We start from the raw sequence: 115343 nt of genomic DNA, 5'->3' as shown, positions 1-115343 counted from the left end.
CCTGCCACCACGGTGGCACCGCGTTCAGCGTCGGAGTGGACGGACAGTGAGAGCCCGGCCTGAGTGAACACTTCTCGGGCCGAATCGACCTGCGCTGCACTCACTTCCATCACCAGTCGGCCGCGGGGCGCCAACCACCCCGGCGCCTGCGCGACGACCTCGCGCATCAGGTCGAGGCCGTCGGGGCCGCCGTCGAGAGTCGCGGCAGGCTCGAAATCCCGGGCTTCGGGCGGCATGGTCGAAATGGCGGCCGTGGGAACGTACGGCACGTTGCACATCAGCACATTCACGTGTCCCCGGATGTGCGTGGGGAGCGGTTCGAAGAGGTCACCGCAGAAAACCTCGCCGCGACCCGCCAGATTGATCCGGGCGCATTCGGCCGCCACCGGGTCGATGTCGGCGGCCACAATCTGCGCGTCCGGATGTCGCGCCGCGTACAGCGCGGCCAGTGCGCCCGAGCCACAGCACAGATCCACGACCACGCTGGCGGACGGCGCTCCGTCCGCCGCGACGTCGACCAGTAACAGGGACCGTTGGCGCGGAACGAACACACCCGGCAGCACTGCCACCATCAGTCCACCGAACTCCGCCGCACCGACGACGTACTCCAGCGGCTCGCCGCCCACCCGACGTCGCACCAGCTTTTCGAGCGTGCCGGGGTCGAGGGCCTCGCCGACCAGGATCCGGGCTTCATCTTCTGCGAACACACAACCCGCCGCCCGCAACCGCGCTGCCACCTGGGCCAGCAGTGCGTCGGATTCCTCCATCCGTGTGACGGTAGTGGAGTGGGCACGGGGGTGCGCCCACAAAACCCGGCCACGCTCGGTCCGCGAAGCGAGCAACCTCCGGCATCGCGAGCCGACCCGACCCCCTTATTCGGCACGAAGTGAAAGATCAGACCCGTATCGCAAAACTGGAACGTGTTCTAACATTGGGCTGAAGTGATAACCAACTGGAGGACCAATGACGGACACCGTTGACGCGGCACCCACCACCTCGCGTGACTACGCAGAGCTCTACATCGGCGGCAAGTGGACCAGCGCCCACTCCACCGATGTCCTCGAGGTCTACTCGCCGGCCACCGGCCAACGTGTCGGTAGCACTCCCCTCGCCGATGAGACCGATGTCGACACCGCAGTTCGGACGGCCCGAGCGGCTTTCGACTCCGGCGTCTGGCGCAACAAGACTCCCGAAGAGCGGGCCGCTGTGGTTGCCAAAGTCGCCGACCTCATCGACGAACGCGGCGGCGAGATCGCCGAACTGGTGTCGTCGGAGATGGGGGCGCCCCCGTCAGCTGTCGCCACCTTGCAGCAGCTGCCGGCCACCGGAGTGCTCCGCGAATACGCCAAAGCCGCAATCAATTACACCTGGCACGAGTACCGCGACGGTCTGTTCGGGAAGACGCAGATCACCCGTGAGCCCGTCGGCGTCGTCGGCGCGATCACCGCGTGGAATGTGCCGCTGTTCCTGATCTGCAACAAACTCGGACCCGCATTGTCGGCCGGTTGTTCGGTGGTTCTCAAGCCCGCCCCGGAAACACCGTTGTCGGCCAACGTGATCGCCGAACTGTTCACCGAGGCCGGCCTTCCCGAAGGCGTGCTCTCCGTGGTTCCCGGCGGACCCGACACGGGCAAAGCGCTTGTCGCACACCCCGACGTCGACAAGATCACCTTCACTGGCTCCACCGCCGCAGGCAAGGCAATCGGCGCGGCATGCGGTGAGCAGCTCAAGCGCTGTTCGCTCGAATTGGGCGGCAAATCGGCGGCCATCGTGCTCGCCGATGCCGACCCTGCCGAGATCGCCGGCATGCTCACCTTCACCGGTCTGATGAACACGGGGCAGGCGTGTGTTGCGCAGACCCGCGTCCTTGTTCCGAGCAGCAAGCGCGACGAGATCGTCGACGCCATGGTCGAAGCGGCGAAGCTGCTCAAGCCGGGCCTCCCCGACGATCCAGAGGCCCAGCTCGGACCACTGATCACCGAGAAGCAGCGCAGTAAGGTCGAGGACTACATCCGTCAGGGCAAAGAGGCTGGTGCCACAGCAGTTCTCGACAGCACCCGCCCCGAGGGCCTCGAGTCCGGCTACTACCTGAGCCCGACCATCTTCACCGGTGTCACCAACGACATGACGATCGCCCGCGAGGAGATCTTCGGTCCGGTGATCTCTGTGATCGATTACGACACCGAAGAAGAAGCCGTCGCAATCGCCAACGACTCCGACTACGGCCTCGCCGGCACGGTGTGGACCGCCGACGTCGAGCACGGCTTGGAGATCGCCGCACAAATCCGCACCGGCACGTACGGCGTCAACTGGTACGCCATCGACCCGGGATCGCCGTTCGGTGGTTACAAGAACTCAGGCATCGGGCGCGAAAACGGTCCGGAGGGGCTCGAGTCGTACCTCGAACACAAGTCGGTCATCCTCCCGATGGGTTACGACCCGACCGCTTAGTTCGCACTTCCTCCGACTGCAGCCAGAACCTCCGGTTGCAGTCGGAGGAAGTAGCCCAAACCGGAGGAACTGCCAGAACCTCCGACATCAGTCAGGCCCCCCGATTCACGATCGGGGGGCCTGACTGATGATTAGGGCTAGTACCGCTCAGGGGGTGGGCACCGGCGTCTCGGCAGGTGCCGGGCTCTGGGGAGGCGCTGGTTCCGATGGCACCGGAACCGGCACCGACGACGCACCGGGCTTGTCGCCTTCTTCCGCCAGTCGGGCCTTCACCGAATCGTCGGTGAGGATGTCGATGTTGGTCACCAGCCACTTGTCGCCCGACCGTTCCATCGAGTACTGCAGCCGACTGGCGTTGACCGACACCAAATCCTTACCGCCTTTGGTGACCGACTGGTTCATGAAGATCAGCAGCAACGCCTTGTCGCGGCTCGACGTGACAACACCGGCGTCCTGAATGGACACCTCAGATTTGACCTGTTGCTTCTGCACTTCCGCAACGAGGTTCGCCTCTTTGATGATCTCGTCGTACTGCTGCTCAGCCGGGCCCGACAACGACTTTCGCGTATCGGCCACGTGCTGCTCGACATTGTCGGGTTGGTAGCCGAACATCAATGTCGCTGTCTGCTTGCCTGCCTCCAGCGCCTCACCGCGGGCGTCCTCGGCGAGTTTGGTGTCTCGGTAGTGCAGACCCACGATCGTCGTGATGATGGCACCGGCCACCAGAAGACAGACGGTCAGCACCGACACGGTCCACAACAAGAATCGACGCGACATCTAGGTCACCCACTCGACGTTGGTGAGTTTGAGTTCACCGTTGATACGCGTGATCTCCAACTTCCATCTGAACACCTGCAACACCGTCTGCTGATCAGTCACGTTGGGCTGGTTCATCTCCCAGCTGAAGACCATGATCACCGACGCGGTACTGCTGTCACTCGCAGTGACGGCCTCGGAGATCACCGCGCCCTTGGTCGACACATTCTCGGACTTGATCATGTTGACGGTCTGCTGGACGGATTGGCCGACCTGCTCCATCGCCTTGCCACTCGTGTCGTCCTGGAACGACTTGATCGCGCCGTCGATGTTCTGCGGATTCAAGGTTGTCAGGTTGGTGACCATCTGCCGCGCGAAAGCCGAGTACTCAGCCCGCAGTTCATTGCGGTCATCGATCTTCTTGGTACCCAACACGAACAGGGTGGACGCCACAGCCATCGCCGCGATCAGACCGACGGCGGTGATCGCAGCCAGGACCACACCCATCCCGCGCAGACCCACACGCTTCTTCGCAGCCGTTGAGGGCCGATCCGCTTTGCGTACCCGTCCCTTGGTCTTCCGTGGCCGGCCGGAGTCGCCGCGAGCCGCCGATCGACGTTCGCGGTAGGAGACCCCCGTCGAGACGACAACGTCGTCGTCCGTGGACGGTTCCGTAGACCCGCCGACATCGTCGGACGCGGCCGCGGCTTTGGACGCAGGCGGAGTGGGAGCTGACTTACGCTTGCGTCCCACCGGTGCGGACTTGACCGGCTTTCCGGTCGGCTTCACCTTGCCCGGTTTGTCTCCGGAAGAAGGCACATCGCCCGGGTCCTGCCCGTCCGCTACACCTGGATTCGTCGCCGGCTCAGTCTTCCCGACCTCCTGCGGAGGCCCGGCAGGCCGGCTCGCTCGCCGACGCTTCCGCTTGGCCTCGTCGCCAGAAACACTGGTCGAGCTCCGCTCCGCTTCGTCTCCGGGAGCATCGGTCGAGCTCCGCTCCGCTTCGTCTCCGGACCCGTTGGTCGAGCTCCGCTCCGCTTCGTCTCCGGACCCGTTGGTCGAGCTCCGCTCCGCTTCGTCTCCGGGTCCCGTCACCTCACGGTTCCCGTGATCAGGCTCTGCCATTGGCTGTTGTCTTCCTGCGGTTGCGCCCCGGTACCCGTTGTACCGGTTCCACCACTCGTACCAGAATCCCCCTGGGCCGTCGCAGACCCGGTTCCGGCATTGTAGGTTTTTCCGTCGGGACCGATGTAGTCACCGCTGACCGGATCGTAGGTCGTCGCGTACACGGCCGGGCTACCGTCGTCGGCGCCCGGCCCGGCACTGGTCAGGAACCCTTGCGGCACATCGATTCCCGGCAAACCGCGCGGCAGGGGCACGTTCTCACCGATGGGAACGTAGCCGGTCCGGCACTCCGCCGGCGTCGACGCCCGACGGCCGGGGATCTCCACACACGGGAAGTTACGGGTACCGCGCACACCGAGATTGGAATCCTGCGGCACCCGGCACAACATTCCGGGTGGCAGTTCACGGGGGGTCTGAGCCGAAGCATTGCGGTCCGGGGTCATCGGCAGGTAGCCCACCGTGCAGGTACCCGGATCCTGGAAACCCAGCGCGAAGTCGACGTTGGCGCCGTTACGGGCGTCTTCGGTGTTCAGTGCGGTGATGAGCGAGGCGATCAACCGAGGGTAGATCACCACGATCTGCCGTAGGTTCGGGTGGTAGATCGCAAGGGTGCGAGCAGTGGTGTTCAGGTTCGAGAACATCAGAGGCAGCGTCTGATTCATCGACGCGAACAGTTCCTGGGTCTGCTTCGCGACCCCAGGGCCCTTCTGCAGGATGTCCCTCAGTTGAGGATCGTTGGCCCGCAGCTGATCTGTCACGTTGGCAAGATTCGCAGTCCAGGCGCGGATGTCGTCCACCGTTGCCGTCTGCGTCTCCAACAACGGCGCCGCCTGCTCGATGAGCTTGACGATGGCATCCGAGTTCTTGTTCGCGTCACCCACGAGCAGGGCCATCGAGTCCAGCAGTCGCTGCAGGTCCTCACCCGTGCCGTTGAATGCGTTGAAGGCCTCGTCCATCACCCGGCGCAGCTGTGTGTCCTGCACACGTTCGAGCAGCCCGTTGGCCTGGTCGAGCAGCGTGCCGACCTCGACAGGGACCGTACCGCCCTCGATCACGGCACCGTCCTGCAGATTGCCGGTCGACTCGACGCCTGGTTTTGGCATGAACTCGAGGTACTGCTCGCCAACCGCCGAGACACTGTGCACCGATGCGGTGGAGTTGTCGGGGATCTTGGTGTCCGAGTTGATCGAGAGTTTTGCTGTCACACCCTCTTCGGTCAAGGTCACCGACTGCACCTTGCCCACGTCGACCCCGCGGTAGCTGACGTTGCCGTTCTGGTAGAGACCGCCGGTACTGGGCAACTCCACCTCGACGTTGTATTCGCCGACGCCGACCATGCTGGGCACCCGGATGTAGAACACGGCAACGGCGATGATGGCCAAAGTCGTCACGATCGAGAAGATGACCAGCTGCATGCGGACAAACGGTGTGATCCTCATGGGCCCTCCTCCCCGGTTGGTGACTGATCGGCGGCAGGTGTTTCCGGTTGGGGCGCAATCGGAAGTGTCGGACTCGTCTCAGGCGGGGCATCGGCAAGAGGCCCGGTGAAGGGGTCGTCACCTCTGCCCGCGGCGCCGGCCGGCTTACCGAACATCCCTTCGGGACCGTAGAACTGGCTCGCGATGCCAACACTCGCGAGGGCACCACGCTGCAACCTGCCGAATGTGAGGTCGAGGTTGATCACGGCGTTGAGATAGTCGCCGCGGACCACCTGCGGAATCGCCGACTCGGCAAACGGGAAGGTGAGCAGGATCCCCAGCGATTGAGTCAACGAGGGACCGGTGGACTGCAGTTGATCGAGCACCGGGACGAGGTTGCTGACAACCACCTGGATGTCCTCGGAGTTCGCCTTCAAGATGTCGTCCGTGGTGCGGCTCATCCGGCTCAGGGCCCCCAGCGCATCGGTGAAGTTCACCCGTTGATCGACGAGCAGCTTCAGGATCCGTGGACCGTCGGCCAGAGCCCGTTCGACAACCGGGGTCTGCTCGTTGATCTGGCCGGTGAGTCGATCCAGGCCTTCCATCGCCCGAATGATGTTCTCGCGCTGCACGTTCAGTTCGCCGACCAGCGTGTTCAGACGTGGCACCAGATCGCGCAGCACGTCCTGCCGTCCCGCCATGGCGGTGTTGAGCTCGTGGACGATGTCACCGACCTGCGCGAGTCCGCCGCCGTTGAGGACCACCGACAGCGAGCTGAGAACCTGCTCGGTGGTCGGATACGTACACGCGGACACCTGCTGCGCCGAGTTGATGTCGGGGATGGGCTCGGCGTTGGTCGGCTGGGCGATGTTGGACTGCTCAGGGCAGTCCGCCGCCGGGATCTGGCCGCCGGGAGCGATGGTCCCCTTGTCGGCGTCCTCGGGCTGCACGATCTGAAGGTTCAACGAGCCGAGCACGCTGGTGAGACCGACCATGACGTACGAACCGACCGGGACCTGCGTGCCCTTGTTCAGCCGCAGCGTCAACTCTGCCTGCCAGTTCTTCACCTCGATCTTGCCGACACTGCCGACCGTCGCGTCGTTGATGAGCACCGGTGCGTTCTGAACCAGGTTCGCCGCGTTCGGGATCAGCGCTTTCAGCTCATACGAGCCCGCGCCGGTCCCCTCGGCACCGGGCACCGGCAACGAGTTCAGCCCGTCGAACGAACACCCCGACGCCACCAGCGCTGTGCTGATCGCCACTGCCGCGAAAACGCTGCGCAGAGCCGACTTTCGTGATGAACCGGTACGCATCAGCCCTCACCCCCGAACGGGACGAGGAGTTGCGCGAGGCCGGGGTTGTTGTACTTCTTGCGGGTCTCGGCATCCTGATCGCGGATACTCTGCTGCGCCCTGGCTTTGACACTGGCGTTCTGGTACTGGATCTGGTCGGGTCGGGCGTCGATGCCGGTGACCGGATTGATCAGTGCGGGAGGGTAGTTGATGGAGATAGACGCGAGAACCGGGGCCAGTACGTCGACGCACTTCTCGACATCGCCTTCCTGGCCGGGGCGGTCGTTGGCCTGGATCGAACCGCACAGCAGGTTGATCAGGTTGCCGCCCATGCCGAGTCCGAAGATGCCGGAGAGGGACCCCTGCAACGGGTTGTAGATGTTGTAGAAGTTCGACAGCTGGGTCGGACCCGAGTGCAGCAGCCCTCTGATCTCTTCGTCCTTCTGCGCGAGCACGTTGGTGGCGTCACCGAGCCGGGCAACCGAATCACTGAGGGTGGCGCCGTTGGTGTCGATGAAACTCTTGACGTCACTGAGCGCCGTGTCGAGGTTGGTCAGCGCACCGTTCAGACTCTCGGTGTTGTCGGCCAGCACCTGACTGACCGATGCGATACGCCCGTTGAACTGCACCAGTTGTTCGTGACTCTGCGACAGCGCCTCGGTCAGCGCCTGCAGATTGCGAATCGTGTTGAACAGGTCGTCGCGACCGTCTGCCAGCGTGCTGGTCACATCCGAAAGCTGCTGCAGTGACTGGCGAATGGCGGTGCCGTTGCCGTCGAGGTTCGCATCCGCGACATCGACTGCCCTGGCCACGGAGCCCGGATCGGCTCCGTCTGGGCCCACGGCCTCGGTCAGTTTGGTCAATTCGGACTTGATGTCGTCCCACTCGACGGGCACGGCGGTGCGTTCCATCGGGATCGCTCCCCCGTCCTTCAACGCCGGACCACCCTCGTACACCGGGGTCAGCTGGACGAAACGGCCCGACACCAGTGACTGCGCGACCACCAGCGCCTCGGCGTCAGCCGGGATCGTCTGGTCGCGATCGACTTTCAGCTCCACCTTCACGTCGCCGTCGCGGGGGGTGATCTTGCTGACCGACCCGACGGTGACGCCGAGGATCTTCACGGCGTCGCCCTCGTACATCGAGTTCACGCTCGCGAAATAGGCGGTGTAGGTCTTGTACGCCACCTTCTGGAAGCCCACATAGACCACCACCAGCACGATCACCACGGCCACGACGATGGCAATCGCCTGCCAGAACCGCTTGCTCAACCGTCCCATGCCCATCACCCGTTCGGTCCTGGGTAGCGGGGCGGCGGAGCCGGCGCGATCGTCGAGTTCGGGTCATTGGCCGCATCCGGTCGGGTGGAGATGACCGGCGGGATCGGGAACGCGTACTGGAAGGCGCGGTAGGCCTCAGGGTACTTCTGCTGCATGATGTTCAAGAACACCTCGGTGTAGTCGCCGAAGGTCGGGATGCCGACGAGCGATGAGAAATACGGGCCGCTCGCCACCGCTTCGCCGAGTGTGTTGGCGTAGGGGCCGAGTTCGTCGAGGGTCTGTGCCAGCGTCTCCTGGTTGTCCTGCAGGATCGCCAGGACACCGTTCAGCTTCTCGAGTACCGGCTTGAGCTGGGCATTGTTGTCGTTGATGAATCCGCTGATCTGGGCGGTCACGTTCTCGGTGCCGGAGATCAGTTGTCCGAGCGCATACCGTCGGGCCTGCAGCTCGCCGAGCAACGCGTTGGCATCGGTCAGCAGCGTGTTGATCTGACCACTGCGTTTGGCGATGACGTCGGTGACAGACGATGCGCGACTGAGCAATTGGTCCAGCGACTCGTCGCGGTCGGCGATCGCCTTGGACAGGCGCGCCACACCATCGACAGCGGAACGGACCGATTCCGGGGTGTCGGAGAACGTGTCGGTCAACGTGTTCAGCGCGTCGTTGAGTTGATCGGTATCGGTCTCGGCGATCGTGTCGGTTGCACCCTCGAGCGCATCGGTCAGCGAGTAAGGCGCCACCGTGTTGCGACTGCTGATCTCGTCGCCCGGCTTGAGCTGCCCGGTGCCGTGCGGGATCAACGTGAGATTGCGCCTGCCCAAGACGGTTTCGGTCTTGATGGCAGCCTGGCTGTTGGCGCCAACCCGGACCGTGTCCCTCATGTTGAAGGTGACCTTGGCCTTCTTGCCGTCATCGGTGTCCGCCAGCGTGATGCCCTGGACAGCGCCCACGTCGACACCGGAGACCACCACGATGTCGCCGCTGGCAAGGCCGCCTGCGTCGTCGAAGTACGCCGTGTACACGCTGCCGTTTGCCAGGAACGGCAACTTGTCCATCTGCAGCGCGACGATCACGACGAGGGCGGCGATCAGTACGCCGATGAACCCGACACGAGCGCGGTCCGGTTCGCCACGCTTCTTGCGGCGGGCCTCATCCGCTTCGTCAGCGGTGGTCCGCTGACCTTTGAACAGTGCTGCCATCATCGGGGATCACACCTCCCACCCGGGTTCTGTTTCACACCGGTGGTGTCGATGTTGTTCCACACGATCTCCTGGCCGCCGGGAGCGGTGAAGATCAAGTTGACCTGGCACAGCCAGATCTGCAGCCACGCACCGTAACTGCCCAGATTCGACAGTGCCTTGAAGTCCCCCGGCAGTCGGCTGATCAGCCCACGGACGTAGGGCTCGCCCTTGAGTACCTCGTCCGAGACCTCGCCGGTGGCCGTGATCATGGATTTGAGGTCGGAGCGATTGGTGGCCAGCACGTCGTTGAGGTCGTTGGTGACCTCGGAGGCGTTTGTCACCGCCTCACCGATCACGTTGCGTTGTGAATCCAGTCCGGAGATCAGTAATTGGAGTTGGTCGAGCGAACTGTCGAAGCCGGCGTTGTCGGCGTCGATCGTGCCCAGCGTCGTGTTCAAGTTGTCGATCACCTCCCCGATCAATTGATCCCGATCGGCCAGCGAGTCGGTGAATGTTGCCGTGTTGCGCAGCAACTCGCTCAACGCCGGTCCCTGGCCCTGGAACACCTGGATGAGTGACGCGGAGAGTTCGTTCACCTCTTCGGGATTCAGGGTGCGGAAGAGAGGCTTGAACCCCCCGAGCAGTTTGTCGAGGTCGAGCGCCGGCTCGGTCTGACCGATCGGGATGGATCCGCCGTCGCCGATCAGAGCCGAGGGGTCCCCCGTACCTTCCTGGATCTCCAGGAAGCGGTCACCGGTGAGGTTCTCGTAACGGATCAGCGCCCTGGCTGACTCCGGCAGGCGGTACTTCTCGTTCACATCGAACTCGACGACAGCTTCGTTGTCCGGGTTCAGACCGACAGAACCCACCTTGCCCACCTCGACACCCGCAATGCGGACCTTGCTGCCTGATTTGAGCTGCGAGGCACTGGTGAAGGTGGCCTTGTAGCCGAAACTGGATCCACCCCGGTACTGGCTGAACACCACGACGAGCACAACGAAGATCAGCACCATCACAACGGCGAAGCTGCCCAGCTTGATGACGGTGGCGCGAAACGCGCGCTCTCTCGAGACCGCCACCTCACACCTTCCTGTTCTGCTGGGTCATCGACGAAACCTCATATGTCTCAACCACGGGGCACCGGTCCGAACATGACCTGAAAGAGCTTGGTGGGATCAGCTTTTGCGGTCGTACGTGGCTGATACGGGGATGCCGCGTTGTCGCCGACGTAGAAGTCGGTGTGCGCCGCCGAATCCGGGTCGCTCAGACCGTCCTGGCAAGTCGGCGGGCCGTCCACGTTCACGCGGGGCAGGTCTTCGGGGTACCGGTACGGTTCTTTGCCCGGCAACAGTCCGGCGTTCAAGGCCACGTAGCCGGTTTCGATACCGAACACCGGGAGGGCCTTTTGTCCTGCTGCCGCGGTGGAGGTGATGAAGCAGGCCAGGCCGGGTGCCTGGTAGCCGAGCAGAGCGGCAGTGGGATTCAGGTTGGACAGGGTGGAGATGATCGTCGCCTTCGACGGTGCGATCACCCCGTTGATCGTGTCTGCCATTCCGGTGACGTTCATCAGGAGCGCGTCGAGGTCGGACGACTTGTCCAGCAACGTGTTTCCGGTGAACGTGAAGTTCTCGACAACCTTGAGCAGATCAGGCATCACATCGGCATAGACGTTGGTGAACTCGGCGCCGGCCTCGATGTCGCGGCTGAGGGCATCGAGGTGCGGGTTGGTCTTGCGGAGCAGATCGGAGAGGTCGGCGAACCCTTGGCCGATTTCTTCACCCCGGCCGGACAGCGCAGTGTCGATGGCCCCGATGGTGGCGTTCAGTTTCTCCGGCTGCACCTCGGCGAGCACGTCGACCAGTCGCTGGTAGATGGTGTTCAGTTCCACCACGACGTGGTCGGTCTCGATCGTGGAGCCACCGGAAAGCCGCGCCTTGGACGGGTCCTCGGGGATCTCGAGGTTGACCGACTTCGCACCGAAGACCGTGTTGGACTTGATGTCCGCGTGAACGTTCGCCGGAATGTACTTCAGCTGGTCGGGGTTCATGTTCAGCTTCAGCGTCACGCCGTCGGCTGATTCACTGATGTCACCCACCCGGCCGACCACCACGCCGCGAAGCCGCACCTTGGCGTCGGGGTTCATGACCAGGCCGGCGCGATCAGAGGTCAACGTCACCGGAACCGTCGAGGAAAAGCTGCCCAGGAACTGGAGACCGGCCAGCGCGCAGACGGCGATCAGCGCCACCACCATGGAGGTGGCCGCGAGCTTCTTGGCCCATTGGGGTCGTTCGATTCTCTGTGACATGGCTACCCCGAAAGGTTGAACTTTCCGTCGATGCCGTAGATCGCCAGTGACGTCAGCAACGTGATGACCACGACGACCACGAGTGAGGCGCGAACCGCGTTACCGACCGCGATGCCGACCCCGACCGGTCCGCCGGAGGCGTTGAAGCCGTAGTAGGTGTGAATCATCATGACAGCCACGGCCATACAGATCGCCTGCACAAACGACCAGAGGATGTCGGTGGATATGAGGAATGTCGAGAAGTAATGGTCATAGACGCCCGAGGACTGCCCGTACAAGAAGACCGTTGCGAATCGGCTTGCCAGGAACGAGGCCACCGATGCCAGTGAGTACAGCGGGACGATCGCGATCAGTCCGGCGACGATGCGCGTGCTGACCAGGTACGGGATGGATGCGATGGACATCGCTTCGAGGGCGTCGATCTCTTCGCTGACCCGCATGGCGCCGAGCTGGGCCGTGGCACCGGCCCCGATCGTGGCGGCCAGACCGATGCCGGCGATGACCGGGACGGCGATACGGACGTTGATGAACGCCGAGAAGAATCCGGTGAGGGCTTCGACACCGATGTTCGACAGCGAGCTGTAGCCCTGCACCGCGATGGTTCCGCCGGTGAACAGGGTGAGGAACCCGACGACGACAACGGTGCCGCCGATCATCGCGAGAGCGCCTGAACCCATGCTGATCTCGGCGATCAGCCGGAGCGTCTCCTTCTTGTAGCCGCGGACGGCACGGGGGATGCTGATCAGGCTGTCCCAGTAGAAGAACGCCTGGTCGCCGATCCGGTCCCAACCACCGCTGGCTCGTTTGAACGCCACGCGTGTTGAGCGTAGTCGGACGGTTTCCGGAAGAATCATCGCTGCTACCCTGCCGTCGCTTTGAGGCCCACGGCGGTGACGACCACGTTCACCACGAACAACGCCATGAATGAATAGACCACGGTTTCGTTGACCGCGTCGCCGACGCCCTTGGCGCCACCGGCAACGTGCAGACCGCGGTAACAGCCGACGAGTCCGGCCGCGAGTCCGAAGAGCGCCGCCTTCACCATCGAGATCATCAGTTCCGGAAAACCGGTGAGCAGAGTGAGGTTCGCGATGAACGCACCCGGGTTCACGTCCTGGAGGTACACCGAGAAGACGAATCCACCGCCGATGCCGATGGTGCACACCAGGCTGTTGAGCAGGATGGCCACCATCGTGGAGGCGATCACGCGGGGAACGACGAGGCGGTGGATCGGGTCGATGCCCAGAACCTGGAGCGCGTCGATCTCTTCGCGGATCGTGCGGGCTCCGAGGTCGGCGCAGATGGCCGTGGCGCCGGCGCCTGCCACGATCAGCACGGTGACGATCGGGCCGATCTGGGTGATGGTGCCCAGTGCCGCGCCCGCGCCAGAGAGGTCCTGTGCGCCGAGCTCGCGAAGCAAGATGTTGAGGGTGAAACTCACCAGAACGGTGAACGGGATCGCCACGAGGACAGTGGGGACCATCGACACCCGGGCGATCGCCCACGACTGTTCGATTGTCTCGCGCCACTGGAACGGCGGGCGGAAGAGTTCACGTGCCGCGCTGACGCTCATCGCAACGAAATCGCCCACGCTCTCGAACGGGACAGCCAGTCTACGGTTCACCAACTCTCCTTTAACTGCGGCAAAGACCCGGATCGAACGAGGCTGCTCGATCATAACGTGTTCTAGTTCTGATGTGGAGGAATCGTCAGACTGTCAATTAGGAAGTTTTCCCCTTCGAAGCCATCCCCGACGCCTTCGTTTTATAACACGTTCCACCGGTTCGATCCGTGAGGGATTACTGCAGTTCCGGGTGGTTCGTCGCGAACTTATCACATGTCCAGTTGCTCGAATCGGCTTATTCGAAGCGTTCACAGGGAGTGTCGAAACCCCCGGTCAAGAAGGTTTGCGGCGCTAACCGAACAGCGCTTTGCCGGCCGAGAACGTGGCGTCCGGATCGCGTCCGACGAAGTACTCGGACATCGTCTTGGAGAGATCCGATCGGTCCCAGGCGTCGCCGCCCGCTTCGAACGTCTGCTCCACCGTGGGCGCCGCCATCAGGGTGACCTTCGGACCGTAGACGACGAACACCTGACCGTTGACCCCGTCGGAGTCCGGACCGGCAAGGTACTGCACGAGGGTGACCACATGGTCGGTGGACAGAGGATCGACGGTGCCGTCGGGCGCCTCACCGAAAGTGCCCTCGGTCATGGCCGTGCGAGCACGGGGGCAGATGGCGTTGGAACGCACGCCATAGGCGGACAGTCCACGCGCGGCCGTCAAGGTCAACGAGGTGATACCGGCTTTTGCCGCACCGTAATTGGCCTGTCCGACAGGACCGGTCAGTCCGGCTTCGCTCGAGGTGTTGATCAGCCGGCCGAACACCGGCTCGCCGGCCTTCTTGGACTCACCGCGCCAGTACGCGCCTGCGTTGCGGCTCATCAGGAAGTGACCACGCAGGTGCACGCGGATCACCAGGTCCCAGTCGTCGTCGGTCATGTTGAACAACATCTTGTCGCGAACGAGACCGGCGTTGTTCATCACGACGTGCAGGCCACCGTGTTCCTCGGTGGCGACCCGCATGATCTCGGTGGTCGTCGCAGAATCCGAGATGTCGCCGGCGACAGGCACTCCCACCCCGCCGGCGGCCTTGATCTCGTCGAGCACGTCGCTCTTGTCCAGGGCGCCGGCGAGGTCGTTCACGATCACCGTGGCGCCGAGTGCACCGAGGCCGATCGCCTCGGCGCGACCCAGGCCCGCACCAGCTCCGGTCACAACGGCTACGCGACCATCCAGATCACTCACGAACGTCCTCCATCTCGGCGTTGCTGCGCGGGACCGCACTCACAGGCCACGGTTCCCGGCTACGTCTGCTCGCAAATGTAGAACGTGTTCTCACTCTGTGCCAAATGTTTGAAGATATTCACAGGTTGCGAGCGATCCGACACCCGCCCGCAACCACCGGTCATTCCTCGATCGACAGAGCCGACTTGGGGCAACTGCCGACCACCTGGCGCATCTCCTCGCGCCGCTCTTCGGGAACGTCCTCCTGAAGAATCACCAGGTAATCGTCGTCGTCGAGATCGAAAACGTCCGGCGCCATCCCCACGCACACACCGTTGGACTCGCAGAGATCGAAATCGGCTTTGATCTTCATGAGATGAGTTTCCTTCCATCGCCTGGCCACGGTGGCCACTTGTTGACGGGCAGCCAACTTACAGGTTAGAACGTGTTATAGAAGAGTGCGACCGGATTGGTCCGGTCGGCTCCCACGCGCACCCGAAACCTTGGAGCACCGATGCGTATTGCCTACACCGACCAGCAACAGGAACTTCGGCGCGAACTCCGGGCGTACTTCTCCAAGTTGATCACGCCGGAGCGGCGAGCGGCACTCTCATCGACATCTGGCGAGTTCGGCGAGGGCAACGTCTATCGCGAGGTCGTCAGTGAGATGGGCCGCGACGGCTGGCTGGCGCTGGGCTGGCCCAAAGAGTACGGCGGCCAGGATCGTTCGATGATGGATCAGCTGATCTTCACCGACGAGGCGGCGATAGCCGGAGCACCGGTGCCGTTCCTGACCATCAACTCCGTGGCGCCGACGATCATGCACTTCGGCACCGAAGAGCAGAAGGCCAAGTACCTGCCGCCGATCGCGTCCGGCGACGTGCACTTCTCCATCGGCTACTCCGAACCTGGCGCAGGCACCGACCTCGCGTCGCTGCGCACCACCGCCGTCCGCGACGGCGATGACTTCGTCATCAACGGCCAGAAGATGTGGACCAGCCTCATCCAGTACGCCGACTACATCTGGCTGGCCTGCCGTACCGACCCGGAGGCGAAGAAGCACAAGGGCATCTCGATGCTCATCGTCCCGACCGACGTCGAGGGCTTCTCCTACACACCTGTGCACACCATGTCCGGTGTGGACACCAGCGCCACCTACTACGAGAACGTCCGGGTACCCGCCGACGCCCTGGTGGGTGAACTCAACGGCGGTTGGCCGCTGGTCACCAACCAACTCAACAACGAACGGGTGTCACTCTGTAGCGCCGCACCGATCCAGACCGCCTTGCGCGAGACGGTCGAATGGGCGCAGAACACCAAAGATGCTCGCGGCCAGCGGGTCATCGACAACGAGTGGGTCCAGATGAATCTCGCCAAGGTGCACGCCAAGGTGGAGTTCCTCAAGCTGATCAACTGGAACATCGCTTCCGAGGCCACCGGGGGCGGATCACCTTCGCCCGCGGACGCCTCGGCCACCAAGGTCTTCGGCACCGAGTTCGCCACCGAGGCCTACCGTTTGCTGATGGAGGTCCTGGGGCCTTCGGCGACACTGCGTCAGGGCAGCGCAGGCACACATCTGCGTGGTCGACTCGAACGTTTCCACCGCTCATCGCTGATCCTGACCTTCGGCGGCGGCACCAACGAGATCCAGCGCGACATCATCGCGATGCTCGCCCTCGGCCAGCCCCCCGCCCGCCGCTGACCGGTCCGGATCGCCACCGAACCGACCCTGGCAGGCACCACTTCCGGCGGCGCCACCGTCTCACCGAGGAATCAGGAAGCACACCATGGATTTTCATCGCAGTGAACAGACCACCGATCTCGCCGGGCTCACCCGCGACATCGCCAAGAAGCTGGTGACAACCGACCGCCTCGTCCAACTGCAGGGTGACACCTCGGCTGGGGCCACCACGGTCGCCTTCGACCGAGAGTTGTGGTCGCAGCTGGCGTCCTCCGGGCTCCTCGGGGTCGAACTCGCCGAAGAGGTCGGTGGCGCGGGGCTCACCATCGTCGACAACGTGGCTGTGGCCGAAGAACTCGGCAGAGTCCTGGCCCCGGTTCCGTTCGGTCCGGTTGCCATCGCCGCGATCCCCGCCGTCGCCGAATTCGGGACCGACGCCCTCAAGCAGCAGTGGCTGTCGGATCTGCTGTCGGGTCAGAAGCTGATCACGGTGGCGCTCGACGAGGATCTCGCCGACGACCCACTCGAGCCGGTCACCACGGCCACCGCCGAGGGCGACGACTGGATTCTTCGAGGCCTCAAGGTGAACGTGCCGTACGCCGAGGTCGCCGATGCCGTGGTGGTCAACGCGCAGGGCCCCGATGGGGTTTCGGTGTTCGTGGTGGATGCCACGACCCCGGGTGTCACCATCACACCCACCCCGTCCACCGGGTTGACGCCCAGCGCCGCAGTGGAACTCGACGGGGTCCGGGTCGACCGCTCCCGCGTGCTCGGATCCGCCGGTACCGCTGCGGTCGCCTTTCTCCGCGACCGGATGACGCTGGCCCTGTGTGCCGAACAAACCGGGGTGCTCGAACGGGCTCTGGAACTCACGGCAGACTACGGTCGCGAGCGGGAACAGTTCGGCCGGGCGATCGGGTCGTTCCAGGCTGTCGCGCAGCGGCTCGCCGACGCCTACATCGACGTCCGTGGACTCAAGCTCACCACCCTGCAAGCCGCCTGGATGGTGTCCGAACACCTCGAAGCGGGCAAAGAGCTTGCCACGGCCAAGTTCTGGGCCGCCGACGCCGGCCACCGGGTGGCACACACAGCTGTCCACGTGCACGGTGGCGTCGGAATCGATGTCGACCATCCGCTGCACCGCTACTTCCTGCACGCCAAGCAGAACGAGTTCGCGCTCGGATCGGCGCCTGTCCAACTGCGGCGCATCGGCGCGGCTCTGGCCGCCGAACCCGCCTGAGACGATGGCAGATGGTCCCGGCACGGTAGGGGAAATGCTGGCGCCGCTCGCGAACGTCGACGATGCGGGGCTGTACTTCGAGAACGAATTCGTCAGTTGGCGTGACCATCTGCGCCTGTCGGCGACAAGGGCGGCCGCGCTCGACGGATTGCTCGAACCGGGTAAGCCACGGCATGTCGCGCTTCTGCTCGAGAACATCCCCGAGTTCAGCTACCTGCTCGCGGCCGCTGTGATGGGCGAGATCGTGATCGTGGGCCTCAATCCCACTCGGCGCGGCGCCGCATTGGCCGGGGACATCGCCACCGCGGACTGTCAGGTTGTCATCGTCGAGGACGCGACCGCGGGTCTGCTGGCGGATGTCGATCTGGACGGAGTTCACGTTCTGGACGTCGACTCCCCGCAATGGTCCCGGCTGCTCGAGCCCCACGTGGATGCACCCGTGACGTTCAGGGACTGCGACCCCGACACAGTGCTCATGCTCATCTTCACCTCGGGGACCAGCGGGGACCCCAAAGCGGTGCGGTGCAGTCACCGCAAGTTCGCCGTCGGCGGTTCCATGTTGTCCGCCAGGTTCGGATTGGGACCGAAAGACGTTGCCTATCTGTCCATGCCGATGTTCCACTCGAACGCGATCATCGCAGGGTGGATGGTCGCGGTGGGGGGCAGATCGTCGGTTGCCCTGCGCCGACGGTTCTCAGCCAGTGCGTTCCTGGATGACATACGCCGCTTCGGCGCGACCTACGCGAACTATGTGGGCAAACCATTGTCGTACGTGCTGGCGACCGAACCGCGTCCGGACGACAAAGACAACCCTCTCCGAATCTTGTACGGCAACGAGGCGTCGCCTGCTGACATCATTGCAGTGACAGAGCGTTTCGAAGTCACGGTGATCGATGGGTTCGGTTCCACCGAGGGCGGGGTCTCGATCACCCGTACCCCTGACACTCCGTCCGAGGCGCTCGGGCCCCTGGTCCCGCCCACCGAGGTTCGGCACCCGGACACAGGCAAGGTATGCGAGACAGCACGATTCGGTGAGCACGGTGAGCTGTTGAACCCCGACGAAGCCGTCGGAGAGATCGTCAACAGCTCAGGTGGCGGACTGTTCACCGGCTACTACCGAAATCCCGACGCCGACGCCGAACGCATGCGCGACGGCATTTATCACACCGGCGACCTCGGTTACGTCGACGACCGGGGATACGTGTACTTCGCAGGGCGACTGGGTGATTGGGTTCGCGTGGACGGCGAGAACATGGGTACCGGCCCGATCGAACGGGTGCTGCTACGCCACGAATCGATCGCCATGGCCGCCGTGTACGGCGTGCGGGCCGACGTCGGTGACGAACTCGCGGCGGCGCTGGTGGCGCCGGGACTCACCGCCGACCAGTTGACCGGTTTTCTGGCCACACAGTCGGACCTCGGCCCCAAGCAGTGGCCCACCCGCGTTCGGTTGGTCGACGACCTTCCCCGCACCGACACCTTCAAGATCCTCAAGCGCACGTTGGCCTCCGACGATGCACCCCCCACCTGGGTGCGCGAAGGCCGTGATCTCAAGTACGTCGTCGCCAACCCCCGATAGTGGTGGGTTCGGGTGAGCATTCGCCCAGGTGGGCCTCACCGGAAGCCACCATCATCGGCTAGCTGCGGGTGACCCGCTCGAGGTACTTGGATCGCTTGTCCTGGTCGTAGGCCATGAACATGGAATCGAAACCGAAGCGTCGACCGTAGATGTTCTTGAGGAACCGCGGTGTCACCATCCACCCCAGGGTGGCCATGCTCTGCCTCGGGATCACCACGCGGTCGCGGTTGGTCTCGATGCTCTGGACGATCTGTCGCGCAACGTCATCGGGCTCGATGGGCGGCATCAGGGCGGTGGTCTGCAACCCGTCGATGAGGCCGGTCTTGGTGAAGTTCGGCATCACCGTGAGCACCCGGACGCCCTGCATGCTCAATTCCCCGTCGAGGGCCTCGGAAAACGCGATGACGCCGGCCTTGGCGGCGCTGTAGATGCTGAGTCCGGGCAGCGGCACCAGTCCGGCAACCGACGCCACGTTGACGATCTGCCCGTCTCCGCGCTCGACCATCCGGCGCGCCGCGAGTCGGCTGCCACGGACCACGGCGAGCAGATCGATCTCGAAGTTGCGCTTGATCAGTGAGTCGGAGAACTCCAGAAACGGACCGGTGGGCATGATGCCGGCGTTGTTGATCAGCACGTCGAACCGGCCGAACTCCTTGTCGACCCGGTCGAGGAATGCGGCAAACGACTCGTCGCTGGTGACGTCGAGCGGGTATCCCTCGCAGCCGAGGTTTGCCGCCGCCTTGCCGACGACCTCCTCGTCGATGTCACCCAGGACGACCTTGGCCCCGCGTTCCTGCAGCAGTTCTGCCGTGGCGAGACCGATTCCCCGGCCACCGCCCGTGATCACGACGACCTTGTCGCGCAACGTGATCGCGCGACCGGTACGACCGCGTTTCACCGACACCATTCGCTGGATGGGACTGCCCATGATCTCCTCAATTCATCTGCTGACGGCCGCGACTCATCACCTGGTCGCGTGCCGCGGCCACCTGGGCCGGGTCAAAACTTGCCATCCACGCCGCCGAGTTGCGTTCCTCGGTGGCCAGCTGGGCGTCGAGTTCGTGTTGCTGCGCTTCGCGATACGACGAGAGAAGCGCCGACACCGCACGCTGGTTGTTGTTGCCGATGTCGGCCGCGAGCGACAACGCAGACGACAACAGGTCTTCGTGTGCGACCACCTCGGTGACCAGACCGACCCGCAGGGCCGTCGGTGCGTCGACGAAGTTGCCGCTCAGGCTCATTCGGCGGGCGAAGCCCCAGCCCACCGCTGCGGGCAGCCGAGCAGTCAGTCCCCAGGCGGGCATCATCCCGACTCGGGCATGCGTGTCGGCGAACCTGGCACGCTCGGAGGCGACGAGGATGTCGCACGCAAGTGCGAGTTCGAGGCCGCCGGTGACGGTGGCGCCGTTGATCGCGCCGATGACAGGTTTGCGTAGCGGTATCCACGGAAATCCCAGTGGCACGCCAGGAACGTTGACCTCGTCCCAGCCGCCCTCGGTACCGAGCATCCGGAGATCGACACCGGCACAGAACGCCGGGTCGGCACCGGTGAGCACCACCGCGTGCACGGAATCGTCGGCGTCTGCGACGGCAAGTGCTTCACGGAGTGCGACGATCAACGTCCCGGTCAGCGCATTGCGCGCGTCAGGCCGGTTGAGTGTGATCATCGCCGTGGCGCCGGACTCGGTCTCGACGCGCTCGGAGAGCACCAGCGGTGAATCCTGTGCAGCCATGGTTGTGCCTCCTGCGCCGACGACTCCCGGAACTCGGTGAGCCGATGGCTGGAACCATATCTGATCACACCCGTCCCCAGAAAAGGGTCGGCGTCCTCACCCCGATCTCAGGTCGCACTTCGGCTCATATGCGCAGGTCAGTGATGGCCACGCGGAGAGACTCGCGAAGGTCAGACTCAGCCCAGCAGCTCGACGGTGCGGGTATCGGGTTCACCACCGAAGTACTTGTGCAGGACGGCCGTGAAGACGTCGTTGGTGCCGCTTGCCTGAGCGAACATGGTCATGGACGAACGCAGTTTCAGGTTGTCCGGGTGGCCGAAGATCTCCTCGGCAGACCGCCCGTCGATGTCGGCTACCAACTGGGTGCATTCGTACAGACGCGGTCCGAGCACCTCGTCCGCGAGATATGCCCGCGCCTCGCGCAGATCGGCGATGGCGTAGTGCTTTGCGGTGGCACTGTGCGCGAGCCCGTCGATCTGCGGGAAGACGAACCACATCCAGTGGGTGCGTTTACGGCCCGACCGCAATTCCTCGACCACCTGGTCGTAGACAGGCTCCTGGGCTTCGATGAAACGGCTCAGATCGGCGTCACGGGTCATGGACTCACCTCTCGTCGGATGTCGAAGGGGCGACTCTCGCTCCATGAGATGGATGCGCGAATCGCCCCTTCGGCAAACGTCTGCGGTTCGGTCAGTGGCGAGCCTTCTCCAGACGATCGACGGCGGCGTCGTACTCGTCGACGAGGCCCTTGATCAGTTCTTCGGTCGGGGTGATGGCATTCATCCGGCCGACGATCTGGCCCGCGGGCATGGCGACGACACCGGGGTCGTCGGCACCCGAGATCCGGGCGTGTGCCTCGGCCACCAAGATGTTCTGCAGCGGCATCGGCAGCGGCTCGGGCGCGTTCTCGGCATCCCAGGCGTCGGTCCACTTCGTCTTGAGCAGTCGAGCGGGCTTGCCCGAGTAGATGCGGCGGCGCACGGTGTCGCGTGACGTCGCGTTCAGGATCGCCTGCTGGATCACCGACGGCCCGGCGCCCCGCACGCCGAGCTGGTACTCCGCGGCGGTCAACCAGTAGGTGCCCATCCACACCCCGGTGGCGCCCATGGCCAGCGCGGCAGCGATCTGACGACCGCTGCCGACCCCTCCGGCTGCCAACACGTGCGCCGCATCCCCTACGGCGTCAACGATTTCTGGCCACAACACCATGGACGTCACCTCACCGGTGTGACCGCCCGCCTCGTGCCCTTGCGCGATCACCAGGTCGACCCCGGCCGAGACATGGCGCAGGGCATGCTCTTTGGCGCCGGCGAGCGCGGCGACCTTCACCCCGTGGGAGTGCACATTCGAGATGACATCCTCGGGCGGCGAGCCCAGCGCATTGGCGATGAGCTTGATCTGCCCGTACTTGTCGGCATGCGTCATCGCGACATCGACGTGCGAACGCGCCACCGAATGCAGCCAGCCCAGAACGCCTGCACTCACCCGGTCACCGTCCGGCAACGGGGGCACTCCCAGATCGTCCAGAGTGCGCTCGACGAATGCACGATGCTCCGGCGGGATCATGGAATCGAGGTCGACTTGCGACCCCTCGGTGGGGATCTTCGCCGGCATCACCACATCTACGCCGAACGGTTTGCCGTCGGTGTTCTCGCGCATCCAGTCCAGGGTGGCGTCGAGTTCTTCCGCCTCGTTGAACCGGACGCAACCGAGCACGCCCATTCCACCGGCCCGGCTGATCGCAGCGGCGACATGCTCCGACGGTGTGAAGCCGAAGATCGGGTATTCGATCCCGAACTCGTCTGACAGGGAGGTACGCACCGGTTAGGCCTTTCGTGAAGAAGTGGAGAGGTTTTCGTCGGCAGGCCGCGACTCGGTGATCTCGGTACCCCACCGGTAGTTCGGCTTTCCGGCGGGCGACCGCTTGATCTCGTCGACGAACCACACCGAGCGCGGGCATTTGTACCCGGCGATGTCCTGGCGAGCGATCTTGTTGATGTCTTCGAGCGACGGGCGAACGCCGTCGCGGGTGGCCACCACCGCGGCGACCCGCTGCCCGTACCGTTCGTCGGGCACACCCACCACAACGGTGTCGAAGACGTCGGGGTGGGCCTTGAGGGCCGATTCGACCTCTTCTGGGTGGATCTTCTCGCCACCGGAGTTGATGCACACCGACCCGCGGCCGAGCATCGTCACGGTGCCGTCGTCCTCCACACGGGCCTGGTCACCCGGAATGGAGTACCGGACACCGTTGTAGACCTTGAACGTCTTGTCCGACTTCACCGGATCGTTGTAGTACCGCAGCGGGATGTGCCCGGTTCGGGCCAGGATGCCGATCTCGCCACTGCCGGGTTCGATGATCGAACCATCTTCGCGCAGAACAACTGTCGACAGGTCGGCCTTGACGCGCGGACCGCCGCCGCTGTGTGAGGTCTCCTTGGAGATGATCCCCATCCCCGAGAATCCGGTCTCCGAGGATCCGATCGCGTCGATGATGATCGCATTCGGGAACTTGTCGATGAACTGATCCTTGACCGACGCCGAGAACAACGCGGCAGACGACGCCACCGACACCACCGAGCTGAGGTCGTAGTCCTTCTCGCCGAGAGCGTCGATCATGGGGCGCCCCATGGCATCTCCGGTGATGAAGATGACGTTCACCTTGTGGCGTTCGACGATCTCCCAAGTCTGGTGCGCACCGAACTCCGGGTAGACGATTGCCTTGCCGCCACCGAACAGCGCCTGGAACACGGCCCATTGGGACCCACCGTGGATGAACGGCGGGATCGGGAATCGGACGAGCTGCCCACCTTCGGCCCCCGTCTTCGCGAAGTGCCACTCGTCGTTGATGGGTTCACCGGAGTACCAGTCGATCCCACCACCGAGCACCCGGAACACATCCTCCTGGCGCCAGACGACGCCTTTGGGATTGCCGGTGGTTCCGCCGGTGTAGAGCATGTAGATGTCGTCGTCCGACCGCGCCTCGAAGTCGCGCTCGGTTCCGCCGTCGGCAACCGCCTTCTCATAGGGCAGCCCCTCGACGGCGGAGATGTCGAGATCTGACCCGTCTTCGATGACGATGACGGCCCGCAGCTTCGGCGCCTTCGACAACACGTTCGCCACCTTGTCGACGTACTGGCGCTCGACGATGAGCACCTTGGTGTCGGAGTCGGTGAGGATGTGTTCGAGTTCGCTCTCGACGTACCGGAAGTTGACGTTGACCATCACGGCCCTCGCCTTGAAGATCGCGACCATCGACTCGACGGCCTCGATACCGTTTCTGCTGTACAGGCCCACCGATTCACCGGGCGCCACCCCGAGCGCCCGAAGGGTGTGCGCCAGCCCGTTGGCCCGCTGTTCCAGTTCCGTGTAGGTCTCGCTGCGGCCGTCGGTCTCGAGAGCCACGCGGTCGCCCATCAGGTCGACGGCATGCTCGATCAGGTCGGCGATGTTGTAAGCCATACCCCCAAAACTAGAACGTGTTACCTTTCGGTGGCAAGGCCGGGGCGAGATCCGCATCACACGGCCTTCGTCACGTCGTCATGCCATCGTTCAGGAGCCCAGATGTCTGATTCCGCCCCCCACTGTCTCGTCGAGAAGCGCGATCACACGTTGATCGTCACGATGAACAGGCCCGAAGTCCGCAACGCCCTGTCGGGCGACATGTTGGCCATCATGGGAGAGGCCTGGGACCAGGCCGATGAGGACAACGAGATCCGCACCGTGATCCTGACCGGCGCGGGTGGCTACTTCTGTGCCGGCGCCGACCTGAAGAACATGAACAAGTCCGCTCCCGGTGACTCATTCAAGAGCGGCGGCTTCAATCCGAACATGCTCGACTCCCTGCTCAAGGGCCGCAGGGTGACCAAGCCCGTCATCGCGGCCGTCGAGGGCCCCGCGATCGCCGGTGGCACCGAGATCCTGCAGGGCACCGACATCCGGGTTGCCGGCGAGAGCGCGAAATTCGGTGTGTCCGAGGCCAAATGGGGCCTGTACCCACTCGGCGGCAGTGCAGTTCGCCTGGTTCGGCAGATTCCGTACACCGTCGCCGCCGAGATACTGCTCACCGGCCGGCACATCACCGCCCAGGAAGCGCTGGACTACGGGCTGATAGGCCACGTGGTGCCCGATGGCACCGCGCTCGACAAAGCCCTCGACATCGCCGCGCAGATCGCCGCGAACGGGCCGCTCGCCGTGCAGGCGATCCTCAAGGCCATCCGCGACACCGAGGGCATGCACGAGAAGGACGCGTTCAAGATCGACGCCGAACTCGGCGTCAAGGTGTTCATGAGCAAGGACGCCAAGATCGGACCGAAAGCGTTCGCGGAGAAGCGAACCCCCGAGTTCACCGGCCAGTAGCGATACCTGCCGCGGTGGTCGCGTCCAGTCCGTTCAACCCGTAACAGACGAACTCGACCACCGTCTCGGCGGTGGCATCGATGTCGACCACCGCACTGTTGTCCAAGATGATCGGCAGAACCGCGCCCATCAGGCACGACAGCACCGCTTCGCCTGCGACGTCGATGTCGAGTCCGTCCCGGAGATAGCCGTCCTCGATGCCGTGGCGGATGTACTGCCCACACAGATGCCCCAGTTGGGCGTAGCTGCCTGCCAACGTCTCCATCGCGGCCGCGTCGATGCCCGGGGCCTCCATGGCGAGGAACGTCAAGACGTGCGGGCGCTCGAGCGCGTATTCGAGCAGGCGTCCGACCAGCTCACCGAGCCCGGTGATGAACTCTTCGCGCGTGCGCGGACGCGGACGGTGCAACTCGGCCACGGCGACCATCTCGGCGAGTTCGCGTGACAGCAATGCATCGAGAGCGTCGCGCTTGTTGTCGAAGTAGTTGTAGAAAGTGCCGTGGCTGCAACCGATCCGGGCAACTATCTCGGCGACCCCGACATCGCTGTATCCCCGCTCGACGAACGTCTCCAGTGCCGCGTCCAGCAGTTGGATCCGACGCTTCCGGGTGCGTCGGGTATCCGACCGCACCGTAGGCTGCACCACTGTTTCATCCAGCCTTTCTATCGTTTCAGAATTCCGTGCAGAGCAATTTCGGCGGCGCCGTCGACGTACCGGCCGCGTTGTGCCACATCGATGCCCCGCCGCAGCGACATCACGACGCCGGGAAGCGACATCATCATCAACATCCGGGCGACCACCGGCTTCTGAGCCGTGGACAACACCAGCCATCCGTGCTCGATCGCCTGCGTGAGCGATTGCAGTACAACGGCATTCAGCATTCCCTCGAGGCCGACGACCCTGGCCTTGAGTTCCTTGTCGATGGCGCTGGCCTGCACCCCGATCAGCCTCAGCATCGCGGGATCTTCGTCGATGAGGTCGTACAGCCGATCGGCGATGATCTGGAACCGTCGGAGCAGCTCGGTCGGAGAGGTCGGCTCGTCCAGGAGCATCGAGTACGGATCCACCGAGTGGAACAACCGCTCGACCGCCCAATCGAACACGTGGTCCAGCAGTTCACGTTTGCTGCTCACGTACCGATAGACGGTGCCCTGACCGATACCCGCCTCCTGCGCGATCTCGGCGATACTCGTGCCCTCGTAGCCGCGCTCCGTCAGCACCCGGAAAGCAGCTTCGATGATCTGGGTACGCCGCTGATCAGCCAGACCTGCGACCTTGGGGCGCCCTCTGGATCTACGTACTGGAGCGTCAGCGTTCATGGACGTGGTTCAGGCCCGCACGACTCGACTGCCGAGGAATCCGACGTATGCGGCCAACCCGACCAAACCGTAAACGCGGGACCGGCTGTCGGAGATGGCGAGGCCGATCAGCGTCTCGCTTGCACCATTCGCGTAAATCCATTCACGCGTGTTCTCGGGAAATGCAGGCTTCGTGATCGATTCGAAAGCCTGCGGAACAACAAAGTGCGCCAATCCGGTACCGGCGATTCCGAAACCGATCAACTTCGGCAACACCGACGTCGTCGTCTTTCCGGTCTTGTAGGCGGTTTTCGCCGTCACCACCGCCGGGCTCTTAGACGCAACGGCCGCAACCACATGCGCCGCCTTCGACTTCTTGCTCCGCTGATTTTCAACAATTTTCAATTGCCGCACCTTTCGTCGCGATCACAGTATCTAAGCCTCTCTATCGCTCACCGGAGACGTGGCGCTACACACATGTACTTTTGTCTCTCAAATACGCCGCCGTCGATCGGCAACCTGGCATCGGGCCGTAAAATGCCCGGTCAGAAAAATACGCGATGTCGCATTGTCACCCCGATTTCGGCGGGCCGGCAATAGGCCCTGTGAAAATCAGCGCGGGACCGCCTGGCTCACGCCCCGTTGATGTCGAGCAACTGTGCCATCGCGCCGGCGCGAGCATGGTCGGGCAGGCCGGTCAGAGCACCGAGGAGGGCGTGCTCGGCCATCTGCCGGACGTCGCTTGCGGAGATGTCCTCACTCGCCAGCCATGCGTGGCACGCGGTCCTCAGCATCACCAGCCAGCTGTGCACGGCGATGCGCAGGAGCTCGGGGTGGTCGCGTCCGGGATCGATCACGGCCAGTATTCGATCCTCCTGTCCCCTGGTCGCTTTCTCGATCAGCGCGATCACCGCGGGATCCGAACTCGCCGCCCCCGAATAGATGGCCTGGGAGCCATGCCGATTGGCTCGGCAACTCGCCAGATAGGCGTCGATTCCGTGGCGGAGTTGCTCAAGGAGTGGCAGCTGCGGATCGGGTGCAGTGTCGGCGAGCATCCGCTCGGTGGCGCGTCGAACCAGCTCGGCAAAGAAGGCCCGCTTGGTCGGGAAGTAGTGATAGAGCAACCCGCGGGAGACACCCGCCAGCTCCGCGACCCGTTCGATGTGGACGTCGTCGTAGTGCTGCTCGGCAAACAACTCGGCGCCGAGGTCGAGTAGTTGGGCACGCCGCTGTTGCGGCGTCATCCGCGTTCTCACACCCATGCAGCCGAATACTACTTGACACAGGTTCAATAGCGGACCACCATAGCTATTGGATTTCGATTCAATAGGGAGCGGACATGGTGACCAGCACCGATCTCGGCACGCTGAACGATTTGGTGGGGCCCAACACGTGGGCAGATCAATTCCCGCATCCCCCGGGCCGGCTGCCCGTGGTCGGCGATCTTCGTTCGGTCGACCGCGAGGGTCCCGTCGTCAGCATGCTCGGCTGGCCCGCCGAGGTGTGGCCGATCGTGCAGTTCCGGGTCTTCCGCCACCGCTTCGTCATGATCGGGTCCGCCGAACTCACTCGGGAACTGTGCGACGAATCCCGGTTCGAGAAGGTACTCACGCCGGCAATCGCTGCGCTTCGAGATTTCGCCGGCGACGGATTGTTCACGGCGGCAACCGATGAGCCCAGCTGGCGTCTGGCACACGACCTCCTGATGCCCGCATTCAGCAAGACCGCCATGCAGAATTACCACCCGCTGATGGTGTCGGCCATCGACGAACTCTTCGACTTCTGGGAAGGTCGGGGCGACATCATCGACGTCGCCCCGGACATGACCCGCCTGACGCTCGAAACGATCAGCCGCGCCGCGTTCGGCAAAGACCTCGGCTCATTCGAACGCGAAACCCCGCACGACTTCGTGTTGGCGATGGTCGCCGGCCTCAAGACCGGCCAGCGCACGGGCGGGTTGTCGGGGTTGCCGGGATCCAAACCGATTGTCTCGCTGCTCCATCGGGCGAACGCACGGCACAAACGATATGTCGACTCCATGCTCGACGACCTGATCGCCGAACGCCGCAACCGTGCCGACGACGGCGCGGTGGATCTTCTGGCCATCATGTTGCGTGCCAACCGCGATCGAGGCGAGACCGCACTCGACGACGAGAACATCCGCCACCAGATCGTCACATTCTTGGTGGCCGGCCACGAAACCACCTCAGGAACATTGTCTTTCGCGCTGCACTACCTGGCCCGAAACCGCGAGCTCCTCGAGCGCGCACAGGCCGAGGTCGACGAGATCCTCGGTGGCAGTGAAGCCGTGCCCGAGTTCCAGCAGGTCGCCAAGTTCCGTTTCGTCCGGCGGGTGGTCGACGAAGCCTTGCGATTGTGGCCGACGGCTCCGGGATTCACCCGCGGGCCGATCGAGCCAACGGTTGTCGGCGGCCGGTACGAGATGTCGCCCGGGGACTGGGCCGTGGTCCACCTGCCCAAGGTGCACCGCGACCCCGAGGTCTGGACCGACCCGTTAAGTTTCGACCCCGACAGGTTTGCGGCCTCCGAGGTCAAGAAGCGTCCTGCCCACTCCTACAAGCCGTTCGGCACCGGCGAACGTGCCTGCATCGGAAGGCAATTCGCCCTCCACGAGTCGGTTCTGATGCTCGCGCGGTTCATCGCACGATACGACTTCGAACCCGCCGACCCCGACTACGAGTTGTCGATCACCGAACGCCTCACCCTCATGCCCGACGGTCTGCGCCTGCGTATCCGTCGTCGCTGACGCCCCCCGCAATGCGCGACGCCCGTGTCGAAACATGGGCGTCACGCACCAGAGCGGGCGTGGACTTGTCCCCAGACCAGCGGCCATCCACAACAAGCCCCCTCGACGGGGGTCAGGACGGTCGCGGGTGGACCACCATCTACCCATGGACATCGAGAGCCGGCGGGATGCATTCCTGCGCGCAGACCTGATCGCACACGGATATACCCCTTCGGAGATCCGAACTGCCCTTCACACCAGCAGGATCAGAGCCCTCGCGCCAGGAATCTACGCAGGTCCCGCACTGTGGCTCGAGCCGATGGAGAAACGGCACAGCGAACTGGGCAAGGCGACCGTTCGCAAGCTCGCCGGAAACTACCTGCTCGGCGGGCCGTCCGCAGCCGCTCTGCACGGGCTGCCGCTGTTCGGGGTGGACCCGCGCGTCGTCCACCTCGTCCAACCGACCGCCGACTCGGGAACCGGATCACGCAACTCGAAACTGCTCCGGATCCATCGCGACGCCCGACCGATGTCGGTCATGATGCTCGATGGTGTGCCGGTGACTTCTGCGGCGCGGGCCGTCGTCGACCTCGCCCGCCGCTCATCCCTGCCATCGGCGTTGGTCACGGGCGACGCTGCACTCCACCGCGGGTTGTGCACGGTCGCTGACTTGCACAACGAGTTGAAACTCATCGAGGGATTCCCCGGATATCCGCAGGCCAAGCGAGCCGTTGCGATGATGGATGCCCGCAGCGAATCAGCGCTCGAAAGCCGGAGCCGCGCTTCGATGCACATCGCGGGTATTGCGGCTCCGACCTTGCAACACGAGATCGCCGACGAATCGGGACGATTCATCGCCCGGGTCGACTTCGCATGGATCGCCCAGCGGGTTGTCGGGGAGGCGGACGGCCTCGTCAAGTACAACGGCGAGAACCTTCACCAGGTACTCGGCCGCGAGAAACACCGGGGTGACCGGATCACCGAGCAAGGCTGGCGAGTGGTCCGTTGGTCATCGGCAGACCTCGACGTGCCGGGACGGGTCCCGAATCGAATCCGTCACGCGCTCTCGATTGCCGGGAACGCATAAACCACGCCCGCGAAAATGCGCGACGCCCATGTTCGAACACGGGCGTGACGCACATGCGCGGGCGCGGCGAATTTAGAACATGTTCACTCAGACGAGGGTGCCCAGCCGGGTGATCTGGTCGACGTCACGGGTGGTGACCATCAGCATGCTGACGCCGGCTTGTTCCCACCGTTTGATCTGCGACCGCACCTCGTCTTCATCGCCGACGATCAGCGTCTCGAGGACCATCTCGTCGGGAACCGCGGCGATGGCCTCTTCCTTGGCTCCGGACAGGAATTTCTCCCCGATGTCCCGGACCACGTCTTTGTAGCCCATCCGCTTGTAGACCTCGGCGTGGAAGTTCTGTTCCTTGGCGCCCATGCCGCCGACGTACAGCGCCGTCGACGGCCGGTAGGCGTCGATCACCGCGGCCGGGTTGTCGGTGATCTCGACCTGCACGGTGGCCGCGACCTCGAAGGTGTCGCGGGTGCGCCGCGCCCCCGCCCGTGCGAAGCCCTCGGCCAGCCACTGTTCGTACATGTCCGACAGCCGCGGGGTGTAGTAGATGGCCAGCCAGCCGTCGGCTATCTCCGCCGACAACGCGACGTTCTTGGGTCCCTCTGCCCCGAGCCAGATCGGCAGGTCACTGCGCAGAGGATGGGTGATCGGCTTGAGCGATTTCCCGAGTCCTGTCGAGCCCGGCGCATCGGACGGGTACGGCAGCGGATAGTGCGGCCCGGGGTTGGTCACGCGGTCTTCACGAGCGAGCACGTCACGGATCACCTGCACGTACTCGCGGGTGCGCGCGAGCGGTTTGGCGAACGGCTCGCCGTACCACCCCTCGACCACCTGTGGACCCGACACACCCAGTCCGAGGATGTGCCTGCCGCCCGAGAGATGGTCGAGCGTCAGCGCGTGCATGGCGGCCGATGTCGGTGGCCGCGCCGACAGCTGCGCGATGCCGGTACCGAGCTTGATGGTGGACGTCTGCGACCCCCACCACGCCAGCGGCGTGTACGCATCCGAACCCCACGACTCGGCGGTGAACACCGCCTCGTATCCGGCGGCCTCCGCCGCTGCGATGAGAGCCGGCGCGTCCGGGATCGGCGCGGCCCCCCAGTACCCCAATTGCAGACCGAGCTTCATGGCCGCGACCTCCTGTTCGGTCAACTCCTTGCGAGAATAACTAGAACCTGTTCTACTCGATTCCGTGAGCGTGAACCAGATATCTGCCGGATTCGCAGCCCTAGTCGCCCCGATCGAAGATCCAGACGATCCAGTTCTGTCCGCACCGTTGAGCAACTCCTTTGATTACACCCGGTCCCTCGGACCGGTACTCGGGCGGTTCGCCCAGGGGTTGCTCGACGGCAAGGTCATCGGTGGTCGAGCCGCCGACGGGACCGTCTACGTACCCCCGGTCGAGTTCGACCCCGGTACGCACAAACGGATCGAAGACTTCGTCGAGGTGTCGCCGACCGGAACCGTGAAGTCATGGACCTGGATGGCCGAACCGTTTGAGGGACAACCTCTTTCCAAGCCCTTCGGATGGGCTCTGATCCAGCTCGACGGAGCGGACACCAGCCTGCTCCATGCAGTCGCCGTCGACTCCCCCGACGAACTGAGCACCGGGATGCGGGTGCACGCCGTCTGGAACACCGAGCGCACCGGCCGCATCGACGACATCGCGCACTTCGCCCCCGGCAACGAGGTGGCATCGGTACCGGACAACACCGCCGAGGTGCCGCACCCCGGCGTGATGATCACCACGCCGATCGCCCTGACCATGAACCACACCGCCTCGATCGAAGAGACCTGGTATCTGCAGGGACTCAAAGAGGGCAAGCTGTACGGCGGCCGCACCGGTCCCGACGCGCCGGTCTACTTCCCGCCCCGCGGCGCCGACCCCACCGACGGCAACCCGACCGGCGAGGTCGTCGAGGTGTCGGACAAGGGCACCGTCACCACGTTCTGCATCGTCAACGTGCCGTTCCTAGGTCAGCAGATCAAACCGCCGTACGTTGCCGCCTACGTTCTCCTCGACGGTTCGGACATCCCGTTCCTGCACCTGATCCTCGACATCGAGGCCAGCGAGGTGCACATGGGTCTTCGTGTGGAAGCCGTGTGGCGACCACGCGAGGAATGGGACTACACGTTGCGAAACATCAGCCACTTCCGGCCGACGGGCGAACCCGACGCCGACTACGACTCGTACAAGGACCACCTGTGAGCAGCACATACCGCGACATGCCGCCGATCGCAGTGATCGGATTCGCGCACAGTCCACACGTCGACGAGACGTTCGGCACCACCAACGGCGTCGAGATGCTGGTGCCTTGTTTCCAGAAGCTCTACGCCGAGCTGGGCATCACCCGCACCGACATCGACTTCTGGTGCTCGGGGTCCTCGGATTACCTTGCCGGGCGCGCGTTCTCGTTCATCTCCGCGATCGACTCGATCGGGGCCGTTCCGCCGATCAACGAATCGCACGTCGAGATGGACGCCGCGTGGGCTTTGTACGAGGCATGGGTGAAGATCGCCACCGGCGAGGTGGATGTGGCACTGGCCTACGGATTCGGCAAGCCTTCGGCATCACACACCGACCAGGTGCTGGCATTGCAGACCGACCCGCACACCGTCGCCCCGCTGTGGCCGGATGCTCGTTCGCTCGCAGCCCTGCAGGCCCGCGCGGGCCTCGACTCGGGAGCATGGACCGAAGCGGACATGGCGGCTGTGGCCGCGCGTGGCACCGACCGCTCGGTGGAGGACCTGCTGGCGTCCGATTACGTCTCCGATCCCCTTCGGGCACATGATGTCTGCCGCTACACCGACGGTGCCGCGGCGATCATCCTCGCCAGCGAACACCGCGCGAAGCAGCTCGTGGCCCGTCCCGCATGGATTTCCGGCTGGGACCACCGGATCGACACTCCGAACTTCGGTGCACGGGACCTCACCAAGTCACCGTCGACCAAGCTCGCCGGCGATGCCGTCCTCGGCGACAACCGCAAGGTCGACGTCGCCGAGCTCCACGCGTCCTACACACATCAGGAACTGATTCTCAAAAACGAGCTGGGACTCGATGATTCGACGATCATCAACCCCTCGGGCGGCGCACTGGCAGCCAACCCGCTGTTCTCCGCGGGCCTCGAGCGCATCGGCTTCGCCGCGAGCACGATTCTCGCCGGCAACGCCGACACCGCACTGGCCCACGCAAGCAGCGGACCGCTGCTGCAGCAGAACATGGTCGTCAAAATGGAAGGCAAGAACTGATGGGCCGGTATCGGGCTGCGGTGCAGGGCACCGGGCAGACCAAGTACGTGGCCAAGCGCCACGACGTGTCGATGGCCGGGATGTGCCGCGAAGCGATCGACAAAGCGCTGGCCGATGCGCAGGTGACGATGGACGACATCGACGCCGTTGTCGTCGGTAAGGCCCCCGACCTCTTCGAGGGCACGATGATGCCCGAACTCGCCATGGCCCAGGCGCTCGGCGCCGAGGGCAAACGGCTGATCCGCGTGCACACCGCCGGATCGGTCGGCGGTTCGACGGCGAACGTCGCAGCCAGCCTGGTCACCTCGGGTGTCCACCGGCGGGTGCTCGCCATCGCGTGGGAGAAGCAGTCCGAGTCGAATGCCATGTGGGCGTTGTCGATTCCGGTTCCCTTCACCATGCCTGTCGGCGCAGGCGCAGGCGGGTTCTTCGCCCCGCACGTGCGCTCCTACATCCGCCGCTCCGGTGCACCCGAGCACATCGGTGCGATCGTCGCCGCCAAGGACCGCCAGAACGGTGCGCTCAATCCGCTGGCCCACCTGCATCAGCCCGACCTCACCGTGGAGAAGGTGATGAGCTCGCAGATGCTGTGGGATCCCATCCGCTACGACGAGACGTGCCCGTCGTCCGACGGCGCCTGTGCCGTGGTGATCGGCGACGAGGAGACCTCCGACGCCAAGGCGGCCGACGGTATCCCCGTTGCGTGGATTCACGCGTCGGCGATGCGCACCGAACCGCTGTCCTACTCGCATCGCGACACCGTCAGTCCACAGGCAGGCCGCGACGCCGCCGCCGCATTGTGGAAGGCCGGCGGCATCTCCAATCCCCTCGAGGAGATCGACGCCGCGGAGATCTACGTGCCGTTCTCCTGGTTCGAGCCGATGTGGCTCGAGAACCTCGGGTTCATGCCCGAGAACGAAGGCTGGAAGCTCACCGAGGCAGGCGAGACCGCGATCGGCGGCAAACTACCGGTCAACCCGTCCGGCGGAGTGCTCTCGTCCAACCCGATCGGGGCCTCGGGCATGATCCGCTTCGCCGAGGCGGCCATCCAGGTGCAGGGCAAGGGCGGCGACCATCAGGTGGTGGGCGCGCGTAAGGCACTCGGCCACGCGTACGGCGGTGGCTCGCAGTACTTCTCGATGTGGCTCGTGGGCGCGGACAAGCCCACCCACTGACCCGACCGCCTGCTGGACCAACCTACGGAGATCTCGTGACCAAAGCAGAACCGGCGTACCTCAACATCGATCGGGAGAACAACCCCGCGGTTGTCGCCGGACGCCGCTCGCGCGAATACGTCGCCTCGCGCGACAAGGACGCCTGGGTGAAGCTCTTTGCACCCGACGGCATCGTGCAAGACCCGGTGGGTCCCTCGATGTTCGACGAAGAGGGCATCGGCTTCACCGGCCACGACCGGATCAGTCACTTCTGGGATCTGTCGATCGGCACCACCGAGAGCATCGAGTTCGTCTTCGACGAAGAGATCATCTGTGGCAACGAGGTTGCCTACATCGGCAAGATCGTCACCCACATCCACGGCCACATCTCCGAGGCACGTGGCGTCTTCACCTACCGCGCCAACCCGGACGGCTCGCTGGCCGCTCTGCGCGCGTTCTGGGAAGTGGAGAAGACGATCAACTCGGTGCGCAAGGCCTGAGGTCCGCACCCCGGAAACGCCCGAAGGTCAAGTGGTGCCGGCCTGCGCGTGATGGCTGGCACCATGGGGCTCATGTTCGAACGTGTGCGGCGTGGTGCCAGACAAAAACTCCAGCGTGCTGTGTCCGAGGTGGTCGACGACTCGAGCCGGGAGACAAACGCACTCGTCGAACAGCTTCACAGGCAGACAATGGACGCGCTCTCGGAGACCCGAGAGGAAGTCGTTGCACTGCATCGCCGGGTGAATCACCTCGAACAGCAGGTCCGCCGCGACCTCACCCACGTGATGGACACAGATGCCGCTCGCCAGTCAGGTGACTTCGTCCTCGCGCACATGCCCAAAGCTCCGCAGTTCTGGCATCCTCACGACACACTGCGGTACGCGCTCTCCCAGGTTCACATCCCTGGTATGGCACTGGAATTCGGGGTCGCGACCGGTACCACCCTGAACATCATTGCCGCAGAACTGAAACCAGAGCACCGCGTCTTCGGATTCGACGTCTTCTCAGGACTGCCGGACACGTGGCGGAGTGGCTTTGATGCCGGCGAGTTCGCACAGGACACGTTGCCGGACGTTCCCGGGGCGGACTTGATACGGGGATTGTTCGAGGACACGCTGCCCGATTTCCTCACCGAACATCGCGAGCCGGTGTCATTCCTGCACCTGGACGCAGACCTCTATTCATCCACCGCAACGGTGCTCGGTCTCGTCGGCCAGCGGCTGGTGGCAGGCACGATCATCGTGTTCGACGAATTCTTCAACTACCCGGGCTGGCAGCAGCACGAGTATCGGGCATGGCACGAGTTCGTGAGTCGCACCGGAATCGAGTTCGAATACCTCGGCTACACAGCCAGTCACGAACAGGTCATCGCGCGGGTGACCGCGCCGGTCGTTCGCCCGTGAATGTCGCTCTGCCAGAACACAAGAAGCCCCGGACGTGTCGTCCGGGGCCTCTTGTAGATGTCGTGCGACTCAGGCAGTGCCGTATTTGACCGACAATTCCTTGACACCGTTGATCCAGCCGTGGCGCAGACGGCGCGGCTCGGCGAGCTTGGTGATGTCGGGCATGTGGTCGGCGATCGCGTTGAAGATCAAGTTGATCTCCATGCGGGCCAGGTTCGCGCCCACGCAGTAGTGCGCGCCGTGGCCACCGAATCCGACGTGCGGGTTCGGGTCACGCAGGATGTTGAACTCGAAGGGGTTCTCGAACACATCCTCGTCGTAGTTGGCTGAGCCGTAGAACATGCCGACGCGCTGACCCTTCTTGACGGTCACACCACCGAGTTCGACGTCGTGGCGGGCGGTGCGCTGGAACGCGTTGACCGGCGTGGCCCAACGGACGATCTCGTCTGCGGCGGTCGCGGGGCGATCACGCTTGAAGATCTCCCACTGCTCCGGGTTGTCGAGGAACGCGTTCATGCCATGGCTGATGGCATTACGGGTGGTCTCGTTACCGGCGACGGTCAGCAGGATGACGAAGTAGCCGAACTCGATCTCGTCGAGTGACTGGCCGTCGATGTCGGCGTTGACGAGGGCGGTGACGATGTCATCGGCCGGACACTTCTTGCGATCTTCGGCCATCGTGTACGCGTAGCCGAGGATCTCGGCCGAAGAGAGCTGAGCCGGGGTGAGCCCTGACTCAGGGTCCACCTCGTTGAACTCCGGGTCGTCGGCGTTCATCATGTTGTTCGACCAGTGGAAGAGCTTCTCGCGGTCGTCCTCGGGGACACCGAGCAGATCTGCGATCGCCATCAGCGGCAGGTTGACCGCGACGTCGTCGACGAAATCGCCGGTTCCCTTGGCAGCGGCGTCCTTGACGATCTTCTGTGACGCATCCTCGAGCTTCTCCTCGAGCGCGTGCACCGCCTTCGGGGTGAACATCTTCGCCACCAGCTTGCGCAGGCGGGTGTGCTCGGGCGGATCGTGGTTGATCAGCAGCGCCTTGGTGACGTCGAGCTGCTCCTGCGTCATCGAGTCCTCGAAACGCATGATCACGCCGTTCTCGGCGGTAGACCAGTTCTCGTTGTTCTTCGAGATCGCGCGCACATCTTCGTGCTTGCTGACGACCCAGTACCCACCGTCGTGGAAGCCGCCGCCCTTTCCTTCTTCCTGGGCGTTCCACCACACCGGCGCTGTCTTACGCAGCTCCGCGAATTCCTTGACCGGGATGCCTTGTTCCAACAGGTCTGGGCTGGTGAAGTCGAACCCTTCCGCGAAAGGGCAAACCTTCTCGGCCTGCGTCATTGCAACCACCTAAATGCTAGACATGAACGTGTTCTAGTCGATGGTAGAGCAAGATGCGTCACAGTGGCTACTACCTGGTGAAATAGGACTTGTGTCCAGTTGGCAACTTGTTCTAGTTTTGGAATCAGACATCTGCATTCGAAGGGATTTGACATGGGAAAACCGGTGATTGTCGAGGCTACTCGCAGCCCGATCGGGAAGAGGGCCGGTTGGCTGTCCGGATTGCATCCGGCCGAACTCCTGGGGCTCACCCAACGGGCCGTCATCGAACGGGCCGGGATCGACCCGTCGGAGATCGAGCAGGTCATCGGCGGATGTGTGATGCAGGTGGGCGCGCAGTCCAACAACGTCACGCGCACGGCCTGGCTGCACGCCGGGCTGCCGTGGCAGGTGGGCGCGACCACCGTCGACTGCCAGTGCGGATCGGCTCAGCAGGCCAATCACCTGATCGCCGGCCTCATCGCCACCGACACCATCGACGTCGGCATCGCGTGCGGTGTCGAATCGATGACCACGGTGCCGCTGGGCGCGAACGTCATGCTCGAAGGCGCAGGCGAACGACGCCCGGAGTCCTGGGACATCGACATGCCCAACCAGTTCGAGGCGGCCGAACGCATCGCCACCCGGCGGGGCATCACCCGCGCCGACGTCGACGCACTCGGTGAGCGCAGCCAGCGGCTCGCCAAGCAGGCCTGGGACGAGGGCCGGTTCGACCGCGAGGTGTTCGGCGTCAAAGCTCCCGAACGGACCAAGGAGGGCGAGTTCACCGGCAACATCCTGGACGTGAACCGCGATCAGGGCATGCGCGACACCACGCTCGAGTCGCTCGGCAAACTCCGTCCGGTCATCGAAGGCGGAATCCACACTGCCGGCACGTCATCGCAGGTCTCCGACGGCGCCGCCGCGGTCCTGATCATGGACGAGGACAAGGCGAAAGCACTCGGCCTCAAGCCGCGCGCACGTTTTGTCGCCCAGGCCCTGGTGGGCGCCGAGCCGTACTACCACCTCGACGGGCCCGTGCAGTCCACCGAGAAGGTGCTGGCGAAGGCCGGGATGAGCATCAACGACATCGACCGCTTCGAGGTCAACGAGGCGTTCGCGTCCGTCCTGCTCTCGTGGGCTGCGGTTCACGGACCCGACATGGACAAGGTGAACGTCAACGGCGGCGCGATCGCGCTGGGCCACCCCGTCGGATCCACCGGGTCGCGACTGATCACCACTGCACTGCACGAGCTCGAGCGGTCCGACACATCGACGGCTCTGATTACGATGTGCGCGGGTGGAGCGCTCTCCACCGGAACCATCATCGAGCGGATCTGAGGTCGCGTGCCACAACAAGAAGCACCCAAAGCGCTCAACAGCAAGGCCGTCAGCACCATCGTCAAACTCGGGTCACGGGCGAACACCAAGATCTACAAGCTGACCGGTGGACGTATCGGGTCGAAGTGGCGGGTGGGCGCCGGGTTCAAGGAACCTGCGCCGGTCATCCTGCTGACCGCGATGGGCCGCAAATCAGGCAAACCGCGCACGGTGCCGCTTCTCTATCTGCGTGACGGTGCCAACGTGGTGGTGGTTGCCTCGCAGGGTGGGATGGCCTCGAACCCGGCCTGGTACCACAACGTCAAGGCCAATCCCGATGTGAGCGTCCAAGAGGGACGCAAGACGGTCGCCATGCGAGCGCGTGAGGCCGACGACCAGGAACGGGCGCGCCTCTGGCCCAAACTCGTCGAGGTGTACGCCGACTTCGACAACTACGCGGCCTGGACCGAACGCAAGATCCCGGTGATCATCTGCGAACCACGGTGATCATCTGCGAACGAAAATGAGCCCGGTGTCGCGCAGCGGCGCGGCACAACGGAGAAGAATTCATCCCCGGGGCGCCTGAAATTCTCGAAGAAGCGCGATGGTCGGTGGAACTGGTGTGTCAGGATTCGAGGCGACATGTCTGCAATTCCAGAGTCTTCACGCGCCAGTGCCCCCGTCTCATCGGCTGATCACCTGACCTCAGGTCCACCCGTCAGCGGCCCCTCCCGACGAACATTCCTGGGCGGTGCCGCGATCGGCGCGGTCGGCGTCCTGGGCACGGTGTACGCGGGCAGTGCAGCAGCCGACGGAACGAAGGCCCCGAGCGGCAACGTCTTTCGTCACGGTGTGGCATCCGGCGATCCACTGCCCGACCGGGTGATCCTCTGGACCCGCGTCACCCCCACACCCGATGCCGTCCCCGGATCGGGCAAGGGTGCATCCACCACCGTGCGCTGGGAGGTCGCGACCTCACCCGACTTCGGATCCGTGGTCTCGTCCGGCGTCACCACCACCGGCCCCGAGCAAGACCTCACCGTGAAGGTCGATGCCGGCGGTCTGTCACCGAACACGAACTACCACTTCCGGTTCCATGTCACGGGTGGGCCGGCCGCCGGTTCGACGTCGCCGGTGGGTCAGACGAAGACCGCTCCCGCCACCGCCGCGGACGTGGCAAAGGTCCGCTTCGGCGTGGTGTCGTGCTCCAACTGGGAAGCCGGATACTTCAGTGCCTACCGGCACCTGGCGGCTCAGCCCGGGCTCGACGCCATCGTGCACCTGGGCGACTACATCTACGAGTACGGCACCGCAGAATTCGGTGGTGGCACCGGCGTCGTGCGCCCCCACGACCCTCTGCACGAGATCGTGTCGCTGGCCGACTACCGGACCCGGCACGGCCAGTACAAGTCCGATCCTGACCTGCAGGCCGCCCATCTCAACCTGCCGTGGATCTGCACCTGGGACGACCATGAGTCGGCCAACGACGCCTACGCCGGAGGCGCCGAGAACCACGACGCCAGTGAAGGCGACTGGCCCGCGCGCAAGGCAGCCTCCGAGCAGGCCTACTTCGAGTGGATGCCGGTGCGTCCGGAGGTCGACGCCGGTGGTCGCCATCTGTACCGGCGCCTGCGGTACGGCAATCTGCTCGAGATCTCGATGCTGGATCTGCGCACCTACCGCACCGAACAGCAGTCCATGCTGTCCAACAAGGTCGACAGCACCTCGGCGAGCATCACCGGTTCGGCACAGATGTCGTGGCTCACCAACGGCGTGGTGTCGTCCCCCACGCGGTGGAAGATCGTCGGCAACCCGGTGATGATCAGTCCGATCCTGATCCCCCCGCTGGAGCCGGCCACCACGGCAGCGCTGACCGACCTGCTCGGGGTGCCCAAGGGTGGCATCCCACTGAACTCCGACGCGTGGGACGGCTACACCGCCGACCGCGATCGTCTGCACAAAGCGTTGCGCGACAACAACGTCGAGAACACTGTATTTATCACCGGCGACATCCACATGTCGTTTGCCTGCGACGTGCCCGCGGACGCCGCGAACTACCCCGGGGCGGGCACGGTCGGCACCGAACTCGTGGTGACCTCGGTGACGTCGAACAACATCGACGACATCGTCGGCGCGCCCGAGTACACGGTGGGGGCGGCCGCGGCCGTGGCGATGACCAACATCAACCGGCACATCCGCTGGGTCGACACCGACGCGCACGGTTACGCAGTCCTGACGGTGACTCCGGCTGCCACACAGATGGATTGGTTCTTCGTGAACAACCGCGCCGACCCGCGGTCCGGGCAGCGTTACGGTCAGTCGTGGCGGGTGCCGAGCGGCACGCAGCGCGTGCAGCCCTCTGGTTCACCAGCCCAGTAGTACCGGCCCGACCTAGGATTCCTTGATGACCAACACCCCGTCCTCGCCGAACAACGGCATCCGCCGGCGCACATTCCTCGCCGGATCGGCCGCCGCCGCAGGCGCAGGCCTGGTCCTGTCCGGACCTGCGCGAGCCGGTGGCCTCCCGTCGGGTCGGCCGGGTTTTCCCCAGACCGGTTCGTCGGTGCGGGTGCTGATCACCGGCGATGCCGGTACCGGCGAAGCCCCGCAGTACGCGGTCACCAAGGCCGCTCGCGCGCTGCACGCGCAGAATCCGTTCGGACTGGCAATCGGATTGGGCGACAACATCTACGAGTCGGGCCCGAACGGACCCGACGACAAACAGTTCGAGGAGAAGTTCGAGAAGCCGAACACCGGCCTCGACTTCCCATGGGTGATGGCGTTGGGCAACCACGACACCACCGCGGTCTTCCCGGGTGACGGTGGCTGGCTGCTGCGCGGCGATGCGGAGGTTGCGTACCACTCGCGGTCCAGCCGCTGGTACATGCCGCGACGCTACTACTCGGTGGCCGTTCCCGAGCAGGCACCGGTCGTCGAGTTCTTTGTCCTCGACCTCAATCCGATCGCCGCCTATATCCCACCGTTCTTGGCGCCCTACTGGGAACCGAACGGCACCTACATGACGGCGCAACGCAAGTGGCTGCGCGAGGCTGTCGCGGCATCGACCGCGACGTGGAAAATCGCGTGCACCCACCACCCGTACATCAACAACGGGCCGCACGGCAGTGCCGGTGGATATGACGGGATCCCCATACCTCCCATCAACGGCGTGCTGGTCAAGGAGTTCTTCGAGCAGGAGATCGCCGGACGGTTCCACTTCTTCATGTCCGGTCACGACCATTCGTTGCAGGTCTTCGACCCCACCATCGCCTCCAAGGGAACACGTCAGCTGGTGTCGGGTGCGGCGGCCAAGACGGTCGAAGACCGCTCGTCCAAAGAGCATCCGGCGCTGTACGAGAACTTCCGTGACCGCGGTTTCATGACGATGGACATCACGGCCTCGGGTGTGGATCTGCGGGTGTTCACGGTGGACCTGGCCACGGGAACTCCCACGCAGGTCTTCACGAAGTCGTACTCCGGCTGACCGCACCGGCCGATCCCTAATAGGATCGGGGCATGACTGATCCAGACCGTGCCGCCACCCGCCGTGACATCACCGCTGCCCTCGAGGCCGCCTTCGAACGCCGCCACGAAGTGCTCGATGCCATCGTGGAGGCCGAGGACCGGTCCGCGGCCGTCTCGGCCATCGCGAACCTCCTGTCCGTGCCCACCATCGGCGCCGAAGCAGTGCTGGGGATGTCGTTCGACCGCCTGACCGTGTCGGCACGGCGGGCCAACGCCGCCGAGCTCGAAGACCTGAACAGCAAACTCACGTTCACGCAGACCGAACGGCCCGCGGCCACCGCAGAAACGTTGACGCTGCGGCCGTTTGATGACAGCGATGCCGACCTCTTCGCCGCACGCACCTCCGACGTCGGGGCCGCGGGCGACGGAAGCGGCACTCCCGCATCGGGCATCGACGACGAGATCGCCGCCGCCCGCAGTCGCATGAAGGCAGAAGAGGCCGTGTGGCTCGTGGCCGTCGAAGGCGCCGACAAGGTGGGCATCGTGTTCGGTGAGCTGTCCGGCGGCGAGGTGGATGTCCGGATCTGGATCGCACCCGAGCACCGCAAGCGCGGATTCGGCACGGCAGCTCTTCGTCGTTCACGTTCTGAGCTGGCCGCGTACTTCCCCGGCGTCCCCATGGTCGTCCGGGCCCCCAGCTCGTAGTTCCCTCAGTTCCACCCGTCAGACCACAAAGACGCTCCCCCAAGTTTCTGGGTGGAGCGTCTTTGTCATGTCAGGCGCTGATCAGCGGTGCGGGACGCCGAACTTGGCAACTATCTTCTTGATCTGTCCGGACTCGTCGAACTCGAAGCTCTCGATGACCTTGGAGCGCAGGCCGAGCGGTTTGGGCTGGACATTCACGTAGAACGTGACGTGCACGGTCCGGCCTTCCACCCGAGCCTGGAACTCGGTGATCGCGTGGATGACCTTGTACTGAGGTCCTCGACTGAGGCTGCGGCGCAGATGATCACCGCTGCGCCCCGTTTTCACGCCCATCTCGATACGAACGCAGTCGGGGTGAAACGGTACGGCGGACGGGTCGTGGCTTGCCAGAGCGTCCACATAGGCTTTCGCGCCGGCGATCAGGTCGGCGTCGGAGCTCATCGCTTCTGCCCCAGGATCATCGGGCACCGTAGACCGGCATCGGTGTCGGTGCCTCGGCCAGGATGTCGGTGACAACCGGTCCGAGTTCCGCCGGATCCCATCGAGCGCCCTTGTCCCGCTTGACGCTGCGCTGCCAGCCGTCGGTGACGGAGACGGTCCCGCCCTCGACCTCGAACACCCGCCCGCTGACACTGCCGGCCTCCTCGGAGCCGAGCCACACCACCAGGGGGGACACGTTGGCCGGATCCATCGTGTCGAAGGAGCCGTCTTCGGGGGGCGCCATCTGCGCGGCCATCGCGTCACCTGCGCTGGTGGTCATGCGGGTGCGGGCCGACGGCGCGATGGCGTTCACCGTCACGCCGTATGCCTTCATCTCGGCGGCGGCCTGGATCGTCAGTTCGGCGATCGCAGCCTTTGCGGCCGCGTAATTCCCCTGTCCCACAGAGCCGTACAGACCGGCGCCCGAAGACGTGTTGATCACACGAGCGGCCCGCGGATTGCCGGCTTTCGACTCGGCGCGCCAGTACGCGGCGGCATGACGCAACATCGCGAAGTGACCTTTGAGGTGCACTCGGATGACGTTGTCCCAATCTTCTTCAGTCATGGAGACCAGCATCTTGTCGCGCAAGAAACCGGCGTTGTTGACCAGGATGTCCAGTGCCCCGAAGGTTTCGATGGCCGTGTTCACCAGGTTCTGCGCACCGGCCCAATCGGCCACGTCGTCACCGTTGACAACTGCCTCGCCGCCCGACGACTTGATCTCTGCGACAACCTGTTCGGCCGGGCTCTCACCGGTGGTCGACCCGTCGAGCCCCGCCCCGATGTCGTTCACCACGACCTTGGCCCCTTCGCGCGCATAGGCGAGCGCGTGTTCGCGACCGATCCCCCGTCCGGCACCGGTCACGATGACCACTCGACCGGCCACGATTCCACTCATCAATTCGCTCCTCAATCCGTTCGATATCGACTCAACAGATGCAACTCTGGTTCACCCAGGTACTTCGTTCGACCCCACGTCCCAGAAAGCCAGGCGCTCGCCCCCGCCGTGTACTTCCAATGTTGACCCGGTCAGGTACGAGGCCAGCGGCGACAACAGGAACGCTGCGGCATTGCCCACATCGGATGGCAATGCGAGACGTCCCATCGGGATCGTCCGGCCCACCGCGGCAATGCCGTCTTCATCGCCGTAGAAGAGATCGGCCTGTTCAGTCCGCACGGCACCCACCACGACCGAGTTGATCCTCACCCGCGGAGCCCATTCCACGGCCAATGTTGCGGTGAGAGAATCGAGTCCGGCCTTGGCAGCGCCGTACGCCGCGGTGCCCGGTGACGGGCGGTGTCCGCTCAGACTGGATACGTTGACGATCGATCCGCCCGATTGTTGGTCCTGCATCACCTTGTTCGCCGCCTGCGCGATGATCAACGGGGCCAGCAGGTTCAATTCGACGATCTTCGAGTGGAATCGGGGGGATGCGTCGGCCGCAAGGGCGAACGGTGACCCGCCGGCGTTGTTGACCACGGCATCGAGTGCGCCGTGCCGGGAGACGATGTCGTCGAGCATCGCGGCCACCGCCTCGGCGTCCCGGATGTCGCAGCTCACGAACTCGGCATACGGGGTGGAATAGGGGTCGTCGGCAGGTCGCCTCGCGCACGCGATCACCGTGGCACCCAGCTCGGTGAGGACCGAGCTGATGCCTGCACCCACTCCCCGGACACCACCGGTGACCAGCACAACCCGCCCGGACAGCTCCAGGTCCATTCAGTCTCCCGCTTCGCTCGGTTCGTTCGGTGTTAAAGTACCAAGCAATTGCTTGGTTGGTCTACAGCCCGACGGTACGCGAGGAGCATCGATGCCCATCACCACCACCACGGTCGAACCGGGGATAGTCACGGTCACGGTCGACTTTCCCCCGGTCAACGCCTTGCCATCGGCGGCCTGGTTCGAACTCGGCGAGGCCATCACGGCCGCGGGCCGAGACCGCGCCACCCATGTGGTGATCCTGCGGGCCGAGGGTCGCGGCTTCAACGCCGGAGTCGACATCAAGGAGATGCAGGCCACCGAGGGATACGACGCCCTCATCGCCGCCAACCGGGGATGTGCGGTCGCCTTCGCCGCGGTCTACGACTGCGAGGTGCCGGTCATCGTCGCGGTCAACGGCTTCTGCGTCGGCGGCGGCATCGGCCTGGTCGGCAATGCCGACGTGATCGTCGCCTCGGACGACGCGGTGTTCGGACTTCCCGAGGTCGACCGCGGTGCACTCGGAGCAGCGACCCATCTCGCGCGCCTCGTCCCGCAGCACACCATGCGGACCCTGTACTTCACGGCGCAGAACGTCACCGCTCAACAGCTCGAGCACTTCGGGTCGGTGCAGAGGGTGGTGCCGCGTGCCGAGCTCGACGAAGCCGCACTGGAGATCGCCCGCAAGATCGCCGCGAAGGACACCCGCGTGATCCGCGCGGCGAAGGAAGCGATCAACGGCATCGACCCGGTCGATGTGAAGACGAGTTACCGCCTGGAACAGGGATTCACGTTCGAGCTGAACCTCGCCGGTGTCGCCGACGAACACCGCGACGCCTTCGTGGAGACCGGAAAGCCCAAAAGCGCAACGAGTAAAGGGGCCTGAACACAGTGGCAACCGACAAGACCAGCAGTCTCGACGACATCATCGGCGAGATCGAGAGCGGCATGACCATCGGGATCGGTGGCTGGGGTTCGCGACGCAAGCCGATGGCACTCGTGCGGGCCCTGGCCCGATCGAACGTCAAGGACCTCACCGTGGTCACCTACGGTGGCCCTGACCTCGGGTTGCTCTGTGCCGCAGGCAAAGTGACCAAGGCATACTACGGCTTCGTCTCGCTCGACTCGCCGCCGTTCTACGACCCGTGGTTCGCCCACGCCCGTACCACCGGCGCCATCACCGTGCGTGAGATGGATGAGGGAATGGTGAAGTGCGGACTCGAAGCCGCCGCATCGCGCCTTCCGTTCCTGCCCATCCGCGCCGGACTCGGATCAGACGTGTTGAAGTTCTGGGAAGGTGAACTCGAAACCGTCACCTCGCCGTACCCCGACGCCGACGGACGCAGCGAGACCCTTGTCGCGATGCCGGCCCTGAAACTGGATGCGGCGTTTGTGCATCTCGACATCGCCGACAAGCACGGCAATGCCGCCTACACCGGCGTCGACCCCTACTTCGACGACCTGTACTGCGGTGCGGCGAAGCGCCGCTACCTCGAGACCGACAAGCTGGTGAGCACCGAGGAGCTGGTCGCAACCGTTCCCGTGCAACGACTTCTGCTCAACCGGCTGAACGTCGACCGGGTGGTGCACACGCCGAACGGCGCTCACTTCACCTTCGCCGGCGACTACAAACGCGACGAGGCGTTCCAGCGTTTCTACGCCGAGTCCGCCAAAGACCCTGCCAGTTGGCAAGAGTTCTCCGACCGATTCCTCGCCGTCGACGAAGAGCAGTACCAAAAAGAGGTCGAGGCATGGAACGCCGAACGAAAGGCCGCACAGTGACATCACCCGCGAGTTCCACCGAATCGACCGTCACCCGGGCCGAGATCTGTGTGATCGCCTGTGCCGAGATCTTTTCCGGCGCCGGCGAGACCATGGCCTCCCCGATGGCCACCACCCCGCTCATCGGTGCCCGGCTGGCCCGTCTGACGAGCGAGCCCGACCTGCTCATCACCGACGGCGAGGCGTTGATCTTCGCCGACACCCCCGCTGTGGGTGCCAGTGGCCCGATCGAGGGCTGGATGCCGTTCCGCAAGGTCTTCGACGTGGTCGCGTCGGGTCGTCGCCATGTTGTGATGGGCGCCAATCAGATCGACCGCTACGGCAACCAGAACCTGTCGGCGTTCGGTCCACTGCAGCAGCCCACCCGCCAGATGTTCGGTGTACGCGGGGCGCCCGGGAACACCATCAACCACCCGACGAGCTACTGGGTCGCCAAGCATTCGGCCAGAGTGTTCGGCGGGGTTGTCGACGTGGTGTCGGGTGTCGGGTACGACAAGGTCGATCCAGCCAACCCGGCGTACCGGTTCCTCAACATCCATCGAGTGGTCACCAACCTCGGGGTCTTCGACTTCAACGGTCCCGACCACACGATGCGTGCGTTGAGCCTGCACCCCGGGGTGAGTGCCGATGAGGTGGCCGAGAACACCGGCTTCGAGGTCGCGGGTCTCGCCGAGGCCGGCGTCACCCGCACCCCGTCCGACGAGGAATTGCGTCTGATCCGCGAGGTCCTCGACCCGAAGGGGCTGCGGGAGAAGGAAGTCAAGCCTGTGGAGGCCGCAAAGTGAGCGGCCCGACGCCTGCGCCCGGGCTTGCCACGAGGTTCACCGAACTGGTCGGGATCAAGTACCCGATCGTGCAGACCGGGATGGGCTGGGTGTCGGGGCCGTCGTTGACGTCGGCGACATCAAACGCCGGCGGTTTGGGCATCCTGGCATCGGCGACGATGACGTACGAGGAACTCGAAACCGCTGTCGCGAAGACCAAATCGTTGACCGACAAGCCTTTTGGCGTCAACATCCGCGCCGACGCCACCGACGCGCCCGAGCGGATCGACCTGCTGATCCGCGAGAAGGTGAAGGTTGCGTCGTTCGCGTTGGCGCCCAAGCGTGATCTCATCGCCAAGCTCAAAGACAACGGTGTTGTGGTCATCCCGTCCATCGGTGCGGCCAAGCACGCAGTGAAGGTGGCGTCCTGGGGTGCCGACGCGGTCATCGTGCAAGGCGGTGAAGGTGGCGGACACACCGGACCCGTGGCCACGACCCTTCTGCTCCCCAGTGTGCTCGATGCTCTGGGCCCGAATGGTATTCCGGTGGTCGCAGCGGGTGGTTTCTTCGACGGTCGCGGACTTGTCGCCGCCCTGTCGTATGGCGCCGAGGGTGTCGCGATGGGCACCCGCTTCCTCCTGACCTCCGATTCCGCTGTGCCGGATGCGGTGAAGAAGGAGTATCTGGCCCGCGGGCTCAGCGACACGGTGGTGTCGAAGAAGGTCGACGGAATGCCGCACCGGGTTCTGCGGACAGAGTTGGTCGACAAACTCGAATCAGGCAGCGCTCCCACCGCCCTTGCGGCCGCAGCCAAGAACGCCAACAAGTTCAAGCAGATGACCGGCATGAAGTGGTCGGTGATGCTCAAAGACGGGCGCACCATGCGCAAGTCGGGCGAACGTACCTGGCAGCAGATCATCATGGCCGGCAACACCCCGATGTTGTTGCGCGCCGGACTCGTCGAGGGCAACACCGAAGCCGGCGTGCTGGCGTCGGGTCAGGTGGTCGGAATGATCGACGACCTTCCCAGCTGCGACGAGTTGGTTCAGTCGATCATGTTGTCGGCGTGGACCAATCTTGAACGTCTGGGGAAGTTCACTCCGGGAGTCTGAGCAAGGCACTATCACCCTGAAAACTGTCGGGTAGCGGGCCGCCGAGGGACATGTTCCCTCGGCGGCTTTGTATTTGGCGGTCTTCAGGGTCGCCAGAAACGCCTCAGGTGATGTCAGACCCCGTCGCTAGAATGGTCGTATGTTGTTGGTCGAGGGGGGAACTCGAGTCACACAGTTGGCCGAGGGATTGAGAGCTGTGCCGCGCGAGGTGAATCGACGGTTCGCTCGCACGATCGCTGACGTGGTCGAGCTGGCTGCGCTGCGAGTACAGGAAGAACTGGCCGTATCAGGCGACCTGGACAAAGCCGCACGCATACCAGTCGTCGAAGTGTCCATGCTGCTGGATGTTTCACGCACCATGGCCGGCGTCTACATCGACAACGGCCTACAACTGCGCGTCCGTTTCCATCAGACACGTGCGGCGTTCGAAGCCGGCGACATCGCATTCATTCATGTACGCGAGATTGTCACCGCACTCCAGGGTCTCGACGACGAGCTACTTGCCAGCGTCGAATCCGAAGCCATACTGATTGCACAGCAGGGACTCTCACGCTCAGTCCTGCGCAACGAACTCGACCGCTTGGTCATCGCTGTCGACCCCGACGGGGCAGCAGAACGACGCAAAGCGATGGAACCGCACCGCGACTACCGATCCTCCCGCGACCTCAACGGCCTCGCCCACATCTCCGCGACCATCACCGCAGCCGAAGCCGCCGAACTCGACGCACGAATCACCGCAGTCACCGGCACCGTATGCACCCGCGACCGCCGCCAACCCCACCAACAACGCGCCGACGCCTTCGTCGCCGTCATGCGCGGACACACACACCTCGACTGCACCTGCGAACGCGACCAATGCCCCGAAAAGCACCGCGAACCCCTACCCGCCCCACCCAAGCCGATAGTCAAAATCCACACCGACGCAGCCACCTTGGCCGTCCTGACCGGCCAGGTCCCCACCATCGACGGATACGGCGTCATCGACCCCGCCCTCGCACGCGAACTAGCCGCCGACGCCACCTGGCAAGGCCTCTACAAAGAAGCCGACCAGATCTCCCGGGGCCGACATCGAAAGCCAGGGATCACCGCCCCACCACCGGGACTGCTGCCACCCGACGGACACGGCGGACTCACCGAACCGCCCCCAGGCGCACTCACCTACCAACTATCACAAGCATTGCGTGAAGCGATCATCGCGCGCGACGGCACCTGCCGCACCCCAGGATGTTCCACACCGGCATCCGAATGCGAGATCGACCACCTCATCCCGTTCGACCATGCCGACCCCCGATCAGGCGGCTGGACCATCGAACAAAACCTCGGCGCCATCTGCCGCCCCGACCACAAACGCAAAACACTCGGCTACTGGATGGCGCGTATGCACGCCGACGGAACCATCACCTGGACAACCCAATACGGGCAAACATTCACCACACGGCCGCACGGATTCGACGCCGCGAGGACGGTCACATCTCCGGCGGTCGAGGCTGCCTGAGTGACCTGTTCTTCAACACCCTCGCGCGGTAGGCAGACAACCTCTGCCAACTCGCCTGCTGCAACGCCAAGGTGAGCCACCCCGCAACGGCCATCCCCGCCAAGTTGATCAGCAACTGCGCCAGACTGCCCACCACGGTGCCGCCGAGACCGAACGTGATACCCAACACCATGTTGCCGGCGGCCGGAATCGTGGTGACCGAGATGAACACCCCCGACAAGCCACCAAGCCTTGCCGACGTCAGCGACAGCACACCAGCGGCACCCGCGAGCATCGCCACTATGAACGACCACTTGTCAGGCGAGTAGATGAACTCGGTGTCCGGCCGCGCCTCCACCACGTCGATCACCGTGATCCACCCCAGTGCGCGGGCGATCAACGCAAAGACTGTGGTGGCCACGATCGCGATCACAAAGCCGCCGCTCAAGGTCGCCACCGCGCGCCGCAGCAACCCGAACCGCCGGCGCACCAGCGCAACTCCCAAAGCAGCAACCGCACCGAACTCGGGGCCGAGCACCATCGCGCCGATCAGGAGAATCGTCGAGTTCAGCACAATCGCAATCGCGCACAGCAGCGTCGCGAGAAACATGAACATCGAGAACGTCCAGTTGAACTCGGAATCCTCGTACGCCTGCTGGGTGACCTCAGTCCAGACCACCGCGTCCGAACTCGCGCCAGGAGTGACGCGTTCCGCGTCGAAAGCCTTCTGCGACATCCAGGTCGGCACTCGAGCGATCTGCACCGAACCGAACCGATGCACTCCCAGATCCCGCAGTTCGTCGATGATCTCGTTCACGCCCTCGCGGGCTACTTCGACCTCGAGCACATCGCCCGCCGGTTTGACCGACGAACCGGCGAACACGGCAACGTTGCTGACCGCCGAGTCATGGATCAGCATCTCCACGATCTGCTCGGTGAGCTCGGTCGGCGTGACCACCCGCATGTGCAGCATCGCAACAAGAGTGCCACGTCAGCGGGGAATGATCCCATCGAGCACCACACTGAGGTACTGCTCGGCCACCTGATGCGCGGTCAGCTCACCACCGGGCCGATACCAGCGCACCGCAACCCACACGGTGTCACGCATGAACCGGTAGACCAGCTCGACGTCGAGATCGCTCCGGAAACTACCGTCGGCGACACCACGATTGAGCACGTCTTTCCAGAGGGTGCGGAACTCGACATTGCGGTCACGGATGTAGGCGAAGCGGTCCTGTGTGGACAATCGCTTGGCTTCGTCCTGATAGATGGCGACGGCGTAGTGGTCGCGGTCGATGCTCTCGAACGAGCCAACAACCAACGCGCGCAGCGTCTCTCGCGCAGGCATACCCGCCGCGACAACCTCGTGGTAAGTGGCGAAGAGCGAGTCCAGGAAACTACGCAGGATCTCGTCGACCATCGATTCCTTGGAATCGAAGTGGTGGTACAGACTGCCGGAGAGGATGCCCGCGCTGTCGGCGATGTCGCGCACTGTGGTTGTGCGCAGCCCGCGCTCGGCGAACAATGAACTCGCCACCGTCAGCAACTCGTCGCGCCGCGACGTTCTGGTCCGGCTGTCCGCCAGGCCTGATTCTGATTCGATCCGCTTTCGGGTCGCAGCCACCCGCCTCACCTCCAAGAGCTCAAGCCTAGCAAGCGCTTGGTTGTTCAGGCGTCCCACCTGCGCGAAGCGGGTGGCATGCGATCCGTCGGTAGAGCTAGTGTCCCAGCTTCTTACGAGCCCGCGCGTTGAAGAACTTCCACAACTTCAACTGAGTGTTGGCGTTCTTGGTGTCCTTGGCCGTGAACGGCGCGGACATCATCTCGGACACCGCGATCTTCAACGTCGAGAACGCCACCGCCCGGGTATGGGAGAAGGTGTCAAAACCATACTTGCCGTGGTAGCTGCCCATGCCACTCTGGCCGGAGCCGCCGAACGGCAGGTCTGGCCCGAACATGTTGATGGCGAAGTCGTTTCCGTTGATCGAACCCGACCGGGTGGCGTCGGCAATCTTGGCGAATCGCTCATTGCGGTCACCGTGCCAGTACATGGTCAACGGGTTCGGATGACTTGTGACGTGGGCGATCACCTCGCCGAGGTCGCGGTAAGGGTAGACGGTGAGCACGGGGCCGAAGACCTCGTCCTCTTCGATCTTCATCCCGGCCTTGACTCCGGTGAGCAGAGTCGGCGGGATCTTCCGAGTTTCGGCGTCCGGAAGACTTTCGCCTGCCGGGATCACCTGATGCTTGGTGGCGCCGAGTGACACTGCATCGTCGATGAGGTCGACGATCCGGTTGAAGTTCTTCTCGTTGATGGTCGACGTGTACTGCGGGTTGTTCTTGATCGACGGAAGGTTACTGCGCCAGCGAGCCAACACCTTGTCGGTGAACTCCCCCAGCTTCGCTTCGGGCACCCACACGTAGTCGGGGCACAGGCACACCTGACCACCGTTGACCAGCCGAGCATCGGCGATGCGGTTGGCCGCCTGCTCGATGTCGGCGTCGATGTCGACGATCACCGGGTTCTTGCCACCGAGCTCGAGCGTGACGGGCACAAGGTTCTTGCCGGCTTCCGCGGCCACCGATCGACCCACATCCGGCGAGCCGGTGAAGAACATGTGGTCGACCTCGAGCTTGGCAAAATCTGAACCGCCACCGTGAGCGCTGGTCAACACGGCAAACTCCTCGAGGCTGAAGTACCTCGGTGCGTGTTTGGCGAGAACCGCGGTGGTCTTGGCGGTGACGGACGACGGACGCACCAGCACTCGGTTGCCCGCAGCGAATGCCGAACCCGCCGGCACGATGGTCAGGTTGAGGGGGAAGTTCCAGGGGCCCATGATGCCGACGACACCCTTGGGGTCGTGGCGGACCTCCTGGCGGAATCCCGCCCGGGCCATCAGCTTGCCCGGCGTGGACGTCTCCATCCACTTGGTGACATGCCTCTTCTGATGAGAGAGGTCGATCATGCATCCGGCGATGTCGGCGGCCATCGACAACTCGCGTGGTCGAGTCCCGAAGTCGGCATTCAACGCCTCGGCAAGCTCTTCGGCGTTGTCGAGCAACAGGGCCTGGAGGCGAACGATCCGGTCGATGCGAGTCTGCGCGTCGGGGATTCCGTCACGCAGGAACGCGGCCCGCTGCAGCTCGAGCAACTCCTGCAGCGACAGCGTGTCGGCTGATTTTTGCTCTGTGACCTGCTTTTTAGCTACGTCTGCCGGTTTGGTCATAACGCGGACCTCCAAATTGCCCTTGGTTACACACGAAACGTTGGAACGATTTTCCAAGTATGTCGCAAACCAGTATGCGCCAACTCACACCAGAGGCGCCAGTGACCCGGGGGCAAAGAGGAGGTACGCGAGCTCGACTACAGCCGCTCGATGATCGTGACGTTGGCGGTGCCGCCACCCTCACACATCGTTTGCAGGCCGTAGCGGCCTCCGGTGCGCTCGAGTTCGTGCAGCAACGTGGCGAACAGCTTGGCGCCGGTGGCGCCGAGGGGATGTCCGAGGGCGATGCCGCCGCCGTTCGGGTTGACCCGGGCCGGGTCGGCGCCGGTCTCCTTGAGCCACGCGAGCACCACCGGCGCGAAGGCTTCGTTGATCTCGATGACGTCGATGTCATCGATGCTCAGGCCGCTCTTCTCCAGTGCGTACTTGGTCGCGGGGATGGGCGCAGACAGCATCATCACGGGGTCGTCGCCGCGCACCGAGATGTGGTGGATGCGCGCGCGGGGCGTGAGGTTGTACTGCTTGAGTGCTTCCTCGGACACCACGAGGGCAGCGGATGCGCCGTCGCAGATCTGGGAGGCGACAGCAGCCGTCAGCGACGAGCCCTCGGCCAGTACCGGAAGTCCGGCCATCTTCTCCAGCGATGTCTCGCGGGGGCATTCGTCGACGACACAGTCTCCGAGCGCCACGGTCTCCGCAGCGAAGTGGCCCTCATCGATGGCACGGCGCGCACGCTGGTGCGACTGCAGAGCCCACTGCTCCATGTCTTCGCGGCTGATGTCCCACTTCTTGGCCATCATGTCGGCGCCGGCGAACTGGGAGATCTCGGCATCGCCGAACCGCTCGTCCCAGCCGACCGATCCCTTGAACGGGCCTTCGAATCCGTACTGGACGCCGGCCAGCATGGCGGCCGAGATGGGGATGGCGCTCATGTTCTGGACGCCGCCCGCGAGCACCACGTCCTGCGTGCCACTCATCACGGCCTGCGCGGCGAAATGGATGGCCTGCTGCGACGACCCGCACTGGCGGTCGATGGTGGTGCCGGGGATGTCGAGGGGCAAACCGGCTGTGAGCCAGGCGGTTCGGGCGATGTTGCCGGCCTGCGGCCCGATGGTGTCCACGCACCCGAAGATGACGTCGTCGACGACCATCGGGTCGATGCCGGTGCGCTCGAGCGTCGCCTTGATGACGTGCGCGCCGAGATCGGCAGGGTGCACCTTGGCCAGTGAGCCGTTGCGCTTGCCGACCGGCGTGCGTACGGCATCGACGATGTACGCCTGAGGTTTGGACATTGTGTGCTCCTTCGATCAAAAAACGTGGCGGTTCGATCTGGTGGGTCAGGCCCGCTGGCTGGAGATGGAGACCACTTCACCGGTGAGGTAGGTGGTGTAGTCGCTGGCGAGCATCGCGATGGTCGCCGCGATCTCCCAGACCTCGGCGGCGCGCCCGTAGGCCTCGCGGGAGGCGAGGTCGGCGAGCAGCTCTTCGCTGGTGACCTTCGCGAGGAAGGGATGGCGGGCGATGGAGGGAGCCACCGCGTTGATTCGCACGCCGTACTCGGCGGCTTCGATCGCCGCACATCGGGTCAGTGCCATCACCCCGGCTTTTGCTGCGGCGTAATGGGATTGGCTGTGCTGTGCACGCCAGCCGAGAACCGACGCATTGTTCACGATCACGCCGCCGTGGGGTGCGTCGCGGAAGTAACGCAACGCCGCGCGGGTCGCGCGGAAGGTGCCGTTCAGCGTGATGTCGATGACGCGATCCCACTCGTCGTCGTCCATGTCGACAACCGGGGTCTCACCACCGAGTCCGGCATTGTTGATCAGCACGTCGATACGGCCGAGTTCGGAGGCCGCGGACTCGATCAGGGCATTGACCTCTGAGGTCTTCTGCACGTTGCACACCACGGACGCCACGGTCTGGTCGGCGAACTCACCCTTGAGTTTGTCCACGGTCTCGCCGAGCCTGCGCTCGTGCCAATCGCTGACCAGCACATCGGCGCCTTCGGCCAGAGCCCTGCGCGCGGAGGCGAACCCGATCCCGGTGCCCGCGGCGGCCGTCACCACGACCTTGCGGCCGGCGAGCAGGCCGTGGCCTGGGATCTCTTCCGGCGGCGTCGCCAGCGGACTGGAACCTTGCTGAACTGTCACGGTCGTGCCTCTCGAGGTAATCCGAGCACCCGCTCGGCAATGATGTTGCGCTGCACTTCATTCGAGCCGCCGTAGATCGTGTCGGCGCGGGTGAACAGGAACAACCGCTGCCACTGATCGAGTTCCACCTGGTCCGGCTCGAAGATGTTGTTGGGTTCACCCTCGCTGGTGCGATCGGGTGCGATGAGCGACGGGGCCCCCTGGACCGCCATTGCGAGCTCGCCGAGGTCACGATGCCAGTTGGCCCACAACAACTTCGACACCGAGGCCGCTCCCCCGGCGCCGCCGGTGTCCACCACGGCCAGTGTGCGTTGTGCGTGGGCACGCATCACCCGGAGCTCGAGCCATGCCCGGGCGATCCGCTCCCGGATCACCGGGCTGTTCGACGACCCGTTGGCCTTTGCCATCTCCACGATGTGTTCGAGTTCGCGCGAGAAGCCCACCTGCTGGCCGAGCGTGGACACACCCCGCTCGAACTCGAGCAGACCCATCGCCACTTTCCAGCCCTCACCGGGTTCGCCGACAACAAGGCCGGCCTCGGTGGTGGCGTCGTCGAAGAACACCTCGTTGAACTCGGAGGTACCGGTGAGCTGCTGGATCGGCCGGACGGTGACGCCGGGTTGATCGAGCGGCACGAGGAGAAAACTCAGACCCTTGTGACGCGAGGACCCCGGCTCGGTGCGGCACAGCACAAATGCCCACTGGGCGACGTGTGCCAGCGAGGTCCAGATCTTCTGCCCGTTGATGACCCACTTGTCGCCGTCGAGTGTGGCGGTGGTGGAGATGTTCGCCAGGTCCGACCCCGCGCCCGGTTCGGAGTAACCCTGAGCCCACAACTCGTCGACCGTGGTGATGCCCGGCAGGAAACGTTTCTTCTGTTCCTCGGTCCCGAAGGCGATCAGCGTCGGGCCGAGCAGTTCCTCGCCCACGTGGCTGACCCGGGCCGGCGCGCCCGCCCGGGCGTACTCCTGATGAAAGATGATGCGCTGCTCGATGGACGCGTTGCGGCCGCCGTGTTCCACGGGCCAACCGAGGCACGTCCACCCCGAGGCGGCCAGCAGCCGGTCCCACGCGAGCCGCGGCCCGTAGAACTCGTGTTCGCTGCCTGGGCCGCCGCGTGACTTAAGATTCGCGAACTCGCCGGTCAGGTTGTCGTTTAGCCACTGTCGTACGGCAGCCGCGAAATCGGCCGCCGAACCATCCCATTCACCCAGGTCCACGCCTCGGTCAGCGAGGTTGATCGCCGTCATGTGAACCAGCGTAACCGACCAAGCACTTGCTCGGTTAGCGCACCCAAGCAAGTGCTAGGTTTTGGCTTCGGAACCTGCGCTGTACCAGGTGGTACTAGCCTTTCACGCAGGTGTGAGCTCCGGGAGGAATCGTGTCCATTTCAGCAGATCAGCCCACCCCAGACCGGCTCGACGTCGACGCCGTCACCACCACACCGCAAGCCTTGCGCCGAGCCGCGCAATTGTGGCCGGACGGTCTGGCGATCATCGACGACCAGTGGGGCGAGACGGTCGAACTGACCTGGTCCGACCTCCTCGGCGCCGTGCGCACTTTCGCGGCCGGCCTGATCGCGGAGGGCATCGAGGCCGGCGACCGGGTCGCCATCTGGGCACCGAACAGCTTCCACTGGCCCATCGCTGCGCTCGGTGCCCATTTCGCCGGCGCCACCCTCGTCCCACTCAACACCCGTTACACCGCGGCGGAGGCGCTGGAGATCGTCCAGCGCACCAAGGCCAGGGCCATCGTCGTGGTCGGCCAATTCCTCGGCACCGACCGGGTCGAGCAATTGTGCGCCGAGGCGGGCGGTGACCTCGCCGCTGCGTCGAACCTGGCCGTGGCCATCCGCGTACGACTCGAGGCCGATGACCATCGGGGTGCGGTCGCTGTCGACTGGAACGACTTCCTCTGTGCAGCAACCGACGAGGGCAGGGCCGAAGCCGACGCACGTGCATCTGCGGTCGCTCCCACCGACATCTCCGACGTGCTGTTCACCTCCGGGACCACCGGCAGGTCCAAGGGAGCCCTCGCCGAGCATCAGCAGACGGTCGCCGGCGCTCGCGCATGGGCCACCAACGGGAACCTGGGGACCGACGACCGCTACCTGATGGTGAATCCCTACTTCCACACCTTCGGCTACAAGGCCGGAATCCTCGTGTGCACCCTGATGGGCACCACGATGATCCCTCTGGCGGTGTACTCCACCGATGCCGCGATGCGGCTGATCGAGCAACGCAAGGCCACCGTGTTCCCCGGCGCCCCGACCATCTTCCAGACGATCCTCGACGCCCCCCGACGCCCCGAGTTCGACCTGTCGTCACTGCGGCTGGCAGTCACCGGCGCCGCGATCGTGCCCGTGGTGCTCGTCGAGCGGATGCAACGCGACCTCGGCATCGAGACCGTCATCACCGCCTACGGCCTGACCGAGGCGAGCGGCTTCGTCACCACCTGCACACCCGACGACGACGATCAGACCGTGGCCAACACGTGCGGCCGCCCGTTCACGGGCATGGAGATCAAGCTCTCGGAGAACGGCGAGGTGCTGGCCCGCGGCAAGATGGTCATGCGCGGCTATCTCGACGACCCCAAGGCCACCGCAGAGGCGATCGATGCCGACGGCTGGCTACACACCGGCGACATCGGAACAATCGACGAGCGCGGAAATCTCTCCATCACGGACCGCCTGAAAGACATGTACATCAGTGGCGGATTCAATGTGTACCCCGCAGAAGTCGAGCAAGTTCTCGCCAGAATCGACGGGGTGGCCGAGGCTGCCGTCGTCGGTGTACCTGATGAGCGATTGGGAGAAGTGGGGCGCGCTTACCTCACGTTGTCACCGGGCGCGTCCGTTGACGAAAAGTCGGTCATCGAGTACTGCCGTCAGAAACTCGCGAACTTCAAGACTCCGCGTTCGGTCATCATCATCGATGAGTTCCCGCGCAATGCCGGCGGCAAGATCCTCAAGCGCGAACTGCACTGAACCCGGCCATGCCTGTCTTCGCGAGCTTTGTTCCGCTGATGAACAGTTTGTCTCACTTCGACTATCCGCAACTCAAAAGGGACAACGGTTTGTCACACAAGTTCACAAATGATCGCGACGGTCATGAATGTTTTCGATTCTTTTCTGAATGCGCACTAAAACAATTCGAAGACAACCACAGGAGAAACAAATGACGGGCGGCCCGATTCCTCGGGCCGCCCGTCATTTTGACTACAGTTGTGGTCAGTTCAATGCGTCAGTGCGCCTCGTTGTAAGCCTCGACGACATCCGCGGCAATACGCCCGCGCGATGACACCTGGTGGCCGTTACGACGGGCCCAGTCGCGGATTGCCGCTGTTTGCTCGCGATCCACAGATGCCTTGGTGGCGATCCCTTTCGCGCGCTTACGGCCACTCACACGTCGAGCGTGCTCAGCCCATTTCGCCACGTCGTCACGCAGCTTGTCAGCGTTCTTGCTGGACAGGTCGATCTCGTAGGTGACGCCATCGACGCCGAACTCCACGGTCTCGTCCGCTGTCTTGCTGTCATCAACATCATCTACGAGTGTGACGGTTACCTTCTTAGCCATAATGCTCCATTCTGATGGCTCCCGGATCCAACTTTGACAGTTCCGGCACACAACGCAAACGAACAATATTCATGGTGGCCGCCTATCGGCCGCCAGCATAGCGCGAATGAACCGTCAACGCTAATAAGAGGAAGTGTTTTCCAGTAACGTCATTGCTGCGGCTTGACGAGTGGAAAGAGGATGGTTTCGCGAATGCCGAGACCCGTCAGAGCCATCAGAAGTCGGTCAATGCCCATTCCGGTACCGGTCGTCGGCGGCATGCCCTGCTCCATGGCCGCAAGAAACTCTTCATCGAGCACCATTGCCTCATCATCACCGGCACGAGCCAAACGGGCCTGGTCGACGAACCGCTCCCGCTGAATCACCGGATCGACCAATTCGGAATAACCGGTAGCCAATTCGAACCCGCGGACATAGAGATCCCACTTTTCACTCACACCCGGCTTGTCGCGGTGCTCACGCACCAGGGGTGATGTCTCGACCGGGAAATCGCGGACGAATACCGGCCCCGACAACCCGTCGCCCACCTGGTGTTCCCAGAGTTCCTCGACGAGCTTGCCGTGGCCGTAGCCCTTGCCTGCCGGGATCTCGAGCCCCACATCGGCGCTGATGGAGAGCAGTTTCTCGACCGTCGTGGCCGGGGTGATCTCGATCCCGAGCGACTCGGAGAGCGAGGGATACATCTCCACCGACTTCCATTCCCCGCTCAGATCGTTGATCGATCCGTCGGCCATCTCCGGGGTCAGTGTGCCGAGGGCGGCCATCGCCACTTCCTGGATCACCTCACGTGTCATCGTCGCCGAGTCGTCATAGGTGCCGTACGCCTGGTACGTCTCCAGCATCGCGAACTCGGGCGAATGGGTACTGTCGGCGCCCTCGTTGCGGAAGTTGCGGTTGATCTCGAAGACCCGCTCGATACCGCCGACCACAGCCCGCTTGAGGAACAGCTCTGGGGCGATGCGCAGGTAGAGGTCGATGTCGAGGGCGTTGGAATGTGTGACAAACGGCCTGGCGGCCGCACCACCGTGCAGCGTCTGCAGCATCGGTGTCTCGATCTCCAGGAATCCCCGCCGCTCCAGCGCCGCGCGCAGTTCCCGCAGGACCGCGACGCGTGTTCGCGCCATCTCGCGGGCCTGGGGCCGCACGATGAGGTCGACGTACCGCTGGCGGACACGCGTTTCCTCGTTCATCTCCTTGTGCGCCACCGGAAGTGGGCGCAGCGCCTTGCTCGCCATCTGCCACGTGTCGGCAAGCACGCTCAATTCTCCGCGACGCGAGCTGATCACCTCGCCGTGAACGAAGACGAAGTCACCGAGGTCCACATCGGACTTCCAGGCGGCCAACGACTCCTCACCCACACCGTTCAAGCTGATCATGGCCTGCAGCTGCGTGCCATCGCCTTCCTGCAGTGTTGCGAAGCACAGCTTCCCGGTGTTGCGGATGAAGATCACCCGGCCGGCGATGCCGACGACCTCACCTGTCTGGGTGTCGGGCTCGAGGTCTGGGTACTTCGCGCGGAGCTCGGCCAGTGAATGGGTGCGCGGAACCGACACGGGGTAGGCCTGACCACCCTCGGCGAGGATGCGATCGCGCTTCTCGCGCCGAACTCGCAACTGCTCCGGGGTCTGGTCCTCGGTGTTGTCGACTGCTGCATTTTTCCGGCCTTGGCCACGGGCTTCATTCACGCCAACGACCCTAGCGGCCGAACCTGGGTTGGCCATATTCGACGGGTCGCCAGGTCGGCGCGTGATCAGTGCGCGGAGAACATGCTCCACTCGCGTTCGGTGTGACCGGCGACCGGCCGCCGGTCGGCCGAACGGGCGAGCGCCATCTGGCCACCGGCAACAAACCGGGCGCCGGGCACTCCCGCGGCCTGCAGGTGCCAGGTGAGCATCTCGGCGTCGTGGCCATCCACCCCGATGAGAAGCCAACGGCTGGAGGCGTCAGCGCAGCGAAGTGTCTCCCGCGAGCCCGGGATCAGGCGGTCGAGAATCTGGTCGGCGGGAATTGCCAACGCGCCGAGGACGATTCCGTCCCGATCACGTTCCTGCTGACTACGGATGTCGATGGCCACAGCACCGCTGCGGAGCAGGGAATCGACGTCGTGCGCCGCGACGGACAGCGGCGCAACGGGGTATGCCGACGTGGGCCGACTGGACAGAGAAGGTGCGGGTGCGGTGAGCACAGACATGGCTGGTGCTTTCGTGAATGATCGGCAACTAATCGGCCGAAGAACGGGCGTAGGGGTCATCAAGAGGCGTTTCAGCCCCGACAACACTCCTGACAGCTCCGCGTGATCACGGTGGAGATTGTGCCACAGCGATCACGATCGCACCACCGTCACCCGCAGACGAGGCCTCAGTCCGGACGCGAGCCTGCCGAACGCCCCTTTGCCCGGGCATCGCGCTGCCGCTCGTACACCAGCCGCAACCCGTCGAGCGTCAGAGTGGGCTCGTGGTGTTGCAACGTCACACACTCGTCGAAGACCAGCGGGGCGAGGTAGCCGGTGGCGATCACCGCAATGTCGTCGCCGTCGAAACCCGGCACTTCACGCCGCACCCGGGACACGAGCCCGTCCACCTGACCTGCGAATCCGTAGAGGATGCCCGACTGCAGTGCTTCGACGGTGTTCTTGCCCACCACAGAGCGCGGCGGCAACAACTCGACCTTGCGTAGCGTCACCGTCCGTACGGCGAGCGCCTCGACCGCCAGATCGATGCCCGGGGCGATCGCCCCACCGAGGAACTCGCCCTTCGCCGACACCACGTCGACGAGGGTGGTGGTCCCGAAATCGACGACGATGCAGCCGCGACCGTAGGCCGAGTAGGCGGCGAGCGCATTGGCGACGCGGTCGGTCCCGACCTCTTTGGGATTGTCGACCAACAGCGGAACGCCGGTTCGCACACCGGGTTCGAGCAGCACGTGCGGTCCGGCCCCGAAGTACTTCCCGACCATCACCCGCATCTCGCGCAGTAGCGACGGCACCGTCGACAGGCCGACAACGGCCGTGACCTGTTCCACGTCAGACCCCAGCAGGCCACGAATGGTCAGCGCCAGCTCGTCGGCGGTCATACGCGACTCGGTCCTCATCCGCCAGTCCCGCACCAGCCGCGAATTGGCCCCGATGCCGGCATAGACACCCAGGTGGATGTTCGTGTTGCCGACGTCCAGCGCGAGCAACATGTCAGGCGGGGGTGCTCGACAGCACCGGGTGGCGGGGATCGAGCAGATCCGAGCCTTCCGGTGCGTGTGCCGGGTCGGCACCCTGTTCGACGATGCGGTTCGATTCGTCGACGAACACCACCTTGGGCTGATACTCGAGGATCTCGCGTTCATCGAGTCCGCCGTAGGCGATCAGGATGACGAGGTCGCCCGGGTGCACCAGATGTGCTGCGGCGCCGTTGATACCGATGATCCCGGACCCGCGGGGACCCGAGATCGCATAGGTGACCAACCGGGCGCCGTTGTTGATGTCGACGATGGTCACCTGCTCACCCTCGAGCAGACCGGCGGCATCGAGCAGGTCCTGGTCGACCGTGACCGATCCGACGTAGTGCAGATCGGCCTGGGTCACCGTGGCGCGGTGGATCTTCGAGGTCATCATGGTGCGGATCATGCTGGGTTCTCTCCTCTTTCGACGAAACCGGTGCCGATTGCGACACCCACGTTGTCAATGAGCCGGGTGGAGCCGATACGCGCGGCGACGAGCAGCCTGCCGTCGCCGCGGGCCGGCGGTTCTTCGAGGTTCGGGCCGCGCAGTTCGAGGTAGTCGACCGAGACGTCCGAGTGCAGGTCGAAAACGCCGCGGGCCGCGTCGAGGATGGCCTGCTCTCCCCCGGCGGCCGCATAGGCGCCCGCGATCAGCGCTGCCGACAGGGTTGTCGCCAGCTCACGCTGAGCGGGATCGAGGTACCGATTACGCGACGACATGGCCAATCCGTCTGCTTCGCGCACGGTGGGAACGCCGACGATCTGTACGTCGAGGTTCAGGTCGGTGACCATCTGCCGGATCAACACCAACTGCTGGTAATCCTTCTCCCCGAAGTAGGCCTCCATCGGCGCGGCAATGTTCAGCAACTTGAGCACCACGGTCAGCATGCCCGCGAAATGCGTTGGCCGAGAGGCGCCTTCGAGCTCTCCACCGAGTGGTCCCGGGTGCACGGTGGTGCGCGGTCCCGTCGGGTACATGTCGGAGACCTTCGGAGCGAAGACCAATTCGACGCCGGCCGCCCGCAGGAGGTCGCAGTCCTCATCGAACGTCCGGGGGTAGGCGTCGAGGTCTTCGCCGGCGGCGAACTGCAACGGGTTGACGAAGATGGAGGCGATCACCACCGCGTCGCCCTTGCGTTTGGCGGCACGGACCAGTTCGAGATGGCCCGCGTGCAGCGCGCCCATGGTGGGAACCAGCACCACTCGCTTACCCGTCGAACGCAGGGCACGGCTGACCTTGTTCAGCAGCGCAGGATCACGATGGACCGTCAATTGCCCGGCGGTGAAAGGTTTTTGGCCCGTGAGGTCACCAGTGGTCATCGATGTTCGTCCCGTCTGTCATCATTTCCCGAGCTGTCGTGCCCCAAGTCGTCGTCCCCCGACTTGTTGTCCCCGAGTAACTCGACCAGGTCCGGTGGTGGATCGGTGTACGTGGCGGCGCGGCGGGCAAGCGCCCGATATCCCTCCGCGATGCCCGGATCAGCGGCCGTCAGCGCCTGCAGATGCCGGGCCACCGCCGCCGCGTCGCCGCGAGCCACCGGGCCGGTCAACGCCTTCGGGCCGATCTGCAGACTGTTGTCGAGCGCCGCGGTGAGCAGAGGCCCCAGGATCCGTTCCGGCCGCACGTCTTGGCCGTCGACCACCTTGCGCAGCGCTGCCACGGCGTCACACACAAGCGCGACAAGATGATTCGCGCCATGAGCCAGTGCAGCGTGATAGAGGGTGCGGTCCTTCTCGTCGATGCGGACCGGTTCGGCGCCCATCTCCAGTACCAGCGATTGTCCGATGGCCAGACCCACCTCGTCTGCGGCAGTGACACCGAAGCAGCAGTTGCGGATCCGGTCCGTGTCCTCTTCCGTCCCGATGAACGTCATGGCCGGGTGCAACGCCAGCGGGAGCGCTCCGACGTCGGTGAGCGGATCGAGCACGCGTACACCGTGCGCGCCCGCAGTGTGGGCGACGATGGTTCCCGGCCGCACCGATCCCGACTCCGCCAGATCGGAGATGACCGACGCCAATCGGTCGTCCGGGACCGCGATGACAAGGAGCTCGCATTGTGAGGCGACGTCGGCCACGGCGCGGATCTCGGACTCGGGGAGGCGCTGTGCCGCGCGTGCGCGTGAGGCCGGAGACGATGCGGCGACGGCGCCGACCACGTGTTCGGCACGTTCGAGGGCCTGACCGATGGTGGTTCCCACTCGACCCGCCGACACGATACCCACCGTCAGGCGGGCAGGCGCGGGCCAATTGGTAATCCCCGTCGAGGTCACCGTCGTCCTCCATTCGTTCCAGTCCCTCTGACTTCTCCCCTGGCCGATGAGTCGAACTCGGCTGGGGAAGTGTCAGGCACGGGTACCAGACGTCTCGCAGCGAGAATAGAACCAGGCGGACACATATTGCCAATGCCTGTGATCGGGCTCACCCGATCGGACGTGGGCGATCAGCTGCGACGGCGGCGGCGTCCACCGGCAGGTGCCGATGATTCGAATCGGGTGAGCAACTCCGAGACCGAGCGTCCGGACGCATGTGCGCCCGGATGGTCGGCAGCCTGCTCGTCGTCATCGGCCAGCAGCGCGTTGGGGATGCCGCCTTCTGCGGGGACAGCCACCTCCCACTCGTCGGTGGGGGTTTCGTCCACGAACGGCCCGGGAGCCGACGACTCGACCTGCGCCTCGGACGTTCCGTCCGCCTCCTCAGCACGCTTTTCGTGCGCGCCGGCCACCTGCGGCTCAGCGGTACGGGCCACGTCCTCGGCCGCGACGACCTCCGGTGCTGCGTCATCGGCGCGACGCCGGCTACCCGCATGGCGGCCGGACGGTGTCTGCGCATTGGTGGTGTCGTCGGGGTGGTCCGACGTCACCGCATCCTGCTCACCGGCGTCGGTCGCGTCGTCTGCCGGTGTTTCGGCAGGCTCCACGGGCACCGGATCCTCGTCGGACACCACCGGGATGACCTGGGTGCTCTCGTTCGGGTTGTCGTCGCGCCGGCGATCAGCCGGGGGAGCCGTGGACGCAAAATCACGTTCGGCCACGGTTCCGTCATCCGGGACCAGTGGCGCCGGCGGGAAATGCTGATCGGAGAAGCCGGCCGGGGCGTACGGATTGCCCGACCCCTCATGGCGGTTCGCGCGGTTCTCCAGTTCCGGCAGACGCTCACGGACCAGGGCGATCCGTTCGTCCGGGAGCTCCCCGAGCAGCTGCTCCAGGCTCGACCGCAAGGACTGCAGTTCCGCCTTGAGCGCGGACAGTTCCTCACCCGACTGCTCGCCGATCTCCTTGCGAACCTGTGTCTCGACGCCCAGTTCGTACTGACGGCGAGCGGAGATCTCACGCTCGAGTTGCAGTTCGTAAACCAGTCGGAGGTCACGGGCCTTGGCGTCCGCGGAATCGGCCTGCCGGCGATACTTCGTCACCAGGATTGCGCCGATGACAGCGGCCCACAACGCGGTGATGACGGCCAGCGAGGCGGCAATGCTCATCTCCGAGGTGAAGATCATGAAGATGCTGGAGCCGAGCGCAAACAACAGCAGCACACCGAGCAACCACTGACCAGGACCACGGCGGGCTCTTCTGGCATCAGCCGATCGGCCGGCAGAGGTGGTCATGGTGGCAAACTTACCTGCCCGACTGTGTCGCGTTTGCCATCTGGTGCGGCAAGTCCAGTTATCGATTGTGTTTGTCGAGAGATCCGCACATCTCGCGAGAGATGTGCGGCTACTCAGGTGGCCAGGTCGTCTGAGGGATCGTCCGGCGTGCGGCAGCAGTATTCGAGCCAGAGTGCCGCACCGACAAGCAGCACGCCACCGATCAGGCCGACGATCGTGCCCGGGCGATCATGATCTGCCGCCGCGAGATCGTCTTGCCGGGTGAGTAGATACGCCAGCGTTCCGGTCCACACGCCGACGGCGAGAGCACCGAGAATGGCCGACGCCTTGGCCAGCGCCAGCACGCGCGCCGCCGTGATCGGATGCAATTGGCCGCTGTGCGAGCCGATTTCCCGGTCATTCACCCGGGCACGCACCACAAAAGCGATCACAACCTCAAGTGCGGCAAGCACATACAGCACGATGCCGGCCAACAGGGGCAGCGGCGGCAGCGATCCGTAGCTGACCCGGACCACCAGGAACACCACAACCGCCACCACAACCGCGAGCATGGCGAGATCCCGGACACGGGTCGGGCCCATCGCGTTGTCGCTGCCGGGATCGGACTTGCGGCTCGTCACGTTTGTTTCCCTGCGTCGGTACCGGCGGTGGTCAGCGTGTGTTCGGTGAGTCGAACCCCGTCGCGGTCGGCCGGTGTCAATGCGGCCAGCAGATCGGCCACCGGAACGTCGGAACCGCGATGACGGAGCACCGCTCCGGGATCGGCGTCCAGCCAGGGAATCAGGACGAACGCCCGCTCAGCGGCACGCGGGTGGGGCAAGGTCAGCACCGGATCCGTCGACTCGACAACTGCCCCGTGGTCCGACACCGAGATCACATCGACGTCGAGAGTTCGTGGCCCCCACCTCTGGTCGCGCACCCGCCTCGCCTCGTTCTCGAGATGCTGACCCACGTCCAGCCAATCGCGTGCGGTCCGGGCGTCGTCGTCGACCAGCAGGGTCGCGTTCAGGAAATCCTGCTGCTCCACCCCGCCCCACGGTTCGGTGGCGTAGACCCGCGAGGCCGCCACCACCCGGTCACCGAGACCGTCGCAGACCGACTGCAGATGGGCGAGCCGGTCTCCGATGTTGGAGCCTATCGAGAGCACCGCACTGCTCACTGCATCCCCTTGCGGGATCGGCGAGCGACGACCGCCACGTCATCGAACGTGAGATCGATTGGCGCATAGGGCTTGTGCAACGTAACCTCGCACGCCAGAACGGCGTCGAGATCGAGCAAGATCTTGTCGGCTATCTCGGCCGACACCGTCTCGATGAGGTTGCGCGGTGTGCCGGCGATGATGTCGTGGGCGGTGTGGGCCAGTCCCCCGTAGTCGATGGTGTCGGCGAGGTCGTCCGTCGCCGCGGCCACCCGCAGGTCGGCCCACAGGATGATGTCGACGATGAAGTCCTGGCCGTCCTGCCGCTCGTGGTCGAACACCCCGTGATTGCCCCGAACCTTCAGTCCGCGCAACTCGATTCGATCAGCCATCGTGCCCTTTCGTTACAGCGCCTCCAGCGGAGAACGTGGTCGGACCGGTGTCGGCGCCGCGCGGCCCGCCCGCCTGCCAGGCGTCGGCGACCAGCGCTGCATCGCGGCTGGCGCGCACGTCGTGTACCCGCACGCCCCACGCACCTCCCGCGGCGGCGAGTGCGGTCAGTGCGGCGGTGGCGATCTCGCGGCCATCCGGCGGACGTGGGTTTCCGTCTCGATCGGCGAGCAGGGTACCGAGGAAACGCTTGCGTGACGCCCCGATCAGTACCGGAAAACCGAGCCCCACCAAGGTCGGCAGTGCGTGTAGCAGAGCCCAATTGTGCTCGGCTGTCTTCGCGAATCCGAGACCGGGATCGAGGATCAACGCACTGGGATCAACACCGGCAGACGTGGCTGCATCGACTTGCGCCAGCAGTTCCCCGCTGACCTCGGCCACCACGTCGCGATACACGCCGGGTTCGCCGGTCCGATGGACAAACGACGGGTCGGAAGGGCGCCAGTGCATCAGGATCCACGGAACACCCGCCTCGGCGACAACTCCCGCCATGTCCGGATCGGCACGTCCCCCGGATACATCATTGACCACAGTTGCGCCCGCAGCGATCGCCTTGTCGGCGACCTCGGCGCGCATGGTGTCCACGGAAGTTCGAACACCTTGCGCCGCAAGGCCTTTGATGACGGGCGTGACCCTGGCGATCTCGAGACCGGTGTCGACGCGGTGCGCACCGGGTCTGGTGGACTCCCCGCCCACGTCGATGATGTCGGCCCCCTGCGCAGCCAGCGACAACCCATGGGCGATGGCGGCATCGGTATCGAGGTACCGGCCACCGTCGGAGAAGGAATCGGCCGTCACGTTGACGACACCCATGATGATGGTGCTCACGCCGTCCACCCCATCACGACGTCCACCACGTCAGGTCGCCGGGGCTTTCGGTGATGCCGGCCCCTCACGATGCTCCTGGTGTCGTCGCGCAGGTCAGCGAGAGATGAGGTCGAGGGCTTCGCCCCGCGAGACCGCGCTGGTCTTGAACTGACCGCGAACCGCGGAGGTGGTGGTGGTGGCGCCCGGCTTGCGGATTCCACGCATCGCCATGCACAGGTGCTCGGCTTCGATCACCACGATGACCCCGCGCGGATCGAGTTTGCGAACGATCGCATCCGCGATCTGGGTGGTCAACCGTTCCTGGACCTGCGGTCGTTTCGCGTAGAGATCGACCAGACGCGCCAACTTGGACAAGCCGGTCACCTGACCGGTGGGGCCAGGGATGTAACCGACGTGCGCGACACCGTGGAACGACACCAGGTGGTGCTCGCAGGTCGAATACATCGGGATGTCCTTGACCAGCACAAGCTCGTCATGTCCGACATCGAACGTGGTGGCCAGCACGTCGTCGGGGTTGACGTGCAGGCCCCCGAACATCTCGACGTAAGCGCGCGCCACCCGGGCCGGCGTCTCCTTCAGACCGTCGCGGTCCGGGTCCTCGCCGACGGCGATGAGCAGCTCACGTACGGCACGTTCGGCGCGCTCGGCGTCAAAGGGAGCAATCGCACCGTTCTTGGCGGGTGTCCCACTGGTCTCTTGTGTCATTGTCCATTCTGTCCATTCGGGGAATGCCCATTCTGGCCGTGACCGTCGTTCCCGCCGTCACCCTGGTTGTTCCCGTTGTGCCCGCCATGGCCGTTTTGACCATTCGGTGGCCGGCCATAAGAACCGGGCTGGCCGTAGGGGTTACCCGGCTGGCCGTAGGGATTGCCTGGTTGCCCGTATGGGTTGCCTGCCGGGCAGGAGCCGTTGTGGCCCGTGCCGCCGTTCTGGCCCTGTCCGCCGTTCGGCCCACCGTTGGGGGGCCAGCCTGGAGCCGACCAACCTGCGGGGGCACCGTAATCGGGACGGGTGCCTCCTGGGACGGCACCTGCCTGCCCACCTTGCTGCGGGTAGGGGTTGCCCGGGGACTGCGGCGGATACTGCTGCTGCGGAAGCTCACCCGGACCGGGCTGCATGTGCGACGGTCCGACCTTCGCCAGCTCCGGCGACTTCGGGGGTTCGGGCGGCCAGGGCTCGCCGCGCTCCTTGGCGAGCTCGCCCGGCGTCTTCACCGGCGGCTTGTCGCTCGGGGTGCGTTCGCCGAAGTCGTTGAAGGTGGTGATGCGCGGGCGCTTGACCACCTTGTCGAAGATCTTCTCGAGGTCCTTGCGGGTCAGGGTCTCGCGTTCGAGGAGTTGCGTGGCGAGCTCGTCGAGGGTGTCGCGGTACTCGGTGAGGATCGCCCACGCCTCGGTGTGAGCGGCCTCGATGAGGCGTCGCACCTCGTCGTCGATCTCACTGGCGACCTCGGGTGAGTAGTCGGCGTGCGAACCCATCGAGCGGCCGAGGAACGGGTCACCCTGCTCCTGCCCGTACCGCACGGCTCCGAGCCTCGCGCTCATGCCGTACTCCGTGACCATGGCGCGAGCGATCTTGGTGGCCTGGTCGATGTCGGAGGATGCGCCGGTGGTCGGCTCGTGGAACACCAGCTCCTCGGCAGCACGACCACCCATTGCCATCACCAGACGGGCGATCATCTCCGAACGGGTCATCAGGTCTTTGTCCTGCTCGGGCACGGCAAGAGCGTGGCCGCCCGTACGTCCGCGGGCCAGGATGGTGACCTTGTAGATCGGGTCCAGATCGGGCATCGCCCACGCGGCGAGTGTGTGGCCGCCCTCGTGGTAGGCCACGATCTTTTTCTCGTGCTCACTGATGATGCGGCTCTTGCGGCGCGGACCACCCACCACCCGGTCGACGGACTCTTCGAGCAGTTCGGCGGTGATGGTGGTGCGGTTCTCGCGGGCGGCCAGCAGCGCGGCCTCGTTGATGACGTTCGCCAGATCGGCACCCGACATACCCGGGGTGCGCTTGGCCAGACCGTCGAGGTCCGCGTCGGCATCGATCGGCTTGCCCTGTGCGTGGACGTTGAGGATCGCCTTGCGGCCCGCCATGTCGGGGTTGCCGACGGGGATCTGCCGGTCGAAGCGCCCCGGACGCAGAAGTGCCGGGTCGAGGATGTCGGGCCGGTTGGTGGCCGCGATCAAGATGACGCCCGAACGCTCACCGAATCCGTCCATCTCGACGAGCAACTGGTTGAGCGTCTGCTCGCGCTCGTCGTGTCCGCCGCCTAGGCCGGCGCCGCGCTGGCGTCCGACGGCGTCGATCTCATCGACGAAGATGATGCAGGGGCTGTTGTTCTTGGCCTGCTCGAACATGTCGCGCACACGTGAGGCACCGACACCGACGAACATCTCCACGAAGTCCGAACCGGAGATGGTGAAGAACGGCACACCGGCCTCACCTGCGACCGCGCGGGCGAGAAGCGTCTTACCGGTTCCGGGAGGACCGAACAGCAACACGCCCTTGGGGATCTTGGCTCCCAGAGCCTGGTAGCGGGCCGGGTTCTGCAGGAAGTCCTTGATCTCGAAGAGCTCTTCGACCGCCTCGTCCGCACCTGCCACATCGGCGAACGTGGTGGTCGGCATGTCTTTGTTCAGCTGTTTGGCCTTGGACTTGCCGAAGCCCATCACGCCGCCCTTGCCGCCACCCTGCATCCGGTTCATCACAAAGAAGAACAGGCCGAACAGCAGGACGAGCGGAAGGATGAAGATCAGCATCTGCATCAGGAACGACTCTTGGTTGACGTTCGTCTGATACTTCGCACCCGAGGCGTCGACGCGGTCGAAGACCTCTTCGGTGGTGCGGGCGGGGTACTTGGCGGAGATCTTCTTGTCCCCGCCGGCCTGCGCCGGGTCCTTGAGCGTCATCCGTAGCGTCTGCTCGCGGTCGTCCATCTGCACCTCGGACACGTTCTTCGTGTTGAGCTGCGTCATCGCCACAGAGGTATCGACACTCTTGTAGTCACGATTGTTGTCGCGGAGCACGGTCCAGCCCCAGATGGCCAGCACGATGATGGCCACGATCGCCAGGTTGCGAAAGACAGTCTTGCGGTTCATTGAGGTGTGTCAGCCGACCCCGACGGCCACTATCGGCCCTCTGTGATTTCGGCGCGTCCTTCCAGTCGGGATGTCTGAATCATCAGGCTACCCGTCAACGATTCATCGTGGTCGCGCGTTCCCCGTGGGCGAAAACAGTCGCGGGTCTGCGGAGCGTGTGGGCTGAGGTGCTGGCGGGGCCGGTTATGCGGCTCGCGAAACTTGGGGAAGCGCGGTCTGCGGGGCTCGCAAACGCGAGTTTTGCGAGCTGAACGGGGGCCACGCTCGCGACACTTGGAGAAGCTCGGACTACAGACAGCGCTACGACGAGTTCGGCGCGCAGCCGGTCAATACCCGGGAGCTACTCGCTGCCAGGGGCGGGCGGCCTCGATCTGGGCGGCGAGCTTCAGCAACGTTGCCTCGGATCCCGGGCGGCCTGCGAAATGGACGGCCACCGGGGTCTTGGATACCGGGTGCACACCGAACGGTACCGACATCGCAGGCCATCCGAGGAGATTGAACAGTCCCTGGAACGGCGCGTAGTTGGTGTTCGCCCACATGTTGGCCGCCCAGCTCTTGCTGCTCCACGCCTTCGCCTCGAGGGGTGGGGCTGCGAGGGCGGGGGTCATCAAGACGTCGGCCTGGTTGCGGTCGAGGTAAGCGAGCACCTTCTGCTCGATGGTGCTGGCCTGGACGTCGTGTACCAGATCAAAGCGTTGCACCGCCCTGCCGAGCGACGTGTGAATCTTGCTGCGCGACTGCAACTTCGACAGATCGCCGCCCGCCTTCGCGAAGTCGTCCGCGTCGGCTGCAGCCCCCGCCAGCCATCGCAGCAGCAGAGGAGCCGGATTGCTCGGGTACGGGAGCTTGGACTGCGGCACCCTGTGGCCGTGGTCGGCGAGCAATCCGCTGCAACTGGACACCGCCTGCGCAAAGTGCTTGTCCGTCCGACCCACGGCCAGCGGAAAGTTCTGCGCCACAACGATTCTGAGCTTCCCAGGGTCGGCGTCCGTCCCGGCGGCGGCAAGGGCCATGTCGTCGGCCATCACCCCGAGCATCAGTGCGCCGTCGGCAACCGTCGTGGCAAGCGGCCCGTTCTCGCTCATCTTGAACCAGCCGTTGCCGCCGAACTCGCTGGGCACCACTCCGAGGCCGGGCTTGAAACCGAACAATCCGCAATCGGCGGCAGGGATGCGGATCGAGCCGAGGCCGTCGTTCCCGTGCGCCAACTCGACCTGCCCGCTGGCCACCGCCGCAGCCGCTCCACCGGACGAGCCGCCTGGGGTTCTCGCCGGGTTCCACGGGTTGCGTGTCACGGTCTGCTCGTTGTCGGTGGTCCCCCACAAGCACAGCTCGGGTACGGCGGTGAGGCCGATGACCACTGCGCCCGCGGCTCGAAGCCTGCGGACCACGGTGTGGTCACTGAGCGCAGGTGCTCGACTTGTTGCGGCCGACCCCACGGTCATCGGCTCGCCTGCGACGGACACGTTGTCCTTGATGGCAACCGGCACGCCGGCCAAGGGCAACTTGGCCAGATCCGGATGGGCCGTGAGAAGTTCCGCCTCGGCGACGGCCTTGCCGGCACGGACCTTGACGAATGCGCCGATGGAACCGTCGCGATCAGCTATCCGTGACAGCGCATCCCGGGTCACCTGCACCGGATCGAGTCGACCGGTCCGGACACCTTCTGCCGTCTGTACCGCACTCACCGAAACGAACCTCTAATCGGAGTAGACGTTCGGGTTCAGCCGACCCACGTACGGCAGATCCCGGTACCTCTCGGCGTAATCGAGCCCGTACCCGACCACGAACTCGTTCGGGATGTCGAAGCCGACATCCTCGACGTGCACGTCCACCCGCACGGCGTCGGGTTTACGCAGCAGTGTGCAGACCTCCAACGACCTGGGGTGGCGGGTACGCAAGTTCTTCACCAGCCACGAGAGCGTCAGCCCGGAGTCGATGATGTCTTCGACGATCACGACGTCGCGGTCGTGGATGTCGCGATCGAGGTCTTTGAGGATGCGCACCACACCCGACGACGACGTCGAGGACCCATAAGAACTCACCGCCATGAACTCGAGCTGCGACGGGATCGGCAGCGCCCGTGCGAAGTCGGTCATGAACATCACCGCACCCTTGAGGACACCGATGAGGACCAGGTCATCCGGAGTGTCCCGGTACCGGTTCGCCACCGTCTCGGCGAGCTCGGCGATGCGCCGCTGGATCTGCTCCTCGGTGACCACAACTGCTTCGATGTCGTCCCCATATGGATCGCGCTGTTCGCTCACGGACATCATCATGCCTCAACGGCCGCAGCCCGGGTCGCGCAGCCGTCGGCCGGCAGCTGTGTAGACCCAACGAATGACACCAATTCGCGACAGCCATATGGCTTTTCGCGGCGACTTCTCGTTTGTTTTGCGAATTGTCCCCATTTCGGCCAAACTCCCATTTGGCGACCGTTAGCATTGCGTTGCCTGAGAACACATGGTCATTACACAGCGTCACCATCCCCTCTGCCCAGGGGCCGGTCGCGTCGCCTCTGCTTGTTTCGATGTGGGGATCGAAATCGGTTCGGGCGGACATTCAAGCAATCAGAGGGGATTTGTAGTCAATGAGGTTTCGGAAATCAGTGGTCTCGGCCATGCTGGTACTGGCCACCACCGCCAGCGTGGTGACGGCCACGCAGGCGAATGCGGCCCCGCCCGCGAAAGACATCGGCTATTCGGCGAATATCGTCGGTGATCACGTTGTGCTCAAGACCGACATCGGTTCGCTGCGCACCTCAGACGGTCAATTCCAGATCGTCGACAACAAAGGCAACGTCGCTGCGAGCATTCCCCTCGCCTACAACCTCAACGACAAGCAATTCCCCATCAACGCCGACATCAACGGCCGTACCGCGACTCTGACGCCGGTCCGCAACGCCGCTGCCGCTGAACCTGTCAAGGTCAGTGACGCAGTCCGCAAGCAGGCTGCTGCCCCGGCCACCCGCGAGCAGCGCGATATGCAGGCGATGCAGACCCTCAGCCAGAGCATCAACACCGCGTCGGCGGTGGGCGGCCTCGTCGGGACCATCGTCGGCGGCATCATCGGATGTGTGGTCGGCCTGCCCGCCGGAATCGTCGGGTGTCTGCCAGGCATCGTGACGGGAGCCGGCATCGGAGGCGTCGTCGGAACCATCGTCGTGGGTGGTCCGGTCCTCATCGGTGCCGCCATCCAGTTCTTCAACACCATCAACTCCCCGTTCGTCCCGCCGGCCAACTGAGGCTGCCGGAACACAGCTCAACGCACGCGGCGTTCGACCACGAGTCGGGCGCCGCGTCGCGCTATCTCCAGCCTGTGATCGGGGTTCCCACCGACCGCGACCGGCCCTTGGCCACGCCACCGCACCAACAGGGCGTCCACCGCGTTCACCACTGAGCCGGTGGGTTCCGTCGCCCCCTGCGCGACGAGCCAGCGCCGCAGCAGTCGCCGCCGGATCGCTGCCGGTATCGACGTCATCTCAGAGCACACGATCTCGTCTCCGGCGATGACACCGGCGGCGTCATCGGCCATGTCCTCGAGTACGTCGATGTCGTCCTGCAACTGTGATGCCGTGCGACCCAATGATTCGACGACCCCGCCGTGCAACACCTGCTCCAGCAGGGGCAGCACCTCGGTGCGCAACCGAACCCGCGTGAACCGTGGGTCGGTGTTGTGCGGGTCGTGATGCGGCGACAATCCCAGGTCGGTGCACGCGGCGACCGTGCTCGCACGCCGCAGACCGAGCAACGGGCGACCGAACGGCGGAATCCACGCGCGCATCCCGGCGATGGACCGCGGCCCAGACCCTCTGGCGAGGCCGAGGAGAACGGTCTCCGCCTGATCGTCGAGGGTGTGCGCGAGTAAGACGGGCCTGCCCGCGCGCGCCTCGTCGAGTGCGTCATAGCGAGCACGGCGTGCTGCCGCCTCGAGACCACCACGACCCTCCACGTCCACGGGGAGCACCGTGGCCTGCGCGCCCATCGCCCGGGCCGACCGCGCCGCCTCGTCGGCGACCGCGGCCGAGCCTTCCTGGAGTCGGTGGTCGACCACCAGGGCGTGCACCTGCAGACCGGCGTGCACCGCGGCGGCGGTGAGTGCCAGCGAATCTGCCCCGCCCGACAACCCCACGCACACAGCGGTCCCGTCGAGATGATCCTGGGCGAACGACGCCACGGCGCCGGTGACCTCGGCGATGGCGCCCGAGTTCACCCCGGGGTTCACAACACCCGGTCGATCCACAATCGTGGCTTTTCGATCTCGGCGGGCAGCGGCATGGTCTCCGGCCCCGTCCAAATCGCGTTGAAACGGGTCATGCCCACGGTCCCGACGACTTCATCCACAAACGCCTTGCCGCGAATGTACTGAGCGAGTTTGGCGTCCATTCCGAGGAGCACACGCAGCAACCGCTGCACGGGATTTTGCGGCCGACCCCGACGTTTGTCGAATGCCGCGCGAATCGTGTCGACGGTCGGGACGTGCTGCGGTCCGACGGCGTCCATGACGTGATCGGCGTGGCCCTCGAGAAGTGTTCCCAGCATCATCATCCGGGTGAATGCCTCGTATTGCTCAGGGCTCTGCAACAACTGCATCGCACCGACGATGCCTTTTTCCCGAGGCTGGTCGCTGCGCATCGCCGCACTGATCCGCGTCACCAATTCACCCGCGGACTCCGCGGTTTCGGCAGTGAGGGCTTCGACATTGGATGACATGTAATCGCGCAACCACGGGTTCGCGGAGAACTGCACCCGGTGCGTCACCTCGTGCAGACACACCCACAACCGAAAGTCCGAGGGCACAACCCGCAACGACCGTTCGACGGCGATGATGTTGGGCGTCACCAGCATCAAGACCCCGTCCGAGCCGGTATCCGGGTTGGCGGTGAACGGATCGTATTGCCCGAGGATCGCGCCGGAGAGCAGCGCCAGCAGTCCGCCGGCCTGGACCCCGGCGACGCGTCCGGATATTCCGGGCTTTCCGTCGGGCTCAGGCCCCTCGAGCATCGCCGACATCGACAGCGCAGCGGCCTCGATCCAGCCACCGCGGTCGAGGATCTGGGCCGCGGGCACGGCCAGACCGTCGGCCAATCCGGTGACCTCACGAACGGGGCCTTCGGCAGCGGCCGATGACCGCGCGAGTTCCTGTTGCGCTGCAGTGATCGTGTACTCGGTGGTGACAGGCCCCGGACGGGCGACCTTCTTGCCCACCGTCGCGGCGAGTTGCCAGTCGATACTCATCGGCATCCACATTCCCGCAGTGCCACTGCGATTGCATCGAGCGCCGGGCGGGCCGCATCTGGCGAACTCCCGTTGGACATCAGCGCGAAACTCAGGACGCGGCCTTCTCTCGTCTGCACCACACCCACCAACGCACTCGCCCCGGTCAGTGTTCCCGTCTTGGCCCTCACCCAGCCGGCACCCGACTTGTTCTGGGTGTCGAAACGTTCGGCGAGGGTGCCGGTGGCGCCTGCGACGGGAAGCATGTCGAGCAGGGGCCGCAGTTTGGGCTGTGCGTCTCCGGCCCCGGCGTTGACCACCTGATCGAGCAGTGCCGCCGAGACGCGATTGTCCTCAGACAGCCCACTGACGTCGGCGAACACGGTTCCGTTCATGTTGAAGCCGTAGTCGCTCAGCGTCTTACGCACGGCCTCGATGCCACCGGCCATCGTCGGGCGACCACCGGTGGCCTTCGCGATCTCGATGGAGACGGTCTCGGCCAGTACGTTGTCGCTGGCTCGCATCATGTCCCCGAGTCGCGTCACGAGAGGCGCCGACTGCACCTGGGCGATCACCCGGGCATTCGCCGGTGCGGTCGCCTCGGTGGGTGCCGCGTCCACTCCGAGCGCGTCGGCAAGAGCGGCGCCGGCGGTCAGCGCCGGAGTCGAGGTGCGCGGCGAATCGATGAAGAGCGGGTCATTACGGCCCGAGTCGGCGATCAGCGATTCGATCGGGGTGATGTTCCCGGCCGCTATGTCGGCCGGATCCCAGCTCGGCGCCAGTGTCGGACCACTGAACGCGTTGGTGTCCACGGCCACCGAGGTGACGTCGACGCCGGCCTTCTTGATCTGGTCGGCCAGCGCGCTGATCCGCGGAGCATCGGTGAAGAAGGTGTCCTGCCCGTCCGGTTGCACCGACAGCGTCGGGTCGCCCGCGCCCACGAGGATCACCTGTCCGCCCGCGCCGGCGACCACCGTGGTGGTCACCCTCTGCTCGTGCGGCAGTGCCAACAGGGCCGCCGATGCGGTGAGGACCTTGATCGTCGATGCCGGGATCAGCGCGCGATTCGGATTCGTCGACCACAATTCGGCGCCGGTCAGGGCGTCGGAGATCTCGCCACTCAACTCACCGAGATCCGGGTTGGCCAACGCTTGCGTGAGTTCGGTTCGCACCCCTGCGGGTGTCGGCGCAGGCGCGTCCGCACGCACCGGATTGATCCTCGGTGTCAGCGACGCCGGCGATGGCTGGGGCGAGGCACCCGCGGGGAGGGCGTCGGAGCCGTCGTCCACGCGGAAGGCTATGACCAGCGCAATGGCTGCCACAGCGATGAGAGCCACCACGGGAACGAGCGTCCACCACAGTCCTTTGCGGCCCAGCGAAGTGCCTGCCACCGATACCTCCGGTCAATTGTGCCGCCGAGCGCGGCGGATAGTTGTGTCCACAGTATCGTTGAGTCGATTTTCGGACCGGATTCGCTGAATGCATCAGGAGGAAGCGTGGACTTCGACGTCACGATCGAGATCCCCAAAGGACAACGCAACAAATACGAGGTCGATCACGAGTCCGGGAAGGTTTATCTCGACCGTTATCTGTACACGTCGATGGGCTATCCGGCGGACTACGGATTCATCGACAACACCCTCGGCGAAGACGGCGACCCACTGGACGCCATGGTCCTGCTGCCCGAGTCGGTCTTCCCGGGCGTCATCGTCCGGGCCCGCGTCGTCGGCATGTTCCGGATGACCGATGAGGCAGGCGGCGACGACAAGTTGCTGGCCGTTCCGGCGAAGGACGTGCGCTGGGACCACATCCAGGACATCGACGATGTGCCCGAGTTCGAGCTCAAGGCCATCGCGCACTTCTTCGAGCACTACAAGGACCTCGAGCCGGGCAAAGAGGTCACGGCAGGCGGCTGGACCGGCAAGGCCGACGCCGAGAAGGTGGCCCAGGAAGCCATCGAGCGACTCAAGACTCAGCCGCACGAGGCGAACGAACCCTCCCGCGGCTGATCTGCACTGACGCCCGCAGCACAGCAGGGCCCGACTCCACGGAGTCGGGCCCTGCTCGCGTTCGGCCTCAGGATTCGGCCTCAGGATTCGGCGGCGGCCTCGTCCTTGGCCGCTTGCATCCCCGACTTGGTCCGCAATGGAACCTCTTTCCAGAAGAACACCAGCACAAGCGAGATCAGCGAGACGATCGACACGGTCAAGAACACCGTGTCCATCGCGTCGGCGAACCCGACGCGAATCGGTCGCGAGATCGGTTCGGGCAGTTTGGAGATCACCGAGGTGTCGTCCATGACACTGCCGGTCTGGGCATCCGGGTCGGCGGCCGCAGCGATCAGGCCCTTCCCGAATGCGGCGACCTGTGCGTCCGGACTCTGCGCGGCGGCAGCGACGGCCTGCCTGAACTGCGGGGTGTCCGCACTGTCCTTGAGCCCATCGGTGACGTTGGGCCCCATCAGCGAGAACAGGATCGAGAAGAACACCGCGACGCCGAGCGTTCCACCTATCTGACGGAAGAAGGTGGCCGAGGCGGTCGAGACGCCCATGTCCTTGGGCGGCAACACATTCTGCAAGGCCAGGGTCATCGGCTGAAGTAGGTTGCCCAGTCCGAAGCCGAGGAAGAAGGCCAGGGTCATCACCAGTGCGACCGGGGTGTCCACGCTCAACAGGTGCAGCAGGAACGTCGAGACGGTGATGAGGATCGATCCGACGATCGGGTAGATCCGGTAGTGGCCGGTGCGGGAGATGAGCTGTCCGGATGCCACCGAAGCGATCATCAAACCGAGGACCATGGGCAACATCTGCAGACCGGCGACCGTGGGACTCGAACCTCGCAGCACCTGGAAGTACTGCGGCAGCATCGAGATCGAGCCGAACATCACCATGCCGACCACCACGGAGATGACGATGCCCTGCGCGAAGATCCGGTTCCGGAAGATGCGCAACGGGATGATGGCGGCTTCGCCCATCCGATGCTCGACGTAGACAAACCCTGCCGTGCCCACCACACCGGCCGTATAACAGGCGATGGCCCACCCACTGCCCCAGCCCCATTCGCGGCCTTGCTCGGCGACGATCAACAACGGGACCACGCCCAGCGCCAGGAGCCCGGCTCCCGACCAGTCCACCCGCCGGCGGGCGCCTCTGATCTGGTCGTAGTCCAGTACGCGGTAGACCACCACCAGAGCGATGAGACCGATCGGCACGTTGACGAGGAACACCCAACGCCAGCCGGACACGAACAGAATCGACTCCTGACCGGCGAGCAGGCCACCGAGCACGGGGCCCACCACGCTCGAGGTGCCGAAGACGGCGAGGAAGTATCCCTGGTACTTCGCCCGCTCGCGCGGGGGCACGATGTCACCGACGATGGTGAGCGCCAACGACATCAGGCCACCGGCACCGAGTCCCTGCAACGCGCGGTACCCCGCGAGCTGATACATCGAGGTCGCGGTGGTGCACAGCAGCGAACCGATGATGAAGATCGTGATGGCCGTCATGAACAGCTTCTTGCGGCCGTACATGTCCGACAACTTGCCGTAGAGCGGGGTCACGATGGTGGCCGTGACGAGATACGCGGTGGTCACCCACGCCTGCAGCGAATAGCCCTGCAGGTCATCGGCAATGGTGCGGATGGCGGTGGAGACGATGGTCTGGTCGAGTGCGGCCAGGAACATCCCCAGCATCAGTCCGCCGAGGATCGTCAGGATCTTCTTGTGCGACAGCTCAGCGCTCCCGGCCGGAGCGGAAGCGGGGGTGTCGGTCAATTCGGTTGCCTCTCAGCTGGAGCACAGGTCAATGCATCTTCGGCACTGTCGACGAACCGGCCCATCAACCGGATCAGGGTGTCGATGTCGTCGTCGGGCCAATCCGACATCAACGACTTGAGCTCCTCACCGCGTCGCTGACGCAGCGCAGCCACCCGCTCGCGGCCCGAATCGGTGGCCACCAGGATCGTGGCACGCCCGTCCTGCGGGTCGGCCTCGCGACGTACATAGCCGAGACGTACCAGGTGAGCGACGTGACGGCTGATGGTGGACGGATCGGCGAACAGGGCCTCGGCCAGTTCGCCCGAGCGCGACGGCTTGTCGGTCAGCCGGAAAAGGCACTGGTAGGCGGCCGTTTCAACGATGCCGTCCGGGGTGCGCAGGCGGGTGGCCGCCAGTCGTTCGCGGATGCGTGCGTATCGGGCGAGCACCTCGATGAAGTTCTCAACCTGGTCCGAGCGGGACATCTTCTGCAACGAGCCTTCCCACGAAACGCATCAATCTAGCCGGCAGCACGAGTTTCACACAGCAACTACTTGTGCGTTGCAAGTATGCTCTGGGACGGTTGCCATCTGCAACCATCGGCGCCGCCCGGTTCGCCCCGCAGACCCCGGCACACTAACCTCGGATGTCGTGACACCCTCTCCGCCCGCCTCCCGCCCGCACTTCACCTCCATGCCCGATCTGGCGTTGCGTGCCCTCGGCGGAGCAGTGATCTGGGCCAACGACGACCTGTTCGCCGAAGCCCAGAACCTGATCAAGACCCCGGCGGCCGAGTACCAGCCCGCAACGTTTGGTCACAAAGGTCAGGTCTACGACGGTTGGGAAACCCGGCGGCGTCGCGAAGACGGCGTCGACCAGGCCATCGTCCGACTCGGGGTTCCCGGCGTCATCTACGGCGTCGTCGTGGACACATCGTGGTTCGTGGGAAATTACCCGCCCTACATCTCTGTGGAAGCTGCTGCGGTGGAAGGCATTCCGACCGCACTGGAGCTGGTCGAAGAGACCGAGTGGACAACGATCGTCGACCGCGTCGAGGTCAACGGCGACACGCGCAACCCGTTCCGCGTCGACGCCAAGGAACGATTCACCCACGTGCGGCTCTCGATCTATCCCGACGGAGGAGTTGCCCGTTTCCGCGTGCACGGACGCGGTATCCCCGATCCGAAGTTCTTGTCGTACGGGCACTTCGACCTCGCGGCGCTGGAGAACGGCGGCATGATCACCTCGTGCTCCAACATGTTCTACGGATCGCCGAACAACCTGCTGATGCCGGGTCGTGCCCGCACCATGGGTGAGGGATGGGAGACCTCACGTCGCCGCGATTCCGGAAACGACTGGGTGCAGGTGAAGTTGGCGGGTGAGGCCACCGTCGGTCTGGCCGAACTCGACACCAGCTACTTCCTCGGCAACGCCCCGGGGTCGGCGATGATCCGTGGTCGCGACGGCGAGAACGGCGAGTGGTTCGAACTCGTTCCGCGGACTCCACTGCAGCCCGACACCCGGCACCGCTTCCTCGTCGACGTGGACCGACCGCTCACCGAAGCACGCATGGACATCTACCCCGACGGCGGGATGGCCAGGCTCCGACTGTTCGGTCAACTGACGGACGGTGCCCGAGAACAGATCGTCAACCGTTGGGAACACGGCGAAAGCTGACGCACCCGTACGACTTTCGCGGTGGCGGACGGCAGGGTCAGGCCGCGACGGACCTCTTGGTCAGTTGCGGCAACACCTGTTCGGCGATCAATGCCGCGGTGTTCCGCCCGGCATCCACCGAGTCGTCGGCCGATTCAGCAGCGGAATCGATGGGCCGGAGGATCACCGCATCGGCAACCTCGGCGGTGTAGATGTCCAGGATCAGCGTCAACAGGCCATTGGCCGTTCCGACGTAGCGCACGGTGTCCCCGAACCTCGACTCACCGAGTCGCAACAATTTTGCTCGTGCAGTCGCGGCATCGTCGGCGATCAGCACATCGATCTCGAGAGCGACGACCAGATCGGCGGGCTCGTTGCCCAGGCTGGTCCACGCCGCTCGCATCTGAGTTCTCTCCCGGATCCCGCCACGCAGTTCAGGCTGGCGGATCCGGCGGATCACCCCCGCATGCGCGTCGCGCGGACGAGGACCACTCCAGGCGATGGGGTTGTCGTCGCCATCGATGGCGACGAGCAGTTCTGGCCGGTTGCGTGGTGCACCGACGGCTTCATATGTCATGACTTCTCCTGCTCGAACACCACATCTGCCAGTGAATCCAATTGCTGCGCAACGTCGTACCGACCGGTCTCGAAACCCCAGCGAAGCGCGAACGGCGCCTCGCGTCCTGCCACCGCGACCGAGGCGATGCCCACACGATCGGCAACGTCGGCCCACAGTCGCAGCCGCCGGGTGCCGGGCAACCGTTGCAGCGCCTCGTCGAGAGTGTCCGACAACGCCTGTTCGTGCAGGCCGATCCACTCGAAACCCAGGCCCGCGACCTCGTCGCAACCCTGTGCGAGCCCGCCCAGCGCAGACGGGTCCGCCTCGACACCGATGACATCGCGCAGCCAATCCGGCCGGCCGACGACGACGGCGGGCCCGTGGCCTGCCAGTTGCCGTCCGGTGAACACGGCGTAGTCGATGCCGTGGCTGGTCATGTTGATCACCCGTCGGGCCGCGAGTTCGCTTGCGTCCACGAGGAGCCGGGCCCCGTGGCGATGGGCCACCGCAGCGAGCTTCGACAGCGGCAGGACCTCACCGGTGGACGGGGCGACACCCGGGACGATCAGCAGTGCCGCAGGCCGGACGGAGAGCTCGCGGTCCAGGGCGGCGAGCGTGGTGGTGAGATCCACCTGTGCGGCAACGAGCCTGTCGCCGGCGTGGTCCCCGGTCCGACGGTCTCCGAGACCGGCCGTCAGGTCGAGCAGTACGGACTGTCCGGGTGCCGCGTCGACCACCTTTCGCACCGCGTCATCCGCATCGGAGGCGAGCACCACGGTGTCACCGGACCGGGCGTGGACGAACTCGGCCAGAACCGTGTGCGGATCGCGCGTGGAGGCCATGGCCGGGCACGTTTCCTTTCCGGGCGAGAGGTGAGAACTGGCGGCCGAAGCGGGTCGGCCCTTCATGTCAACAACGATGTCGCCGGAATAATTGCCGTGTCAAATAAAACCCCGGGTGAATGTTATTCGGCGCTGGTAGAGCCTATTTCGGACTTGTCGCGCTGACGCCACCAGCGGAAGGCGAAGTACCCGAGAACCACCACAGCCGCTGCGAACCCCAGGTACAGCAGCAAGGTGGCCCCGATCGTCTCGCCGACGGCGTATCCGGTCACCCCGACCACCACCACCCACACGACGCCGCCCAGGACGTTCGCGAAAAGGTATTGCTTGGTGGGCATCTGACTCATCCCGGCCACAAATGGCGTGACCGTGCGGACGTAACCGATCCAGCGCGCCCCGATCACCGCCACCACACCCCCGTTGCGGATCAGCTCTTCGGCGCGGTTCCAGCGCTCCTCACCGATCCACGAGCCCAGTCTGGAGTGGGTTATCCGTTCCCCTGATCGTCGACCCAGCATGTACCCGGTCCAGTCGCCGAGCACCGCGGCGAAGCAGGCACCGGTGATCAGCCAGCCGATGTTCGTCGGACCGATGGCGGCGGCGACGGCACCCGCCAGCAGAACGGTCTCACCTGGGAGGATCAGGCCGATCAGCGCGGCGGCCTCTCCGTAGATGACCCCCCAGACAACGAGATACACAGCCCAGGGCGGAGTGGACTCGACAACCGAGATGACCCAGTCGACCAATGAGGAAAGGATGTCTCCACCCTCCGATCCGAAGAAGGCACCGGGGCCGGTGCCGTGCAATGACGCCGCTAGAGCGCCTGGTCCATGTCGTGCAGCAGGTCGTCGATACCTTCGAGTCCCACCGACAGTCTGACCACGGAGTCCGACAGCCCGATCGCGGCGCGCCCTTCGGGACCCATCGCCCGGTGAGTCGTGGTGGCGGGATGGGTGATCAGCGACTTCGAGTCGCCGAGGTTGTTGGAGATGTCGATGATCTTCAGCCCGTCGAGCACCTCGAACGCCCTTGCCTTACCCGATACCGACCCGCGGTCGGCCAACTCGAAGGTGAGGACCGTACCGCCGCCGGACATCTGCCGGGTGGCCAGGTCGTACTGCGGATGCGACTGCAGGAACGGGTATTTGACCCACGCGACGCGCGGATCCTCCTGCAGGAACTCGGCGATCCGGAGCGCAGAGGCCACCGAGTGGTCCACCCTCAGCCGCATCGTCTCGAGACCCTTGAGCAGGGTCCACGCATTGAACGGGCTGAGCGCCGGCCCGGTGTGCCGCATCAGGGTCTGCACCGGACCGTCGATGTACTCGGCGTCACCGAGGACGGCTCCGCCCATCACCCGGCCCTGACCGTCGATGTGCTTGGTGCCCGAATAGACGATCACGTCGGCGCCGAGATCGAGCCCCTTCTGCAGCAGTGGTGTCGCGAAGACGTTGTCCAGCACCACCTTTGCGCCGGCCGCATGGGCGAGCTCGCACACCTTCTCGACGTCGACGAGCGTCTGCATCGGGTTGGACGGGGTCTCGAAGAACACGGCGGTCGTCGGTGTCGAGAGCGCTTGTTCCCACTGTTCGAGGTCTTCGCCGTCGACGAAGACGGTCTCCACACCCCAACGCGGCAAGATCTCGTTGCAGACCACGAAGCAGGACCCGAACAGACTCCGGGCTGCCACCAGCCTGTCCCCGGCCTTGAGCAGCGCACCGAGGGCGACGAACACAGCGGCCATTCCACTGGCGGTGGCAAAGCAGGCTTCGGCACCTTCGAGCAGTCGGAGGCGTTCCTGGAACATCGCGACGGTCGGATTTCCGTAGCGCGAGTACACAAACCGTTTGTCCTCGCCGGTGAAGGCGCGCTCAGCGGCAGCAGCCGACGAGTAGACGTAGCCCGAGGTGAGGTACATCGCCTCGGACGTCTCCTCGAACCCCGAGCGGTCGAGACCACCGCGAACCGCGAGCGTATCCGGCGACACCCCGTCGGGCAGTTCGCTGATCACATGTTCCTCCATGGCAGATGAGCACCCCGGCCGGTGAGCCGGTTCCTCAGGATTGGCGCCAGGGCAGCCCCAGCGCCTTCCAACCTACGGCCCCGCGATGACCGGCCGAATCGAGGCCGCCTTCGAATCCGTCGGACACGTTGTACGCCTCGGCGACCCCATCGGCCGTGGCGGCCTCTGCGGCACCGATCGACCGCTGACCGGAACGGCAGAGGAACACCACCGGCTGGTCGTCGGCGATGCCGGCCTCGCGCAGTTGGCCTACGAAATCCGGATTGCGTTGTCCGTCAGGAAATGTGACCCACTCGATCAGTACGGTCTGCTTGCCCAGCTCGGTGAGGTCGGGAATGCCGACGTAACTCCATTCGGCCTTGGTTCGCACGTCCACCAGCACGGCGTCGGGGTTCTCCGAGAGAATCGCCCACGCCTGCTCCGGCGTGATGTCTCCTGCGTAGCTCATGAGCACACCTTCCAGTCGCCTTCTTCGTTCACCAGCACCACTCCGATGATCTGGGTCTCGGTCCTCTCCTTGCGAGACCAGTGGACATTCGCGGTTGCGCGGTTGCCGTTGACAACCGTCTCGGAGATGTCATCGATCTCAATGGCCCCGTCGGCCTCGCGGGCGTCAGTGTTCTCGATGGTGAATTCGTCCTCGGTGGGGAAGTCGACCGACGAAAGGTCCGCAGTACAGGTGGCGGCGCGAAAGTTCGAATAGTTGACGGCGTTCTTCGCGGTGTAGTGGTCGTTGATGGAGCGGGCCACCTTGGCCTCCTCGGTGAGCCGTTCGTCCACCGGGCGCACCACGTAGGTGACGGCGATGGTGCCGAGCGTCAGTACGACGATCGCCACCGCGATGAGAAACGGCCACATGGTCCGGCGTTCGTCATCGCTCGGCGGCCCCGACTTACCACCTTCACCGGACGTCCCGGAGTTCCTTGATGCCATGGTCGCGAGCTTATAACCCGCATTTGCCGGATGCCGCGCCGCCGTGAGACGCTGATCCAGATATTGGTGAGCCAATCCTAACTTGATCGATGCCGTCGGGGGCGAACTCGACCTCTGGATTGCCGGACGTAAGGACAACAAAAGTGCGTATCAAGACAACCCGGTTGTCGCGCGGATTCACCCGCACGGCCGTCGCCACGGTGGCCGTCGCCGCCCTGGTGGGAACAGCGGCATGTTCGGCTCCCGACGAAGACAGTGACAGCTCAGGTGCTTCGGTCTCCGCGGAAGCCGGCGCCCTGCCCGTCACCATCACTCACAACCTCGGCGAGACCACCATCGAGACCGAGCCCAAGCGCATCGCGACGCTCGGCCCCGGCGATTCGGACATCTTGCTGGCTCTCGGCATCAGACCCACGACCATCGTTCCTTTCGGTGACCCGACCGGTAAGACCGCGATCGCTCCGTGGAACGAGAAGTACATCGCCGAGAACACCCCCGAGGTGCTCGGACTGGCCGCACAGGATCTGAACGGTGAGATCCCGAAGGCACTGGCCACCAACCCCGACATGATCGTCGCGGTGAACAACGCGGTCACCCAGGAGCAGTACGACAACCTCAAGAAGGTTGCGCCCACCCTCGTACGCGAAGCGCAGTACCAGGACTGGCTGATCCCTTGGGCCGCATCCACCGCCGAGATCGGCAAGGCCGTCGGCATGCCCGAGAAGACCCAGGAACTGATCGACCAGACCAATCAGAAGTTCGAGGACGCCAAGGCGAAGTACCCGAACATGGTCGGCAAGAAGTCGGCCGTGATCATCGCCGGCACCGACGGCTCCATTTCCATCTACGGCCCCGGTGACGGTCGCGGACAGATGCTGACCAACCTCGGCCAGGTGTTCCCCAAGGAACTCGAGCAGCTCGTGACCAGCGGCTTCTACGGAACCATCTCGAACGAGAATCTCAACCTGCTCAACAACCTCGACCAGGTGGTGGCCATCGACTGGGAGGGCTCCAACGAGCGGATGAAGACGAACCCGGTCTTCAACAACCTCGACATCGTCAAGCGCGGGGGCGTCATCTACCTCGACCAGCAGACCGGAACCGCGATGTCGGTGCCGACCGTGCTGACCATCCCCTGGGCTGTCGACCAGATCGCCCCGCAGCTCGGCAAATAGGCACTGCCGGCCTCGGCGCAACCCGAGGTCACAGCTCCGCTGGACCCCGCACAACCCGAGGTCACAGCTCCGCTGGACCTGGTCTGGGATGAGGTTTTTTGTTCCGGCCAGGTCCAGCGCCTACCGTGGTGGGCAGACTGTCCACAACGCCAGCACCAGGCAGGTCGCCCGGTTTTCGGCAGCGACCCCAACTGAACGAGAAAGACACTCCGACTCATGAGCGATCAGAACCGTCCGCTTCGCGTGGCCATCGTCGGTGCCGGTCCGGCCGGCATCTATGCCGCTGATGCCCTGATGAAGTCGGAGAAGGCCAAAGACCGTGGTGTCTCGATCGATCTGTTCGAGCGGATGCCGGCACCGTTCGGCCTGATCCGCTACGGCGTGGCACCGGATCACCCGCGCATCAAGGGCATCATCACCGCGCTGCACAAGGTGCTGGACAAGCCGCAGATCCGGTTGATCGGCAACGTCAACTACGGCAGCGACATCGTCCTCGAAGACCTGCAGCAGATGTACGACGCGGTCATCTTCTCCACCGGCGCCACCGACGACCGGGCGATGAACCTGCCCGGCATCGACCTCGACGGCTCCTACGGCGCCGCGCAGTTCGTGGCCTGGTACGACGGACATCCCGACTTCCCACGCACCTGGCCGCTCGAGGCCGAGAAGGTCGCGGTCATCGGTGTCGGCAACGTCGCCTTGGACGTGGCGCGCGTGCTGGCCAAGACCGGCGACGAACTGCTGCCCACCGAGATCCCCGCCAACGTCTACGAGGGCCTCAAGAACAACAAGGCCACCGAGGTCCACGTGTTCGGACGGCGCGGACCGGCTCAGGCCAAGTTCACCCCGCTCGAGCTCAAAGAGCTCGACCACTCGCCGACCATCGACGTGATCGTCAATCCCGAGGACATCGACTACGACGAGGGCTCCACCGTCGCCCGTCGGTCGTCGAAGATCACCGATCAGGTCGCAACGATCATCGAGCAGTACGCGATCCGCGACCCCAAGGGCCGCCCGCACAAGCTGTTCCTGCACTTCTTCGAGTCGCCCGTGGAAATCCTGGGCGACGACGGCAAGGTCGTCGGTCTGCGCACCGAACGGACCGAGCTCGACGGCACCGGCAACGTCAAGGGCACCGGCAATTTCACCGACTGGGAGCTGGGTGCGGTCTACCGGGCCGTGGGCTACCTCTCGGACAACCTGCCGCAGATCCCGTTCGACGACCAGGCCGGCGTGATCCCCAACGAAGCGGGCCGCATCTTCAACGACGGCTCCCACATGACCGGCATGTACACCACCGGCTGGATCAAGCGCGGACCCGTCGGCCTCATCGGCCACACCAAGGGCGACGCCAACGAGACCGTCGACTGCCTGCTCGACGACATGCACGAGGGCAAGCTCCTCGAACCGGCCGAGCCCGGCGAGGACGCGATCATCAAGTACCTCGAGGACAAGAGCGTCGCCTTCACCACCTGGGACGGCTGGTACCGGCTCGATGAGCACGAACGCGCACTCGGAGCCGCCGAGGGCCGCGAACGCGTGAAGGTCGTCGAGCGCGAAGACATGCTCGCAGCCTCTGAGCCCGACAAGGTCAACAGGGCCTGACGCTGGGGTTGCGGAAGCTCGGGCTGTAGACCGAGCTTCTGCTGGTTCAGTGAGCGGCGGTAACTGCCGGCACGATCCTCGTCGTAGCGCGGTCTGCAGAGCGTGCATCTGCCAGTTCACCGAGCGACTGGGATAGCCGGCTCGCGAACCTCGCACAAGCTCGGTCTACAGAGCGCGCATCTGCCGGTTAGCCGAGCGACTGGGATAGCCGGCTCGCGAACCTCGCAGAAGCTCGGGCTACAGACCGCGCATCTGCCAGTTCACCGAGCGACCGAAACCGCCGCCGAGCCAACCCCTCAATCGACAGCAAACTCCAACGCATCCCGCACGAACTCCGCGTATCGGCGATGGTCGACGCCAGTGGGTGCGTAGTTCTTGCCGAACCGTTCGTCGTCGACGTACATCTGGCCGAGGCCACGCACGTAGTCGGCCGACACTGTCGCACCGCTCAGTGCGAGCCACTCCAGATGACGGGCCGCTAGATGGCGGGCTCGCTCCCCTGACGGGTCCTCCCCCGCATCGGTGAGCTCGATCCACTGTGCAGCGATGGCCCGATGTTCTGCGGCGAAGTCTGCACGCTGCTCATCGGTGAGTGAGCGATACCAGCGATCGGATGTCGCGTAGACGTCAGCGCCCCAGCGACTTTCGACCTCCTCGCGATGGACGGTGTGGTCGAATCCGGCGAATGCGTCGGTGGGCATGATGTCGAGTCCCTTCTCCAGGTGGGTGATGGTGTGTTCGACCGACGACATCTGGGCATCGATGCTGTCGCGTCGAGACCGCAGTGTCGTGAGGAGTTCCCCGAGCGCTGCTCGTGGATCTTGTTGTCCGGCAAGCACGTCAGCGATTCGCGGCAGCGACAGACCCAACTCGCGCAAGATCAGGATGCGCTGCAGACGGACCACTGCCGCTGAGTCGTAGTACCGGATGCCGCCGGCGCCCGTCCGTGACGGCAACAGCAGCCCGAACTGCTCGTAGTGCCGCAACGTGCGCGGCGTGACGCCCGAACTACGGGCGATCTCCCCGATCGGATGATCCATCTCGGCCTCCTCAGGCGGTCGAGAACCACTGTGCCCGTTGACGCTGCGTCAACCGCAAGGCCTTTGGCAACACCCGCACCCGGCAGACGCAAAGATCCCTCCCCCAGACAGATCGTGTCCGGGAGAGGGATCGAGTGGTGGTGCTGTTCACCCGCCGTGGTGGGTGCTGGGTGCGAGCGTCAGTTCGGGATGCTCTGAACGCTGAACCAGTAGCCGATGTTGTTCTGCAGCGGGTCGATCTCGCTGGAGATCGTGTAGCCGGAGATGGACGTCGGGAAGCAGCCGAACCACTTGGTCTCGATGGTCAGGGACTGGCCCTTCTTGAGGACCGGGGCGAACTTCTGCGCGCCGTTGAACTCCTGGAGCGTGACGTTGGGCCAGTCGCGACCGTATGCGGTGACCTTCATCCAGCGCTTGGTGTGCCAGGCGTTGACCCAGGGATCACCGGGCTTGCCCCACTCGCAGCTGACGCCGCCGGTGAGGTCGAGGTCGAACGGGCCCACGGGGGCGGCCTGTGCGGGCGCGGCGGCAACAACGCTGCCTGCGGCAATACCCACAGTCGCGGCTACGGCTGCGGCGGCGCGAATCAACTTCTGTTTCATTCTTCACTCCTCCAGGTCTGGCCACGGATGTGACTCATGGGGTTATCGCCTGATGACAGCCTGAGTGTTAGCCAAGAAACAGATAAGAAACACAGTGTCTGCGATTCGTTACCGTTCCGTGATCCAAAGCCATGGACCGCGGGAAGATTTCGCAGTACCGGAGAAGGTTAGGGTAACCTGCCTACCGTCGACGTCGTCATCCCGACACCGACCACCCGCACAACTACCGCATACACATGCATTGAACTACACAAGACAGGTCCCGTAGATCTTGGTCAACAAATCGCGACGCATACCCGGGGTGGTACTGCTACTGGTCCTCCTGGCCATCGTCTGCGCGGCCTCGATCGCGATCGGGTCCCGCGTCATCCCCCTGCCCGAGGTCTGGGACGCGCTGTGGGCGGACAACGTTCCAGGAGCGCCCGACGCCGTCGGAATCGTGCATGACCTACGCATCCCCCGCACCGTGTTGGGCCTGGTGGTCGGTCTTGCGGTCGGCGCCGCGGGTGCGCTCACACAGGGCCATACGCGCAATCCACTGGCCGACCCGGGCATCCTCGGCGTCAACGCGGGCGCTGCTTTTGCAGTGGTCACGGGCGTCTACGTCCTGGGTATCACCACACCCATCCAGTACATGGGCTTCGGGTTGCTCGGCGCGATGGCGGCCTCCTCGCTGGTGTTCTTCCTCGCGTCGGTGGGCAAGGGTGCCAGCCCGCTGACGCTGATCCTCGCCGGCACCGGACTCTCGGCGATGCTGGTGGCACTGACATCCGCGATCGTCCTGATCGACACCGCATCGCTGGAAGCCTGGCGCTTCTGGCAGGTGGGATCAGTGGCCGGGCGAGGATTCGACGTCATCCTCGCCACGCTCCCGTTCATCATCCCGGGGCTCATCTTGGCGATCGCCAGCGGCTTCTTCCTCAACATCCTGTCCTTGGGCGACGAGATGACCAAGGCCCTGGGTTCGCGGATCGTTCAGGTGCGGATCGCCGGCATCCTCGCGATCACGCTGCTCGTCGGGTCTGCGACCGCAGCGTGCGGGCCGATCGTGTTCCTCGGCCTGGTGGCGCCGCACGTGGCCCGGTTCTTCACCGGCCCCGACTATCGCTGGGTGGTGCCCTACTCGGCGCTCATCGGTGCCGTCGCCCTCGTCGGTTGCGACGTGCTCGGCCGGATGATCGCCCGCCCCGGCGAGATCCAGGCCGGCATCGTCCTGGCTGCCGTCGGCGCCCCGTTCTTCATCGCCCTGGTACGCGCAAAGAAGTTGGTGGCGGTATGACCGTGAAGTCGGTGGCGGCATGACCGCAGTGGCAGATCCCCCCGAGCACAAACCGGCACCGCTGCCGGCCCGGCACCTGCGCCGCACCACGGTGCGGGTGGCCGGCGGCTCGTTCGTCGTGCGGCCGTGGGCAACGGGCGTCGGACTGGTGCTGGCCGCGCTGGCCGTCGTCCTGTTCGCGGTCAGCATCGGCACCAGCGATTTCCCGATGTCCCCCATTGATGTCGGGCGGATCCTGCTCGGCGGCGGCACCCGCGCGGAGAACGTGGTCGTCTTCGACACCCAGTTGCCGATCGGCCTGGTGAGTCTGCTGGTCGGGATGGGTCTGGGGATGTCCGGCGCACTCACCCAGGTGATCGCCCGCAACCCGTTGGCGACGCCCGACATGCTCGGCATCACCTCCGGGGCGAGTGCGGCCGCGGTAGCCGTGATCGCCTTCGGATCCACGTGGGCCTCGTGGCTGGCCGACCTCGGGCTCGCCGTGGCGGCCATGCTCGGCGGACTTCTCACCGCCACCGCGATGTACATCCTCACCTGGCGCAAGGGCATCGACCCCATCCGTCTGGTGCTCGTCGGCGTCGCGCTGACGTGGGGTCTGCAGGCCGTGATCGCCTATCTGCTCACCCGCGCCAATGTGGATCAGGTGCAGCGGGCGCAGCTGTGGATTGTCGGATCGGTGTCCGGTGCGGGCTGGAAAGCGGTGTGGCCCCCGTTGATCGTGCTGATCCCGGCCATCCTGATCGTGCTCGCCCAGTCCCGAAATCTCTCGATCCTCAGTCTGGGCGAGGACGTGTGCCGCGGGCTGGGTATCCGCGCCAACCCGGTGTCGGCGCTCATCCTCATCGTCGCGGTCATCGTGGCGGCGGTCTGCGTCTCCTCCGCCGGCCCGATCGCGTTTGTCGCCTTGCTCGCACCTCAGATCGCGATGCGGCTCACCCGGGCGGAAGTCCCGGGACCGATCACCGCCGGGCTGACCGGTGCGTGCCTCGTGTTGGGTGGAGACCTGTTGTGCCGCACGGTGTTGCCGGCTGGACTCCCCGTCGGTGTCGTCACCGCAGGCATCGGTGGCCCCGCCCTCATCTACCTCATGGTCCAGATCAACCGAAAGGCCTCGGTATGAGTGCCCTGTACTCGGAACAGTCCGCGGGACGCATCGCGGCCACCGGCCTCCAGGTCGGCTACGGCGACCGACCCATCATCGACGGTCTCGACATCTCGATCCCCGACGGCAAGGTCACCACCATCGTCGGCCCCAACGGGTGCGGTAAATCCACGCTGTTGCGCTCGCTGGTACGTCTGCTCAAGCCGACTGCGGGGCAGGTGCTGCTCGACGGCCGCGACATCGCGACGCTGCGCACCAAAGAGGTGGCCAAGATCCTCGGGCTGCTGCCCCAGAACCCCGTTGCCCCAGAGGGTTTGACGGTTGTCGACCTGGTCTCGCGAGGTCGTCACCCCCACCAGTCCTGGTACAAGCAGTGGTCGCCGGAAGACGAGGTCGCCGTCGCGCAGGCGCTGGAGCTGACCGACTGCACCGACCTTGCCGAGCGGACCATCGACGCGTTGTCCGGTGGTCAGCGACAACGGGTCTGGATCGCGTTGACGCTGGCACAGCAGACCGATGTGGTGATGCTGGACGAGCCGACCACCTACCTCGACCTGTCGCATTCGATCGATGTGCTCGACCTCGTCGACGACCTGTGCCGCATGCACGGCAAGACCGTGGTGATGGTGCTCCACGACCTCAATCTGGCTGTGCGCTACAGCGATTGGTTGGTGGTGATGAGAGAGGGAGAGATCATCCGAGAGGGAACGCCCTCCGACGTCATCACAACCGATCTGTTGCAGGAGGCCTTCGGGTTGTCATCGCAGGTGCTCACCGACCCGGTGTCGGGTGGGCCGATGATCGTGCCCATCGGTCGCAAGCGCTGACCCGACCGCCGGCGCACTAGAAAGCGAACGCCGCTCCGAACCACAGCGACGCGGCAAGCAGCGCGCCGGCCAGTTCGATCACGATGGCCAATCCCGCGGCCTTCGTCGCGGCGATGGCTCCACGCCAGCCGGCTTCGATGCTCTTGAGCCGCGCCCACTCGGCGAGGAACGCTCCGAGCACGAACCCGATCGGCAGGCCCACCACCGGGATCACGAAGAACCCGACGATCCCGAGCAGACCGCCCAGGACCACCGTTCGGCCGGGCACCCCCGAGTCCTTCATCGACTTGTTCGCGAAGACGTACTTCACGATGGCCGAGACGCCGAGCAACGCGGCAGCGGCCGCGAACACCAGCCAACCCGCGCCACCGACGACAAACGCCCACACCCCGATGGCAACGAAGATGAGGCTCAGTCCGGGCAGCACCGGCACGACCACACCGCACAACCCCAGAAAGATCACCAGGGCGACGATGACCTCGCCGACAAAAGGCACGTGTTCTCCCCGCTACCGGTTCTCGTCGCCCGAGCCGGCGGGTTTGTTCAGCCGGGGTCCGGCCGGCGGTCCGGCCTGTGCCGGGGCAGGGGTCTTGGGCGGCGAGGGCTGCGCTCCTGGCGGACGTCGGGTGACCCGTGTCATCCCCGGATCGGGAGGGGTCGACTCGCGCGGCGGTTCCTCGCGGATCGCGGGCACCGCACGGGTGTCGGCCTGCGGTGACGTGCTGATCGGCCGCACCAGGCGGGCCGCTTCACCGGCGCGTGCGCGGGCTGTCTGGATGTCGTCGGCGGTCGCGATCACCACACCCATCCGGCGACGGGCAAAGCTTTCGGGCTTGCCGAACAACCGGATGTCCGTCTCCGGGACAGCCAGGGCAGCAGCGACGTTCTCGAAGGCGATCGCCGGTTCGTCCAGGCCGCCATAGATCACCGCTGATGCTCCTGGAGAGGCCAGCGTGACGTCCACCGGCAATCCGAGGATCGCGCGCGCATGCATGTCGAACTCGGACAGCCGCTGCGTTCCGAGGGTGACCAGACCGGTGTCGTGCGGTCGGGGGCTGACCTCGGAGAAGTACACGTCGTCGTCTTTGACGAACATCTCGACACCGAAGATGCCGCGGCCACCGAGCCGGCCGTCGCCGAGCGCCGCGGCGATGCGTGCGGCCACCGACGTGGCGCCGCCCAGCGCGGTTTCGCTCATCGGCTGAGGCTGCCACGACTCGACGTAGTCGCCCTGTTGCTGGCGGTGTCCGATCGGTGCGCAGAAGTACGTGCCGAGACGGCCGGTGTTCGGATCGACGGCGCGCACGGTCAGCAAGGTGATCTCGTAGTCGAAGTCGATGAAACCCTCGACGATGACCCGTCCACCCTGGACGCGACCGCCGGCGACGGCGTGGTCCCAGGCCCGGTCGACCTCGTCCGGCCCGCGCACCACACTCTGGCCCTTGCCCGACGACGACATCACCGGTTTGACCACACACGGGAACCCGACCCGGTTGGTCGCAGCGCGGACCTCGTCGGCCGAATCGGCGAACGCGTACGGCGACGTCGGAAGACCCAGCCTCTCGTCGGCCAGCCGACGGATGCCCTCGCGGTTCATCGTCAGGGCCGTGGCACGCGCGGTGGGGATCACCTCGGTCAGACCGTCTTCGTGGACCTCGACGAGGACCTCGGTGGCGATGGCCTCGATCTCGGGGACCACAAAGTCGGGTTGCTCGGCCTCGATCACGGCACGGAGTGCGCGCGGGTCGGTCATGTTCACCACGTGTGAGCGGTGGGCGACCTGATGGCCCGGAGCGTTCGGATAGCGATCGACCGCAACCACTTCGACGCCGAGCCGCTGGAAGGCGATGATCACTTCTTTGCCGAGTTCCCCGGCGCCGAGCAACATCACCTTCGTGGCGCCCGGGGTCAGTGGAGTGCCGATACGGTCGGGCACGGCAGAGATGACAACGCCGCTTCCCGAGGTATTGGTAGTCACAGAGCTAAGGCTAGCGCCTTCGGTCGGCCGGTTTACACCTGACGATCACCGGGCGCGGACTGCCGAGGCCGGGTCAGCCCATCTGGGCATGCCGATAGCACCAGCGCCACGTCTCGCCGGGCTCGGCCGAACGCATCACCGGGTGCCCGGTGGACTTGAAATGTGCGGTGGCGTGCTTACGGGGACTCGAATCACAGCAGGCGACGTGTCCGCAGGTCAGGCATTTACGAAGGTGCGCCCAGTGATCGACGCCCTCGGCAACGCAGTCCTGGCATGCATCTTGCGAGTCGACCGGTGGGTCCGCCGACGGATCCTCACTGGTCTGGACGAGTTCGGGGCACAATTCGTCCGCCACGTCGGCAAGCAATGTGGACGGTTTGATGTTGCGGTGCATGACCGACCGGATGGGGTTGCGCATCAGGTCCTTCCTCATGTGGTTCGCGAGCGGGCTCAGGCCGCAGACCTCGGCAGCGGGAGACGTCTGCGGCGAGAACAATTCCATTCTCCCGTATCTTTGGCTGGTTCGGTCGGGTGTGCGCTGAGGGAGGAATTCGGGCGGTGGACGAAGGACTGTTGATCGTCGCCGTGGTCGCGGTGATCCTGGCCGCCATCTGTCGCCGATTCGGGCTCTCTGCCCCGTTGGTGCTGGTGGTGGTGGGGCTGGGGCTCGGTTGGATCCCAGGTCTTCCCGAGTTCACCCTGGAACCCGAGCTGGTCCTGTTCGCGGTGCTGCCGCCGCTGCTCTACTCGGCGGCGCTGGACAGTTCATATGTGGCGTTGCGCAAGAACGTACGCGCGGTCGGACTGCTGGCCGTCGGGCTGCCGCTCGCGACCACCGCGGGGGTCGGAGTGGTCGCGTACTACGCCGTCCCCGACCTCCCCTGGGCCGCCGCCTTTGTCCTGGGTGCGGTGATCGCCCCGCCCGATGCTGTGTCTGCGCAGGCCGTCGGTCGTCGTCTGGGTCTGCCCCGGCGCGTGATGACGCTGCTGGGCGGCGAGAGCCTGCTCAACGACGCCACCGCACTGACGGCCTACCGCTTGGCGCTGGCCGCGGCGGTGGGCGCGACCACCACCGTGTGGGACGGCATCCTGGCCTTCCTGATCGCTGCCGTCGGCGGCCTGATCGTGGGACTTGCTGCCGGGCTCGCGGTCGCCTTCATGCGCCATTTCCTCACCGATCCCCCGATGGAGACGGCACTGGGAATCATCGCGCCGTTCGCGATCTACTTCGTCGCCGAGGAGATCCACGCATCGGGTGTGATCGCGGTTGTCGCGGCGGGCCTGTACCTGGGTCAGCGGTCGGTGCGCGAGGGATACGCCACCCGCCTGCAGGACAATGCCGTCTGGCGTTCGATCGACGCCATCCTCGAGTCGTTTGTCTTCCTGCTCATCGGACTCCAGCTCCCGCAGGTCATCGAAGGGCTGGGAGACCGCTCGACTGCCGCGATCTGCTGGGCTGCGGCGGCGGTGTTCGCCGCGACCATCGCGATCCGCATCGTCTGGGTGTTCGGAGCGACGTACGGTGCCCGGCTGTTCCCACGAATACGTGAGCGTGAACCGTACCCACAGCCCGGCGCGGTGTTCGTGGTGTCGTGGGCCGGTATGCGCGGGGTGGTCAGTCTTGCTGCGGCCTTTGCCATTCCACTCACCGTCGATGACGGTTCACAGTTCCCGGCCCGCGACGCGATCTTGTTCCTCACCTTCGTGGTGGTGGTCGGGACCTTGTTGTTGCAGGGGACCACGCTGCCGTTGCTCATCAGGTGGCTCGGTGTGCAGGGTGATGAGAGGCAGGCCGATCTGGTGGGCCTGGCCCGCGCCCAGGACCGCGCCGGCCGGACCGCGTTCGCGCGGCTCGAGCAGATCAAGGCCGAAATACCCGAGGGCGACGCACGCCTGGAGCAGGTGAAGATCTTGGAGCACTGGATCCGGGCCCGCAAGAACCTTGCGTGGGAAGGACTGGGCCGGGACTCCGACGAGATCGGCGAGAGTCCGACGGAGGCGTACAACCGGATCCGCAACGAGCTCATCCAGATTCAGCGCGAGGTGTTCATCGACGAACGCGACCGCGGGCGGATCGACGACGAGGTGCTTCGGAGCGCGTTGCGGCAGCTCGATCTCGCCGAAGGTCTAGGCGACAGCCGAAAGCAGTTGTGACAGGCGACAGCCGAAAGCAGTTGTGACGAGCGGTCTGTCAGTCGGCGGAGCTCTGGGTCGCGTACACCTCGGTGGCCTCGGAGCGGCCACGTAACACCGTCGAGTCCTGGTGGTGCCATTGTGACGCTTCGGATTTCGATGCCGCCTCGACCGCGCGGCCCGATGAGAGAGGGCGGCCCGGGTCCTTTTTCGCGAGTTCACTGAGCCGGGCGGCCTCGTTCACGGCGTCGCCGATGACGGTGTACTCGAAACGCTGGATGGCGCCCACGTTGCCCGCGACCACCGGACCGTAGGCGACCCCGATGCCCGCCTGCAGTTGCGGCACCTTGATGGCCAGTTCCTCGCTGATCTCACGCGCGGCGACGAGGGCCGATGCGGCGGAATCGGACAGGCCGATCGGGGCCCCGAACACGGCGAGCACCGCGTCGCCCTGGAACTTGTTGACCAGTCCGTCGTGCTTCTCGACGGTCGATACCACCACGGCGAAGAACTGGTTCAGGATGTTCACCACATCGGCGGGCGGGCGGGTGGCGGCCAAGGTGGTGGAGCCGATGACGTCGATGAACAGCACGGCGACGGTCTGTTCGCTGCCGCCGAGTTCGGGGTCCTGCGCCAAGGCGGCCTCGGCGACCTCCTTGCCGACGTGACGGCCGAACAGGTCGCGCAAACGCTCGCGTTCGCCGAGACCGGCGACCATCGAGTTGAAGCCCGCCTGCAGGTCGCCGAGTTCGGTGCCGTCGAAGACCACCACCCGTACGTCGTTGTCTCCGCTGCGAACCCGGCTCATCCCCTGCCGGACGGTACGGATGGGCGCGACGATGCTGTCCATGCTGAGGAAGTTGAGGATCGACCCGGTGAACAGTGCGGTGGCGCTCAGGACCGTGACGGCGATGAAGATGTCGACCTTGGTGGTGTCGTCGCGGAACAGTCCGAAGATGACCACGAGCATCACCCCGACGATGGGGATGCCTGATCCCACCGACCAGGTCAGCATTCCGCGGGTGCGCAAGCTGCCGCGGCGGGCGGCGCGAACGTGCCCGGCTTCGAGAGCCTGAGCCGCCACCGGCCGGAGGGAGAACTCGGTCAGCAGATACGCGATGGAGCACACCACGGCTGCCGAGAGCCCCACCACGAATGCGATCTTGGGGATGAGGGCAGCGTCGTAGACCCCGTACGCGGTGGTGAACAGGATGCCGGCCACCACCCACAGCGCGGCCTGCAGCCTGGTGAGCAGTGCGGGCGCCTTCAGTGCTGCGCGCGCCTGGGCCGCCGTCGGCGGTTCGTCTCGCAACGCCCACCGGAGTCGTCGCAGTACTCGGGTGGTGCCCACCCACAGTCCGATCAGGAACGCCAGGGACACATAGACCGGCACCACAATGAAGTTGACCCACCACAGACCGGACTGCAGCACGCTCGGCTCCGGGATGCCGATGGTCACCAGCAGGATCACCATGCCGGCACCGATGGCGTTGGCGGTGAGGACACCGACGGAGATCAGGAGCTGGATCCGGATCCGCTTCTTGTGGATGGAGTCCTGCGTGGACCCCAGGAGGATGGATCCATAGTCGGACTCGCGCCGCCAGAGCCTCATCGGCGCTCCGGTGTGGTGCGAGTGGGTTTCACGCCGGTCAATCTACTGCGGATCGGCGCTCACCAGGCAGGCGGTACTCCTGTTTGGGCCTGCCGGTGGCGCCGTAGCGCAGGCGCATCGCCAGCTTTCCCGACGCCACCATGTGGGCGAGATGCCGCCGGGCCGTGGGCGGGGAGATGCCGACCGCCGCGGACACCTCGTCGGCGAACATCACCTCGCCCGATTGCGCGAACGCTTCCAGAATCAGTTGCTCTGTGTGCGAGCCACTTTCGGAGCTCTCCCGCATGACGCGGCCGAACCGCAATGCGCTGACCGCGGCGTCGACAGTGCTCTGGTCGATCGCCGGTGCAGCCAGGATGCGCCGGTACTGCGCGTAAGCGGACAGTCGACGCGCGAGTTCGGTGTTCTCGAACGGTTTGATCAGGTACGTCAACGCCCCACCGCGGAACGCGCGCCGGATGGCAGCGCTGTCGGTCTCGGCGCTGACGACAAACGTGTCGCAGCCGATCTGGGCCGCGAGTTCGAGTCCGGAACCATCGGGCAGGTGGACGTCGATGAGGGCGAGGTCGACGTCGGGTTGTTCGGCGAGCACCGAGAGGGCCTGCTCGCGACCGCCTGCTGTGCCTGCCACCGAGAACCCACCGACGGCCTCGACGATGGACGCGTGCAGACCGGCGACCCGGAAGTCGTCGTCCACGATGAGCACCTTGAACTCCCGGGATGTCATCGCACCGGCTCCTCGTCCAGCGGTTCGGCTGGTTCGTGCGGGCTCAGCATCCTGGGCAGCCGCGCGACGAAGACCGCGCCACCGAGGACGTTGTCGGGTTGCCTGGCGTCGCCGCCCGCATCCACGAGCGTCAGGTCCCCGCCGCGGGTTCGCGCCAACTGTCGCGCCAGCGCCAGACCCATCCCCCGCCCGCCGGGCACGGAGTCGTCCTTGTGGGTGGTGACGCCCTCGGTGAAGACCTGCTGCGGATCGGCAAGCCTCACACCGGGCCCAGAGTCCGACACGACCACCAGCAAGGTGTCGTCTGCGACGATCAGTTCCACCTCGACCTGGGCGGGTGCCCCGCCAGAGGCGACCTCTGACGTCCCGCCGGAGGCGGCCTCTGATGCATCGCCGGAGGCGGCCTCTATTGCATTGTCGATGAGGTTGCCCACGATGGTCGTCGCGGCCACCGGGTCCTGCAATGTTCCGGCGACCAACGTCTGTGGACCCAGCGTGAGCAGTACGCCCCGCTCGCGGGCGGAGGCGGCCTTGGCGTCGAGGAATGCCCGCAGGTGGGGCTCGTTGATGTTCTCGCTGCCGGGCAGGTCGATGCCGTACGGACCTGTGCCCATCACCTCGTCCAGATAGTCGAGTGCAGCGCGGGCATCGCCTTGCCGCAGCAAGCCGGCGGTGACGTGCATCCGGTTGGCCGATTCGTGTCGCTGAGCGCGCAGCGCATCCGTCATCGACTTGATCGAATCGAGTTGTCGGGTAAGGGCTTCCACGTCGGTGCGGTCCACCACCGACAACACGATGCCGAGATCTGTACCGTCGCGCCGCACCCGGTGGGAACTGACCAACACCACACGGTCACCCACCGCGGCCGACCGCGGCGTCTGCACGGGCGTGGTCGCGACCTCCAGCACTCGTGCGGTCAGACCGGCCTCGGTGACCGGGGTGCCGATGTCGGCGGTCACACCCAGCAGGGTGCGCGCCTTGTCATTGATCACCCGGACCACACCGGACGGGTCGATGGCAACCACACCTTCACCGATCGAGTGCAGCACCGCCCCTTGCTCACGCACCAGCTCCGCGAGTTGGTCCGGTTCCAGGCCGAGGGTGAGGCGACGCCACCGCCGCGCGAGCAGCGCCGAGCCGACGACACCGGTGAGGAGGGCGGCAAGTGCGATGAGGACAAGGGCGACCACATCACCGCGCAGGTCGTCGCTGATCTTCTCCGTGGAGATCCCGACGCTCACGAGCCCGACCACCTCGGTGGAGTCCGGGGCAAGGACCGGCACCTTGGCGCGCACCGATTCGCCCAGCGTTCCACGGTCGGTGGCCAGATCCTCTCGACCGCCGAGTGCACGGCCCGGATCGGTACTGAGGGGGCGGGTCAGTTCGGTTGTGTCTGGGTGCGCAAGTCTCAGTCCACGATTGTTGGCGATGACCACGAAGAGGGCGCCGGTGCGATCGGCGACGGCGACTGCCTGCGCTTGGAGCGGTCCGCCAGCCAGGGCTTTCTGGTCGAGCGAGTCGCCGCTGCCCGCGGCCACCTCGGCGCGCACCTGATCGTCGGTCGCCACCGATCTGGCGATGGCGAGTGCGCGCTGACCGTACTCCTCACGCAGTTTGTCGTCGCTGCCGGAGATCACGATGCCGAACCCGACCCCGAGACTGACCAGGATCACCACCACCTGCAGGAGCAGGACCTGGTTTCGCAACCGCATGAACACAGCGTAGGCACCCGCCATCCGGCGGGTGCCCACGTTGCGTGCCATCAGTTCGGCGATCGAGTTGTCGCTCAGATGGGAATGGCTCCCACGAGGGTGCCGACCACGAGCATCGCGACCGAGACCGCCGCAGCGCGCCACAGCACCTTCTTGTGGTGATCGGCCAGCGAGACCCCGGCGAGCGACACCAGCAACAAGATCGCGGGGACCAGCGGGCTCTGCATGTGCACGGTCTGGCCCGTGATGGAGGCCCGCGCCATCTCGGCGGGGGTGATCCCGTAGGTGGCAGCGGTCTCCGAGAGCACCGGCAGCACACCGAAGTAGAAGGCGTCGTTGCTCATGAGGAACGTGAACGGCATCGACAGGAGGCCGGTGATGACGGCCAGGTGCGGCCCCATCGAATCAGGGAGCACGGAGGTCAGCCACTGTGCGATCGCCTCCACCATGCCGGTGCCTGCGAAAACTCCGGTGAGGACTGCCGCCGCGAGGACCATGGCCACCACGGAGACGATGCTCGACGAGTGCCTGGTGATCGCCTGCTGCTGGTCCTTGATGTGCGGGAAGTTGATCACCAGCGCGATGCCGGCGGCCACCATGAACAGCACCGGGATGGCCACGACGTCCATTCCGAGCACCGCGAGCAGGACGACGGTCAGCGCCGCGTTGATCCAGAAGAGCTTGGGCCGCAACGTGGCGCGATCAGGGTCGAGCGCGCCTGCGACGATGCCGGCGTCTGCGGCGTCACCCGAATCGGTGTTCCGGGCGTCCTCGCCAGAGCCTGCACCGAATGCGCCTGCGCCCGAACCACTTGTACCCGAACCACCGGCGCCTCGACGCGGTCCGCGACCACGGCCGTTGCCGGTTCCGCCGCCCCTGCCGCCGCCGTTGCCTCCGCCACTGCCGACCAGGACGTCGGCGGACTCACGGGCCAGCACCGATTCCTTGATGGTGATCGAACCGATCCTGCGTCGTTCCATCAGGCCGAGGTGGTAGGAGAACAGGAGCACGATGACAAGACCGACAACCAGCGACGGGATCATCGGGATGAACACCTCGGACGGTGAGATGCCCAGTGCCGCAGCGGCACGCGCGGTCGGCCCACCCCACGGGAGGATGTTCAGGGTGCCGTTGGCCAGACCCGCGGTGACCGTCAAGACCACCGGACTGACACCCAGCTTGAGGTAGAGGGGCAGCAGTGCCGAGGTGACGATGATGAATGTGGTGGAGCCGTCGCCGTCGAGGGAGACCACCATCGCCAGCAACGCCGTTCCGACCACCAGCCGCGCCGGATCGGCCTTCACCGCCCGGACGACTCCGCGCACGATCGGGTCGAACAGACCGACATCGATCATGATGCCGAAGTAGATGATGGCGAAGAAGAGCATCGCCGCTGTCGGGGCCAGGTCCTCGATTCCGTCGGTGATCATGTCGCTGATCCCGAGGCCCGCGCCGGCGAACAGACCGAAGGCGATCGGGACCAGGATGAGGCCCACCACCGGAGTGGTCCTCTTGGTCATGATGAGGAACATGAAGGTGGCCACCATCAGGAGGCCCAAGGCTACTAACATGACAACGCTGCTCTCGGTCGGCGACTGTGGACTGGAGGAGTGATCTCCGCTACATCCGAAGTCTTGAGGTAGCGCACGTCACAGTCACGCTTGAGCGCGTAAGTCGCGTTTTGCGCGTTTTGCTCACCGTTCGCGACACCGCATTAAACGGGTTGAGCTGCAGGTTTTGTCCGTCAACCCGGCAGCAGATAGTGAGCTGTAAGCGTTTTCCACAGCGGAAGATGCGGATCGTTGCGGGGGTCGCGTCTGTCGATGAGGTACGGCATGGCCGCCCCGCGCATGCCGGAGAGCAGGATCGGATACAGCTCGTCGTAGCGGGGCGCCGACGTCAGAACCGGCCCGAGAAATGATGCGACAGCGGCACGGACGGTCGGGCCCAGTTCACGTTCTGCGGGCAGCAGCGCACTGCGCAGGTTGGTGTTGGTTCGCGCGGCGGTCCAGAGTTCGATGGACGCGACGAAGTACGGCTGATGGAATGTCGACCATCCGGTGTCGATGCCGAGGGAGATCCGCTCGATCGGATCCTCGGGCCAGTCGACCTGGCGGGCCAGGTCCTCGATGCGCACCTTCGCGAGGTGATGCACGGCCGCCATCAGCAGATCATCACGAGATGGGAAGTGATGCAACAGCTTTCCGCGCGATACCCCTGCGGCCTCCTGGATGGCGAGGGTGCTCGCCTGTGCGTAACCCCTGTCGATCAGCACCTCGAGCGCCGCGTCGAGTATCTGATTACGACTACGAGTGCCCTTGGACTCGCGTGGTCCGAGATCGACTGCGACAGGATCAGATTCGGGCCCGGTGGTCATCCGGTGATGCTACCGCGGCTCACACGTCCATGATGTGCGGCAGACCCGCCCGGTAGCGGTCGCGGTCGGTCTGTTTGAACGGGTCCAGCAGCGGGAGTTCCCAGAGCGGGTGCACCGCGACGCGAGCGGCGTTGCTGCCTGCTGCGTCGAGGATTGCGTTGGCCACCCGCCGTCCCGACTCGTTGGCACCCTCCATCGTCGCGAGGTCGATGTTCGTGCGCACGTGGTCGCCGCCGATGAAGAAGTTCGAGATCGCGGTGCCGGCGGTGGGCCGGTGCCGGTAGGAATCGGCGGTGTTCACCATCAACGGTGTCGCGTTGGAGATGGCGGGTTCCCAGGTGATACCCGGATCGAGATGCCAGCTCACCAGTTCCTCGTCGCGCAGGATCGGCTTCGAGCCACGGTTGAGAGCGCGGCCCATCTGCGCCCAGACCTCCTTGGCGACCTCGTCTTTGGTGCATTGTTTGGCGGTCTTGCCGTACAGGATTCCTGGAGTGTCCCAGTCGGAGATGTCCACCGACAGGCAGTCGTGTACCCGGCCGTCGCCGTAGACGCGACCGAAGTCGACCTCCCACGGCGCCGCCTGGAACAGGCCGGTCAAGGCCCACGGGGTGCCCAGCGCCGCGATGTGACTCGGCACCACATCGGACCGTCGCGACAGGAAGTACTGGATCCCCACCATCCAGTCGTCGACCAGGTGGTTGATGCCCTCGAGCGCCGGTGCTGCCGCTAGGAGATCCGGCCGGAGGAGTGGCTTGAGCCGGTCCAGCGGCATGGCCGCGACGTACCAGTCGGCGGTCACGGTCGAGGCGGCACCGGCGTCGCCGGCCACCCGGGCGCCGGTGATCCGTCCACCCCGCACGTCGAAGCCGGTTGCGGCCTGGCCCATCACGAACCGCACGCCCCGACCACGCAAGTACGCCACCCACGGGTCTATCCACGCGTGATTGGTGGGAGCGTTGAGGATTCGGTCCACCCCACCCCCGACGATGGTCCCGGCGTACTGCGAGATCAGACCGGTGGCCGAGGTGACCAGCGCGAGTCCGATCTGCCCGATGGTGCGCGCCGACCCCATGTCGGGTTTGGCCGCAACCGTCGCCCGGGTCAGGGCACTCACCAGATACTTCTGGTAGGCAGCGGATTTGCCGTTGGCCTTGACGAACTCCATCCAGGACTGCTTCTCCCACTGACCGATTCGCCGTTCCTCGCAACTGGTCGCGATGACGAGTTCTCGCTGCACGAAGAACGCGAGTTCGTGGGCGGGTACGTCTCCGGCGATCTTCAGCGACGTCATCAAGGTGTTGCGGAGATTGTCCAGATCTGCGATGGCGCCGGCATGCTGCACGAGCCCGTCGATCGACTGTGGTGCGGTGATCGGTGCGTAACCCGGTTCGTCGAGGGCCACCACCGCACCCTCGACATTGATCAGGTGTCGGTCCCTGACGTTTCCCCCACCTGACAACGGGATTCGCGCCATGGTGTCCGGAACGTGTTGATAACAACCGGGAAAGAAGCGGAAACCGTGCTCCCCCGGCAGCGCCATCCGTCCGCCGGCGGCGCTGCCGGGCACGTCCATGCTCCGTGCCTTACCCCCTAGGAAGGCAGGTTCATAGACGGTCACCGAGAAACCACGCTCGATGAGTTCTTGGGCCACGGCCAGTCCCGACATCCCGCCGCCGAAAACCGCGACCTCACGGCCGCCGCCTCCCGTCGGTGGGACCGCACGGGCACCCGGTCCGACCAGCGACGGCACCACAAAGCTGGTGCCGATAGCGCCGGTCGCCGCCGCGGCCCCCTTGAGCAGGGTGCGCCGAGACACCCCTCGGTCGCCCGTTGTCGCACCCACCATGATCGAGACCCCTCCCAACAGTCAGTACTGACTGTTCCCTGAGGGATGTCTATCACAGCGTTCGCCGCCATTGGGACGGTTCGGCAGATCAGTCCCGTCAGACGGAGCCCGGGCGAAGCGACAGGGACTGGGCCCCTGCCATCGGCTAGAGGATGTCGCGCCGCACGATGGTCTGCTCGCGGCCGGGCCCCACGCCGATGCACGAGATGTACGCGCCGGACAGCTCTTCGAGTCGGAGCACGTAGTCCTGGGCGTTCTTCGGCAGATCGTCGAAGGTGCGGCACTGTGAGATGTCCTCCCACCAGCCGGGCATCTCCTCGTAGATCGGCTTGGCGTGGTGGAACCCGGTCTGCGTCATCGGCATCTCGTCCACCCGCTCCCCGTCCACCTCGTAGGCAACGCAGATCGGCACGGTGTCGAGGCTGGAGAGCACATCGAGCTTGGTCAGGAAGTAATCGGTGATGCCGTTGACCCGCGTGGCGTACCGAGCGATCACGGCATCGAACCAGCCGCAGCGTCGCGCGCGGCCGGTGGTGACGCCCACCTCGCCGCCGGTCTTGGCCAGGTAGGCACCCCACTCGTCGAACAGCTCGGTGGGGAACGGCCCCGACCCCACGCGTGTGGTGTAGGCCTTGAGGATTCCGAGGACGGTGGTGATCCGGGTCGGGCCGATGCCCGAGCCCACCGCCGCGCCACCCGACGTCGGGTTGGACGAGGTCACAAAGGGATAGGTGCCGTGGTCGACGTCGAGCAGGGTGCCCTGCGAGCCTTCGAGCAACACTGTCTCGCCGGCCTCGAGCGCTTGGTTGAGCAGCAGCCTGGTGTCGGCGATGCGGTGTTTGAATCCGTCGGCCTGACCCAGCACCTCCTCGACGACGCGCGCCGGTTCGAGAGCACGGCGGTTGTAGATCTTGGTGAGGATCTGGTTCTTGATCTCGAGCGCAGCCTCGACCTTCTGGGTCAGGATGCTCTCGTCGAGCACATCGGCGACCCGCACGCCGACCCGGGCGATCTTGTCCTGGTAGCAGGGCCCGATGCCGCGGCCGGTGGTGCCGATCTTCTTGTTCCCGAGGAATCTCTCGGTGACCTTGTCGATGGCGACGTGGTACGGCATCAGCAGATGCGCGTCAGCCGAGATCATCAGACCCGTGGTGTCGACGTCGCGATCCTCGAGACCGCTTAGCTCGGTGAGCAGCACCCCCGGGTCGACGACCACACCGTTGCCGATGACGTTGTTGACTCCCGGAGTCAAGATGCCTGACGGGATCAGATGCAGAGCGAAGGTCTCCCCGTTGGGCAGAACCACCGTGTGACCGGCATTGTTGCCGCCCTGGTATCGCACCACCCATTGCAGTCGACCACCGAGTAGATCTGTGGCTTTGCCCTTACCTTCATCGCCCCATTGGGCGCCGATCAGCACGATCGCAGGCATTTATGCGCTCCTTCCGGTTCGAGCGTGACGTAGACACACCGAACCGTGGGACAACCCTACTTGTTCGGACCGACGATTACCCGATCCCGGTGGCGGAAGCCCCTCTCTGCGCCGTGCCGACCCCATCCGCGGTGCCCGCCAGTACGATCGCGGACGGGCGTCACGAGGATGATCGCCGCAGGTGAAGAGACGAGTGAGGTGACCGGTGGCGCCACAGGGTCTACACGTGATCGCCGAGCAAGACGCGGCCGACGATCTCATCCCCCCGGGCGTCGCCACGGTCCGGGCGGTGCGCGAACGCGCGTCGGTCATCGGTGCCGTCACCGCCACATTGGCCGACCCGGACATGCGACGAGTTGTCGTGGTCGCCGGGCCCGAGTTGCCCGACGCCTTCTGCGCTGCCGTGGTGGCACGACTCATGCTCGTCGAACGCCTCGACGTCGAGGTGGCCCTCGTCCTGCCCGCCCCCACTCTCGCCACCAAGATCTACGAGCTGCCGTTCGGGGCGCCGGCCGTCGAACTGGCCCAGAGCGGCACCGCCGTCGAACTACCTCTGGTCCGGGACGATGCGGCCATCGTGTTGCTCGGCCGCGCCCACCAGCGCGGCGTCGACGGCGACCTCGGCGGCGAGAGTTACGTCGACAACGACCTGCTCTACCGCGGGCGGACCAAGGGAGTTGTCATCGAACCGCTGATGACGATGCCCGGGGTCAGGGCCAAGGTCGACCGCCGCTGGCGTTCGTCCTGGCTCACCGGCAGGGCCGTCCAGACCGGCGCACCTCAATTGGTCGTCGACCGCGACGGGGTCCCCGGCCCTCGGCCGGTCAAGAGGTCGACCTTCTACCGCCATCACGTCAACTGGAAGTTGGTCCGCCCTTGAGCACCACCACCACCGAGATCATCCGCTCGGTGCGTCCTGGTCCGGTGTTCCTCGCCGTGGTCGCGGCCACCGCGCTGGGCGGTGCACTGCTCTGGACATCGGGCCGGGACAACGACCCCGTGGCGGTGATCGGGGCGCTGCTGCTCGTTGTGGGCGGCTGGGTGATCTCGCTGTCGCTGCACGAGTTCGGGCACGCCGTCACCGCGTTCAAGTTCGGTGACCGCGGCGCCGAGCTCCGCGGCTACCTCACACTCAACCCTCTCAAGTACGCCCATCCCGGCCTGTCGATCGGTCTACCGCTGGTCATCATCCTGTTGGGCGGCATCGGTTTTCCCGGTGGCGCCGTCTACGTGAACAAGTCGGGATTCACGCGGGCCCAGCGCAGCCTGGTCTCCGCTGCGGGCCCGCTGGCCAACATCCTCATCGCCATCGTCCTGCTCGTGGTCATCTCCGGCCGCGACAACGCGGCGCTGATCGGTGAACTGAACTTCTGGTCGTCGCTGGCGATGCTGGCCCTGCTGCAGATCACCGCCGCGGTGCTCAACCTCCTGCCGATCCCCGGACTCGACGGCTACGGGATCATCGAGCCGTACCTGTCCGACAACACGCGGCGATCGGTGGCGCCGGTCGCACCGTTCGGGATCCTGCTGATCTTTGTCATCCTGCTGGTGCCCCAGCTCAACCGCGCGTTCTTCGACCTCGTGTACTGGTTGTTCGAATTGTCCGGGGTCAGCAGCTTTCTGGCGTCGTGGGGCTGGGACTTGTTTGTCTTCTGGAAGTAGGGGGTAGTCGCCCCCCAAGCACGGCGCCGGAACCTGTCGTAGTGTGAAAAATCCGTGTGCTGATGCGAGGAGGACCAGTTGCAGATCCGTCCAGGTGCGGCGTACCCGCTTGGAGCAAATTACAGCGGAGCCGGGACGAATTTCGCGGTGTTCAGTGAAGTTGCCGAACGTGTGCAGCTGTGTCTGATCGGCGACGACGGCGAGGAAACGCAGATCGATCTGCTGGAGCAGGACGGCTTCATCTGGCACGGCTTCTTGCCGGACGTGGAACCCGGGCAGCGTTACGGCTACCGGATCCACGGGCCCAACGACCCCGCGCAGGGTCTGCGATGCAACCCGGCCAAGCTCCTCCTCGACCCTTACGCCAAGGCGATCGACGGCAAATTCGACTGGGCGCAACCAGTTTTCAGCTACATGTTCGACGACCCGTCGACGCCCAACAACGAGGACTCCGGCCCCTACATGCCTGCGTCCGTGGTGATCAACCCATTCTTCGACTGGGGTGTCGACCGTCCGCCTCACCACGCCTACGCCGACACCGTCATCTACGAGGCCCACGTGAAGGGCCTCACCCAGACCCACCCCGCGATCCCGGAGGAGTTGCGCGGTACCTACGCCGCGATCGCGCACCCCGCGATCCTCGATCATCTGACGAACCTGGGTGTGACCACTCTCGAACTGATGCCGGTCCACCACTTCGCGGACGACTCGGTGCTGCAGGACCGCGGTCTCTCGAATTACTGGGGGTACAACACCATCGGGTTCTTCGCCCCCGATTCCAAGTACTCGCGGGGCGACTCGCGGGTTGCGCCCGTCCAAGAGTTCAAGTCGATGGTCAAGGCCGTGCACGAGGCGGGCATCGAGATCATCCTCGACGTGGTCTACAACCACACCGCCGAGGGCAACCACATGGGTCCGACCCTGTCGTTCCGCGGAATCGACAATGCCGCGTATTACCGTCTGGTCGAAGATGATCCGCAGTACTACATGGACTACACGGGCACCGGGAACACCCTGAACGTCCGGCATCCCCATGCCCTGCAGCTCATGATGGATTCGCTCCGCTACTGGGTCACCGAGATGCACGTCGACGGCTTCCGCTTCGACCTCGCGTCCGCTCTGGCCCGCGAATTCTACGACGTCGACCGGCTTTCCAGCTTCTTCGACCTCGTCCAGCAGGACCCGGTGGTCAGTCAGGTCAAGCTGATCGCCGAGCCATGGGACGTGGGACCCGGCGGATACCAGGTGGGCAACTTCCCTCCGCAGTGGACCGAGTGGAACGGCAAATACCGCGACACCGTGCGCGACTTCTGGCGCGGCGAGCCTGGGACGCTGGGTGAATTCGCTGCTCGCATAACAGGTTCGGCGGACCTTTACGAGCACACCGGACGGCGGCCTGCCGCGTCCATCAACTTCATCACCGCGCACGACGGCTTCACCCTGCGAGACCTCGTCTCCTATAACGAGAAGCACAACGAGGCCAACGGTGAGGACAACAACGACGGCGAGAGCCACAACCGCTCGTGGAACTGCGGTGTCGAGGGCGAAACCGACGATCCCGAGATCCTCGCGCTGCGTGCACAGCAGAGCCGCAACATGATCGCCACCCTGCTGCTGTCGCAGGGTGTGCCGATGATCAGTCACGGTGACGAACTGGGACGGACGCAGGGCGGCAACAACAACGCGTACTGCCAGGACAGCGAGCTGGCCTGGGTCGACTGGGAAAACGTCGACGACGACCTCATCGATTTCACCCGTCGTGTCGCCGAGCTGCGGTCGAACCACCCGGTGTTCCGTCGCCGACGCTTCTTCGAGGGCCGGCCGATGCAACGATCGGCCGACAAGCTGCCCGACATCGCCTGGCTACGGCCCGACGGCAGCGAGATGACCGAGGATGACTGGAATGCCGATTTCGGTCGTGCGGTCGGATTGTTCCTCAACGGCAGTGCCATCCCCGAGGTGGACGATTTCGGCGAGCGCATCATCGATGCCTCGTTCATGGTGTTCCTGAGCGCTCACTACGAACCCATCGAGTTCCCGCTCGACACCAAGTACGGCGAGCAGTGGGAGGTGGTGCTCGACACCACCGTCGCTGGCGACGAGGCCGAGAAGCCATTGACGGCGCCGACTACGGTCACCGTCGGTGCGCGGGCGTTCCTGGTGCTGCGCCGCATCGAACCCGAAGACGACTGACTCCGCCGGCCGGGCCCCGCTCGACGGAGTTGGGCGGCTGCTACCAGGTGATCTTCTTGTGGCAGTCGCCTTGGGTTCCGGCCGGATCCACCTGGATGGTGGCGTGGTCGAGGCCATGGCGTTCGAGGACTTCCCTGGCGGCGGCGAGCACCGCGGCGTTGTCGGCTGTGGCGGTCACGTGCACCGTTGCCACGTCCATGCCGGTGGTCAGCGTCCAGACGTGCAGGTCGTGCACCTCGGTCACACCCGCCAGGTCGCTGAGTTCGCGCTGGATCTTGTCCACGTCAACGTGGACCGGGGCCTGCTGCGCCAGGATCCGAAGTGCGTCGAGGGCAAGGCGGATGGCGCGCGGGGCGACCCACAGCGCGATCAGTACTGCCACCACCAGGTCGGCGTACGGCCAACTGGTTGTCATCGTCACCACGCCTGCCACCAGCACGCCGATCGACCCGACGGCGTCGGCGAGCACCTCCATGTACGCGCCGCGCACCGCGATGCTTCCCTTGGCGTCCGCGCGTAGCAGCAGCATCACCACCAGATTGGCCGCGAGGCCGATGAGCGCCACCACCACAAGGGTCCCGCCCGGTACGTGGGGATCGGTACCGATGCGCTCGATGGCCTCGTAGAGGACAAACACGGCCACGCCGATGAGCAGCACGGCGTTGGCCACGGCGGTGAAAACCTCGGCGCGGTGCCAGCCGAAGGTCTTGACCCCGCTCGAACTCCCGTGCCGGGCTAGTAGCAAAGCGCCCAGTCCCATCACCATGGCCACCACATCGGTGAGCATGTGGCCCGCATCGGCGATCAGAGCCAGCGAGTTGACGGCGATGCCGACGGTCAGTTCGACCGCGAAGAACACGGAGATGATGACTGCCCCGGCCACCATCGGCCATAGTCGCCGCTGGGTTCCGTCGTCACCGGCGCCGTGCCCGGCGTGACCGTGGCTGTGCGTGTGGCCCATCGTGTCCCTTCGCGGTCAGTGGACCCCAAATATATGCATGACTACGCATGCGTCGCAACTGTCAGCGCAGCGTGGCGATCGCCGAGACGCGGGAGAGTCCGCACACCATCAGCAGATCAACGATTGTGGAACGGATCTGCGCCAAGATCACCGTCTCCGACAGCGCGCTGCCCTCAACCAGTTCTGGCTTCGAGCGACGGGCGATGCTACGCAAGACCCTGGCCGCAGACGCCGGGTCGGGCTGCTGGCCGGGATCGGCCAGGATCATGTCGTTGACCACCTCGAATGCGTGCGCGAGGCTGACGATGAGTTCGACGATCTCAGGCTTGATCGGCTCGTTCTTGTCCATCGCGCTTGCCGCCCGACGTGCCAGCACCCGAACGTTTCGCACCGCATTGTCGATCGGATCGGCGACGGCGGTGATGCGTTCGAGGCGCGACCGACTGTTCCAGTACAGCGGGGAGATGACACTGATCTCACGCCCACCAGAGATGTCCGACCGCATCGCATCGATCTCCGGCTGGGTTCCGCGCGCTTCCTCGAGCGCTTCGAGCAGCAGGTCGCGGTCCATTCGGCGCAGCCCCTCGGCCACATCTGCGAGCACATCGGACACCGTGGTGAGCACCCCGGCGGCGTCGCGGCGGGCCCGCAGCACCGGATGGGTTGGTACCACCGCAACCACCACGATCGCCACCACACCGCCGATGAAGGCGTCGATGACGCGGTGGAACCCGTCGGCTCCTCCTGGCGGCAGCAGCGTTGCCACCAACACGGCCGAGCTCGCGGCCTGGATGGGCACCAGCGGTCCCCGGTCGAGCACGATGGCCACCACCATCGCAATGGCGACGACCACCATGATCTGCCAGGTGCCCGACCCGATCGCCGCGATGATCAGGTCACCGACCGCCACGCCGACGGTCACGCCGATCGCCACCTCGAGGGCGCGGCGCCACCGCTGCCCGAGAGACAGACCCAGCGAGATGACCGCGGCGATGGGAGCGAAGAACGGCCGCTCGTGGGCGAACACCTCGGTGGCGAGGTACCAGGCGAGGCCGGCCGCCAAGGAACACTGGAGGATCGGCAGGATCGCCACGCGCAGCCGATGCAGAGGGGCGCGGACGCGAGCCGGCAACCGTTCGCGGGCGAACACCGCGCGAACGGTCAGCAGACGGCCGTCCGAGCCGCCGGTGTCAGGCGAGTCCGAGCTCGCCGGCGGCTGCCGGGTCACTTTCGTTCAGCAGATCGAGGCAGCGCCGGTATTCGTCTTCCTCACCGATGGTCTGCGCCGCCCGGGCGAGCACGGCGACGCAACGCAGGAACCCGCGGTTGGGCTCGTGGCTCCACGGCACGGGGCCGAACCCTTTCCAGCCATGCCGCCGCAGCTGGTCGAGCCCGCGGTGGTAGCCGGTACGTGCGTAGGCGTAGGCGGTGATGGTCGCGCCTTCGTTCATGGCGGCTTCGGCCAGGTAGGCCCAGGCGATCGAGGCGGTCGGGTGCTGGGCGGCGACCGCAGCCGGGTCGGAACCGTTCAACAGGTCCGATTCGGCTTCGTCGTCTCCGGTCAAGAGGGTGGGCTGAGGGCCGAGAAGATCTCCGAACGACGTCATCGGACCATTGTCGCAGCTCTCGATCGGGTGCGGGCGACCCCTCCGGCCGCCAGTTCATTCGATAGGGTGGGCGCGACGCTGCGCGGGGGTGACTGTCCGAAGGTCGGCCAGGTTCCCGTGCACTGTGAACAGTGTCGGTCGAGGAACAGGGCTGGGTGGATGTCACATCCTGACGATGAAGGCAATTCTGTTGTACGGAGGGCCTTTTCGGCAGTTCGTAAGCTTCGCGAAGGAAAATCGGGTAGCGGGGCCGAAGCAGCACGACGCCCCGGTACATCCACAACATCTCCTGCGGGGCAGGAAAAACAGGGGGGTCTGTTGCCGCAGGGAAAGTCCGATGGCGAATCGCCACAGGGGGCCGTGAACGATTCGGCCGACAGTCCGGTGACCGACACGGCGAGCGGGACCCCGGAGTCGGCATCGGACACCGGCGTCGCTCCCGCCGACCGCCCGACATCCCCTGTCGAATCCCCTGTCGAGCCGGACGCTGATACCGCGGTGGACAACCGAACCGACGCCGCAGACGAAGACTCCCCTGCCACCCCGGACACCGCCGAGACAGCGAGCCAGGATCCGGTGGTCGACGCCGTGGTCAACGAAGCTCCGGCTGCCGAGGGAGCCGATAGCTCCGACCCGGCCGTCGAAACGGCAGAGGCCGAGGACGACGTTGAAGTCCCGCCCTCCGCAGAGGATGAGGCCACCGCGTCGGACGAGCCCACCGATTCGTCCGGTGACGACGAGCAGCCTGCCGATGCGAAGGACAACAGCGCACCGGTGGCCGATCCGCACACCGATGAGCCGGTTGCCGATGAGCCGGTCGCCGATCAGACAGCCGACAGTCAGGCGGCCGAAACTTCCGTTGAACCGGAGGCGACGCAGGATGCTCCCGAAGAGGCGCCTGCAAAGTCGGTGCCTGATCGCGCCGAAGCCGAAGCGGAGGCCGTGCCGGCAGACGAGCAGACCGTC

The 115343-nt window shown here is 65.1% G+C and carries 111 protein-coding genes (2 of these 111 running past the window's edge); 36 read left to right on the top strand and 75 right to left on the bottom strand.

Features of this window, described 5'->3' with window-relative positions:
* A protein-coding gene (locus WIMU1_RS11515) for a putative protein N(5)-glutamine methyltransferase (RefSeq protein WP_062797227.1) crosses the window boundary here: on the bottom strand, positions 1 to 767 show its 5' portion. The gene continues 16 nt to the left of window position 1, outside the view; only the first 767 of its 783 coding nucleotides appear in the window; its start codon is at positions 765 to 767; the stop codon falls past the left edge of the window.
* A gap of 196 nt (positions 768 to 963) precedes the next feature.
* Here WIMU1_RS11515 and WIMU1_RS11510 point away from each other — a divergent pair, with 196 nt between their 5' ends.
* Positions 964 to 2451, top strand: coding sequence for an aldehyde dehydrogenase (locus WIMU1_RS11510; protein WP_062797225.1), 1488 nt, complete (start codon positions 964 to 966; stop codon positions 2449 to 2451).
* 147 nt (positions 2452 to 2598) lie between these two features.
* On the opposite strand, the gene WIMU1_RS11505 is transcribed toward WIMU1_RS11510, so the two are convergent.
* The 12 genes from WIMU1_RS11505 to WIMU1_RS11450 all read right to left on the bottom strand — a co-directional run bounded on the left by WIMU1_RS11505 (position 2599) and on the right by WIMU1_RS11450 (position 14966).
* Entirely contained in the window at positions 2599 to 3228 is a 630-nt protein-coding gene (locus WIMU1_RS11505; protein ID WP_023961238.1) for a hypothetical protein, read from the bottom strand.
* Complete coding sequence (locus WIMU1_RS11500; protein WP_084248170.1) at positions 3229 to 4026, bottom strand: Rv1363c family protein; 798 nt, start codon at positions 4024 to 4026, stop codon at positions 3229 to 3231.
* A gap of 272 nt (positions 4027 to 4298) precedes the next feature.
* Positions 4299 to 5771 (bottom strand): MCE family protein, encoded by a 1473-nt coding sequence (locus WIMU1_RS11495; RefSeq protein ID WP_062797221.1) that lies wholly within the window; start codon positions 5769 to 5771, stop codon positions 4299 to 4301.
* Positions 5768 to 7063, bottom strand: a complete 1296-nt coding sequence (locus WIMU1_RS11490) for an MCE family protein (protein WP_062797220.1) — start codon at positions 7061 to 7063, stop codon at positions 5768 to 5770. Before WIMU1_RS11490 ends, WIMU1_RS11495 begins: the two co-directional genes overlap by 4 nt.
* Complete coding sequence (locus WIMU1_RS11485) at positions 7063 to 8328, bottom strand: MCE family protein (protein WP_062797218.1); 1266 nt, start codon at positions 8326 to 8328, stop codon at positions 7063 to 7065. Before WIMU1_RS11485 ends, WIMU1_RS11490 begins: the two co-directional genes overlap by 1 nt.
* Complete coding sequence (locus tag WIMU1_RS11480; protein WP_062797632.1) at positions 8328 to 9521, bottom strand: MCE family protein; 1194 nt, start codon at positions 9519 to 9521, stop codon at positions 8328 to 8330. The genes WIMU1_RS11485 and WIMU1_RS11480 overlap by 1 nt, the downstream gene beginning before the upstream one ends.
* Positions 9521 to 10582, bottom strand: coding sequence for an MCE family protein (locus tag WIMU1_RS11475; RefSeq protein WP_062797216.1), 1062 nt, complete (start codon positions 10580 to 10582; stop codon positions 9521 to 9523). The genes WIMU1_RS11480 and WIMU1_RS11475 overlap by 1 nt, the downstream gene beginning before the upstream one ends.
* 47 nt (positions 10583 to 10629) lie before the next feature.
* On the bottom strand, positions 10630 to 11808 hold the full coding sequence (locus WIMU1_RS11470) for an MCE family protein (RefSeq protein ID WP_062797214.1): 1179 nt from the start codon (positions 11806 to 11808) through the stop codon (positions 10630 to 10632).
* 2 nt (positions 11809 to 11810) lie between these two features.
* On the bottom strand, positions 11811 to 12662 hold the full coding sequence (locus WIMU1_RS11465; RefSeq protein WP_062797212.1) for an MlaE family ABC transporter permease: 852 nt from the start codon (positions 12660 to 12662) through the stop codon (positions 11811 to 11813).
* A gap of 5 nt (positions 12663 to 12667) precedes the next feature.
* Positions 12668 to 13432: an MlaE family ABC transporter permease gene (locus WIMU1_RS11460; protein ID WP_031333039.1), complete on the bottom strand. Its 765-nt coding sequence runs from the start codon at positions 13430 to 13432 to the stop codon at positions 12668 to 12670.
* A gap of 291 nt (positions 13433 to 13723) precedes the next feature.
* The gene (locus tag WIMU1_RS11455; RefSeq protein WP_062797210.1) at positions 13724 to 14614 is read right to left on the bottom strand and encodes a 3-oxoacyl-ACP reductase; all 891 of its coding nucleotides are present in this window, start codon (positions 14612 to 14614) and stop codon (positions 13724 to 13726) included.
* 160 nt (positions 14615 to 14774) lie between these two features.
* Positions 14775 to 14966, bottom strand: coding sequence for a ferredoxin (locus WIMU1_RS11450; protein ID WP_030172694.1), 192 nt, complete (start codon positions 14964 to 14966; stop codon positions 14775 to 14777).
* 141 nt (positions 14967 to 15107) lie between these two features.
* Here WIMU1_RS11450 and WIMU1_RS11445 point away from each other — a divergent pair, with 141 nt between their 5' ends.
* From WIMU1_RS11445 to WIMU1_RS11435, 3 genes are all read left to right on the top strand, one after another.
* Positions 15108 to 16295 (top strand): acyl-CoA dehydrogenase family protein, encoded by a 1188-nt coding sequence (locus WIMU1_RS11445; RefSeq protein WP_023961216.1) that lies wholly within the window; start codon positions 15108 to 15110, stop codon positions 16293 to 16295.
* Between the two features lie 85 nt (positions 16296 to 16380).
* Positions 16381 to 17514: an acyl-CoA dehydrogenase family protein gene (locus WIMU1_RS11440; protein WP_062797208.1), complete on the top strand. Its 1134-nt coding sequence runs from the start codon at positions 16381 to 16383 to the stop codon at positions 17512 to 17514.
* A 4-nt stretch (positions 17515 to 17518) separates the two neighbouring features.
* On the top strand, positions 17519 to 19093 hold the full coding sequence (locus WIMU1_RS11435) for a long-chain-fatty-acid--CoA ligase (RefSeq protein WP_062797206.1): 1575 nt from the start codon (positions 17519 to 17521) through the stop codon (positions 19091 to 19093).
* Between the two features lie 58 nt (positions 19094 to 19151).
* On the opposite strand, the gene WIMU1_RS11430 is transcribed toward WIMU1_RS11435, so the two are convergent.
* The 5 genes from WIMU1_RS11430 to WIMU1_RS11410 form a co-directional block, all read right to left on the bottom strand.
* Complete coding sequence (locus WIMU1_RS11430; protein ID WP_243404593.1) at positions 19152 to 20021, bottom strand: SDR family oxidoreductase; 870 nt, start codon at positions 20019 to 20021, stop codon at positions 19152 to 19154.
* 7 nt (positions 20022 to 20028) lie between these two features.
* Entirely contained in the window at positions 20029 to 20826 is a 798-nt protein-coding gene (locus WIMU1_RS11425; protein ID WP_084248169.1) for an enoyl-CoA hydratase, read from the bottom strand.
* Positions 20827 to 21002: 176 nt separating this feature from the next.
* Entirely contained in the window at positions 21003 to 21425 is a 423-nt protein-coding gene (locus tag WIMU1_RS11420; protein ID WP_062797200.1) for a DUF1810 domain-containing protein, read from the bottom strand.
* Positions 21426 to 21516: 91 nt separating this feature from the next.
* Positions 21517 to 22647 carry an NAD(P)H-dependent flavin oxidoreductase gene (locus WIMU1_RS11415; RefSeq protein ID WP_062797199.1) on the bottom strand — a complete coding sequence of 377 codons (1131 nt, stop codon included), beginning with the start codon at positions 22645 to 22647 and terminating at the stop codon, positions 21517 to 21519.
* 3 nt (positions 22648 to 22650) lie between these two features.
* Positions 22651 to 24288 (bottom strand): acyl-CoA synthetase, encoded by a 1638-nt coding sequence (locus WIMU1_RS11410; protein ID WP_062797197.1) that lies wholly within the window; start codon positions 24286 to 24288, stop codon positions 22651 to 22653.
* Between the two features lie 102 nt (positions 24289 to 24390).
* Here WIMU1_RS11410 and WIMU1_RS11405 point away from each other — a divergent pair, with 102 nt between their 5' ends.
* Positions 24391 to 25185 carry a crotonase/enoyl-CoA hydratase family protein gene (locus tag WIMU1_RS11405; protein WP_023961206.1) on the top strand — a complete coding sequence of 265 codons (795 nt, stop codon included), beginning with the start codon at positions 24391 to 24393 and terminating at the stop codon, positions 25183 to 25185.
* On the opposite strand, the gene WIMU1_RS11400 is transcribed toward WIMU1_RS11405, so the two are convergent.
* The 4 genes from WIMU1_RS11400 to WIMU1_RS11385 form a co-directional block, all read right to left on the bottom strand.
* Entirely contained in the window at positions 25172 to 25831 is a 660-nt protein-coding gene (locus WIMU1_RS11400; RefSeq protein ID WP_158599245.1) for a TetR/AcrR family transcriptional regulator, read from the bottom strand. The genes WIMU1_RS11405 and WIMU1_RS11400 overlap by 14 nt on opposite strands.
* 17 nt (positions 25832 to 25848) lie before the next feature.
* On the bottom strand, positions 25849 to 26505 hold the full coding sequence (locus WIMU1_RS11395; protein ID WP_084248168.1) for a TetR/AcrR family transcriptional regulator: 657 nt from the start codon (positions 26503 to 26505) through the stop codon (positions 25849 to 25851).
* A gap of 9 nt (positions 26506 to 26514) precedes the next feature.
* Complete coding sequence (locus tag WIMU1_RS11390; RefSeq protein ID WP_369792656.1) at positions 26515 to 26889, bottom strand: DoxX-related protein; 375 nt, start codon at positions 26887 to 26889, stop codon at positions 26515 to 26517.
* Positions 26890 to 27116: 227 nt separating this feature from the next.
* A complete protein-coding gene (locus tag WIMU1_RS11385) occupies positions 27117 to 27746 on the bottom strand; it encodes a TetR/AcrR family transcriptional regulator (RefSeq protein WP_084248167.1) in 630 nt (209 codons plus the stop codon).
* 77 nt (positions 27747 to 27823) lie between these two features.
* Between WIMU1_RS11385 and WIMU1_RS11380 the strand changes: the two genes are divergently transcribed.
* Together WIMU1_RS11380 and WIMU1_RS11375 are read left to right on the top strand one after the other, a co-directional pair.
* Complete coding sequence (locus tag WIMU1_RS11380; RefSeq protein ID WP_062797189.1) at positions 27824 to 29251, top strand: cytochrome P450; 1428 nt, start codon at positions 27824 to 27826, stop codon at positions 29249 to 29251.
* A gap of 145 nt (positions 29252 to 29396) precedes the next feature.
* Complete coding sequence (locus tag WIMU1_RS11375) at positions 29397 to 30317, top strand: type IV toxin-antitoxin system AbiEi family antitoxin (protein ID WP_062797187.1); 921 nt, start codon at positions 29397 to 29399, stop codon at positions 30315 to 30317.
* 87 nt (positions 30318 to 30404) lie between these two features.
* Here WIMU1_RS11375 and WIMU1_RS11370 read toward each other — a convergent pair whose 3' ends face one another.
* Complete coding sequence (locus WIMU1_RS11370) at positions 30405 to 31442, bottom strand: LLM class F420-dependent oxidoreductase (RefSeq protein WP_062797629.1); 1038 nt, start codon at positions 31440 to 31442, stop codon at positions 30405 to 30407.
* Between the two features lie 64 nt (positions 31443 to 31506).
* Between WIMU1_RS11370 and WIMU1_RS11365 the strand changes: the two genes are divergently transcribed.
* From WIMU1_RS11365 to WIMU1_RS11345, 5 genes are all read left to right on the top strand, one after another.
* Positions 31507 to 32523 (top strand): Zn-ribbon domain-containing OB-fold protein, encoded by a 1017-nt coding sequence (locus tag WIMU1_RS11365; protein ID WP_084248166.1) that lies wholly within the window; start codon positions 31507 to 31509, stop codon positions 32521 to 32523.
* A 17-nt stretch (positions 32524 to 32540) separates the two neighbouring features.
* Positions 32541 to 33563: a thiolase family protein gene (locus WIMU1_RS11360; RefSeq protein ID WP_030172638.1), complete on the top strand. Its 1023-nt coding sequence runs from the start codon at positions 32541 to 32543 to the stop codon at positions 33561 to 33563.
* Complete coding sequence (locus WIMU1_RS11355; protein ID WP_062797183.1) at positions 33563 to 34738, top strand: thiolase family protein; 1176 nt, start codon at positions 33563 to 33565, stop codon at positions 34736 to 34738. Before WIMU1_RS11360 ends, WIMU1_RS11355 begins: the two co-directional genes overlap by 1 nt.
* A 35-nt stretch (positions 34739 to 34773) precedes the next feature.
* Complete coding sequence (locus tag WIMU1_RS11350) at positions 34774 to 35217, top strand: nuclear transport factor 2 family protein (protein ID WP_023961186.1); 444 nt, start codon at positions 34774 to 34776, stop codon at positions 35215 to 35217.
* 72 nt (positions 35218 to 35289) lie between these two features.
* Positions 35290 to 36120, top strand: coding sequence for a class I SAM-dependent methyltransferase (locus WIMU1_RS11345; RefSeq protein ID WP_062797627.1), 831 nt, complete (start codon positions 35290 to 35292; stop codon positions 36118 to 36120).
* Positions 36121 to 36189: 69 nt separating this feature from the next.
* Here WIMU1_RS11345 and WIMU1_RS11340 read toward each other — a convergent pair whose 3' ends face one another.
* Positions 36190 to 37461: a cytochrome P450 gene (locus tag WIMU1_RS11340; RefSeq protein WP_084248165.1), complete on the bottom strand. Its 1272-nt coding sequence runs from the start codon at positions 37459 to 37461 to the stop codon at positions 36190 to 36192.
* 153 nt (positions 37462 to 37614) lie between these two features.
* On the opposite strand from WIMU1_RS11340, the gene WIMU1_RS11335 reads away from it, so the two are divergent.
* The 5 genes from WIMU1_RS11335 to WIMU1_RS11315 all read left to right on the top strand — a co-directional run bounded on the left by WIMU1_RS11335 (position 37615) and on the right by WIMU1_RS11315 (position 42930).
* The gene (locus WIMU1_RS11335) at positions 37615 to 38781 is read left to right on the top strand and encodes a steroid 3-ketoacyl-CoA thiolase (RefSeq protein ID WP_062797179.1); all 1167 of its coding nucleotides are present in this window, start codon (positions 37615 to 37617) and stop codon (positions 38779 to 38781) included.
* Positions 38782 to 38787: 6 nt separating this feature from the next.
* Entirely contained in the window at positions 38788 to 39267 is a 480-nt protein-coding gene (locus WIMU1_RS11330) for a nitroreductase family deazaflavin-dependent oxidoreductase (RefSeq protein ID WP_062797177.1), read from the top strand.
* A 135-nt stretch (positions 39268 to 39402) separates the two neighbouring features.
* Complete coding sequence (locus tag WIMU1_RS11325; protein WP_084248164.1) at positions 39403 to 41139, top strand: alkaline phosphatase D family protein; 1737 nt, start codon at positions 39403 to 39405, stop codon at positions 41137 to 41139.
* A 25-nt stretch (positions 41140 to 41164) separates the two neighbouring features.
* A complete protein-coding gene (locus WIMU1_RS11320; RefSeq protein WP_062797175.1) occupies positions 41165 to 42244 on the top strand; it encodes a metallophosphoesterase in 1080 nt (359 codons plus the stop codon).
* Positions 42245 to 42276: 32 nt separating this feature from the next.
* Positions 42277 to 42930, top strand: a complete 654-nt coding sequence (locus tag WIMU1_RS11315) for a GNAT family N-acetyltransferase (protein ID WP_062797173.1) — start codon at positions 42277 to 42279, stop codon at positions 42928 to 42930.
* A gap of 81 nt (positions 42931 to 43011) precedes the next feature.
* Here WIMU1_RS11315 and WIMU1_RS11310 read toward each other — a convergent pair whose 3' ends face one another.
* Genes WIMU1_RS11310 through WIMU1_RS11300 form a run of 3 tightly spaced genes read right to left on the bottom strand, consistent with a single transcriptional unit; the run spans position 43012 to position 45130 of the window.
* The gene (locus tag WIMU1_RS11310) at positions 43012 to 43371 is read right to left on the bottom strand and encodes a nuclear transport factor 2 family protein (protein ID WP_062797172.1); all 360 of its coding nucleotides are present in this window, start codon (positions 43369 to 43371) and stop codon (positions 43012 to 43014) included.
* A 16-nt stretch (positions 43372 to 43387) separates the two neighbouring features.
* Positions 43388 to 44308: an SDR family oxidoreductase gene (locus WIMU1_RS11305; RefSeq protein ID WP_062797170.1), complete on the bottom strand. Its 921-nt coding sequence runs from the start codon at positions 44306 to 44308 to the stop codon at positions 43388 to 43390.
* Between the two features lie 51 nt (positions 44309 to 44359).
* Complete coding sequence (locus WIMU1_RS11300) at positions 44360 to 45130, bottom strand: SDR family oxidoreductase (protein ID WP_062797169.1); 771 nt, start codon at positions 45128 to 45130, stop codon at positions 44360 to 44362.
* Positions 45131 to 45221: 91 nt separating this feature from the next.
* Between WIMU1_RS11300 and echA20 the strand changes: the two genes are divergently transcribed.
* The 5 genes from echA20 to WIMU1_RS11275 all read left to right on the top strand — a co-directional run bounded on the left by echA20 (position 45222) and on the right by WIMU1_RS11275 (position 50262).
* On the top strand, positions 45222 to 45995 hold the full coding sequence (gene echA20, locus WIMU1_RS11295) for a (7aS)-7a-methyl-1,5-dioxo-2,3,5,6,7,7a-hexahydro-1H-indene-carboxyl-CoA hydrolase (RefSeq protein WP_062797167.1): 774 nt from the start codon (positions 45222 to 45224) through the stop codon (positions 45993 to 45995).
* Between the two features lie 5 nt (positions 45996 to 46000).
* Complete coding sequence (locus WIMU1_RS11290) at positions 46001 to 46891, top strand: CoA transferase subunit A (RefSeq protein ID WP_062797165.1); 891 nt, start codon at positions 46001 to 46003, stop codon at positions 46889 to 46891.
* The gene (locus tag WIMU1_RS11285; RefSeq protein WP_245968916.1) at positions 46888 to 47676 is read left to right on the top strand and encodes a CoA-transferase; all 789 of its coding nucleotides are present in this window, start codon (positions 46888 to 46890) and stop codon (positions 47674 to 47676) included. Before WIMU1_RS11290 ends, WIMU1_RS11285 begins: the two co-directional genes overlap by 4 nt.
* Positions 47673 to 48767, top strand: coding sequence for an NAD(P)H-dependent flavin oxidoreductase (locus WIMU1_RS11280; RefSeq protein WP_062797161.1), 1095 nt, complete (start codon positions 47673 to 47675; stop codon positions 48765 to 48767). Before WIMU1_RS11285 ends, WIMU1_RS11280 begins: the two co-directional genes overlap by 4 nt.
* 139 nt (positions 48768 to 48906) lie before the next feature.
* Entirely contained in the window at positions 48907 to 50262 is a 1356-nt protein-coding gene (locus WIMU1_RS11275; RefSeq protein ID WP_062797160.1) for an HNH endonuclease signature motif containing protein, read from the top strand.
* Here WIMU1_RS11275 and WIMU1_RS11270 read toward each other — a convergent pair.
* The 6 genes from WIMU1_RS11270 to WIMU1_RS11245 form a co-directional block, all read right to left on the bottom strand.
* The gene (locus WIMU1_RS11270; protein ID WP_062797158.1) at positions 50234 to 51214 is read right to left on the bottom strand and encodes a DUF389 domain-containing protein; all 981 of its coding nucleotides are present in this window, start codon (positions 51212 to 51214) and stop codon (positions 50234 to 50236) included. The two genes, WIMU1_RS11275 and WIMU1_RS11270, sit on opposite strands and share 29 nt — an antisense overlap.
* An 18-nt stretch (positions 51215 to 51232) precedes the next feature.
* Positions 51233 to 51865: a TetR/AcrR family transcriptional regulator gene (locus WIMU1_RS11265; RefSeq protein WP_062797625.1), complete on the bottom strand. Its 633-nt coding sequence runs from the start codon at positions 51863 to 51865 to the stop codon at positions 51233 to 51235.
* 94 nt (positions 51866 to 51959) lie between these two features.
* Positions 51960 to 53468, bottom strand: coding sequence for an aldehyde dehydrogenase family protein (locus WIMU1_RS11260; protein ID WP_062797156.1), 1509 nt, complete (start codon positions 53466 to 53468; stop codon positions 51960 to 51962).
* Positions 53469 to 53605: 137 nt separating this feature from the next.
* On the bottom strand, positions 53606 to 54760 hold the full coding sequence (locus WIMU1_RS11255; RefSeq protein ID WP_030172582.1) for an acetyl-CoA C-acetyltransferase: 1155 nt from the start codon (positions 54758 to 54760) through the stop codon (positions 53606 to 53608).
* Positions 54761 to 54805: 45 nt separating this feature from the next.
* Positions 54806 to 55618 carry an SDR family oxidoreductase gene (locus WIMU1_RS11250; RefSeq protein WP_023961152.1) on the bottom strand — a complete coding sequence of 271 codons (813 nt, stop codon included), beginning with the start codon at positions 55616 to 55618 and terminating at the stop codon, positions 54806 to 54808.
* Positions 55615 to 56868: an acyl-CoA dehydrogenase family protein gene (locus tag WIMU1_RS11245; RefSeq protein ID WP_062797154.1), complete on the bottom strand. Its 1254-nt coding sequence runs from the start codon at positions 56866 to 56868 to the stop codon at positions 55615 to 55617. The genes WIMU1_RS11250 and WIMU1_RS11245 overlap by 4 nt, the downstream gene beginning before the upstream one ends.
* 131 nt (positions 56869 to 56999) lie before the next feature.
* Between WIMU1_RS11245 and WIMU1_RS11240 the strand changes: the two genes are divergently transcribed.
* Positions 57000 to 58604, top strand: coding sequence for a FadD3 family acyl-CoA ligase (locus WIMU1_RS11240; RefSeq protein ID WP_281275229.1), 1605 nt, complete (start codon positions 57000 to 57002; stop codon positions 58602 to 58604).
* A 256-nt stretch (positions 58605 to 58860) separates the two neighbouring features.
* On the opposite strand, the gene WIMU1_RS11235 is transcribed toward WIMU1_RS11240, so the two are convergent.
* From WIMU1_RS11235 to hpt, 16 genes are all read right to left on the bottom strand, one after another.
* On the bottom strand, positions 58861 to 59193 hold the full coding sequence (locus WIMU1_RS11235) for a histone-like nucleoid-structuring protein Lsr2 (RefSeq protein ID WP_023961146.1): 333 nt from the start codon (positions 59191 to 59193) through the stop codon (positions 58861 to 58863).
* 149 nt (positions 59194 to 59342) lie between these two features.
* Positions 59343 to 60914 carry a lysine--tRNA ligase gene (gene lysS, locus WIMU1_RS11230; protein ID WP_084248163.1) on the bottom strand — a complete coding sequence of 524 codons (1572 nt, stop codon included), beginning with the start codon at positions 60912 to 60914 and terminating at the stop codon, positions 59343 to 59345.
* Between the two features lie 29 nt (positions 60915 to 60943).
* Positions 60944 to 61384, bottom strand: a complete 441-nt coding sequence (locus WIMU1_RS11225) for a rhodanese-like domain-containing protein (protein ID WP_062797153.1) — start codon at positions 61382 to 61384, stop codon at positions 60944 to 60946.
* A 167-nt stretch (positions 61385 to 61551) separates the two neighbouring features.
* A complete protein-coding gene (locus tag WIMU1_RS11220; RefSeq protein ID WP_062797151.1) occupies positions 61552 to 62376 on the bottom strand; it encodes a type III pantothenate kinase in 825 nt (274 codons plus the stop codon).
* A gap of 1 nt (position 62377) precedes the next feature.
* The gene (panD, locus tag WIMU1_RS11215) at positions 62378 to 62809 is read right to left on the bottom strand and encodes an aspartate 1-decarboxylase (RefSeq protein ID WP_062797149.1); all 432 of its coding nucleotides are present in this window, start codon (positions 62807 to 62809) and stop codon (positions 62378 to 62380) included.
* The gene (gene panC, locus WIMU1_RS11210; protein ID WP_062797147.1) at positions 62806 to 63723 is read right to left on the bottom strand and encodes a pantoate--beta-alanine ligase; all 918 of its coding nucleotides are present in this window, start codon (positions 63721 to 63723) and stop codon (positions 62806 to 62808) included. The genes panD and panC overlap by 4 nt, the downstream gene beginning before the upstream one ends.
* Positions 63720 to 64673: a Rossmann-like and DUF2520 domain-containing protein gene (locus WIMU1_RS11205; RefSeq protein ID WP_245968915.1), complete on the bottom strand. Its 954-nt coding sequence runs from the start codon at positions 64671 to 64673 to the stop codon at positions 63720 to 63722. The genes panC and WIMU1_RS11205 overlap by 4 nt, the downstream gene beginning before the upstream one ends.
* Before the next feature lie 170 nt (positions 64674 to 64843).
* Positions 64844 to 66007: a DUF6779 domain-containing protein gene (locus tag WIMU1_RS11200; protein ID WP_084248161.1), complete on the bottom strand. Its 1164-nt coding sequence runs from the start codon at positions 66005 to 66007 to the stop codon at positions 64844 to 64846.
* Between the two features lie 113 nt (positions 66008 to 66120).
* Positions 66121 to 66588 (bottom strand): DUF3180 domain-containing protein, encoded by a 468-nt coding sequence (locus WIMU1_RS11195; RefSeq protein ID WP_062797622.1) that lies wholly within the window; start codon positions 66586 to 66588, stop codon positions 66121 to 66123.
* A gap of 35 nt (positions 66589 to 66623) precedes the next feature.
* Entirely contained in the window at positions 66624 to 67166 is a 543-nt protein-coding gene (gene folK / locus WIMU1_RS11190) for a 2-amino-4-hydroxy-6-hydroxymethyldihydropteridine diphosphokinase (protein ID WP_062797144.1), read from the bottom strand.
* Entirely contained in the window at positions 67163 to 67537 is a 375-nt protein-coding gene (gene folB, locus WIMU1_RS11185; RefSeq protein WP_062797142.1) for a dihydroneopterin aldolase, read from the bottom strand. Before folB ends, folK begins: the two co-directional genes overlap by 4 nt.
* Complete coding sequence (folP, locus tag WIMU1_RS11180; protein WP_062797621.1) at positions 67530 to 68408, bottom strand: dihydropteroate synthase; 879 nt, start codon at positions 68406 to 68408, stop codon at positions 67530 to 67532. The genes folB and folP overlap by 8 nt, the downstream gene beginning before the upstream one ends.
* Before the next feature lie 108 nt (positions 68409 to 68516).
* Positions 68517 to 69128 (bottom strand): GTP cyclohydrolase I FolE, encoded by a 612-nt coding sequence (folE, locus tag WIMU1_RS11175; RefSeq protein WP_062797140.1) that lies wholly within the window; start codon positions 69126 to 69128, stop codon positions 68517 to 68519.
* Entirely contained in the window at positions 69125 to 71521 is a 2397-nt protein-coding gene (gene ftsH, locus WIMU1_RS11170; RefSeq protein ID WP_062797138.1) for an ATP-dependent zinc metalloprotease FtsH, read from the bottom strand. The genes folE and ftsH overlap by 4 nt, the downstream gene beginning before the upstream one ends.
* A gap of 326 nt (positions 71522 to 71847) precedes the next feature.
* The gene (locus WIMU1_RS11165) at positions 71848 to 73209 is read right to left on the bottom strand and encodes an amidase (RefSeq protein ID WP_062797136.1); all 1362 of its coding nucleotides are present in this window, start codon (positions 73207 to 73209) and stop codon (positions 71848 to 71850) included.
* 12 nt (positions 73210 to 73221) lie between these two features.
* Entirely contained in the window at positions 73222 to 73794 is a 573-nt protein-coding gene (hpt, locus tag WIMU1_RS11160; RefSeq protein ID WP_030172532.1) for a hypoxanthine phosphoribosyltransferase, read from the bottom strand.
* Between the two features lie 317 nt (positions 73795 to 74111).
* Between hpt and WIMU1_RS11155 the strand changes: the two genes are divergently transcribed.
* Complete coding sequence (locus WIMU1_RS11155) at positions 74112 to 74765, top strand: DUF8020 domain-containing protein (protein WP_062797134.1); 654 nt, start codon at positions 74112 to 74114, stop codon at positions 74763 to 74765.
* 17 nt (positions 74766 to 74782) lie between these two features.
* On the opposite strand, the gene tilS is transcribed toward WIMU1_RS11155, so the two are convergent.
* From tilS to dacB, 3 genes are read right to left on the bottom strand one after another with little or no spacing between them, the layout of a single operon-like run.
* Positions 74783 to 75745: a tRNA lysidine(34) synthetase TilS gene (gene tilS, locus WIMU1_RS11150; protein WP_245968914.1), complete on the bottom strand. Its 963-nt coding sequence runs from the start codon at positions 75743 to 75745 to the stop codon at positions 74783 to 74785.
* Positions 75742 to 76758 carry an Rv3626c family coenzyme F420 biosynthesis-associated protein gene (locus WIMU1_RS11145; RefSeq protein ID WP_235189420.1) on the bottom strand — a complete coding sequence of 339 codons (1017 nt, stop codon included), beginning with the start codon at positions 76756 to 76758 and terminating at the stop codon, positions 75742 to 75744. Before WIMU1_RS11145 ends, tilS begins: the two co-directional genes overlap by 4 nt.
* On the bottom strand, positions 76755 to 78128 hold the full coding sequence (gene dacB / locus WIMU1_RS11140; RefSeq protein ID WP_062797132.1) for a D-alanyl-D-alanine carboxypeptidase/D-alanyl-D-alanine endopeptidase: 1374 nt from the start codon (positions 78126 to 78128) through the stop codon (positions 76755 to 76757). The genes WIMU1_RS11145 and dacB overlap by 4 nt, the downstream gene beginning before the upstream one ends.
* Before the next feature lie 105 nt (positions 78129 to 78233).
* Between dacB and WIMU1_RS11135 the strand changes: the two genes are divergently transcribed.
* Positions 78234 to 78746: an inorganic diphosphatase gene (locus WIMU1_RS11135; protein ID WP_023955670.1), complete on the top strand. Its 513-nt coding sequence runs from the start codon at positions 78234 to 78236 to the stop codon at positions 78744 to 78746.
* Between the two features lie 80 nt (positions 78747 to 78826).
* On the opposite strand, the gene WIMU1_RS11130 is transcribed toward WIMU1_RS11135, so the two are convergent.
* Positions 78827 to 80509 (bottom strand): MDR family MFS transporter, encoded by a 1683-nt coding sequence (locus tag WIMU1_RS11130; protein WP_062797130.1) that lies wholly within the window; start codon positions 80507 to 80509, stop codon positions 78827 to 78829.
* Entirely contained in the window at positions 80506 to 80976 is a 471-nt protein-coding gene (locus WIMU1_RS11125) for a MarR family winged helix-turn-helix transcriptional regulator (protein WP_062797128.1), read from the bottom strand. Before WIMU1_RS11125 ends, WIMU1_RS11130 begins: the two co-directional genes overlap by 4 nt.
* Positions 80977 to 81142: 166 nt before the next feature.
* On the opposite strand from WIMU1_RS11125, the gene alc reads away from it, so the two are divergent.
* Positions 81143 to 82168 (top strand): allantoicase, encoded by a 1026-nt coding sequence (alc, locus tag WIMU1_RS11120; RefSeq protein ID WP_062797126.1) that lies wholly within the window; start codon positions 81143 to 81145, stop codon positions 82166 to 82168.
* 37 nt (positions 82169 to 82205) lie between these two features.
* On the opposite strand, the gene WIMU1_RS11115 is transcribed toward alc, so the two are convergent.
* The 6 genes from WIMU1_RS11115 to WIMU1_RS11090 all read right to left on the bottom strand — a co-directional run bounded on the left by WIMU1_RS11115 (position 82206) and on the right by WIMU1_RS11090 (position 86504).
* Complete coding sequence (locus tag WIMU1_RS11115) at positions 82206 to 82724, bottom strand: hypothetical protein (protein ID WP_062797124.1); 519 nt, start codon at positions 82722 to 82724, stop codon at positions 82206 to 82208.
* The gene (locus WIMU1_RS11110; RefSeq protein ID WP_062797122.1) at positions 82721 to 83548 is read right to left on the bottom strand and encodes an aminotransferase class V-fold PLP-dependent enzyme; all 828 of its coding nucleotides are present in this window, start codon (positions 83546 to 83548) and stop codon (positions 82721 to 82723) included. The genes WIMU1_RS11115 and WIMU1_RS11110 overlap by 4 nt, the downstream gene beginning before the upstream one ends.
* 122 nt (positions 83549 to 83670) lie before the next feature.
* On the bottom strand, positions 83671 to 84294 hold the full coding sequence (locus tag WIMU1_RS11105) for a DedA family protein (protein ID WP_197038012.1): 624 nt from the start codon (positions 84292 to 84294) through the stop codon (positions 83671 to 83673).
* Between the two features lie 68 nt (positions 84295 to 84362).
* A complete protein-coding gene (locus WIMU1_RS11100) occupies positions 84363 to 85571 on the bottom strand; it encodes an O-succinylhomoserine sulfhydrylase (RefSeq protein ID WP_062797121.1) in 1209 nt (402 codons plus the stop codon).
* Positions 85572 to 85605: 34 nt separating this feature from the next.
* Positions 85606 to 86019 (bottom strand): rhodanese-like domain-containing protein, encoded by a 414-nt coding sequence (locus WIMU1_RS11095; protein WP_062797120.1) that lies wholly within the window; start codon positions 86017 to 86019, stop codon positions 85606 to 85608.
* Positions 86016 to 86504, bottom strand: coding sequence for an Rv0361 family membrane protein (locus WIMU1_RS11090; protein WP_147431365.1), 489 nt, complete (start codon positions 86502 to 86504; stop codon positions 86016 to 86018). Before WIMU1_RS11090 ends, WIMU1_RS11095 begins: the two co-directional genes overlap by 4 nt.
* A gap of 143 nt (positions 86505 to 86647) precedes the next feature.
* Between WIMU1_RS11090 and WIMU1_RS11085 the strand changes: the two genes are divergently transcribed.
* Entirely contained in the window at positions 86648 to 87679 is a 1032-nt protein-coding gene (locus tag WIMU1_RS11085; RefSeq protein WP_245968913.1) for an ABC transporter substrate-binding protein, read from the top strand.
* 216 nt (positions 87680 to 87895) lie between these two features.
* The gene (locus WIMU1_RS11080) at positions 87896 to 89284 is read left to right on the top strand and encodes an FAD-dependent oxidoreductase (RefSeq protein ID WP_062797117.1); all 1389 of its coding nucleotides are present in this window, start codon (positions 87896 to 87898) and stop codon (positions 89282 to 89284) included.
* Between the two features lie 296 nt (positions 89285 to 89580).
* Here WIMU1_RS11080 and WIMU1_RS11075 read toward each other — a convergent pair whose 3' ends face one another.
* Together WIMU1_RS11075 and WIMU1_RS11070 are read right to left on the bottom strand one after the other, a co-directional pair.
* Positions 89581 to 90324, bottom strand: coding sequence for a MerR family transcriptional regulator (locus WIMU1_RS11075; protein WP_062797115.1), 744 nt, complete (start codon positions 90322 to 90324; stop codon positions 89581 to 89583).
* Positions 90325 to 90503: 179 nt separating this feature from the next.
* Complete coding sequence (locus WIMU1_RS11070; RefSeq protein ID WP_030172470.1) at positions 90504 to 90926, bottom strand: hypothetical protein; 423 nt, start codon at positions 90924 to 90926, stop codon at positions 90504 to 90506.
* Positions 90927 to 91197: 271 nt separating this feature from the next.
* Between WIMU1_RS11070 and WIMU1_RS11065 the strand changes: the two genes are divergently transcribed.
* Genes WIMU1_RS11065 through WIMU1_RS11055 form a run of 3 tightly spaced genes read left to right on the top strand, consistent with a single transcriptional unit; the run spans position 91198 to position 94134 of the window.
* Positions 91198 to 92205: a FecCD family ABC transporter permease gene (locus WIMU1_RS11065; RefSeq protein WP_062797113.1), complete on the top strand. Its 1008-nt coding sequence runs from the start codon at positions 91198 to 91200 to the stop codon at positions 92203 to 92205.
* Positions 92206 to 92224: 19 nt separating this feature from the next.
* Entirely contained in the window at positions 92225 to 93325 is a 1101-nt protein-coding gene (locus WIMU1_RS11060; RefSeq protein ID WP_062797111.1) for a FecCD family ABC transporter permease, read from the top strand.
* The gene (locus WIMU1_RS11055; RefSeq protein ID WP_062797109.1) at positions 93322 to 94134 is read left to right on the top strand and encodes an ABC transporter ATP-binding protein; all 813 of its coding nucleotides are present in this window, start codon (positions 93322 to 93324) and stop codon (positions 94132 to 94134) included. The genes WIMU1_RS11060 and WIMU1_RS11055 overlap by 4 nt, the downstream gene beginning before the upstream one ends.
* Before the next feature lie 16 nt (positions 94135 to 94150).
* On the opposite strand, the gene WIMU1_RS11050 is transcribed toward WIMU1_RS11055, so the two are convergent.
* The 3 genes from WIMU1_RS11050 to WIMU1_RS11040 all read right to left on the bottom strand — a co-directional run bounded on the left by WIMU1_RS11050 (position 94151) and on the right by WIMU1_RS11040 (position 96506).
* A complete protein-coding gene (locus WIMU1_RS11050; RefSeq protein WP_062797107.1) occupies positions 94151 to 94630 on the bottom strand; it encodes a DUF456 domain-containing protein in 480 nt (159 codons plus the stop codon).
* Between the two features lie 12 nt (positions 94631 to 94642).
* On the bottom strand, positions 94643 to 96112 hold the full coding sequence (gene purT / locus WIMU1_RS11045; RefSeq protein WP_371850293.1) for a formate-dependent phosphoribosylglycinamide formyltransferase: 1470 nt from the start codon (positions 96110 to 96112) through the stop codon (positions 94643 to 94645).
* A 73-nt stretch (positions 96113 to 96185) separates the two neighbouring features.
* The gene (locus tag WIMU1_RS11040; protein WP_120802928.1) at positions 96186 to 96506 is read right to left on the bottom strand and encodes a UBP-type zinc finger domain-containing protein; all 321 of its coding nucleotides are present in this window, start codon (positions 96504 to 96506) and stop codon (positions 96186 to 96188) included.
* A gap of 164 nt (positions 96507 to 96670) precedes the next feature.
* Between WIMU1_RS11040 and WIMU1_RS11035 the strand changes: the two genes are divergently transcribed.
* Positions 96671 to 98266 (top strand): Na+/H+ antiporter, encoded by a 1596-nt coding sequence (locus WIMU1_RS11035; protein ID WP_030172447.1) that lies wholly within the window; start codon positions 96671 to 96673, stop codon positions 98264 to 98266.
* Positions 98267 to 98303: 37 nt separating this feature from the next.
* Here WIMU1_RS11035 and WIMU1_RS11030 read toward each other — a convergent pair whose 3' ends face one another.
* The 7 genes from WIMU1_RS11030 to WIMU1_RS11000 all read right to left on the bottom strand — a co-directional run bounded on the left by WIMU1_RS11030 (position 98304) and on the right by WIMU1_RS11000 (position 107954).
* Positions 98304 to 99857 carry an adenylate/guanylate cyclase domain-containing protein gene (locus tag WIMU1_RS11030; protein WP_062797105.1) on the bottom strand — a complete coding sequence of 518 codons (1554 nt, stop codon included), beginning with the start codon at positions 99855 to 99857 and terminating at the stop codon, positions 98304 to 98306.
* A 37-nt stretch (positions 99858 to 99894) separates the two neighbouring features.
* Positions 99895 to 100584: a response regulator gene (locus WIMU1_RS11025; RefSeq protein WP_062797102.1), complete on the bottom strand. Its 690-nt coding sequence runs from the start codon at positions 100582 to 100584 to the stop codon at positions 99895 to 99897.
* Entirely contained in the window at positions 100581 to 102296 is a 1716-nt protein-coding gene (locus WIMU1_RS11020; protein ID WP_062797615.1) for a sensor histidine kinase, read from the bottom strand. Before WIMU1_RS11020 ends, WIMU1_RS11025 begins: the two co-directional genes overlap by 4 nt.
* Before the next feature lie 74 nt (positions 102297 to 102370).
* Positions 102371 to 103867, bottom strand: a complete 1497-nt coding sequence (locus WIMU1_RS11015) for a CitMHS family transporter (protein ID WP_062797100.1) — start codon at positions 103865 to 103867, stop codon at positions 102371 to 102373.
* Positions 103868 to 104040: 173 nt separating this feature from the next.
* Positions 104041 to 104673, bottom strand: a complete 633-nt coding sequence (locus WIMU1_RS11010) for a TetR/AcrR family transcriptional regulator (protein WP_062797098.1) — start codon at positions 104671 to 104673, stop codon at positions 104041 to 104043.
* Between the two features lie 19 nt (positions 104674 to 104692).
* Entirely contained in the window at positions 104693 to 106522 is a 1830-nt protein-coding gene (locus tag WIMU1_RS11005; RefSeq protein WP_062797613.1) for a hydroxysqualene dehydroxylase, read from the bottom strand.
* Between the two features lie 145 nt (positions 106523 to 106667).
* Complete coding sequence (locus tag WIMU1_RS11000) at positions 106668 to 107954, bottom strand: adenylosuccinate synthase (RefSeq protein ID WP_062797096.1); 1287 nt, start codon at positions 107952 to 107954, stop codon at positions 106668 to 106670.
* A gap of 226 nt (positions 107955 to 108180) precedes the next feature.
* On the opposite strand from WIMU1_RS11000, the gene WIMU1_RS10990 reads away from it, so the two are divergent.
* The 3 genes from WIMU1_RS10990 (at position 108181) to glgX (ending at position 111809) form a co-directional block, all read left to right on the top strand.
* Positions 108181 to 108834, top strand: coding sequence for a hypothetical protein (locus tag WIMU1_RS10990; protein WP_245968912.1), 654 nt, complete (start codon positions 108181 to 108183; stop codon positions 108832 to 108834).
* The gene (locus WIMU1_RS10985) at positions 108831 to 109616 is read left to right on the top strand and encodes a site-2 protease family protein (protein ID WP_023955547.1); all 786 of its coding nucleotides are present in this window, start codon (positions 108831 to 108833) and stop codon (positions 109614 to 109616) included. The genes WIMU1_RS10990 and WIMU1_RS10985 overlap by 4 nt, the downstream gene beginning before the upstream one ends.
* 78 nt (positions 109617 to 109694) lie before the next feature.
* Positions 109695 to 111809: a glycogen debranching protein GlgX gene (glgX, locus tag WIMU1_RS10980; protein ID WP_062797092.1), complete on the top strand. Its 2115-nt coding sequence runs from the start codon at positions 109695 to 109697 to the stop codon at positions 111807 to 111809.
* A gap of 40 nt (positions 111810 to 111849) precedes the next feature.
* Here glgX and WIMU1_RS10975 read toward each other — a convergent pair whose 3' ends face one another.
* The 3 genes from WIMU1_RS10975 to WIMU1_RS10965 form a co-directional block, all read right to left on the bottom strand.
* On the bottom strand, positions 111850 to 112770 hold the full coding sequence (locus WIMU1_RS10975; protein ID WP_062797091.1) for a cation diffusion facilitator family transporter: 921 nt from the start codon (positions 112768 to 112770) through the stop codon (positions 111850 to 111852).
* Positions 112771 to 112831: 61 nt separating this feature from the next.
* The gene (locus WIMU1_RS10970) at positions 112832 to 113935 is read right to left on the bottom strand and encodes an FUSC family protein (protein WP_030172416.1); all 1104 of its coding nucleotides are present in this window, start codon (positions 113933 to 113935) and stop codon (positions 112832 to 112834) included.
* A 25-nt stretch (positions 113936 to 113960) separates the two neighbouring features.
* Positions 113961 to 114377, bottom strand: coding sequence for a DUF3151 domain-containing protein (locus tag WIMU1_RS10965; RefSeq protein WP_023955555.1), 417 nt, complete (start codon positions 114375 to 114377; stop codon positions 113961 to 113963).
* Between the two features lie 360 nt (positions 114378 to 114737).
* On the opposite strand from WIMU1_RS10965, the gene WIMU1_RS10960 reads away from it, so the two are divergent.
* Positions 114738 to 115343: the 5' end (the start) of an Rv0361 family membrane protein gene (locus tag WIMU1_RS10960; RefSeq protein ID WP_062797089.1), read on the top strand. 906 nt of this gene lie beyond the right edge of the window; the window shows 606 of its 1512 coding nt (coding positions 1-606); it begins with the start codon at positions 114738 to 114740; the stop codon falls past the right edge of the window.

Origin of the sequence: Williamsia muralis NBRC 105860, from assembly GCF_001598915.1 — a bacterium.
Lineage (GTDB): Bacteria > Actinomycetota > Actinomycetes > Mycobacteriales > Mycobacteriaceae > Williamsia > Williamsia muralis.
The sequence above is the reverse complement of the archived record's forward strand: the minus strand, read 5'-3'. Positions and strand labels throughout refer to the sequence as shown.

Excerpts from the sequence above, each read along its gene's own strand:
- WIMU1_RS11510 (WP_062797225.1), top strand. The coding sequence starts at position 964 with ATGACGGACACCGTTGACGCGGCACCCACCACCTCGCGTGACTACGCA.
- WIMU1_RS11505 (WP_023961238.1), bottom strand. The coding sequence starts at position 3,228 with ATGTCGCGTCGATTCTTGTTGTGGACCGTGTCGGTGCTGACCGTCTGT.
- WIMU1_RS11495 (WP_062797221.1), bottom strand. The coding sequence starts at position 5,771 with ATGAGGATCACACCGTTTGTCCGCATGCAGCTGGTCATCTTCTCGATC.
- WIMU1_RS11490 (WP_062797220.1), bottom strand. The coding sequence starts at position 7,063 with ATGCGTACCGGTTCATCACGAAAGTCGGCTCTGCGCAGCGTTTTCGCG.
- WIMU1_RS11485 (WP_062797218.1), bottom strand. The coding sequence starts at position 8,328 with ATGGGCATGGGACGGTTGAGCAAGCGGTTCTGGCAGGCGATTGCCATC.
- WIMU1_RS11480 (WP_062797632.1), bottom strand. The coding sequence starts at position 9,521 with ATGGCAGCACTGTTCAAAGGTCAGCGGACCACCGCTGACGAAGCGGAT.
- WIMU1_RS11470 (WP_062797214.1), bottom strand. The coding sequence starts at position 11,808 with ATGTCACAGAGAATCGAACGACCCCAATGGGCCAAGAAGCTCGCGGCC.
- WIMU1_RS11465 (WP_062797212.1), bottom strand. The coding sequence starts at position 12,662 with ATGATTCTTCCGGAAACCGTCCGACTACGCTCAACACGCGTGGCGTTC.
- WIMU1_RS11450 (WP_030172694.1), bottom strand. The coding sequence starts at position 14,966 with ATGAAGATCAAAGCCGATTTCGATCTCTGCGAGTCCAACGGTGTGTGC.
- WIMU1_RS11445 (WP_023961216.1), top strand. The coding sequence starts at position 15,108 with ATGCGTATTGCCTACACCGACCAGCAACAGGAACTTCGGCGCGAACTC.
- WIMU1_RS11440 (WP_062797208.1), top strand. The coding sequence starts at position 16,381 with ATGGATTTTCATCGCAGTGAACAGACCACCGATCTCGCCGGGCTCACC.
- WIMU1_RS11435 (WP_062797206.1), top strand. The coding sequence starts at position 17,519 with ATGGCAGATGGTCCCGGCACGGTAGGGGAAATGCTGGCGCCGCTCGCG.
- WIMU1_RS11430 (WP_243404593.1), bottom strand. The coding sequence starts at position 20,021 with ATGGGCAGTCCCATCCAGCGAATGGTGTCGGTGAAACGCGGTCGTACC.
- WIMU1_RS11425 (WP_084248169.1), bottom strand. The coding sequence starts at position 20,826 with ATGGCTGCACAGGATTCACCGCTGGTGCTCTCCGAGCGCGTCGAGACC.
- WIMU1_RS11420 (WP_062797200.1), bottom strand. The coding sequence starts at position 21,425 with ATGACCCGTGACGCCGATCTGAGCCGTTTCATCGAAGCCCAGGAGCCT.
- WIMU1_RS11410 (WP_062797197.1), bottom strand. The coding sequence starts at position 24,288 with ATGGCTTACAACATCGCCGACCTGATCGAGCATGCCGTCGACCTGATG.
- WIMU1_RS11405 (WP_023961206.1), top strand. The coding sequence starts at position 24,391 with ATGTCTGATTCCGCCCCCCACTGTCTCGTCGAGAAGCGCGATCACACG.
- WIMU1_RS11395 (WP_084248168.1), bottom strand. The coding sequence starts at position 26,505 with ATGAACGCTGACGCTCCAGTACGTAGATCCAGAGGGCGCCCCAAGGTC.
- WIMU1_RS11385 (WP_084248167.1), bottom strand. The coding sequence starts at position 27,746 with ATGGGTGTGAGAACGCGGATGACGCCGCAACAGCGGCGTGCCCAACTA.
- WIMU1_RS11380 (WP_062797189.1), top strand. The coding sequence starts at position 27,824 with ATGGTGACCAGCACCGATCTCGGCACGCTGAACGATTTGGTGGGGCCC.
- WIMU1_RS11375 (WP_062797187.1), top strand. The coding sequence starts at position 29,397 with ATGGACATCGAGAGCCGGCGGGATGCATTCCTGCGCGCAGACCTGATC.
- WIMU1_RS11370 (WP_062797629.1), bottom strand. The coding sequence starts at position 31,442 with ATGAAGCTCGGTCTGCAATTGGGGTACTGGGGGGCCGCGCCGATCCCG.
- WIMU1_RS11360 (WP_030172638.1), top strand. The coding sequence starts at position 32,541 with ATGCCGCCGATCGCAGTGATCGGATTCGCGCACAGTCCACACGTCGAC.
- WIMU1_RS11355 (WP_062797183.1), top strand. The coding sequence starts at position 33,563 with ATGGGCCGGTATCGGGCTGCGGTGCAGGGCACCGGGCAGACCAAGTAC.
- WIMU1_RS11345 (WP_062797627.1), top strand. The coding sequence starts at position 35,290 with ATGTTCGAACGTGTGCGGCGTGGTGCCAGACAAAAACTCCAGCGTGCT.
- WIMU1_RS11340 (WP_084248165.1), bottom strand. The coding sequence starts at position 37,461 with ATGACGCAGGCCGAGAAGGTTTGCCCTTTCGCGGAAGGGTTCGACTTC.
- WIMU1_RS11335 (WP_062797179.1), top strand. The coding sequence starts at position 37,615 with ATGGGAAAACCGGTGATTGTCGAGGCTACTCGCAGCCCGATCGGGAAG.
- WIMU1_RS11325 (WP_084248164.1), top strand. The coding sequence starts at position 39,403 with ATGTCTGCAATTCCAGAGTCTTCACGCGCCAGTGCCCCCGTCTCATCG.
- WIMU1_RS11320 (WP_062797175.1), top strand. The coding sequence starts at position 41,165 with ATGACCAACACCCCGTCCTCGCCGAACAACGGCATCCGCCGGCGCACA.
- WIMU1_RS11315 (WP_062797173.1), top strand. The coding sequence starts at position 42,277 with ATGACTGATCCAGACCGTGCCGCCACCCGCCGTGACATCACCGCTGCC.
- WIMU1_RS11310 (WP_062797172.1), bottom strand. The coding sequence starts at position 43,371 with ATGAGCTCCGACGCCGACCTGATCGCCGGCGCGAAAGCCTATGTGGAC.
- WIMU1_RS11305 (WP_062797170.1), bottom strand. The coding sequence starts at position 44,308 with ATGAGTGGAATCGTGGCCGGTCGAGTGGTCATCGTGACCGGTGCCGGA.
- WIMU1_RS11300 (WP_062797169.1), bottom strand. The coding sequence starts at position 45,130 with ATGGACCTGGAGCTGTCCGGGCGGGTTGTGCTGGTCACCGGTGGTGTC.
- echA20 (WP_062797167.1), top strand. The coding sequence starts at position 45,222 with ATGCCCATCACCACCACCACGGTCGAACCGGGGATAGTCACGGTCACG.
- WIMU1_RS11275 (WP_062797160.1), top strand. The coding sequence starts at position 48,907 with ATGTTGTTGGTCGAGGGGGGAACTCGAGTCACACAGTTGGCCGAGGGA.
- WIMU1_RS11270 (WP_062797158.1), bottom strand. The coding sequence starts at position 51,214 with ATGCTGCACATGCGGGTGGTCACGCCGACCGAGCTCACCGAGCAGATC.
- WIMU1_RS11260 (WP_062797156.1), bottom strand. The coding sequence starts at position 53,468 with ATGACCAAACCGGCAGACGTAGCTAAAAAGCAGGTCACAGAGCAAAAA.
- WIMU1_RS11255 (WP_030172582.1), bottom strand. The coding sequence starts at position 54,760 with ATGTCCAAACCTCAGGCGTACATCGTCGATGCCGTACGCACGCCGGTC.
- WIMU1_RS11245 (WP_062797154.1), bottom strand. The coding sequence starts at position 56,868 with ATGACGGCGATCAACCTCGCTGACCGAGGCGTGGACCTGGGTGAATGG.
- WIMU1_RS11235 (WP_023961146.1), bottom strand. The coding sequence starts at position 59,193 with ATGGCTAAGAAGGTAACCGTCACACTCGTAGATGATGTTGATGACAGC.
- lysS (WP_084248163.1), bottom strand. The coding sequence starts at position 60,914 with ATGGCCAACCCAGGTTCGGCCGCTAGGGTCGTTGGCGTGAATGAAGCC.
- WIMU1_RS11225 (WP_062797153.1), bottom strand. The coding sequence starts at position 61,384 with ATGTCTGTGCTCACCGCACCCGCACCTTCTCTGTCCAGTCGGCCCACG.
- WIMU1_RS11220 (WP_062797151.1), bottom strand. The coding sequence starts at position 62,376 with ATGTTGCTCGCGCTGGACGTCGGCAACACGAACATCCACCTGGGTGTC.
- panD (WP_062797149.1), bottom strand. The coding sequence starts at position 62,809 with ATGATCCGCACCATGATGACCTCGAAGATCCACCGCGCCACGGTGACC.
- panC (WP_062797147.1), bottom strand. The coding sequence starts at position 63,723 with ATGACCACTGGTGACCTCACGGGCCAAAAACCTTTCACCGCCGGGCAA.
- WIMU1_RS11200 (WP_084248161.1), bottom strand. The coding sequence starts at position 66,007 with ATGACCACCTCTGCCGGCCGATCGGCTGATGCCAGAAGAGCCCGCCGT.
- WIMU1_RS11195 (WP_062797622.1), bottom strand. The coding sequence starts at position 66,588 with ATGGGCCCGACCCGTGTCCGGGATCTCGCCATGCTCGCGGTTGTGGTG.
- folB (WP_062797142.1), bottom strand. The coding sequence starts at position 67,537 with ATGGCTGATCGAATCGAGTTGCGCGGACTGAAGGTTCGGGGCAATCAC.
- folP (WP_062797621.1), bottom strand. The coding sequence starts at position 68,408 with ATGGGTGTCGTCAACGTGACGGCCGATTCCTTCTCCGACGGTGGCCGG.
- folE (WP_062797140.1), bottom strand. The coding sequence starts at position 69,128 with ATGACACAAGAGACCAGTGGGACACCCGCCAAGAACGGTGCGATTGCT.
- ftsH (WP_062797138.1), bottom strand. The coding sequence starts at position 71,521 with ATGAACCGCAAGACTGTCTTTCGCAACCTGGCGATCGTGGCCATCATC.
- hpt (WP_030172532.1), bottom strand. The coding sequence starts at position 73,794 with ATGTCCGTGAGCGAACAGCGCGATCCATATGGGGACGACATCGAAGCA.
- WIMU1_RS11155 (WP_062797134.1), top strand. The coding sequence starts at position 74,112 with ATGAGGTTTCGGAAATCAGTGGTCTCGGCCATGCTGGTACTGGCCACC.
- WIMU1_RS11145 (WP_235189420.1), bottom strand. The coding sequence starts at position 76,758 with ATGAGTATCGACTGGCAACTCGCCGCGACGGTGGGCAAGAAGGTCGCC.
- WIMU1_RS11125 (WP_062797128.1), bottom strand. The coding sequence starts at position 80,976 with ATGTCCCGCTCGGACCAGGTTGAGAACTTCATCGAGGTGCTCGCCCGA.
- WIMU1_RS11115 (WP_062797124.1), bottom strand. The coding sequence starts at position 82,724 with ATGACATATGAAGCCGTCGGTGCACCACGCAACCGGCCAGAACTGCTC.
- WIMU1_RS11110 (WP_062797122.1), bottom strand. The coding sequence starts at position 83,548 with ATGGCCTCCACGCGCGATCCGCACACGGTTCTGGCCGAGTTCGTCCAC.
- WIMU1_RS11100 (WP_062797121.1), bottom strand. The coding sequence starts at position 85,571 with ATGGAGGAACATGTGATCAGCGAACTGCCCGACGGGGTGTCGCCGGAT.
- WIMU1_RS11095 (WP_062797120.1), bottom strand. The coding sequence starts at position 86,019 with ATGAGCTACGCAGGAGACATCACGCCGGAGCAGGCGTGGGCGATTCTC.
- WIMU1_RS11090 (WP_147431365.1), bottom strand. The coding sequence starts at position 86,504 with ATGGCATCAAGGAACTCCGGGACGTCCGGTGAAGGTGGTAAGTCGGGG.
- WIMU1_RS11080 (WP_062797117.1), top strand. The coding sequence starts at position 87,896 with ATGAGCGATCAGAACCGTCCGCTTCGCGTGGCCATCGTCGGTGCCGGT.
- WIMU1_RS11075 (WP_062797115.1), bottom strand. The coding sequence starts at position 90,324 with ATGGATCATCCGATCGGGGAGATCGCCCGTAGTTCGGGCGTCACGCCG.
- WIMU1_RS11070 (WP_030172470.1), bottom strand. The coding sequence starts at position 90,926 with ATGAAACAGAAGTTGATTCGCGCCGCCGCAGCCGTAGCCGCGACTGTG.
- WIMU1_RS11060 (WP_062797111.1), top strand. The coding sequence starts at position 92,225 with ATGACCGCAGTGGCAGATCCCCCCGAGCACAAACCGGCACCGCTGCCG.
- WIMU1_RS11055 (WP_062797109.1), top strand. The coding sequence starts at position 93,322 with ATGAGTGCCCTGTACTCGGAACAGTCCGCGGGACGCATCGCGGCCACC.
- WIMU1_RS11040 (WP_120802928.1), bottom strand. The coding sequence starts at position 96,506 with ATGCACCGCAACATCAAACCGTCCACATTGCTTGCCGACGTGGCGGAC.
- WIMU1_RS11030 (WP_062797105.1), bottom strand. The coding sequence starts at position 99,857 with ATGAGGCTCTGGCGGCGCGAGTCCGACTATGGATCCATCCTCCTGGGG.
- WIMU1_RS11025 (WP_062797102.1), bottom strand. The coding sequence starts at position 100,584 with ATGACATCCCGGGAGTTCAAGGTGCTCATCGTGGACGACGACTTCCGG.
- WIMU1_RS11020 (WP_062797615.1), bottom strand. The coding sequence starts at position 102,296 with ATGCGGTTGCGAAACCAGGTCCTGCTCCTGCAGGTGGTGGTGATCCTG.
- WIMU1_RS11015 (WP_062797100.1), bottom strand. The coding sequence starts at position 103,867 with ATGTTAGTAGCCTTGGGCCTCCTGATGGTGGCCACCTTCATGTTCCTC.
- WIMU1_RS11010 (WP_062797098.1), bottom strand. The coding sequence starts at position 104,673 with ATGACCACCGGGCCCGAATCTGATCCTGTCGCAGTCGATCTCGGACCA.
- WIMU1_RS11005 (WP_062797613.1), bottom strand. The coding sequence starts at position 106,522 with ATGGTGGGTGCGACAACGGGCGACCGAGGGGTGTCTCGGCGCACCCTG.
- WIMU1_RS11000 (WP_062797096.1), bottom strand. The coding sequence starts at position 107,954 with ATGCCTGCGATCGTGCTGATCGGCGCCCAATGGGGCGATGAAGGTAAG.
- WIMU1_RS10975 (WP_062797091.1), bottom strand. The coding sequence starts at position 112,770 with ATGGGCCACACGCACAGCCACGGTCACGCCGGGCACGGCGCCGGTGAC.
- WIMU1_RS10965 (WP_023955555.1), bottom strand. The coding sequence starts at position 114,377 with ATGACGTCGTTCGGAGATCTTCTCGGCCCTCAGCCCACCCTCTTGACC.